The sequence below is a fragment of the Subtercola sp. PAMC28395 genome (assembly GCF_018889995.1).
In the GTDB taxonomy this organism is placed as follows: domain Bacteria; phylum Actinomycetota; class Actinomycetes; order Actinomycetales; family Microbacteriaceae; genus Subtercola.
This window is the reverse complement of record NZ_CP076547.1, coordinates 797,263-912,306: the sequence shown is the minus strand read 5'-3', so window position 1 is coordinate 912,306 and position 115,044 is coordinate 797,263. Positions and strand designations below refer to the sequence as shown.

99 protein-coding genes and 1 tRNA gene (2 of these 100 cut by a window edge) are annotated in these 115,044 nt (G+C 65.6%); 62 read left to right on the top strand and 38 right to left on the bottom strand.

Annotated elements, in window-relative coordinates:
- Window positions 1-652, top strand: partial view of a TetR/AcrR family transcriptional regulator gene (locus tag KPL76_RS04340; protein ID WP_216335280.1) — the 3' portion only. It extends 71 nt beyond the left edge of the window; the window shows 652 of its 723 coding nt (coding positions 72-723); its start codon lies beyond the left edge, outside the window; it ends in the stop codon at window positions 650-652.
- Here the strand turns inward: KPL76_RS04340 and KPL76_RS04335 are convergent.
- Window positions 609-1,115, bottom strand: a complete 507-nt coding sequence (locus KPL76_RS04335) for a GNAT family N-acetyltransferase (RefSeq protein WP_253202170.1) — start codon at window positions 1,113-1,115, stop codon at window positions 609-611. The two genes, KPL76_RS04340 and KPL76_RS04335, sit on opposite strands and share 44 nt — an antisense overlap.
- Before the next feature lie 42 nt (window positions 1,116-1,157).
- Here KPL76_RS04335 and KPL76_RS04330 point away from each other — a divergent pair, with 42 nt between their 5' ends.
- The 3 genes from KPL76_RS04330 (at window position 1,158) to KPL76_RS04320 (ending at window position 4,962) form a co-directional block, all read left to right on the top strand.
- Window positions 1,158-1,610, top strand: a complete 453-nt coding sequence (locus KPL76_RS04330; protein WP_216335279.1) for a GNAT family N-acetyltransferase — start codon at window positions 1,158-1,160, stop codon at window positions 1,608-1,610.
- Window positions 1,611-1,733: 123 nt separating this feature from the next.
- Window positions 1,734-3,362, top strand: a complete 1,629-nt coding sequence (locus KPL76_RS04325) for an MDR family MFS transporter (RefSeq protein WP_216335278.1) — start codon at window positions 1,734-1,736, stop codon at window positions 3,360-3,362.
- A gap of 271 nt (window positions 3,363-3,633) precedes the next feature.
- Window positions 3,634-4,962: an MFS transporter gene (locus KPL76_RS04320; RefSeq protein WP_371733971.1), complete on the top strand. Its 1,329-nt coding sequence runs from the start codon at window positions 3,634-3,636 to the stop codon at window positions 4,960-4,962.
- A gap of 89 nt (window positions 4,963-5,051) precedes the next feature.
- Here the strand turns inward: KPL76_RS04320 and KPL76_RS04315 are convergent, their stop codons facing one another.
- Complete coding sequence (locus tag KPL76_RS04315) at window positions 5,052-5,429, bottom strand: hypothetical protein (RefSeq protein WP_216335277.1); 378 nt, start codon at window positions 5,427-5,429, stop codon at window positions 5,052-5,054.
- A 180-nt stretch (window positions 5,430-5,609) separates the two neighbouring features.
- Between KPL76_RS04315 and KPL76_RS04310 the strand changes: the two genes are divergently transcribed.
- Window positions 5,610-5,798: a PLDc N-terminal domain-containing protein gene (locus KPL76_RS04310; protein ID WP_205106191.1), complete on the top strand. Its 189-nt coding sequence runs from the start codon at window positions 5,610-5,612 to the stop codon at window positions 5,796-5,798.
- A 9-nt stretch (window positions 5,799-5,807) separates the two neighbouring features.
- The gene (locus tag KPL76_RS04305) at window positions 5,808-5,984 is read left to right on the top strand and encodes a hypothetical protein (RefSeq protein WP_216335276.1); all 177 of its coding nucleotides are present in this window, start codon (window positions 5,808-5,810) and stop codon (window positions 5,982-5,984) included.
- A 46-nt stretch (window positions 5,985-6,030) separates the two neighbouring features.
- Here the strand turns inward: KPL76_RS04305 and KPL76_RS04300 are convergent, their stop codons facing one another.
- Window positions 6,031-6,312 (bottom strand): hypothetical protein, encoded by a 282-nt coding sequence (locus KPL76_RS04300; RefSeq protein WP_253202169.1) that lies wholly within the window; start codon window positions 6,310-6,312, stop codon window positions 6,031-6,033.
- Window positions 6,313-6,413: 101 nt separating this feature from the next.
- A complete protein-coding gene (locus KPL76_RS04295) occupies window positions 6,414-6,923 on the bottom strand; it encodes a nucleoside deaminase (protein ID WP_216335275.1) in 510 nt (169 codons plus the stop codon).
- 185 nt (window positions 6,924-7,108) lie between these two features.
- Between KPL76_RS04295 and KPL76_RS04290 the strand changes: the two genes are divergently transcribed.
- Window positions 7,109-7,618 (top strand): MarR family winged helix-turn-helix transcriptional regulator, encoded by a 510-nt coding sequence (locus KPL76_RS04290; RefSeq protein WP_216335274.1) that lies wholly within the window; start codon window positions 7,109-7,111, stop codon window positions 7,616-7,618.
- Between the two features lie 88 nt (window positions 7,619-7,706).
- Complete coding sequence (locus KPL76_RS04285) at window positions 7,707-7,958, top strand: hypothetical protein (protein ID WP_253202168.1); 252 nt, start codon at window positions 7,707-7,709, stop codon at window positions 7,956-7,958.
- Here the strand turns inward: KPL76_RS04285 and KPL76_RS04280 are convergent.
- The 3 genes from KPL76_RS04280 to KPL76_RS04270 form a co-directional block, all read right to left on the bottom strand.
- Complete coding sequence (locus KPL76_RS04280) at window positions 7,951-8,736, bottom strand: class I SAM-dependent methyltransferase (RefSeq protein ID WP_216335273.1); 786 nt, start codon at window positions 8,734-8,736, stop codon at window positions 7,951-7,953. The two genes, KPL76_RS04285 and KPL76_RS04280, sit on opposite strands and share 8 nt — an antisense overlap.
- Before the next feature lie 168 nt (window positions 8,737-8,904).
- Window positions 8,905-9,771: an SDR family oxidoreductase gene (locus KPL76_RS04275; RefSeq protein WP_216335272.1), complete on the bottom strand. Its 867-nt coding sequence runs from the start codon at window positions 9,769-9,771 to the stop codon at window positions 8,905-8,907.
- Window positions 9,772-9,982: 211 nt separating this feature from the next.
- Window positions 9,983-10,600: a helix-turn-helix domain-containing protein gene (locus tag KPL76_RS04270; RefSeq protein ID WP_253202167.1), complete on the bottom strand. Its 618-nt coding sequence runs from the start codon at window positions 10,598-10,600 to the stop codon at window positions 9,983-9,985.
- Between the two features lie 85 nt (window positions 10,601-10,685).
- On the opposite strand from KPL76_RS04270, the gene KPL76_RS04265 reads away from it, so the two are divergent.
- Together KPL76_RS04265 and KPL76_RS04260 are read left to right on the top strand one after the other, a co-directional pair.
- Entirely contained in the window at window positions 10,686-11,357 is a 672-nt protein-coding gene (locus tag KPL76_RS04265) for a pentapeptide repeat-containing protein (RefSeq protein ID WP_216335271.1), read from the top strand.
- 33 nt (window positions 11,358-11,390) lie between these two features.
- Complete coding sequence (locus tag KPL76_RS04260) at window positions 11,391-12,302, top strand: NADP-dependent oxidoreductase (protein WP_216335270.1); 912 nt, start codon at window positions 11,391-11,393, stop codon at window positions 12,300-12,302.
- A 110-nt stretch (window positions 12,303-12,412) separates the two neighbouring features.
- Here KPL76_RS04260 and KPL76_RS04255 read toward each other — a convergent pair whose 3' ends face one another.
- Window positions 12,413-14,059: a PLP-dependent aminotransferase family protein gene (locus KPL76_RS04255; RefSeq protein ID WP_253202166.1), complete on the bottom strand. Its 1,647-nt coding sequence runs from the start codon at window positions 14,057-14,059 to the stop codon at window positions 12,413-12,415.
- 363 nt (window positions 14,060-14,422) lie between these two features.
- Here KPL76_RS04255 and KPL76_RS04250 point away from each other — a divergent pair, with 363 nt between their 5' ends.
- Genes KPL76_RS04250 through KPL76_RS04235 form a run of 4 tightly spaced genes read left to right on the top strand, consistent with a single transcriptional unit; the run spans window position 14,423 to window position 19,151 of the window.
- Complete coding sequence (locus KPL76_RS04250) at window positions 14,423-15,280, top strand: PhzF family phenazine biosynthesis protein (RefSeq protein WP_253202165.1); 858 nt, start codon at window positions 14,423-14,425, stop codon at window positions 15,278-15,280.
- Window positions 15,281-15,309: 29 nt separating this feature from the next.
- Window positions 15,310-16,497 carry a hypothetical protein gene (locus tag KPL76_RS04245; RefSeq protein ID WP_216335267.1) on the top strand — a complete coding sequence of 396 codons (1,188 nt, stop codon included), beginning with the start codon at window positions 15,310-15,312 and terminating at the stop codon, window positions 16,495-16,497.
- Window positions 16,498-16,521: 24 nt separating this feature from the next.
- On the top strand, window positions 16,522-17,937 hold the full coding sequence (locus KPL76_RS04240) for a M18 family aminopeptidase (protein ID WP_216335266.1): 1,416 nt from the start codon (window positions 16,522-16,524) through the stop codon (window positions 17,935-17,937).
- A complete protein-coding gene (locus KPL76_RS04235) occupies window positions 17,934-19,151 on the top strand; it encodes a beta-propeller fold lactonase family protein (RefSeq protein WP_216335265.1) in 1,218 nt (405 codons plus the stop codon). The genes KPL76_RS04240 and KPL76_RS04235 overlap by 4 nt, the downstream gene beginning before the upstream one ends.
- A gap of 114 nt (window positions 19,152-19,265) precedes the next feature.
- On the opposite strand, the gene KPL76_RS04230 is transcribed toward KPL76_RS04235, so the two are convergent.
- The 6 genes from KPL76_RS04230 to KPL76_RS04205 form a co-directional block, all read right to left on the bottom strand.
- Window positions 19,266-19,439 (bottom strand): CsbD family protein, encoded by a 174-nt coding sequence (locus KPL76_RS04230; RefSeq protein ID WP_216335264.1) that lies wholly within the window; start codon window positions 19,437-19,439, stop codon window positions 19,266-19,268.
- 134 nt (window positions 19,440-19,573) lie between these two features.
- Window positions 19,574-20,176: a hypothetical protein gene (locus tag KPL76_RS04225; RefSeq protein WP_216335263.1), complete on the bottom strand. Its 603-nt coding sequence runs from the start codon at window positions 20,174-20,176 to the stop codon at window positions 19,574-19,576.
- Window positions 20,173-20,883, bottom strand: coding sequence for a hypothetical protein (locus tag KPL76_RS04220; RefSeq protein WP_216335262.1), 711 nt, complete (start codon window positions 20,881-20,883; stop codon window positions 20,173-20,175). Before KPL76_RS04220 ends, KPL76_RS04225 begins: the two co-directional genes overlap by 4 nt.
- Window positions 20,880-21,263, bottom strand: coding sequence for a hypothetical protein (locus KPL76_RS04215; protein ID WP_216335261.1), 384 nt, complete (start codon window positions 21,261-21,263; stop codon window positions 20,880-20,882). The genes KPL76_RS04220 and KPL76_RS04215 overlap by 4 nt, the downstream gene beginning before the upstream one ends.
- Window positions 21,260-21,508, bottom strand: coding sequence for a DUF2273 domain-containing protein (locus KPL76_RS04210; protein ID WP_371733935.1), 249 nt, complete (start codon window positions 21,506-21,508; stop codon window positions 21,260-21,262). Before KPL76_RS04210 ends, KPL76_RS04215 begins: the two co-directional genes overlap by 4 nt.
- Window positions 21,505-21,963 (bottom strand): Asp23/Gls24 family envelope stress response protein, encoded by a 459-nt coding sequence (locus tag KPL76_RS04205; protein WP_216335260.1) that lies wholly within the window; start codon window positions 21,961-21,963, stop codon window positions 21,505-21,507. Before KPL76_RS04205 ends, KPL76_RS04210 begins: the two co-directional genes overlap by 4 nt.
- A gap of 150 nt (window positions 21,964-22,113) precedes the next feature.
- Here KPL76_RS04205 and KPL76_RS04200 point away from each other — a divergent pair, with 150 nt between their 5' ends.
- From KPL76_RS04200 to KPL76_RS04190, 3 genes are read left to right on the top strand one after another with little or no spacing between them, the layout of a single operon-like run.
- The gene (locus KPL76_RS04200) at window positions 22,114-22,710 is read left to right on the top strand and encodes an RNA polymerase sigma factor (RefSeq protein ID WP_216336048.1); all 597 of its coding nucleotides are present in this window, start codon (window positions 22,114-22,116) and stop codon (window positions 22,708-22,710) included.
- Complete coding sequence (locus KPL76_RS04195) at window positions 22,707-23,309, top strand: hypothetical protein (protein ID WP_216335259.1); 603 nt, start codon at window positions 22,707-22,709, stop codon at window positions 23,307-23,309. The genes KPL76_RS04200 and KPL76_RS04195 overlap by 4 nt, the downstream gene beginning before the upstream one ends.
- A gap of 3 nt (window positions 23,310-23,312) precedes the next feature.
- Complete coding sequence (locus KPL76_RS04190; protein ID WP_216335258.1) at window positions 23,313-23,651, top strand: hypothetical protein; 339 nt, start codon at window positions 23,313-23,315, stop codon at window positions 23,649-23,651.
- Window positions 23,652-23,755: 104 nt separating this feature from the next.
- Here KPL76_RS04190 and KPL76_RS04185 read toward each other — a convergent pair whose 3' ends face one another.
- A complete protein-coding gene (locus KPL76_RS04185; protein ID WP_216335257.1) occupies window positions 23,756-25,462 on the bottom strand; it encodes a hypothetical protein in 1,707 nt (568 codons plus the stop codon).
- Between the two features lie 342 nt (window positions 25,463-25,804).
- On the opposite strand from KPL76_RS04185, the gene KPL76_RS04180 reads away from it, so the two are divergent.
- A complete protein-coding gene (locus tag KPL76_RS04180; protein ID WP_216335256.1) occupies window positions 25,805-26,647 on the top strand; it encodes an alpha/beta fold hydrolase in 843 nt (280 codons plus the stop codon).
- A 183-nt stretch (window positions 26,648-26,830) separates the two neighbouring features.
- Here the strand turns inward: KPL76_RS04180 and KPL76_RS04175 are convergent, their stop codons facing one another.
- Window positions 26,831-27,112 (bottom strand): hypothetical protein, encoded by a 282-nt coding sequence (locus tag KPL76_RS04175; protein WP_216335255.1) that lies wholly within the window; start codon window positions 27,110-27,112, stop codon window positions 26,831-26,833.
- Window positions 27,113-27,164: 52 nt separating this feature from the next.
- Here KPL76_RS04175 and KPL76_RS04170 point away from each other — a divergent pair, with 52 nt between their 5' ends.
- A complete protein-coding gene (locus KPL76_RS04170; RefSeq protein ID WP_216335254.1) occupies window positions 27,165-27,614 on the top strand; it encodes a MarR family winged helix-turn-helix transcriptional regulator in 450 nt (149 codons plus the stop codon).
- Between the two features lie 126 nt (window positions 27,615-27,740).
- Here KPL76_RS04170 and KPL76_RS04165 read toward each other — a convergent pair whose 3' ends face one another.
- Window positions 27,741-28,163: a TraR/DksA C4-type zinc finger protein gene (locus tag KPL76_RS04165; RefSeq protein WP_253202163.1), complete on the bottom strand. Its 423-nt coding sequence runs from the start codon at window positions 28,161-28,163 to the stop codon at window positions 27,741-27,743.
- A 97-nt stretch (window positions 28,164-28,260) separates the two neighbouring features.
- Window positions 28,261-29,031 carry an HAD-IIB family hydrolase gene (locus tag KPL76_RS04160; protein ID WP_216335253.1) on the bottom strand — a complete coding sequence of 257 codons (771 nt, stop codon included), beginning with the start codon at window positions 29,029-29,031 and terminating at the stop codon, window positions 28,261-28,263.
- A 483-nt stretch (window positions 29,032-29,514) separates the two neighbouring features.
- Here KPL76_RS04160 and KPL76_RS04155 point away from each other — a divergent pair, with 483 nt between their 5' ends.
- Window positions 29,515-30,870: a transaminase gene (locus KPL76_RS04155; RefSeq protein ID WP_253202162.1), complete on the top strand. Its 1,356-nt coding sequence runs from the start codon at window positions 29,515-29,517 to the stop codon at window positions 30,868-30,870.
- A gap of 146 nt (window positions 30,871-31,016) precedes the next feature.
- Window positions 31,017-31,997 (top strand): DNA-3-methyladenine glycosylase, encoded by a 981-nt coding sequence (locus KPL76_RS04150; protein ID WP_216335251.1) that lies wholly within the window; start codon window positions 31,017-31,019, stop codon window positions 31,995-31,997.
- A gap of 74 nt (window positions 31,998-32,071) precedes the next feature.
- Here the strand turns inward: KPL76_RS04150 and KPL76_RS04145 are convergent, their stop codons facing one another.
- Entirely contained in the window at window positions 32,072-32,920 is an 849-nt protein-coding gene (locus KPL76_RS04145; RefSeq protein WP_216335250.1) for a metalloregulator ArsR/SmtB family transcription factor, read from the bottom strand.
- Window positions 32,921-33,036: 116 nt separating this feature from the next.
- On the opposite strand from KPL76_RS04145, the gene KPL76_RS04140 reads away from it, so the two are divergent.
- Entirely contained in the window at window positions 33,037-36,666 is a 3,630-nt protein-coding gene (locus tag KPL76_RS04140; protein WP_216335249.1) for a bifunctional proline dehydrogenase/L-glutamate gamma-semialdehyde dehydrogenase, read from the top strand.
- Between the two features lie 38 nt (window positions 36,667-36,704).
- On the opposite strand, the gene KPL76_RS04135 is transcribed toward KPL76_RS04140, so the two are convergent.
- Both KPL76_RS04135 and KPL76_RS04130 read right to left on the bottom strand, forming a co-directional pair.
- The gene (locus KPL76_RS04135) at window positions 36,705-37,106 is read right to left on the bottom strand and encodes a GntR family transcriptional regulator (protein ID WP_253202161.1); all 402 of its coding nucleotides are present in this window, start codon (window positions 37,104-37,106) and stop codon (window positions 36,705-36,707) included.
- Window positions 37,107-37,160: 54 nt separating this feature from the next.
- Entirely contained in the window at window positions 37,161-37,589 is a 429-nt protein-coding gene (locus tag KPL76_RS04130) for an Lrp/AsnC family transcriptional regulator (protein ID WP_216335248.1), read from the bottom strand.
- A 165-nt stretch (window positions 37,590-37,754) separates the two neighbouring features.
- On the opposite strand from KPL76_RS04130, the gene ddaH reads away from it, so the two are divergent.
- From ddaH to KPL76_RS04115, 3 genes are read left to right on the top strand one after another with little or no spacing between them, the layout of a single operon-like run.
- Window positions 37,755-38,684 carry a dimethylargininase gene (ddaH, locus tag KPL76_RS04125; RefSeq protein ID WP_216335247.1) on the top strand — a complete coding sequence of 310 codons (930 nt, stop codon included), beginning with the start codon at window positions 37,755-37,757 and terminating at the stop codon, window positions 38,682-38,684.
- A complete protein-coding gene (gene rocD, locus KPL76_RS04120) occupies window positions 38,681-39,943 on the top strand; it encodes an ornithine--oxo-acid transaminase (RefSeq protein ID WP_216335246.1) in 1,263 nt (420 codons plus the stop codon). Before ddaH ends, rocD begins: the two co-directional genes overlap by 4 nt.
- Before the next feature lie 33 nt (window positions 39,944-39,976).
- Window positions 39,977-41,461, top strand: coding sequence for a peptide MFS transporter (locus KPL76_RS04115; RefSeq protein WP_256438723.1), 1,485 nt, complete (start codon window positions 39,977-39,979; stop codon window positions 41,459-41,461).
- Window positions 41,462-41,613: 152 nt separating this feature from the next.
- On the opposite strand, the gene KPL76_RS04110 is transcribed toward KPL76_RS04115, so the two are convergent.
- On the bottom strand, window positions 41,614-42,915 hold the full coding sequence (locus KPL76_RS04110; RefSeq protein WP_216335245.1) for an alpha-hydroxy acid oxidase: 1,302 nt from the start codon (window positions 42,913-42,915) through the stop codon (window positions 41,614-41,616).
- The gene (locus KPL76_RS14890; RefSeq protein WP_216335244.1) at window positions 42,908-43,801 is read right to left on the bottom strand and encodes a FadR/GntR family transcriptional regulator; all 894 of its coding nucleotides are present in this window, start codon (window positions 43,799-43,801) and stop codon (window positions 42,908-42,910) included. Before KPL76_RS14890 ends, KPL76_RS04110 begins: the two co-directional genes overlap by 8 nt.
- Before the next feature lie 193 nt (window positions 43,802-43,994).
- Here KPL76_RS14890 and KPL76_RS04100 point away from each other — a divergent pair, with 193 nt between their 5' ends.
- The 3 genes from KPL76_RS04100 to KPL76_RS04090 all read left to right on the top strand — a co-directional run bounded on the left by KPL76_RS04100 (window position 43,995) and on the right by KPL76_RS04090 (window position 48,613).
- Window positions 43,995-45,359, top strand: a complete 1,365-nt coding sequence (locus KPL76_RS04100) for a bifunctional glycosyltransferase family 2/GtrA family protein (RefSeq protein WP_216335243.1) — start codon at window positions 43,995-43,997, stop codon at window positions 45,357-45,359.
- Entirely contained in the window at window positions 45,359-47,506 is a 2,148-nt protein-coding gene (locus KPL76_RS04095; protein WP_216335242.1) for a glycosyltransferase family 39 protein, read from the top strand. Before KPL76_RS04100 ends, KPL76_RS04095 begins: the two co-directional genes overlap by 1 nt.
- Window positions 47,507-47,641: 135 nt before the next feature.
- Window positions 47,642-48,613: a PfkB family carbohydrate kinase gene (locus KPL76_RS04090; protein WP_216335241.1), complete on the top strand. Its 972-nt coding sequence runs from the start codon at window positions 47,642-47,644 to the stop codon at window positions 48,611-48,613.
- Between the two features lie 68 nt (window positions 48,614-48,681).
- Here the strand turns inward: KPL76_RS04090 and KPL76_RS04085 are convergent, their stop codons facing one another.
- Window positions 48,682-49,110 (bottom strand): DoxX family membrane protein, encoded by a 429-nt coding sequence (locus KPL76_RS04085; protein WP_216335240.1) that lies wholly within the window; start codon window positions 49,108-49,110, stop codon window positions 48,682-48,684.
- Window positions 49,111-49,226: 116 nt separating this feature from the next.
- Here KPL76_RS04085 and KPL76_RS04080 point away from each other — a divergent pair, with 116 nt between their 5' ends.
- The 3 genes from KPL76_RS04080 to KPL76_RS04070 are packed head-to-tail and all read left to right on the top strand — an operon-like array spanning window position 49,227 to window position 52,767.
- Window positions 49,227-50,999 (top strand): circularly permuted type 2 ATP-grasp protein, encoded by a 1,773-nt coding sequence (locus KPL76_RS04080; protein ID WP_216335239.1) that lies wholly within the window; start codon window positions 49,227-49,229, stop codon window positions 50,997-50,999.
- Complete coding sequence (locus KPL76_RS04075) at window positions 50,993-51,925, top strand: alpha-E domain-containing protein (protein WP_205106251.1); 933 nt, start codon at window positions 50,993-50,995, stop codon at window positions 51,923-51,925. Before KPL76_RS04080 ends, KPL76_RS04075 begins: the two co-directional genes overlap by 7 nt.
- Window positions 51,922-52,767, top strand: a complete 846-nt coding sequence (locus tag KPL76_RS04070; protein WP_216335238.1) for a transglutaminase family protein — start codon at window positions 51,922-51,924, stop codon at window positions 52,765-52,767. Before KPL76_RS04075 ends, KPL76_RS04070 begins: the two co-directional genes overlap by 4 nt.
- 159 nt (window positions 52,768-52,926) lie before the next feature.
- On the opposite strand, the gene KPL76_RS04065 is transcribed toward KPL76_RS04070, so the two are convergent.
- Entirely contained in the window at window positions 52,927-54,906 is a 1,980-nt protein-coding gene (locus KPL76_RS04065; RefSeq protein WP_216335237.1) for an Ig-like domain-containing protein, read from the bottom strand.
- A gap of 73 nt (window positions 54,907-54,979) precedes the next feature.
- Here KPL76_RS04065 and KPL76_RS04060 point away from each other — a divergent pair, with 73 nt between their 5' ends.
- The gene (locus KPL76_RS04060) at window positions 54,980-55,837 is read left to right on the top strand and encodes an alpha/beta hydrolase (RefSeq protein WP_216335236.1); all 858 of its coding nucleotides are present in this window, start codon (window positions 54,980-54,982) and stop codon (window positions 55,835-55,837) included.
- A 246-nt stretch (window positions 55,838-56,083) separates the two neighbouring features.
- Window positions 56,084-57,133: a biotin/lipoate A/B protein ligase family protein gene (locus tag KPL76_RS04055; RefSeq protein ID WP_216335235.1), complete on the top strand. Its 1,050-nt coding sequence runs from the start codon at window positions 56,084-56,086 to the stop codon at window positions 57,131-57,133.
- 210 nt (window positions 57,134-57,343) lie between these two features.
- Here the strand turns inward: KPL76_RS04055 and KPL76_RS04050 are convergent, their stop codons facing one another.
- A complete protein-coding gene (locus KPL76_RS04050) occupies window positions 57,344-57,631 on the bottom strand; it encodes a GNAT family N-acetyltransferase (protein ID WP_216335234.1) in 288 nt (95 codons plus the stop codon).
- A gap of 70 nt (window positions 57,632-57,701) precedes the next feature.
- Between KPL76_RS04050 and KPL76_RS04045 the strand changes: the two genes are divergently transcribed.
- On the top strand, window positions 57,702-58,631 hold the full coding sequence (locus KPL76_RS04045; protein WP_216335233.1) for a site-specific DNA-methyltransferase: 930 nt from the start codon (window positions 57,702-57,704) through the stop codon (window positions 58,629-58,631).
- A gap of 247 nt (window positions 58,632-58,878) precedes the next feature.
- Here the strand turns inward: KPL76_RS04045 and KPL76_RS04040 are convergent, their stop codons facing one another.
- Window positions 58,879-60,642 carry an MDR family MFS transporter gene (locus KPL76_RS04040; RefSeq protein ID WP_216336034.1) on the bottom strand — a complete coding sequence of 588 codons (1,764 nt, stop codon included), beginning with the start codon at window positions 60,640-60,642 and terminating at the stop codon, window positions 58,879-58,881.
- 253 nt (window positions 60,643-60,895) lie between these two features.
- Between KPL76_RS04040 and KPL76_RS04035 the strand changes: the two genes are divergently transcribed.
- Both KPL76_RS04035 and KPL76_RS04030 read left to right on the top strand, forming a co-directional pair.
- Window positions 60,896-61,780 (top strand): IPT/TIG domain-containing protein, encoded by an 885-nt coding sequence (locus KPL76_RS04035; RefSeq protein ID WP_216335232.1) that lies wholly within the window; start codon window positions 60,896-60,898, stop codon window positions 61,778-61,780.
- An 89-nt stretch (window positions 61,781-61,869) separates the two neighbouring features.
- Window positions 61,870-62,856, top strand: a complete 987-nt coding sequence (locus KPL76_RS04030; protein WP_216335231.1) for a M15 family metallopeptidase — start codon at window positions 61,870-61,872, stop codon at window positions 62,854-62,856.
- A gap of 155 nt (window positions 62,857-63,011) precedes the next feature.
- On the opposite strand, the gene pgm is transcribed toward KPL76_RS04030, so the two are convergent.
- The 3 genes from pgm to KPL76_RS04015 all read right to left on the bottom strand — a co-directional run bounded on the left by pgm (window position 63,012) and on the right by KPL76_RS04015 (window position 67,542).
- Window positions 63,012-64,637 carry a phosphoglucomutase (alpha-D-glucose-1,6-bisphosphate-dependent) gene (gene pgm, locus KPL76_RS04025; protein WP_216335230.1) on the bottom strand — a complete coding sequence of 542 codons (1,626 nt, stop codon included), beginning with the start codon at window positions 64,635-64,637 and terminating at the stop codon, window positions 63,012-63,014.
- A 151-nt stretch (window positions 64,638-64,788) separates the two neighbouring features.
- A complete protein-coding gene (locus tag KPL76_RS04020) occupies window positions 64,789-65,841 on the bottom strand; it encodes an Ig-like domain-containing protein (RefSeq protein ID WP_216335229.1) in 1,053 nt (350 codons plus the stop codon).
- 168 nt (window positions 65,842-66,009) lie between these two features.
- A complete protein-coding gene (locus KPL76_RS04015) occupies window positions 66,010-67,542 on the bottom strand; it encodes an Ig-like domain-containing protein (protein ID WP_216335228.1) in 1,533 nt (510 codons plus the stop codon).
- A 229-nt stretch (window positions 67,543-67,771) separates the two neighbouring features.
- On the opposite strand from KPL76_RS04015, the gene pheA reads away from it, so the two are divergent.
- Entirely contained in the window at window positions 67,772-68,734 is a 963-nt protein-coding gene (gene pheA / locus KPL76_RS04010; protein ID WP_216335227.1) for a prephenate dehydratase, read from the top strand.
- A 14-nt stretch (window positions 68,735-68,748) separates the two neighbouring features.
- Here the strand turns inward: pheA and KPL76_RS04005 are convergent, their stop codons facing one another.
- Complete coding sequence (locus KPL76_RS04005) at window positions 68,749-69,696, bottom strand: diacylglycerol kinase family protein (protein ID WP_253202160.1); 948 nt, start codon at window positions 69,694-69,696, stop codon at window positions 68,749-68,751.
- Window positions 69,697-70,281: 585 nt separating this feature from the next.
- On the opposite strand from KPL76_RS04005, the gene serS reads away from it, so the two are divergent.
- Together serS and KPL76_RS03995 are read left to right on the top strand one after the other, a co-directional pair.
- Window positions 70,282-71,559, top strand: coding sequence for a serine--tRNA ligase (gene serS, locus KPL76_RS04000; protein WP_216335226.1), 1,278 nt, complete (start codon window positions 70,282-70,284; stop codon window positions 71,557-71,559).
- A 77-nt stretch (window positions 71,560-71,636) separates the two neighbouring features.
- Window positions 71,637-72,485 (top strand): HAD family hydrolase, encoded by an 849-nt coding sequence (locus tag KPL76_RS03995; protein WP_216336024.1) that lies wholly within the window; start codon window positions 71,637-71,639, stop codon window positions 72,483-72,485.
- A gap of 132 nt (window positions 72,486-72,617) precedes the next feature.
- Here KPL76_RS03995 and KPL76_RS03990 read toward each other — a convergent pair whose 3' ends face one another.
- Genes KPL76_RS03990 through KPL76_RS03980 form a run of 3 tightly spaced genes read right to left on the bottom strand, consistent with a single transcriptional unit; the run spans window position 72,618 to window position 75,536 of the window.
- Window positions 72,618-73,643: a hypothetical protein gene (locus tag KPL76_RS03990; RefSeq protein WP_216335225.1), complete on the bottom strand. Its 1,026-nt coding sequence runs from the start codon at window positions 73,641-73,643 to the stop codon at window positions 72,618-72,620.
- Window positions 73,636-74,850, bottom strand: coding sequence for a sensor histidine kinase (locus KPL76_RS03985; protein ID WP_216335224.1), 1,215 nt, complete (start codon window positions 74,848-74,850; stop codon window positions 73,636-73,638). Before KPL76_RS03985 ends, KPL76_RS03990 begins: the two co-directional genes overlap by 8 nt.
- Window positions 74,847-75,536 carry a response regulator transcription factor gene (locus tag KPL76_RS03980; RefSeq protein ID WP_216335223.1) on the bottom strand — a complete coding sequence of 230 codons (690 nt, stop codon included), beginning with the start codon at window positions 75,534-75,536 and terminating at the stop codon, window positions 74,847-74,849. Before KPL76_RS03980 ends, KPL76_RS03985 begins: the two co-directional genes overlap by 4 nt.
- Before the next feature lie 363 nt (window positions 75,537-75,899).
- Here KPL76_RS03980 and KPL76_RS03975 point away from each other — a divergent pair, with 363 nt between their 5' ends.
- From KPL76_RS03975 to KPL76_RS03905, 15 genes are all read left to right on the top strand, one after another.
- Window positions 75,900-81,929, top strand: coding sequence for an Ig-like domain-containing protein (locus KPL76_RS03975; RefSeq protein WP_216335222.1), 6,030 nt, complete (start codon window positions 75,900-75,902; stop codon window positions 81,927-81,929).
- 16 nt (window positions 81,930-81,945) lie between these two features.
- Window positions 81,946-82,920, top strand: coding sequence for a MoxR family ATPase (locus KPL76_RS03970; RefSeq protein WP_216335221.1), 975 nt, complete (start codon window positions 81,946-81,948; stop codon window positions 82,918-82,920).
- Window positions 82,917-84,221: a DUF58 domain-containing protein gene (locus KPL76_RS03965; RefSeq protein ID WP_216335220.1), complete on the top strand. Its 1,305-nt coding sequence runs from the start codon at window positions 82,917-82,919 to the stop codon at window positions 84,219-84,221. Before KPL76_RS03970 ends, KPL76_RS03965 begins: the two co-directional genes overlap by 4 nt.
- A 3-nt stretch (window positions 84,222-84,224) precedes the next feature.
- Entirely contained in the window at window positions 84,225-86,564 is a 2,340-nt protein-coding gene (locus KPL76_RS03960; RefSeq protein ID WP_216335219.1) for a transglutaminase family protein, read from the top strand.
- Window positions 86,561-87,682 (top strand): RDD family protein, encoded by a 1,122-nt coding sequence (locus tag KPL76_RS03955; protein WP_216335218.1) that lies wholly within the window; start codon window positions 86,561-86,563, stop codon window positions 87,680-87,682. The genes KPL76_RS03960 and KPL76_RS03955 overlap by 4 nt, the downstream gene beginning before the upstream one ends.
- Window positions 87,679-88,536, top strand: coding sequence for a PP2C family serine/threonine-protein phosphatase (locus tag KPL76_RS03950; protein ID WP_253202159.1), 858 nt, complete (start codon window positions 87,679-87,681; stop codon window positions 88,534-88,536). Before KPL76_RS03955 ends, KPL76_RS03950 begins: the two co-directional genes overlap by 4 nt.
- Window positions 88,533-89,948 carry an FHA domain-containing protein gene (locus KPL76_RS03945; RefSeq protein WP_216335217.1) on the top strand — a complete coding sequence of 472 codons (1,416 nt, stop codon included), beginning with the start codon at window positions 88,533-88,535 and terminating at the stop codon, window positions 89,946-89,948. The genes KPL76_RS03950 and KPL76_RS03945 overlap by 4 nt, the downstream gene beginning before the upstream one ends.
- Window positions 89,945-91,600, top strand: coding sequence for a serine/threonine-protein kinase (locus tag KPL76_RS03940; RefSeq protein ID WP_216335216.1), 1,656 nt, complete (start codon window positions 89,945-89,947; stop codon window positions 91,598-91,600). Before KPL76_RS03945 ends, KPL76_RS03940 begins: the two co-directional genes overlap by 4 nt.
- The gene (locus KPL76_RS03935; RefSeq protein ID WP_216335215.1) at window positions 91,597-92,322 is read left to right on the top strand and encodes a hypothetical protein; all 726 of its coding nucleotides are present in this window, start codon (window positions 91,597-91,599) and stop codon (window positions 92,320-92,322) included. The genes KPL76_RS03940 and KPL76_RS03935 overlap by 4 nt, the downstream gene beginning before the upstream one ends.
- Window positions 92,322-96,791 carry an FtsK/SpoIIIE domain-containing protein gene (locus tag KPL76_RS03930; RefSeq protein WP_216335214.1) on the top strand — a complete coding sequence of 1,490 codons (4,470 nt, stop codon included), beginning with the start codon at window positions 92,322-92,324 and terminating at the stop codon, window positions 96,789-96,791. The genes KPL76_RS03935 and KPL76_RS03930 overlap by 1 nt, the downstream gene beginning before the upstream one ends.
- A 133-nt stretch (window positions 96,792-96,924) precedes the next feature.
- Complete coding sequence (locus KPL76_RS03925; protein ID WP_216335213.1) at window positions 96,925-97,188, top strand: WXG100 family type VII secretion target; 264 nt, start codon at window positions 96,925-96,927, stop codon at window positions 97,186-97,188.
- Window positions 97,189-97,282: 94 nt separating this feature from the next.
- Complete coding sequence (locus tag KPL76_RS03920; RefSeq protein ID WP_216335212.1) at window positions 97,283-98,383, top strand: WXG100 family type VII secretion target; 1,101 nt, start codon at window positions 97,283-97,285, stop codon at window positions 98,381-98,383.
- 68 nt (window positions 98,384-98,451) lie between these two features.
- Window positions 98,452-99,198, top strand: coding sequence for a hypothetical protein (locus tag KPL76_RS03915; protein WP_216335211.1), 747 nt, complete (start codon window positions 98,452-98,454; stop codon window positions 99,196-99,198).
- Window positions 99,198-99,518, top strand: a complete 321-nt coding sequence (locus KPL76_RS03910) for a hypothetical protein (protein ID WP_216335210.1) — start codon at window positions 99,198-99,200, stop codon at window positions 99,516-99,518. Before KPL76_RS03915 ends, KPL76_RS03910 begins: the two co-directional genes overlap by 1 nt.
- A 213-nt stretch (window positions 99,519-99,731) precedes the next feature.
- Window positions 99,732-99,816: transfer RNA gene (locus tag KPL76_RS03905), tRNA-Ser, on the top strand.
- 23 nt (window positions 99,817-99,839) lie between these two features.
- Here the strand turns inward: KPL76_RS03905 and KPL76_RS03900 are convergent.
- The 3 genes from KPL76_RS03900 to KPL76_RS03890 form a co-directional block, all read right to left on the bottom strand.
- A complete protein-coding gene (locus tag KPL76_RS03900) occupies window positions 99,840-101,216 on the bottom strand; it encodes an NADP-dependent succinic semialdehyde dehydrogenase (protein ID WP_216335209.1) in 1,377 nt (458 codons plus the stop codon).
- 80 nt (window positions 101,217-101,296) lie between these two features.
- Entirely contained in the window at window positions 101,297-101,959 is a 663-nt protein-coding gene (locus KPL76_RS03895; protein WP_216335208.1) for a GntR family transcriptional regulator, read from the bottom strand.
- A gap of 42 nt (window positions 101,960-102,001) precedes the next feature.
- Entirely contained in the window at window positions 102,002-102,529 is a 528-nt protein-coding gene (locus tag KPL76_RS03890; RefSeq protein ID WP_216335207.1) for a VOC family protein, read from the bottom strand.
- 160 nt (window positions 102,530-102,689) lie between these two features.
- Between KPL76_RS03890 and KPL76_RS03885 the strand changes: the two genes are divergently transcribed.
- Together KPL76_RS03885 and KPL76_RS03880 are read left to right on the top strand one after the other, a co-directional pair.
- Complete coding sequence (locus tag KPL76_RS03885) at window positions 102,690-104,876, top strand: thiamine pyrophosphate-dependent enzyme (protein WP_216335206.1); 2,187 nt, start codon at window positions 102,690-102,692, stop codon at window positions 104,874-104,876.
- Complete coding sequence (locus KPL76_RS03880) at window positions 104,876-106,309, top strand: dihydrolipoamide acetyltransferase family protein (protein WP_216335205.1); 1,434 nt, start codon at window positions 104,876-104,878, stop codon at window positions 106,307-106,309. The genes KPL76_RS03885 and KPL76_RS03880 overlap by 1 nt, the downstream gene beginning before the upstream one ends.
- Before the next feature lie 80 nt (window positions 106,310-106,389).
- Here the strand turns inward: KPL76_RS03880 and KPL76_RS03875 are convergent, their stop codons facing one another.
- Window positions 106,390-107,304 carry an NAD(P)-dependent oxidoreductase gene (locus KPL76_RS03875; RefSeq protein WP_256438739.1) on the bottom strand — a complete coding sequence of 305 codons (915 nt, stop codon included), beginning with the start codon at window positions 107,302-107,304 and terminating at the stop codon, window positions 106,390-106,392.
- 145 nt (window positions 107,305-107,449) lie between these two features.
- Here KPL76_RS03875 and KPL76_RS03870 point away from each other — a divergent pair, with 145 nt between their 5' ends.
- From KPL76_RS03870 to KPL76_RS03845, 6 genes are all read left to right on the top strand, one after another.
- The gene (locus tag KPL76_RS03870) at window positions 107,450-108,490 is read left to right on the top strand and encodes a ketopantoate reductase family protein (RefSeq protein ID WP_216335203.1); all 1,041 of its coding nucleotides are present in this window, start codon (window positions 107,450-107,452) and stop codon (window positions 108,488-108,490) included.
- A gap of 130 nt (window positions 108,491-108,620) precedes the next feature.
- The gene (locus KPL76_RS03865; protein WP_253202158.1) at window positions 108,621-109,646 is read left to right on the top strand and encodes an ABC transporter permease; all 1,026 of its coding nucleotides are present in this window, start codon (window positions 108,621-108,623) and stop codon (window positions 109,644-109,646) included.
- 61 nt (window positions 109,647-109,707) lie between these two features.
- Complete coding sequence (locus KPL76_RS03860; protein WP_216335202.1) at window positions 109,708-110,823, top strand: substrate-binding domain-containing protein; 1,116 nt, start codon at window positions 109,708-109,710, stop codon at window positions 110,821-110,823.
- Between the two features lie 100 nt (window positions 110,824-110,923).
- Entirely contained in the window at window positions 110,924-113,437 is a 2,514-nt protein-coding gene (locus KPL76_RS03855) for an ATP-binding cassette domain-containing protein (RefSeq protein WP_253202157.1), read from the top strand.
- Window positions 113,438-113,507: 70 nt separating this feature from the next.
- A complete protein-coding gene (locus KPL76_RS03850) occupies window positions 113,508-114,890 on the top strand; it encodes a Xaa-Pro peptidase family protein (RefSeq protein WP_216335201.1) in 1,383 nt (460 codons plus the stop codon).
- Window positions 114,891-114,916: 26 nt separating this feature from the next.
- Window positions 114,917-115,044, top strand: the start of a protein-coding gene (locus tag KPL76_RS03845) for a zinc-binding dehydrogenase (protein WP_216335200.1). The gene runs 988 nt beyond the window's last position; the window shows 128 of its 1,116 coding nt (coding positions 1-128); its start codon is at window positions 114,917-114,919; its stop codon lies beyond the right edge, outside the window.

Here is a 115,044-nt window from a genome sequence, read left to right as displayed (position 1 = left end):
CGATCTCCGCTTTGCTGCTGATTCCTCCCCTCCGACCCCTTTTTCTGCCCCTCGAGTGCCGCGCGAAAGGGCAGATGCCCAACGCAATCGGGCGCAGCTTCTCGAGGTCGCCCGCCGGATCGTCGACTCTGCTGGTGTTGATGCGCTCACGATGGACAGGCTCGCCCGCGAAGCGCACCTCGGCAAAGGCACGATCTTTCGCCGGTTCGGTTCGCGCAGCGGGCTCCTGCTCCAGCTGCTCAACGAGATCGAGACCGAATTCCAGCGCGGGTTCCTTGCCGGGCCACCGCCACTGGGGCCGGGTGCAGAGCCGATCATCCGGCTGGTTGCCTTCGGGCGCCAGCGCCTGGAGCTTCTCGCGATTCAGGGCGACCTGCTGCGCGCAGCGGAAGAGCGGCCCGATGACCGCTACTCCTCCCCCGCCCGCGGGGCCGGGTTGATGCATGTCAGCATGCTGCTTCGCCAGGCGGGATTCGACGGTGACATTCCGGTGCTCGCACTCAACCTGATCTCGATGCTCGACGCGACACTTGTTCTCTACGAGAATCGCACGCAGAACATCGAGATGACGCGGCTCGCAGACGGGTGGGAGCAGATCGTGCTCAGCATCACAGCTGCTTGCGCATCTCCAGCTCCCTCTGGTGGGGATTGAGGATGTACGGGAACAATTGGCCCGTGGGCAGGTAGCCGCGTTTCGTGTACGCGGCGATGGCGCGTGGATTCTCTGCGTGCACGTGCAGGGTGAGACTGTCTGACTCGCTTCGCGCCCAGTCTTCGACCCCTTTCAGCAGAAGATCGGTGACACCGGATGCTCCGCGGTAGTCGGGCGTCACGTATACCCCGACCAGCATCGGCCCGACAGTGTCGAGGTAGCCGCCCATGGTGCCCACCCAGCGGCCGCCAGCATTCTCATCTATGGCGACCATTGCGGTGCCAGTCGGAGCCTCGCCCCGTCGAGCGCGTGCACGCCAGGCACCTTCGCCCAGCTGGAGCGCCGAGGTGAGGGTTTCGCCAAATGCCAGCGGTGTATCGGCGAGCATCTCGAGTCTCAGCGCTCTCACCTGCGGCCAGTCGGCTTCGGTCGTGCTGCGGATGCTGATGGCGGGCGTGCTCACCCCTCCAAGGGTACGCGCCGCAGAACAGGCGACAATTGACCTGTGACAGTGACGATCGAAGTGACAGCGTGGAGTGACCCCGACGGAGTGAAGCTGCGTGCAGCCCAGCGAACCGAACTCGACACCCGATATGGCGCAGACACCGAGCCCGGTGTGAAGCCCACTGCGGAAGACATCGCCGTCTTCCTGATTGCACGAGATGACGCTGGAGAAGCGCTCGGCTGTGGCGCCCTGCGGCTACTCGACGACGACACCGCAGAGATCAAGAGGATGTTCGTGGTGGCCGCTGCCCGGGGAACCGGTGCAGCGACCCTGCTTCTGCGGGCCCTCGAGAGCGAAGCCGTCACCCGGGGAATCACGCGCCTGCTGCTCGAGACCGGCCCTGCGCAACCCGACGCGGTGCGGTTCTACCAGCGCGAGGGGTACGCCCCTGCGCCACCCTTCGGCCACTACGTGCACTCTGCCACTTCGCTGTTCTTCGGGCGGGATCTTTGACGCGGCGCTGTGCAGCAGCGCGATCACACAGTAATGTGAACATCGTACACATATGGTGACGTCGAGTTTCGACCAACGCCTCGGAATATGTGGCGGTTGTGCCGGCTTGTGGTGAACGTGGGGATGCGCGTGCCACATTTCGACTCGTTTTCGCTTCAACCGACAGGAGCCCCGGTGCAAGAGAACACTGCCCCCGACACGTCGATCGTCTCGGAGATCCCCGTCGCAACAGCAGATGGATCGGGGACCGACTCGGGCGCGACCGGCGGATCTTCCCTGAACGCCCGCAATGCGGGTGAGTCGCAGGCCGACGCCGACACGAGGATCGACGCTCGCAATCGCCTGGTCATCGGCATTCTGCTCGTGAGCGCGTTCGTCGTGATCCTGAATGAGACCATCATGAGCGTCGCGCTTCCGCGTCTCATGTCGAGTCTCAACATTCCCGCCGAATCGGCGCAGTGGCTCACCACCGCATTCATGCTGACGATGGCCGTCGTCATTCCGATCACGGGATTCCTGCTCCAACGATTCAATACCCGCCCGGTCTTCATCGCGGCGATGACGTTCTTCAGCATCGGCACGCTCATCTCGGCAACCGCCGCCGGTTTTGAGATCCTGCTGGTCGGGCGGGTCGTCCAGGCCTGTGGCACGGCGATCATGATGCCTCTGCTCATGACCACGGTCATGACCCTCGTGCCACCGGCTTCGAGAGGTCGCACGATGGGCAACATCTCCATTGTGATCTCGGTGGCTCCTGCCATCGGCCCGACGATCTCCGGGCTCATCCTGAGCGTGCTCGACTGGCGCTGGATGTTCTGGCTCGTCCTGCCGATCGCCCTTGCGGCGCTGGTCCTGGGCGCTCTCCGCATTCCGAATGTGACCACCCCGCGCCGTGTTCCGTTCGACGTGTTCTCCGTGATCCTCTCAGGCATAGGGTTCGGCGGCCTGGTCTACGGGCTCACGACCATCGGCGGAGGAACGCAACTCGGCGGCCTGCCCACCTGGGCTCCCCTGGCTGTGGGCATCGCGGGCCTGGCGGCATTCATTCTGCGACAGCTCGCCCTGCAGCGCACTGACCGCGCCCTGCTCGATCTGCGCACCTTCACCTCGAAGAACTTCACCCTCTCGATCGTGATGTTCGCGATCAGCATGATGGCGCTGTTCGGAACCCTCATCCTGCTCCCTCTCTACCTTCAGAATGTGCTGGGTCTCGATACTCTGGCGACCGGGCTGCTGCTTCTGCCGGGTGGGTTGATCATGGGAGTGCTCGCACCGTTCGTCGGCCGCATCTACGACAGGCGTGGCCCGGGAGTGCTGCTTGTGCCTGGCGCGATCATCGTGAGCGCAGTGCTGTGGGTGCTGACGCAGGTGACATCGACGACGCCGGTGTGGATGATCCTCATCGCCCACATCGTTCTGAGCATCGGTCTCGCGCTGATGTTCACCCCGCTCTTCACGGCGAGCCTCGGGTCGCTGAAGCCGGCTTTGTACTCCCACGGATCCGCCGTGGTCGGTACTGTGCAACAGGTCGCCGGTGCCGCGGGTACAGCGCTCTTCGTGACGATCATGGCGACCCACGCCACGTCGCTCGTCGCCACCGGCATGGATCCAGTGCTGGCGCAGACAGACGGTATTCGGGCAGCCTTCTTTGTGGGCGCGATCATCTCCCTCGCGGCAGTGGCGGTCTCGTTCTTCGTGCGGAAGCCGGCCGACACTATCGGCGGCGGTGAGATGGCAGCCATGTCGCACTGAAGGTGCACGTGTTGTCGATGTGAATTCTCCTCGCAATCTGCAACTCTGCAGACGAAGTGTGCGCAATCGGGCATTGCGATGCCTTTGATGTGCGCGAATACTCAGTGCAGCCGCAATGTGCGGCACGACGCACCGCTGGCTTCACAAACCAGGTGTCACTGACGACACAGAAGGAGACTCAATCGTGAGCGCTGACTCCCGCATCAACACTTCCAGCCCAGACCCGTACTCCCAGGACGCAAGCGGCCCCGGCAAGCCCACTCCGACCGCCGTGGCGGGCCTCAAGAAGATCGTCGCCGCTTCGATGGTGGGCACCGTCGTCGAATGGTACGAGTTCTTCCTGTACGCCACAGCGGCCAGTCTGGTATTCGGAAAGTTCTTCTTTCCGAATGCGAACACCCCACTCGACGGCATCATCGCGGCATTCATCACTTACGCAGTCGGGTTCATCGCCCGCCCACTCGGCGGGATCGTGTTCGGCCAGATCGGCGACAAGCTCGGCCGCAAGCAGACCCTGCAGGCGACGATCATCCTGATCGGTGTCTCGACCTTCCTGATGGGCTGCCTTCCCGGCTTCAACAACGTCGGGTACTGGGCGCCGGCCATGCTCGTCGTGCTGCGGTTCGTGCAGGGCTTCGCGATCGGCGGGGAATGGGGAGGTGCCGTACTGCTTGTCGCAGAGCATAGCCCTGACAAGTCGCGCGCGTTCTGGTCGAGTTGGCCGCAGGCCGCTGTTCCGGTGGGAAACCTGTTGGCTACCCTGGTGCTGCTGATCATGTCGTGGATCCTGCCCGGCGACCAGTTCCTCAGCTGGGGTTGGCGCGTTGCGTTCTGGCTCTCGGCGGTGATCGTGTTCGTCGGGTACTACATTCGTACGCACGTCACCGAGGCCCCGATCTTTCTCGAGGCACGTGCCCAGGCTGAGGCGGAGAAGACGGCCAGCTACGGTGTCAAGGAGGTAGTGCGCAAGTACCCGAAGGGCGTGCTGCAGGCCATGGGGCTGCGTTTTGCGGAGAACATCCTGTACTACATCATCGTGAGCTTCACGATCGTCTACCTCGTGGCCGTGCACAAGTACAACACGAGCCAGTTGCTGCTCGCCCTGCTCATCGCCCATGCCGTGCACTTCGCCGTGATCCCTCAGATCGGGCGTCTGGCTGACCGCATCGGTCGTAAGCCGGTGTACTTCGCCGGTGCCGTGCTCGGAGCCACCTGGGCGTTCTTCGCGTTCCCCATGTTCGACACCCAGAACCCGGCGATCATCGTCTTCGCGGTGACGATCGGGCTCTGCTTCCACGCCCTGATGTACGCCGGCCAGCCGGCGATCATGGCCGAGATGTTCCCGACCCGCATGCGTTACTCCGGCGTCTCGCTCGGCTACCAGCTGACGTCGATCCTTGCCGGTTCGCTGGCTCCGATCATCGCGACGGCACTGCTCCAGCAGTACCACTCGTGGGTGCCGGTGGCGATCTACATCGTGATCGCCTGCATCATCACGGGCATCACGGTTCTCACGCTGCGCGAAACCAAGGGCGCTTCACTTCGGGCGATCGACGCTGAAGATGCCCGCAAGCACAACCTCGAGACGGCCGACGTCTAGAAGGCACATCGAGGAATACAGAAGAGCCCGGCCGTTCCACGTGGAACCACCGGGCTCTTCTGTTTCGGTCCGGTGTGGGAGGCTCGTGTCTACGCGAAGATGCGGAAGTTCGAGGAGATGCGGTTGACCGGGGTGTAGAGCGCAAACAGCGGGACGATCATCCGCAGCGTGTAGGTGAAGACGAGAATCCCATTCAGGTCGACGATCGCGAAGAGCGCGATGGCGATGACGCCGAAGACGAGTGCCCTCACTGCCGTGCGCACCCAGTCGATGAAGAGCATCGAGAAGCCGACGGACGCGAGAACCAGCGCCGTGTCGATGACGAAGTTGTTGGCCGCCGAGTCGGTCACGAGAGGCGAGATGCTCCAGAGCACGATGGCGACGGCCCACATCAGGAACGCCGTGAAGACGGCGATCGGGCGCGGAAGCGCCTTTCCGGGGGACCTGTCGATGATGTTGTCTGACATGAACTCTGACTCCTCGTTCGTCGCTTTTCGCTCAGCGCTGCGTTAAGACTAGAGCCTGTGCACGGTGGAGTGTGCGGGGAAGGCTGCGGAGTGTGCGCGGAGTGACCCTGAGGCGCGTCTGCGTTGGCCACTATGCTGTCATTCGACCGATCCGCGCGCGCCACGACAGAGGACACTTTCATGGAACCGATCAGCTTTCTTCTCAGCATTCTGTATCTGATCATCTTCGTCGCGACGATCGTGTCGATCGTCCGAAACCCGAACCATGGTGCTCTGGGCAAGTTCGTCTGGATCCTGGTGGCCTTCTTCCTGAGCGTGGTCGGCACGATTCTCTGGCTGATTTTCGGCCGAGGCCGCGTCGGCCGCTAGGATTTCTGCATGCTGAACAACCCCACCCCACACAACGCAGCTTCTGAGCTGTCGGCTTCGCGCCCGCCGTTCGTCGTCTCTGGCGCCGTGGAGGGCTTTGAGAACGAGCCGACACCGTCGTACCTGCTGCGCTCAGCCGTCGATCACGAGTCGCACGCCGCTGTCGACGTCGAGGGGCTCGACTAGCCCAGACTCTGCCGATCAGAACTGCGCTGATCGAAACTGAGCTGGTTCAGACCGGACGAGACGGAGTTTCTCCCTCTCGGTCGTCAGGCGACTCGGAGCCGCGTGGGCTCGTGAGCGGGGCGGTCTCTGGTCGTCGTCGGGCGATCATCCGGGGTGCGATCCAGACAAGGGCAATGGTGCCGACAACGGCCCGCACTGCAGCGAACACCAGCACCCACCAGCCGACGGACTGCCCGCCTGAGATCAGGGCAATGCCGATGACAACCAGCGCCGCGTCGGCCGCATAGGGGATCTTCAACCAGAACATCAGGCGGCGAGTGGGGTCCATCAGGCTCCGCCCCGCTGGATCATCGGTCGGCTCTGGGACGGCTTCACATGATCGAATCGACGTCGAGCTGTGAACGACGACGCATCATGGCCAGCTCGCCGTCAGGCCCAGAAGCCGTCATGGGCCACGCGCGCTTCGTCGCTGAGAGCCGGGCCGAGCACAGTGATGCGCCGCTGGCCACTGTTCAACACGATCTCGCTGGTCAGTGACATCGTGGGGTTCTCGGCGTGGTCGCCGGTGAGTTCGCCCAGTTCGGCTTCTGACATGGCGTAGACCATGCGGTTGATTCCCGACCAGTAGATGGCGCCGGAGCACATTGCGCACGGCTCGCAGCTCGTGTACAGCGAGTACGAACCGAGAGCGTCGGGGCCGAACGCCTTCCAGGCAGCGCGAACCAGATTGGTCTCGGCGTGGCCCGTGCAGTCGTTGCCGGTCACGACCGTGTTCTCTGCTTCGAGTACGACGGCACCGGATGCATCGACCAGAACGGCCCCGAACGGATGGTTGCCACTTCGAACCGAGCGCTTCGACACCTCGATCGCATCACGCAGGCGGTCGAGATCGACCTGGCTGAGTGCTGACGGTACACGAGGCGGTAGAGAAGCGGTCATGGCGGTGGATTCCCAATCGTGAGACGGTGGATGATCGGTCGTTCACCCAGCGTAGCCATGTCGACCAGCGAACTGATGCGGGCCCGGCGCAGCTCCGGCCGTGCCCACAGGACGAACAGACTTGTTGCTACAACTGACGCAGTTTCGAACAGTTGTTGCATCAAGTAACGGTCTAGAATGGGGCCATGGGTGAAACCGAATCGACTCCTGGACGGCGTTGGCTGACAGCCGACGAGCTGCAGGCCTGGGTGAAGTTCATCGCGGTCGTCGAACTGCTGCCCGGCGTGCTCGACACGCAATTGCAGCGCGATGCAGACCTGACACATTTCGAGTACTTCACTCTCGCGATGTTGTCAGAGGCACCCGATCGGACCCTGCGTATGACCGCGCTTGCTTCAGCGACCAACGCCACTCTGCCGAGACTCTCGCACGTCGTCTCGCGGCTCGAGAAGCGAGGGTTCGTTGCTCGCACTCCCTGCGCCGAAGACAGGCGCGCCACCAACGCGGTGCTGACCGAGGAGGGGTGGCAGAAGGTCGTCGCCACTGCTCCGGGTCACGTCGCCACGGTGCTTCACAATGCGATCGCTCCCCTGGGCCAGGAGGACGTGGCCAGTCTTGATCGCATCATGACGCTGATGCTCGGCCGCCTCGATCCCGAGGGGCGCTTTTTGGCGGAACTCGCCGGTGGTGCCTGAGTCGTTCGCCGTCAAGGCCCCACCGGGCATCCATGCAAGCGGCCATGATAGTAGTGAAGAGTCGGCTTCGTCAGATGTGGAGAGATCGTTGAAAAAAGTACTGTGCTTCCTGTTCATCGCGTCACTGGGTTTCGCGGCGTATGTTCTCGGTGCCAAGGCAGGTAAGACCCGTTACAAGGAGATCGCTGCAACGGCCACCAGCTTCTGGAATGACCCCCAGGTGAAGAAGGCCCGTGTGCGTGCTGTGAAGGCAGCCAAGCAGGCCACCGCCGACGCCACGAAGGCCGCCGAGAAGGCTGCAAAGAAGGCGTCGAAGCAGGCGAAGAAGCGTTTCAGCTAGCCACCAGGGTCACCCGCGTCACGTACGGCAGCAGGTATGAGGTGCGGCCGGCCAGGTGGGGGTGTTCGTCGAGCAGGAGTTCGATCATCCGGAGCATCTCGGCGCGCGCGTCGGGTTGCAGGGCGATCACGTAGCTGCGCGACGTCACCATGGCCAGGAGCGATTCGCGGGTGATGGTGTTGTCCCAGTAGAAGTCTGCGTGGGCGTAGGTGTGCAGCGGGGCCCCGACCGGTGGGCTGATGCTGTCGAAGCGCTCGGCCGACGAGGTGCCCATAATTGCGCCGAGCTCAGCCACCCACTCGGCGGAATCGTCACGGATGTTCCAGACCAGGGCGAGGGTGCCGCCGGGCCGCAGCACGCGGGCGGCCTCGGCCGATGCCCGGGTGCCATCGACCCAGTGCCAGGACTGGGCGAAGGTGATGAGGTCGGCGCTCGCCGCAGGAACCGGAAGGGCCTCCGCGGTGCCTTCGACGTCGGTCAGTGCCGTGCCATAGCGACTGCCGAATGTCTCAATGAGCCGGCTGCGCATCACGGGGTCGGGCTCCACCGCAGTGACGTTGAGGCCCCTCTCGAGGAGAGAGGCTGTGAATTTTCCGGTCCCGGCGCCGATATCGAGCGCATCGAGGGGGCCGGCGGCCGCGTGAGCGGGCCCGAGCCTGCCGAGAGTCTGGGCCAGCACCCAGTCGACAGCGGCATCGGGGTAGCGTGGGCGGCCACGATCGTAGTCGCCGACGGCTCTGCCGAAGGAGAGAGCGTGGGTCGGGTCGCGACGCGTCATTGCGTGACCTGTCTGTGGGGTGCGGGTTGGGGGGCCGAAGGCGCACGCGGTGATGGGGTCTGGGGTGGTTCCAGCGTGTGGTTCCGGTCTGTGGTTTCAGTCTAGGGAGAGGGCGGTGTGAGCGTCAGCCCGGGTTCGGGGTTCCGACGCTCACACTGGGCCTTCAGGTCAGGCTGCAGCTGCTGCCAGCGTGACCCCGACGGGTGTGGTGGGCCGGCCGATCAGGCGCGACAGATCGTCGGAGGACTTGTCGAGAAGGCCGTCTGCGATGTTTGCATCGAGAGCGGTCACGAAGCCGATGGTTGCTTCGTCGAGGCCTGCGGCGCGCAGGGCTGCGGCATGGTCGTCGGCGGTCACCGACGAATACGCGACCTCGCGGCCGAGCACGTCACTCAGTGTGACTGCGAATTCGGCACCGTTCCAGGCAACGTCACCCGAGAGCTCGTAGGTGGCGTTCACATGCGCTGAGGGGTTCTCTGCTGTGAGGACGGCAGCGACGGCTTCGGCGTAGTCGGCACGCGAGGCGCTCGCCACCCGACCGTCGCTGGTGCTTGCCAGGTACACGCCCGTCTCGGCGATCTGGCCGAGGCCACGGGTGTAGTTCTCGTTGTACCAGTTGTTGCGAAGAATCGTGAAGTCGATTCCGGATGCCCGGAGGTACTCTTCGGTCGCCTTGTGCTCCGGCGCGAGAATCAACGCGCTGGTGCTTGCGCGCGGGGCGCTCGTGTAGACGATGTGGCTGATTCCGGCGGCGTTCGCCGCATCGATCGCGTTGGAGTGCTGGGCAATCCGCTGCCCGACCTCGCTGCCCGACACCAGGACGAGTGTGTCTGCGCCCTCGAATGCTGCCGCAAGAGAGGTCGGGTTGGTGAAGTCGATGACGGCGATTCGCACGCCGAGCGGCTGCAGGGCATCCAGTTTCTCTGGGTTGCGCCCGGCGGCGATGATGTCGCCCGGCGCAACACCGCGCGCAAGCAGACTTTCGACGATGAGATGGCCGAGGTGGCCGGTGGCTCCGGTGACGACGATTGACATGGCGTTCCTTTCGGGTGACGCTGACGAGGGTGCGGTGCCGGGATTTCGGGCACCTCACAGGTGTCAACCCCACAGCCGCCCGAGTGCTTCCCACGCGTTCGACCGAGACGCAACACCGTCGCGGGGTTCGCTCGGCGGTGCGGAGGGAGGCGACACCGTCGCGCGGTTCGCCCGGCGGTGCGGCTGGAGGGGGTTGAGCCGGGCCCGGGGCTCAGCCTGCGGTGCGTCTGCGTTTGCTCGTCACGCCGGGTGTCTTCTGGCCGGCTGGCAACTTCGACTCGGCGGTCGCGCCCGCCTCTGAGGTGCCATCGCCGTCCGGGAGTGAAGCCGCTGCGCGTTCGGCCTTGGCAGCACGCGACTTCTCGAGGTACGCCGTTGCGTCGGCCAGGGCAAAACGACGATGAGTTCCGCGGTACTCGACCGGGATGACGCCGTCGTTGGCGAGGCGCAGCAGGTACGTCGCTGAAATGCCGATCAGCTCCGCAGCCTGCGAGGTGGTGAGAAGCGAATCGGTCGAGGCTACAACCACGGCGTGCCCCTCGGCGAACCGGCGCAGGAGGTCGAGAACCGCTTCAACCACTTCGGGCGTGACGGGAAGAGTGCGATCATCCACCATGATCGTCGGCGCGGCAGTGCCTTTCGCCCGGCGCGGTTCGGTGGTTCGAGCCGGCGCAGGCGAGGTCGTCGCGTCGCGGGCGGGAGCGTCGGCCGATGCTGCCTTGACGCGGCGGCCCCGCGCGGCGTTCGCCTCGGTCTGGAGCGCAACGGTGAGGCGCTGTGCGCTGGCCTGGTCGAGCGCGCTGGTGGCTCGTTCGTTGAGGAGGGGCACGGGTGTGGGTTCGTCCGTTCGCGTATCGGTGAGGAGAGTACTCCCTCGGCCAATGTACGCTGCCCTCCCTGTAAAATCGATTCCGATGCGTGAGAAGAAGGCAGTCGCGGCCCAGCCACCGCACATCGATTTCCCCGAACCCGTCGTGCCGGCCGGAGAGGGCAACGATCGGCCGATTTCGCCTGGTGATTATCGCGAGGGCGAACTCATCTCGGTGAAGGACTTCACCGGCGACGATCTGAGTGGATGCTCGTTCCTCGAGTGCCGGTTCGACTCCGTGACCCTGACCGACGCCGAGCTGCGGGGCTCGCGCTTCATCGAATCGGTCTTCGATGCACCTTTTGCCCACTCCCTCAGAGCCGCCAGAACCACGTGGCGCGATGTGCGCATCGAGCGCCCCCGTTGGGGATCGGCCGAGCTGTTCGATGCCGAGCTCGAATCTGTGCACCTTCGCGGGGGAAAGATCGACTACCTGAACCTCCGGGGGTCGAAACTCAACAACGTGATTGTCGAGGAGTGCGCGATCACCGACCTCGACCTCGCCGGTTTCACCGGCAACCGGGTCGCGTTCGTGAACTGCCGGATCGGCACGCTCGATGCGACTGGTGCCACCTGCACCAATGTCGACCTTCGCAGCAGCGAGTTCGCTGGGCTGCACGGCATCGCCGGGCTCGCCGGCACCATCATCGACGACGGGCAGCTCTTGCTCTTCGCCCCACTTCTGGCTGAGCACCTGGGCCTGCGCGTCGAGAACTGAGGCAGCGTTCGCAAGGCGAGTATGGTTTCTGGCATGAGAGCCATCACCTTCGAGACCTACGGCGGCAGCGACGTTCTGAATCTGACCGACGACCGCCCGGTGCCGGGCATCGCCCCCGACGAAGTACTCGTACGCGTGCGATTCGCAGCCGTGAACCCCTTCGACCTCAAGCTGCGCTCCGGCAGCATGCAGAAGGTCATCCATCCGACGTTCCCGCTTGTGCCCGGCAGTGAGATGGCGGGCACCGTCGAACAGCTCGGCGCTGACGTCTCCGGTCTCGTGGTCGGCGACGAGGTGTTCGGTTGGGCGACAAGCGGCTCGTACGCCGAGTTCGCAGCAGCCAGGGTGGTGGCGAAGAAGCCGCACGCTTTGCACTGGGAGGCTGCGGCATCCCTGCCGGTCGCGGCTGACGCGGCAACCCGCGGACTCGGCCTTCTGCGCCTGCAACCCCACGAGACCCTGCTGATCCACGGCGGGGCGGGTGTTGTCGGGTCGCTCGCCGTGCAACTGGCCGTGCGCGCCGACGTCACCGTTATCGCGACGTGCAGCGCGAGCGACACGGATGCCGTGCGGCACCTCGGCGCGCACCCGGTGCTCTACGGCGAAGGTGTGTTCGAGCGCGTGCGTGAGCTCGCTCCCGACGGGGTCGATGCCGTGCTCGACGCCGCGGGTGCCGGAGTGCTGCCCGGCTCGATCGAACTTGTGGGCGGCACGGAGCGCGTCGTGACGCTGGCCGACCCTGCTGCCTACGCGCTGGGCGTCACGTTCTCGTCTGGCTCGGCGAAGGAGCAGAACGCCGGCGTGCTCAGCGAGGTCGCTGCGCTTGTGGTCGAGGGCGCACTCGTGCTGCCGGTCGCGCGGCACTTCGCCCTCGCCGATGCGGCTGAAGCCCAGGATGCCGTCGCCGCGGGCGGCCGGCGCGGCAAGGTGCTGCTCGACCTCTGACGCGGCACGTGTCCGGCTGGCTCGTGCGGTGCTCTCATCGCATCGAGGTGACGCGAAACGCCTGCTCGCGCGCACTGGGCAGTTTGACAGTGCGGGTCAGGATGCTGCGCTCAGACCATCTCGGCGAAGGAGGGCAGCTCGGGGGTGAGCGGGCGACCGTTGAGGTCATGCCAGGTGTGCTGCAGGGCATCCAGTGCACGGTACGTGTCGGCGGGCGAGTAGCTCGTCGGAATGCGCAGGAATCGCTCGAATGCGCCGTCGATGCCGAAGCGCGGGCCGGCGTTCATGAGGATGGCCCGGGCCCGGAGGTTCAGCACCAGTTGTGAACTGGCGGCACGCGGCATCTTCGCCCAGAGGCAGAGGCCACCCGAGATCGCCGGCAGCTGCCAGTCGGGAAGGGTGACGGCAAGGGTTTCACGCACCAGGTCGCGTCCAGCACGCAGCACCTTCTGGCGCTCGGGCAGAATCGCAGCCGTCTGCCTGATGAGGTGCGTTGCGGCGAGCTGTTCGAGCAGCGGGGTGCCGATGTCGGTGAACGCGCGGGTGCCGAGCAGGCGACGGATCATCGTGCGGGGCGCGCGGATCCAGCCGATGCGGAGGCCGCCCCAGAGCGTCTTCGCCGCCGAGCCGAGCATGATGGCGTCACCGAAGCTGGCGAGGGGGGCGAAGGAGTCATTGTCGGCACGGTCGATGTTGAGTTCGGCTGTGGTCTCATCGGCGATGAGCACGGTTCCGGCGCGTTGGGCCGCATCGACCAGGCGGCGACGAAAGTCGTTGCTCATCGTCTCGCCAGTGGGGTTGTGGAAGTCGGGCATGATGTACGCCACCGTCGGGGCCGTGCGAACGAGGGCTTGCGTGAAGGCATCTTCGTCCCACCCCTCCCCCACGGTGACCGCCACGGGAACGAGTCGGGCGCCGGCTGCTGCCAGCGCGTCGGCCGCGTGGGGGTAGGTCGGGGACTCGATGATGGCGCGGTCGCCGCGGCTGATGAGGGTTCTGGCGATGAGGCTGAGGCCGCTGAGCGCGCCACTGGTCACGAGAATCTCGTCGGGGTGCGTGGGCAGCCCGCGCTCGCGGTATCGGTCTGCAATCGCCTGGCGCAGCGCCGGCAGGCCGAACGGTTCGAAGCCGGTCGTCTTCAGGAATGGGCCGATCTCAGCCGCGGCGAGTTGCAGGGCCTCGTTGACTTCGCTTGCGGCGGGCAGGGCCGCCTGGGTGAAGTTGAGCATCGAATCGAAGGCAGGCAGTGGAGGGGTCTGGCGGGTGCGCTGGTCACGCTGACTGCTGTCGATCGCAGTCGCCCGTTGTGAGCCAGCTTCGCCGGAGACGAAGTGCTCGGCGATCACGTCGAACTCGTCACTGGCCTCGTCAGCGAAGCCGCTGCCGAATTCGGTGGTGAAGTCCCCGCTGAAGCCCCCGCTGAAGTCGCCGTCGACATCGTCGCCCAAGCCGATGTGGAACCCCGCGTGTGTCGTCGCCGGGGGCTGGTAGCGCGTGACGCTGCCAGAGCCGCGGATGCTCTCGACGTACCCCGATTCGCGAAGGTGTGCGTAGGCGGCACCGATCGTGCTGCGACTGAGCGAGAGTCTCGCAGCCAGCTCGCGCTCTGCCGGCAGCCTGCTGCCCCCCGGAATCCGCCCGTCGAGCGAGAGCAGGCGAATGCGGTCAGCGAGCGCAACGTACGTCGTGGCCGAGCCGGTCCTCCACTCACCGAGCAGGTTTTCAAGGGCACGGGCAGAGAGGCGGAGGGAGGTCACCAAGCCAGCATACCAAAAGTGGACTGTTGACGAAAGTATGAATCTGCAATTGGATGGCATTGTTCACAAGAGGCGGGCCAATCTAGGCTCAACTGGACCGGTCAACGATCAAATGGAGTGAGTGGTGATGATATTTCTCGGGCTTTTGGCCGTAATTGGTCTGGTTGCGATCGTCGCCAGTGTGCATGCCATTCGCCGTGACGGGTACGCTCCCATCCGCACGCGCGACACTGGCTTCTACCGCGAAGACTTTCACCGTTCAGGATTCACAGAGGCCGAGCAGACCGCCCCGCAGCGGGAAAGCCAGGCATGGGAACCGAACCAGTCTTGAGCAGAGAACCAACCATGAGAAGAGAGCCAGCCATGAGAACCAGAGCATTCACGCAGGTCGACGTCTTCACCGCGGTCGCCTATCGAGGGAACCCCCTGGCGGTCGTACTCGACGCCGAAGGCATCGACGATGCATCCATGGCTCGATTTGCGAACTGGACCAACCTCTCTGAGACGACGTTCCTGCTTCCTCCGACTCTCGCCGGGGCAGAGGCGGGCGCCGACTACCGGGTGCGCATCTTCACCCCCAGCAGCGAGCTGCCGTTCGCCGGGCACCCGACCCTTGGTTCTGCGCACGCCTGGCTCGAGGCGGGTGGAGTGCCGCGTGAGAGCGGCATCGTCGTTCAGGAGTGTGGCGTCGGCCTGGTTCAGATTCGCGTCGACGCGGCATCGGCTCGACTCGCCTTTGCGGCGCCCCCACTGCTGCGGAGCGGCCCGATCGACAGCGACGAGCTCACCGACATCGTGGCCGCCCTCGGAATCTCGCCCGCCGACGTGGTCGACTCGAACTGGGTCGACAACGGCCCGGGCTGGGCTGGCGTGCTGCTTGCCACGGCCGATGCCGTGCTTGCCGCAGAGCCCGACTTCGACGCGCTGGGCGAACGTTCGATCGGCATCGTGGGGCCGCGGGCGACTGCCGCCGGGCATCCGGAGTTCGAAGTGCGTGGCTTCGCGGGGGGCGTGGGGGTTCGCGAAGACCCGGTCACCGGCAGCCTCAACGCGAGCCTCGCACAGTGGATGATCGGGGCCGGCCACGCCCCGACCCACTACCTCGCACGGCAGGGCACCCGTCTCGGACGCGACGGCCTGGTCGACCTCGACCTCCAGGGCGGCCAGGTGTGGGTCGGCGGCCAGACGGTGACGTGCGTGACAGGGTCGGTGCTGCTCTAGCTCAAGGCCGGGCATGCAATGATGAACCGGTGACACCCGCGACTCCCGACGTAACGGCTGCCCGGCGACGCCGCTGGCCGACCGTGGTGGTGGCAGTCATAGCGGCCCTGGCGCTGGTTGCGGGTGGTCTGCTCGGTGCGGCGGCGCTCATCGTGAAGCAGGCACCGCAGGTGGCGACCCTGTCGGCCGCGAAACCGGGCACCTGGAGCAGCGTCGTCTTGCCTGCCCCCGCCGCGAACGGTGATGGCACACCCTTCACCATCTTCGTCAAGCCCGGCAGCAGTGACAAGGTGATGCTGTTCTTCGGCGACGGCGGCCTCAACTGGAACGGAGACACGGCGATCCAGCCGGTCACGCTGGCCTCGAGCGTCATCGGTGGCGGCAACTTCTACTCGCCGAACCTGCCGTTCTATGAGGTGAACAGTTTCGGCGGCATTCTGAGAACGACTGCAGGCAACCCCTTCTCCGACTACACGACGGTGTACATCCCGACCACGACGGGCGACCTCGGCATCGGTGATGCGGCCCGCACCTTCACCTCGGAGAGCGGTGAGAAGTCCACGGCCTTCTTCAACGGCCACAACAACACCAAGGCGGCACTCGCCTGGGTGTACGGCCAGGCCGCGCAGCCCGGCACCGTGCTCGTCGCCGGCTCCGGTACCGGCGGGCTCAGCGCAGCCATCTGGCTGGGAGACGTCGCCGATCACTACCCGTCCGCGGCGCTCTTCCAGTACTCCGACAGCGCTTATTTCGCCGCCAGCGCCTTCCCGAGCGTTGTCGACCCGGTCTGGGGTGCCGATTTCGAATCGCGTTACGGCTTTGCGATTACGCGGAACCCCTTGAAAGACGCCATCACCTTCAACTCGGCCCGGTATGGATCGCGTCTCACGACCCTCGTTTCGCAGACGCTGCTCGACAAGACGCTCGCCGCCTTCTCGGCCAGTCTCGACGGAGGGTACTATTCGCCGCAGGCCGGCTCCGACTGGAACTACGGTCTGAAGTCGACGCTCAGGACTCTCATCGAATCCCCGCCCGGCGTGAGCCTGTTCCTCACGAACGTCGATGCAGACAGCCGCGGTGAGACACCCCACATTCTTGCCAGCAAAGACCGGTACACGTCGTCGGAGCAAGACGGGGTGACCCTCGAAACCTGGTTGTCGAACGCAGTGAACCACGGCGACACCCGCTCGTTCGGTCTCGGGTATCTCCGGCAGTAGCCTCCGAGTGGTTGACTGAAGGCTATGGATGCTGAACCCGACTACATCGACGACTTCGCCCAGTTCATCACCGCGTCTCCCTCGTCGTACCACGCTGTCGCAGAGACTGCCCGGCAACTGACCGCCGCGGGCTTCACCGAACTCGACGAGCGAGCTGAGTGGCCGAGCTCCGAAGCCGGTGCGGGAATCGGCGACGGATCACCCGCACGTCACTATGTGGTGCGCGACGGCTCGATCGTCGCGTGGAGCGTTCCGCCCACCGCAGGGCCTGCGACACCATTCCGCATCATCGGTACCCACACCGATTCGCCCGGCTTCAAACTGAAACCCAAGCCGACCACGTCCTCGAACGGCTGGCTGCAGGCCGGCGTCGAGGTCTACGGCGGCCCGCTGCTCAACTCCTGGCTCGACCGGGAGCTCGAGCTTGCTGGCCGGTTGGTGACTGCCGACGGCGCAACCCACCTTGTTCGAACCGGGCCGTTCCTTCGCATACCGCAGCTGGCCATCCACCTCGATCGCGACGCCAATGCCGGGCTCACGCTCGACCGCCAGCGACACACCAGCCCGGTCTTCGGGGTGGGCGACGTGTCGCAGGCCGACCTGCTCGAGCACCTCGTCGGCCTTGTGCCCCGCGCCGAGCTCGATGGCACTGCGTTCCAGGACTCCGGGCTCCATGGTTCTGACGTGTTGGGTTATGACATCGTCACCGCCGACACTGCCCCGCCACAGAGGTTCGGCCTCGACCGCCAGCTCTTCGCCGCTGGTCGCATGGACAACCTCAGCTCGGTCTTCGCCGGCCTGGTTGCGCTACTGTCACTGTCGGAGCCAGACTGCCCCGGGCGAATCGATGGGCACGTGAGCGTGCTCGCGGCCTTCGACCACGAAGAACTCGGCTCTGAATCCCGCTCGGGGGCTAGCGGCCCCCTTCTCGATGACGTTCTCACGCGCATCTCGGGTGGCCTGGGAGCGACGACCGAGCAGAGGCTCCGGGCCTACGCAGGGTCGTGGTGCATCTCTGCCGATGCGGGGCATGCCGTGCATCCGAACTACCCCGAGAAGCATGACCCGGTGAACCGCCCGATCGCCGGTGGCGGGCCGTTGCTGAAGATCAACGCCAACCAGCGCTACGCGACGGATGCCCGGGGGGCCGCCCTCTGGGCAACAGCCTGCGCCGATGCCGGCGTCAGCTACCAGGAGTTCGTCTCGAACAACACCGTGCCGTGTGGCTCGACGATCGGGCCCTTGACGGCGACCCGGCTCGGAATCAGTACGGTCGACGTCGGGGTTCCCCTCTTGTCGATGCACTCCGCGCGGGAGCTGGCCCACGCGGCCGACCCGCCGGCGCTCTCGGCGGCGTTGACGGCGTTCTTTGCGCCGAGGGTGCGTAGCGCACTATCCGATGGAGCGGGTGCTTTGCCCGACGAGAGGAATGCGCGATGAGTACTCGCCCAGAATACGAACACGAACTCGGCGAGCTGGTCTGGGTCGGATCCTATACAGCAGACTCCGGGCACGACGGCGAGGGGATCGGCGCCCTCAGGGTTCGCGGTGTCCTGGCTGCGGCCGAGGCTGATCGCGCACCCTCAGCGCCGACAACATCATCTGAGGGCGACCCGGGTCTGCAGTGGCTGGGAACCGCGATAGCCATCCCCTCCCCGTCGTTTCTCGCGACACACCCAACGCTGCCCGTTGTGTATGCGGTAGGTGAGAGGGCGCAGACGGTCGGGGCTTATATGCGCGTCGCGGAATACGCACTCGAGCCCTTCGGCGAGACCTGGCCCTCCGGAGCTGCAGCCTGCCATGTCGCCGTCGATCCGGCGGGTCGTTTCATCATCGTCTCGTGCTGGAACGACGGCAAGCTGGTGCTCTACGACCTCGACGATTCTGGTGCCATCGTCTCGCGATTCGAGGATGCGACTGCCAGCGACCCTTACGCCGAGCAGGCAGCGCTCGCGGTCACCACGGCGAAGGCTGCTGAGGCCGGTTTCGCACCACGGACCAGCCGTGCCCACTCCAGCATCGTGATCCCCGACGGCCGCATCGTCAGCACCGACCTGGGTTTCGACCTGGTGCGTGTCTGGCAGTACCGCCCCACCGCCGAGAATCCCGAGGCGTCACCCGGGGCGGCCGCGGGCTCCCGTCTTGTGCTGGATCACGAGATCGTGCTCCCGTTCTGGAGCGGGCCACGCCACGTTGCGCTTCACCCGAGCGGAGCGCTGCTCGTTCTCACTGAGTACTCCGTGGAGGTGGTCACCATCGCGCCCGCCGAGAATGTGCGTGCCTACGGCCCGTCAGGGCTCCCGCTCCTGCAGATCACCAGTACGTCGTCGGCGGTCTCGGCGCCGATCGAGCCGTTCGATGCTGCCGCTGAGATCTCTTTGTCGGGCGACGCGCGGTTCGCCTACGTCACCGTACGTGGATCGAATCGGCTGAGCACGATGTCGGTGGATGACCGGGGGGCCGTTCATCCGGTTGCCGACGTCTCGACCTGCGGAGTCAAGCCCCGCCACCACGTCGTTCTCGGTACACGGTTGCTCGTTGCCCACACCGAATCGAATGATGTCGCCTTGTTCGAGCTCGACCCGGCCACGGGCATCCCGAGCCCGACTGGCCGACTCACGGTCGCAGCGCCGACAGCGCTGGTCGCCGCGTAGAACGCAGATCCAGCAGGCGTCGACGTGGCGAGGGGCCCCAGGAACGATCGCTCCCGGGGCCCCTCGCAGGCCGAACCACCCTCTGCAGTGGTAAATACCCCTGCGGTGGACTTACTACTTCTTGAAGACGTCCTTGACGTTCTCGCCGGCCTTCTTCGCGCTGGCTGCAGCCTGGTCGGCCCGGCCCTCCGCGGTGAGTGAATCGTTGTTGGTGACCTTGCCGGTTGCCTCTTTGGCCTTGCCTGCGAGATCCTGAGCTGCGTTGTTGATCTTGTCTGAAGTGCCCATAGTCGGTTCTTCCTTTCCTCATTTTCCAGCGCGGGGTTCGCAGCCGGAAGGTCTTGTGTCCAGTCACCCCGTCGCTGCGGGCTCCTGGAGGGTGAAATCTGCGCGTCTCATCAAAGTCCAGCCGAAGAGACGAATCACTGCAAGCGGGTTGACGCCGAGGCGCGAACCCTGAATCCTCCGCCCAGCTGGATCACGGCTGCGATGCGGGCGCCGAGCTGCTCGTCGAGCGACACCAGCAGATTTTCGATGGTGCGCGCCGTTTCTGTGGGCGAAACGCCTCTTCTGCAGGTGACTGAAATCTTGAGTACCGACTGCCCTCGCACACGGTAGGTCGAGACCCGCGACGACAGCAGTTCGGGCCGCGCCTGAAGCGCATCACCGAGTAACTGCTCGGCCACGCCCGCCTCGACGACAGTAGAACCGGCAGCGGTGGAGGGCCCATCGAGCAGTCGGCGCGTGTGACCGCCGCCCTGGCGAAGCGCGAAGGTCACCAAGGCTGCGGCAGCGATAAGAAGCACGACGGCTGCAGCAAGCAGCCAGCTGTGACCGAGCGCGGCGAGAGGGGTGGCGAGCAACCAGCCGTCCACGGTTGCGGTGACTGCGGGTGCGGCCGAACGCCACGCCCCAGCGAAAGGCTGCGAGCCGGCGAGCAGCATCGCCATGCCACCGATGCCGATCATCACGAGCCCTGCCACGAGAAGGAGCGCGCGGTTCAAGGCGCGATTCGTGCTGTTCATGCTCCGACCTTTCCGTGCTCAGCGACGGTGACCCGGCACCGGATGCCCGTACCCAGGCCGAGCGAACCGACGTGTTCCTCAACAGCACGGCCCACCGTTCCCGTGTCGACGAGAACCCCTGATGCAGGCACGATGTGCACGAGCGCGGTGCGGCTGGATACGCTCACCATCACGTTGTCAGGGCTGGTGCGCGCCGCACGAGCGGCGTGCCGGGCAATCGACGAGGCGATCACTTCGTTGTCGGCGACCACGACTGCCCGCGGGGAGGTCAGTGCATGCCTGGCACGACGCCCGGGCGACACGGCGATCACGAGCAAGGCAAGCCCGACGAGCACGATGACGAGGCCCCCGGCGAGCAGCAACCCGCTCGGGTATGTCGCCGCATCGGCCATGCCCGCCGCGAGCGCGGAAGGGGAGGCCAGCAGTGCCGGCTGCCCGAAGAGGCGCAGCACGATCTCCACGACGAGGTATGCGAATACGGCGCTGACCACCACCGCGGTCGCGATCGCCGCTGTGGAGCGTGGGGAGTGCAACTCTCGGCGGCGGAGCCGCGAGTACAGCCGCGTGAACCGGGCATCTGCGCCTGCGCCCGGCGCAGCATCCGGAGTCTGGTCGACCGGTTTGCCGGAGCCCTGCGCCACGTCGTCGATCGATCGCGTCGACGCGGTCGAAACCATTCGAGGCTCGGTCTCGGTCATGCTGGTCATTTCACTCTCCGATCGTTCTCGAGCCGAACGCCGGTCAGGCGAACCTCGACTCGGCCGACGGCCGATCCAGTGAGTTCGCCGACCCGGTTCTTAATCTGGTCCTGGGCAGCTTCAGCTCGCTGGAGCAGGGTGCCTGTCGGCTTGCTTCGTGATGACGATGGCCCGGCGACGCGACCGGGCGACACCAGCGGCACCGCGCGGATGGGCGAAGCCACCGCGATTGCCAGGCTGCCCCCGTCGTCGCCCAGTCGTACCTGCACAACTTTCGTCTCGACCCCGAGTGCGTCGGCGGCCACGGCGCCGACGATCCTGTCGAGGGCGCGCGACGAGACGCGGGTACGACCCACCTGGGCTTCAGAAGCCTGCAGTTGGGGCGTCATGACGAGGAACGCTTACCCCTGAACGCCCCGACCAGCGCGGCGACGTCGAGCCTGCCGTCGAGGGCCCGGCCGACCACGGCACCGATCGCCATGGCGATCACGACGAAGACGAACGCCCAGAAGCCGAAGATGATCCAGGTGAGGGCCAGAACGGCGCCCACGAGAATGCCGGTCCGGGTTGCTGAGACTCGCGCGGTCACGGTCTCTGAGGCGCCGAGGCGCGCACTGTCGTTGCCGAGGCTCACTGGACCCGAGCCTCGGTCTCGGTCTCGGCGTCATCGGCCGGGATGTACACATCGTCGATGGTCACGTTGACCTCAGTGACCTCCATACCGACCAGGTCTTCGATGGCGCGGATGATCGACTGCCGAACTCCGTCAGCGACATCCTGCAGCGGCACCGGGTACTCGGCCACGATGGTCACGTCGACGGCGACCTGTGTCTCGCCCACCTCGACGTTGATGCCCTGGGTGAGGTCGGTGCTGCTGATCGCGTTGCGGATCGCCCCGATGGCGCGGGCCGCGCCGCCGCCGAGGGCGTGAACACCGGCGACTTCGCGTGCAGCGATGCCCGCGACCTTGGCGATGACGCTGTCGTTGATGACGGTCTTGCCAACGGCGACTTCGGCGCTCGGGGAGAGCGTCGGCGTGGCCACGATGGTGGGTGTCACGCTGGTCGGGTTGGTGTTCGAGTTTGCCATGGAACTTCTCCTCGGTTCAAGCCCCCGCTGGTGTGGGGGCCGGTGTGCGATAGTCGTTAGTGAGACGGCATCAGAGTCTGATTCGTCACGCTGAGAGAAAAAGTTCTGTTCTGAATCGGGGTGCGCATCGTGGGAGACCCTCGACCTTCGATGCAGGCTGAGCAGCCGCAGCCGCAGCCGCAGCCGCAGCCGCACGGCTCGTTGCCACTCGGCGACGCCGACGACCGCACGATCGTCGGCCGTGCAGCCGATGGCGATGTGCGCGCGTTCGAGGTGCTGGTTCGGCGCTACGGCCCGCTCATGCGCGCATATGCCAGGCGAGTGCTCGGAAACAACGACGAGACCGACGATGTCGTGCAGGAGTCCTTCATTACAGCGTGGCAGCAGCTGCCGAATCTCAACGACGGCAGCGTCGTGAAGAGCTGGCTGATGCGCATTGTCAGCCGCAAGAGCATCGACCGCATCCGCGCCCGAAAGCTGCACGTGGATATCGACGATCACGACCAGCCGGCCCCCGCTGCCGAAGCCCCCGCAGTGATCGCCGAATCGCGTTCCCGTCATGTGGCGCTCAGCCAGGCCCTCTCCCGCCTGTCGCCGGAGCAGAGGCAGTGCTGGGTGCTGAAAGAACTCGCGGGATACAGTTACGACGACATAGCCAGCGAGCTCGATGTTCCGGTCTCGACGGTTCGAGGGCTGTTGGCCCGGGCGCGAAGAAACGTCATCCGTGAGATGGAGGAGTGGCGATGAGCGATATTCTCAAGGGCTTCGAGCCCGACGACCTCGACGGCCACACCATCGACGAGCTCAGTGACTACCTCGACTCCGGGCGCCTGCCGGTCATCGCTTCGATCGAGAATTCGCCCGGTTGCCAGATCGCTCTCTCGGCGATCGAACGGCTGCGCGCTGTGTCGGGGTCGTTGCTCGACACCGATGCCCTGAACGAACCGTCACGCGACGAGAGCTGGATCTCGGGCATCCTGAACCGCATCGGACTCGAAGCTCGAGCGGGCCGCGAGATCCCCATTCAACATCCCTCGCCCGCGGCAAAACTGAGCCTCAGCGAAGGTGCCGTGCGTGGCCTCATCCGCGCGGCAGGCGATTCTGTTGCCGGGGTGCTCATCGGGCGGTGCCAGCTTGTAGGCGACGTCACCATGCCCGGCGAACCGATCACCGTTCTGCTCGACGTGAGCGTGTTCTGGGGTGAGTCGATGCAGGGTGCGGCCGCGCGAGTTCGCAGCGCGATCTACGCTGAACTGCTTCGGCACACTGAACTGACCATCGCCTCGATCGATGTGAACATCCACGACGTGCACTTCATCAAGAGCGCACCAGACGAGAGCGAGTGACCTATGAATGATCGCACTGCACTCTCCTCAGAACTCAGCGCCGTGGTGCGCGCTGTGCCCGGGGTCGAATCGCTCTATTCGAGCGCGCCGGGCCCGGCCGAGCTGGTCTCCCGGGTTGTCGAGCTCGTGACGCAGCGCGAGGTCGAGTCAGCCGAGGTGGGCGTGTCGGGCAAGCCTGAGAGCACGGCCGACCTGGTCATCACGGTCACGATCGGCGTCGAGGAGGCCGCGTCGGCGACCGAGGTGTGCCGCGACGTCTACGACTCGATCTGCTCGTATTTCACCCTGAAGGGTGAGGCCGCACCAGCGTCGATCGCGGTGACCGTCGGTCGAATCGGCTGAGTCCTGGCTTCTGCTCCCTGGCTTCTGCTCCCCGCCGCGGGTGTTTTGCGACGCTCCTTCTGCGACGTGTGCTCCTCACTGCCGGGTTCGAGGCTGAAACGAGCTCAGCGGGTGCGCTCGCCGGAACCCGGCTCGGCGTCAGCCGGAATCACCGCGGTGACGTTCGGCCCGATCTCGACGGTGTCGGCGTCGCTGAACTCAATGCCGGTGCCTGCTGCGGGCAAAGTTCCGGTGACCGGTGATTGGGCTGAAGTGCTCTCCGCTCCGCTCGCCGTTCTGACAGGAACCAGCACTCTCTCGTCGTCAATCAGGTCTGCCCCATCGCCCGCAGGTCCGGTGACGGCTGGCTCCGCCGCGCGCAGGGCCTCATAGGCCTCGACCTCTGCCGGAGGTCGCTGCAGCAATTCGAGAACGATCAGCACCACCACGATCCACGCTGCGGTTCCGATGATCAGGCCCGGCGACAGCGGCCGGGTGAGAAGGATGATCGCAGCACCGATCACGGCCAGTGCGCTGCGCGTGATGTAGCGGTACCGGTACAGCAACACCCCGACCCTTCCGGTGGTCACACCGCGCTTTGCGACGGCGCCCCGAGCTTTCGAGGCACCCGATTCCGCCAGGCTCCGTGCCGCTCGCGAGACCCGGAACGGCCCGGTGGCGAAGCCGATGATCGCCACGGTGATCGCCAGGACGGCGATGGCGATGGCACTGTTCTGGGCGAGAGCCAGAATGTGCTCGTAGAGGGTCCCTGCTACATTGCTCGGCACGTACTGCGGCGAGACCGAACCGACGAAGATCAACTCACCAATTGGTACGCCGGCGATGATCAACCCCATCGCCAGTGCGAGGGCGATGGCAGCCCAGATCATCGCGATGCTGCGTCGCCGCGCCACGAGAACCCCCGCAACGAGAAACAGCAGCGCAATCCACGGGAGCCAGGCGCCTGCCGCAACCGCGGCCCGGTAGCCGAGCTGTGCCTTGACGACCGAATCCGACTGGGCAATGACAATGGTCTTGTTGATGGTGGGGATGTTCTGGGCGAAGGTGATCCCCTGGTTCACCAGGACCGTCTTGACCTGGTCGATGATGGGGCCGAGCTGGATGCCCACCTCACCCGTGCCGCTGATCGTGAGTGCGGCGTTCGGATCACCGTTCATCGCGTCGATGAGCTGCTGGTGGCTGGTGGTGAGCGCCTGGCGCCAGATCGCCGCGAAGGCATCGGATCTCACGAAGGTGCCCACAGCATTGGTCATCAGGGTGCGGATCCCGTTGGCTGCGACGCCCTTCAACGCCCCGAGTGCCTGAGTGGCCACCGGCGGCAGGCCGAGATTCGAGATGGAATCGAAGACGTCGGAGGTCAGCTTGTCGATGTGGATCTGATTGTCGATCGCAAGGACGACCTGGGCGGTGATGTAGTCCTGTACGCCCGGGTCGTCGGCGAGGGGAGCAAAGGTGTCGACGAACGCGTTCGTGTCGCTGAGCTGAAGTTTCGCCCAGTTCGCGACGACCGCGACGGGGGAGAGCAGGGCGCCGAGCACGATCAGGGCAGTCGCGAGCACGGTCCATCCCCTGCCACGGGGTTTGCGCACTTTCGGTGCGACAGCGGCTGAGGCGGCGGCGGCAGAGGCGGCGGCTGAAGCGGCCAAAGCTGCTGCGGCCGCCGCAGCCGCAGCAGTCTCGGCGGCGCGTCTCGCGGTCGCCTCGGCCTCGGCCTGTGCAGCCGCCGCGTCGCGCTCGTCGCGCAGCGCGTTCTTCTCGTCTTCGAGCTGCTCGACGAGTTTCTCGAGCTGCGAATTCGTCAGTCGTGCCATGGCGACTCTCCTCCGATCATCCGGAGCGTGTCGCAACAAGCGAGTACCCCTCACGAGCAGAGTAGCGGTGCGGATGACTCGGGCGCAGCACTCTGCCCGCCAGATCACCCGAGTAGGTCGATAGGTGGGTGCCCGGGGTCGGGTCGGCGGGGCGCGTGACAGCACCGCGCGGTCATCCGGAGCGGTGGTGATGGCGACATGAACGTTCGCCTCATTTGCCGTGGATCCCTTGCGAACTGGGCCAGTGTCGCGTTGGCTTGATACGGGAAGTGGGCGCGGCGAATTGCTCGCCCTGCCTCCCCGGGCGGGCACGTCGTTCGCCAGCCTTCGAAAGGACACATCATGGGATTCATCACGGTTGGCCAGGAGAATTCGACCAACATCGACCTCTACTACGAAGACCATGGCTCGGGGCAGGCCGTCGTGCTCATTCACGGGTACCCGCTCGATGGGCGTTCGTGGGAGAAGCAGACGGCTGTGCTGCTTGATGCCGGGTTCCGGGTCATCACGTACGACCGCCGCGGATTCGGCAAGTCGAGCCAGCCGACGGTCGGGTACGACTACGCAACGTTCGCGGCCGACCTCGACACGGTGCTCACCACACTCGAGCTGAGTGACGCGATTCTGGTCGGGTTCTCCATGGGCACCGGCGAGGTGGGGCGGTATGTGGGCACGTACGGAGCCTCACGGGTTGCGAAGGTCGCCTTCCTCGCGCCGCTCGAGCCGTTCCTGCTGCAGACCGACGACAACCCCACGGGTGTGCCCCAGTCGGTCTTCGACGGCATCGAATCGTCGGCGAAGTCCGATCGGTTCGCCTGGTTCACCGGCTTCTACCAGGACTTCTACAATCTCGACGAGAACCTCGGTTCGCGGATCAGCCAGCAGACGGTCGACGCCTCGTGGAACACCGCGACGACCAGCGCACCCAGCGCCGCCTATGCCGTCGTACCGACCTGGATCGAGGATTTCCGGCCGGATGTGGCAGCTGTTCGGGCAGCGGGAGTGCCAGCGCTCATCCTGCAGGGAACAGGGGATCGGATCCTGCCGATCGACTCGACCGGCCGGGTCTTTCACGAGGTGTTCCCCGAGGCGAGCTACGTCGAGATACCGGGAGCGCCGCATGGACTGCTCGCGACGCACGCGGCCGAGGTCAACGAGCACCTGCTCGCGTTCGTGAAGGCGTAACTGCGGGCTCGCGCGCACGGCCCTGGCCCTCGCGTGCTGCGGGGTCAGCGTCGTGAGCCACGTGTGCCGTGGTGAGTGGGGTGTACCGACCTCACCACGGCACACCCGTCTCACCCTCGGGTGGGAGCGACGCACCCGGCCGCCCCGCGCCCCACGTCTCGCCGCGTCTGGTGTCGTCTGTCTTCAGGGCTGCGGGCAGTGCAGCTGGGTGCGCTCGCCGCTGCGGTCGACGTCGTGAGCGGCCATCGGGGCGCCGCAGAGCGGGCAGGCGCTGGCCTGGGCCGCGCGGGCTCGTTCCGCGGGCGTTGCTTTATCGAACGGCCCGAGTGGAGGCGGCCCGAGGTACGGGAAGAGGCGTTCGTTCAACCAGTTGCCGAGGCCACCGGCCTCCTTCACGCTCAGCTTGCGGGGCTTTGCCCGCCCCGACGGTGATGGCGCCGGATCGTCGGTCGGCTTCGTACTCATTCTGTTAGTGTACTAACTAAATGTGGAGATGGGCGCGGTGGGAGGAATCGACATGAGCAATGAGCCGGCTGAGCCGAACATCCTGAGCCTGGAGAACCAGGTCTGCTTCGCGTTGGCGATTGCGGCACGCACCGTCATCGGTGTCTACCGCCCCATCCTCGAGCCGATGGGGTTGACGCACCCGCAGTACCTCGTGATGCTGGCGCTCTGGCAGAGCGACCCTCGGTCGGTGAAAGACCTGGCCAAGACGCTGCGGCTTGAACCGGCGACCCTCTCGCCATTGCTCAAGCGACTCGAAGCGGCGGGCTACGTCAGTCGTGAACGAAGCGTCACCGACGAACGGATGCTCGACGTCACGCTCACGGAGGCTGGCCGTGGGCTCCGCACTGAGGCGCTCACGATCCCGCCCCGAATCGCCGGCGCGCTGAACATGTCGGTGCCCGAGCTGGAGCAGCTGCGGTCGATGCTGCACGGGGTCATCGCGTCGGCGTCTGCCGAATGACGGCTGCGTCGGCCACCCGCTGAGGTGAGGGGCGCTGGGTGCGGCGAAACATCCTCAAAAGTGGCGGTTCGGGGACGTTCCTGCGCACCCAGGGTTCGGTGCGCCAGTGGCCGCCCGCAGCAATCTCTAGGCGTGGGCTCGGTCGGCGACCTCGCGGGCGCAGGCAATGCAGAGTTCTGCGGCGGGCACGGCCTCCAGTCGGGCGAATCCGATCTGCTGGCCGCAGCGCACGCAGGTGCCATAGGTGCCGTCGGACATCCGAGCCAGCGCACGATCGATCGCTTCGGAACGCGAGACGAGTTCGGAATCCAGACCGGCGATGCGCGACCACTCCTGCGACAGCGTCGCGCCTTCGGGGTCGTGCTCGTCGTCGGCATCCCCGCCACTGCGGGCCTCGCGCACCGTGGCGAGGGACTGCGCCGAACGCTCGAGTTCAGCTGTGACAGTGTCGCGCTGGTGCCGAAGCTGCCGTTCCAGCTGCGCTCGCTCGGCCCCGTTCATCCTGCCCTGTGCGAGGTTCTCTGAGCCGTCTGCGTCGTTATGAGGCACGTGTACCGGCCTCACCACGGCGCTGCAGTCTCACGGCGCAGCGGGCTGTGCCGGGTGAGGTGGTCCCCGCAGCAGTGGACTCGATGCGAGACACGCCCTAGGCGCGCGGCGCGAACTGCGGGATGAGCTCTTCGAGGTACGCGGCGGTGTCTGGCCAGCCCTCGACCGCGACACACTCGACGCCCAGCGCCTTGACCGGGTAGTCGTTGCCGTTCTCGTCGAGGCGGTCGCCCACGAAGATCATGTCGTCGAGAGGGATGCCCGTGAGTTCGGCCAGCTTCTTCATGCCGTAGGCCTTGTCGATGCCCTGGCGCGTGATATCGACCGACGTCGACCCGCCTGAACGCACCTCCAGGTCGGGGAGTTCGGCCTGCGCGGCCTCGCGGAGGGTGTTCTTCTTCTCACCGGTCGCATCCCACGCGGTCTTCTCCGACACAGGTGCAGCCTGCCCGAGTGCGGAGAAGGTGATCTGCGAGCCACGGTCTTCGAGGATGGGCCCCCAGGTCTTCGCCTCCCAGTAGCCGAGCGAACGAGCGACACGCTCGACGACCTCGAGTGCGCGGGCCTTCTCGTCTTCGGTCAGGTTCTCGGCGTAGATCTGGTTCCAGCCGCCGTTCTGGTGCAGGTAGTACTGGGTGCCGCAGGTGGGCATCATGTGCAGGTGCGAGAGCGCATCGTCGCTGGCGCCCTGCAGATTCTCGATGACCTGCGAGGTGAACTGGGCGATCTGGCCGCCAGAGATGATGCACACCTCTGTCACGTCGAGCAGGCGCACCAAGAGTTCGGCCATCGCGGGGTCGAGCGGGGACTTCGAGGGGGCGAGCGTGTCGTCGAGGTCGAACGCTACAAGCCGGGGGAGTGTCGTCACGGAGGGGTTTCCTTCGGTTCAGGGAGTCTGCGGTCAGGTACTGCGAGTTCTCGTGCCGTGCGCAGGGGGAGGGAGTCGGGCCTGTCTGACGGCACGCACGCGGGGCGGCGCCGAATTCAGCCTGAGCACCCACGCAACGCCTCTAGAGTATTCGACGAATGCCTCGAGCGCGATTTTGGGCTCCTGACGCTCAGTCGCCCACCTCCTCAGGCACGCGTTCGAAGTCGACCCGCCGCCGACCGCAGCCGTCTTTGCCCCGAGCGCAGGGCTCAACACGCTCACCCCGTGAAACGGGGATTCTCCAGCGCGGTGGGGACGACGCCGTCGTGCTCGGCGGCGGTGCCCGGCATGCCGCTGACGTTGCCGTTTCGCCGAGCCGGGCACGGCCGTCGTGCGCAGTACGAGCCGGCTCGACCGCGCAGAAGGTTGACAGGAGGGGCGCCGGAGATGCCAGACTTCTGGCATCTCGACGAAAGGCGAACAGTGATCGACAGGACCCGCTTGGCAGCCCTCTACGCCCGGGAGCAGGAATTGTTCGTGAGTGCGCACCCGCGATCGGCCCAGGCCTACGCCGATGCGAACCACCTCTTCGGCCAGGTACCGATGACCTGGATGAACAAGAAGGCCGGTGCCTACCCGATCTACCTCGACCGAGCCCTGGGCAACCGCGTGTGGGATCTTGACGGTTTCGAGTACATCGACTTCGCGCTCGGAGACACCGGCGCGATGGCCGGCCACTCTCCCGCTGCAACGGTCGCGGCGGTTCAGCAGCGGGCATCCGATCTGGGTGGCATCACGACGATGCTGCCAACCGAAGACGCAGAGTGGGTGGGTGCCGAACTGACCCGCCGCTTCGGCCTCGACCGCTGGAGCTTCGCTCTGACGGCGACGGATGCGAATCGCTGGGCGATTCGACTCGTGCGAGCCCTCACCGGCAGGCCGAAGATCCTCTTCAACAGCTACTGCTACCACGGCAGTGTCGACGAATCCCTGATCGTTGTCGGCCCCGACGGCGAAGGAATGTCGCGCCCCGGCAACGTGGGTGAGCCGGTCGACGTCACCGTCACCTCGCGCGTCGCCGAGTTCAACGATCTCGAGGGCCTCGAACGCCAGCTCGCCTACGGCGATGTGGCTGCAGTGCTCATGGAGCCGGCGCTCACCAACATCGGGATCGTCCTGCCGGAGCCCGGGTATCTCGAGGGGGTGCGTGAACTGACGCGCAAATACGGCACACTGCTGATCAACGACGAGACCCACACCTTCTCTGCGGGGCCCGGGGGCGCGACCCGCCTCTGGAACCTCGAGCCTGACATCCTCGTGATCGGCAAATCGATCGGCGGAGGTATTCCGATCGGGGCATATGGCCTGAGCGCCGAGTTCGCAGCCTCGGCCCTGGCCCGCGATGACCTCGACCTGATCGACATGGGCGGGGTCGGCGGCACGCTCGCTGGTAACCCGCTCTCGATGGCGGCGGCGAAGGCAACTCTCGAGAACGTGCTCACCGACGCGGCGTTCGAACACATGATCGCCACCGCGACCCTGTTCACCGAAGGGGTGCAGGCCGCCATCGACCGCTTCGGCCTGCCGTGGTCGGTGAGCCAGCTCGGCGCTCGAACCGAGTACCGCTTCTCGAACCCCGCCCCCCGCGACGGCACGGAGTCGAACGAGGCCGCCGACGGCGAACTCGAGGACTTCCTGCACCTGTACCTGTTGAACCGCGGAATTCTCCTCACGCCGTTCCACAACATGGCGCTCATGTCGCCGGTGACGTCGGCTGACGATGTGGCCGCTCACCACGTGGTGTTCGAAGAGGCGCTCGGCGAACTGCTCGGCTCCTAAGCGCGCGCGAGGAAGGGCCCCGGTCGGCTCGCGCGCATTCGAGGCTGTTCGCCGGTGGGCGGGTCGAGCATCCAGTGCTCGATCATGCGGCCATCGGGCGTGCCGGTTCGACGGGTGTCGGGTGCGCGAACTAGTCTTCGTTCACGATGGATGCCCTGCTCGAGGCCACGCGGCCACTGACCGCACGCTACGCTCCTTCGCGCCCCGTGAATCTCAGGCAGACGGTTGGCCCCCTTCTGCGCGGCATCGGCGACCCCACCATGCGAGTCACTGCGAACGGGTTCTGGCGCGTCATGCGCACGCCGCTGGGCCCCGCGACCCTGCATGTCGAAGCGCGGCAGAGCAGCGTCGTCGCCACGGCCTGGGGTGTGGGTGCCTCCTGGGCTCTGGATGCCCTGCCAGCCCTGCTCGGCGCGGCCGACGACTGGTCGGGCCTCGACCTGACGGGGGTGCCGCCGCTGGTGGAGGTGCGCCGTCAGCACCAGGGGATGTGGCTGACGAAGACCTCGCTCGTGTTCGAGTCGCTCGTGCCGACCATCCTGGAGCAGAAGGTCACGACCGTCGAGGCTCGACGAGCCTGGCGTTACCTGCTCGCGCGGTTCGGTGACGTGCCGCCCGGCCCCGCGCCTGAGGGAATGCGAGTGCAGCCGAGCGCCAGGGGCTGGGCGCTGGTGCCGTCGTGGGAATGGCATCGGGCCGGTGTCGGCCCCGACCGTTCGCGAGCGATTGTCACCGCGTCGGCCGTAGCCGATGCGCTCGACCGCCTCGCTGACACCACAGATTTTGCTGCACGCGTCGACTCCACGCCCGCCGCAGCGCCCGCCGACGCGCTCTCCACGGTTCTCGAGAAGCTGCAGTCGGTGCGCGGGGTGGGCCCGTGGACGGCTGCCGAGACGTGCCAACGTTCGCACGGGCATCCGGATGCCGTCAGCGTCGGGGACTTTCACCTCGCCGCTCACGTGGGCTGGGTGCTGATCGGCAAACCGGTCGATGACGACGGCATGCTCGAACTTCTGGAGCCGTGGCGGGGCCACCGTCAGCGTATCGTGCGACTTCTGCTCTCGAGCGGTGTCGCGAAGCCGCGGTTCGGGCCGCGCGCGACCATTGCCGACCACCGCTGGCACTGATTCCCGCCGCTGAACCACGGCGCCGGGCGTGGGCCACCGACTCACGGCATCGAGGCACCACGCGGCGGCTGGTGTCAGTTGTCGCCGCCGCGAGTGCCGAATGCCGTCGTCGTGGAGCCGGTCTCGAGCAGGGTCTTGAGTGCGGAGACCACCATCGGCCAGCCGCCGCTGATGCTCCCGAGCATGCTGCTCCCCTCCTCGAACCCTTCGTGGACCAGGGTCAGCTTCACCTGGTCGCCGGCCTCCTCCAACTCGAATGAGACCTGCGAGCGAGGTTCGCCTCGAAGAGCCTCGGCATACTCGGGGCTGAAGCCGACGAGCTGGGCAAAATCTTCAGGGATGGACTGCCATGAGTAGGCAAGACGTGTGAAGGGATCGAACTCAAGGACGACCTGACCGGCATCCTGGATCGTCACTTCGCCGTAGTGCCAGGTCATTTCTGACCCGACCTTCCAGTCGGTTGTGAAGGAGGCGCCCCAGTACGTGCTGGTGAACGCTGGATCGATCAGCGCGTTCCACAGCTTCTCGGGCGTGGTGTGGATGTACGTCGTGTAGACGAAAGTCGGCTTGCTCATGTCGGGGTTCTCCAATGCGGTTTTGAGGTCGGCGAGTGCGTTGACGCGCCGTCGGTCGTACGGTTTGATCCAGCGGTCGGCGATCGCGGCGATCGGGGCAGCGTTGAGGTAGTGCAGCTTCTCCCTGCCGTGGCGCACGGCCCTGACGAGATTCGCCTCCTCGAGGATGGCGAGGTGCTTGCTCACCGACTGGCGTGTCATGGCCAGCCCGCTGCAGAGTTCATTCAGTGTCTGGCCGTCCCTGTTATTGAGAGTGTCGAGCAACCGCCGTCGCGTCGCGTCGGCCAGGGCACGAAAGGTGTCACCGATCTCGGGGTCGACCGGTTCGCTTGCCGTGTTCTCGTTCACACGCCCATAATAGGCAACCATTTGGCTGCATGTCAACCGAGGAACGATTACGGGAGAATGCGGCCCGGTCGGCACGTGCACGGCGAAATCGAAAAGCAGCGGGATATTCTCAGAGCATGGTCGATCCGGCACAGGAATCCGAAGTGGCTGCGTCCGGCCCTGGCGCGGCGCCCGACGATCTCACTGGGCTGCGCGAGGCGGCGACAGCCCTGGTGCGCAGGTGGCTCTCTGAGAGTGCAGACACACCGGTCGACGAGTCTGCCGCGCGCCTGGCCGGAGTGCTGAAAGACCCGAATGGGCTCGCCTTCACGGTGGGGTTCGTCGACGGGGTGGCGCGCCCCGACGACCCGGTGGTCGCAGGTAAGAATCTCGCCGACCTGGCCGGGCTGACGCCGCAGTTCCTGCCTCCACACCTGCGCAACGCGATCAAGCTGGGCGGAGCCCTGGGTGAAGCGCTGCCCTGGGTTGTCGTGCCCACGTCTAAGGGGGTGCTCCGGCGCATGGTCGGTCACCTCATCGCCGACGCCAGCCCCGCGAAGCTCGGTAAAGCCATCGCGGCACTGACAGCTGAGGGCGTTCGCCTGAACATCAACCTGCTGGGCGAGGCCGTGCTGGGCGACCGGGAGGCCCAGAACCGGCTCAGCGGCACCCTCGACCTGCTGGCGCGCGATGACGTCGACTACATTTCGGTGAAGGTGTCGGCGATCGCTGCAGAACTCTCGCTGTGGGCCTTCGACGAAACCGTCGAGCGTGTCGCCAACAGTCTTGTGCCGCTGTACGCGCTCGCACTGCAGGGTGCGAAGCCGGCGAAGTTCATCAACCTCGATATGGAGGAATACGCCGACCTCGACCTCACGATCGCCGTCTTCCAGAACGTCCTCGGGCGCCCCGAATTCACGCAGCTCGAAGCCGGGATCGTGCTGCAGGCGTACCTGCCCGACGCACTCCAAGCGATGCGCCGCCTCCAGGCGTGGGCGGCGGCGCGCGTCGCAGACGGAGGGGCGCCGATCAAGGTGCGGCTCGTGAAGGGAGCGAACCTGGCGATGGAGCGGGTCGATTCGATCACCCATGGCTGGCCGCTGGCCACCTGGGGCAGCAAAGAAGAGACCGATACCAACTACAAGCGGGTGCTCGACTGGGCGCTCACGCCCGAACGCGTCGAGTTCGTGAAGGTCGGTGTCGCCGGTCACAACCTCTTCGACATCGCCTTCGCGTGGCTCCTCGCCGAACGCCGCGGCGTCACAAAGTCGATCGACTTCGAGATGCTGCTCGGTATGGCTGCCGCGCAGGCCGACGCGGTGCGTCGCCACGTGGGCGGGCTGCTGCTCTACACGCCGGTTGTGCACCCTCGCGAATTCACCGTCGCCATCAACTACCTCGTGCGAAGGCTCGAAGAGAACGCGAGCGACGAGAACTTCATGTCGGCGGTGTTCGACATCGGCACCGATGCCGTGGCCTTCGAGCGCGAGAGGGCCCGGTTCGCCGCGTCGCTGGCGGTGCTCGAGGCGGCCGAGACCACCGCTGTGCCACTGCCGCGCCGAACCCAGAACCGCGCCGACCCCGAGGCCCTCGAGGCGCTCCCGCGGGGAGTCTTCGTGAACACGCCCGACACCGACCCTTCGCTGCCGGCGAACCGCGATTGGGCGAGGGCCATTCTGAAGCGCGTCGAATCGTCGACGCTCGGAGAACAGACGCTCGAGGGCGTGCACTACGCCGACCCCGAGCTCCTCGACGGTCTGCTCGAGCGCGTCGCAGCGGCCGGGCGTGCGTGGGGCGCGCAGCCTGCCGAAGTCCGAGCCGCCGCCCTCCGGAGGGCTGGCCTCGCGCTCGAGGCGAACCGCGACCTGCTGCTCGAGGTCATGGCGAGTGAGACGGGCAAGACCATCGCCGAGGGTGACCCCGAGGTCAGCGAGGCCGTCGACTTCGCCCACTACTACAGCGTGCAGGCCACCGAGCTCGAGCGCGTCGACGGCGCGACATTCGTGCCACCCGCGCTCGTCATCGTTGCGCCGCCGTGGAACTTTCCGGTGTCGATCCCGGCGGGCGGCGTTCTCGCCGCGCTCGCGGCCGGGGCCGGCGTGGTCTTCAAGCCCGCACCCCAGGCCAGGCGATGTGCGGCGGTCATCGCCGAGTCGCTCTGGCAGGCGGGCATCCCGACTGACCTGCTCGCCCTGATCGACATCGACGAGGCGGAGCTCGGCAGTGAGCTCATCACGCACCCGCTCGTCGACCGGGTCATTCTCACCGGCTCGTTCGAGACGGCGGCCCTGTTCCGCTCGTGGCGGCATGACCTGCCCCTGCTGGCTGAGACGAGCGGAAAGAACGCAATCATCGTCACGCCGAGCGCCGATCTCGACCTGGCGGCGGCCGACGTCGTGAAGAGCGCGTTCGGGCACGCGGGCCAGAAGTGCTCTGCCGCAAGCCTGGTCATTCTCGTGGGGTCTGTCGGGCGTTCGGCCCGGTTCCGCAAGCAGCTGGTCGACGCGGTGACCTCTCTCCGGGTGGGGTATCCGGCCGACGCGACGACGCAGCTGGGCCCGGTGATCGAACCGGCGTCAGGCAAGCTCCTGGATGCCCTGGCCACCCTCGGCCCGGGCGAATCGTGGCTCGTCGAACCACGCGCCCTGGACGAGACGGGCCGACTCTGGACTCCAGGGGTGCGCACCGGCGTCGCTGCGGGCTCGGCCTTCCATCTCACCGAGTACTTCGGCCCAGTGCTCGGCATCATGCACGCGCCGACCCTTGCCGCGGCGGTTGAGCTGCAGAATGCTAGCGAATTCGGTCTGACCGCGGGCATCCACTCGCTCGACGCAGACGAGATCGAGTACTGGCTCGCGGGCGTTCAGGCGGGCAACCTGTACGTGAACCGCGGGATCACGGGCGCCATCGTTCAGCGCCAGCCGTTCGGTGGATGGAAGCGTTCGTCGGTGGGTGCGGGTGCCAAGGCGGGTGGGCCGAACTACCTGCTGCAGCTGGGCCGCTGGGTGGATGAACCCGGCGAGGCAGGCGACGACATCAGCCTGGCTGGGCTCGAACCGAAGGTCGCAGAACTGCTCGAAGCGTCGACCGCCGGGCTCGACTACAAGGAGTTCGAGGTGGTGCGACGGGCGGCCGTGGGTGACGAGGAGGCGTGGGCCGGGTTCTTCGCTCCCAGCGACGCCTCGGCCCTCGGGGTGGAGCGCAACGTGCTGCGCTACCGGCCGGTGCCAGTGGTGGTGCGGTTGTCTGAGGGCCAGCCGTTCGTCGAGTTGGTGCGCGTACTTGCTGCGGCAACCCGTGCAGGCGCACCAGTGACGATCAGCACGGCCCTCAAGCTCCCACGGCCGCTGCGGGCCCTGCTCAAGGAGCGCGCGGTGCGAGTCTTTGTCGAAGACGATGCCGGCTGGCTGGCACGCGCCGCTGAGTCGGAGGCTGCTTCACGAGCACCTGCAGGAGCCGCCGATTCTCGGGTCGCCGACAACTCTGGCGCGCCCGGTTTGGGCATGCTCGTGGCCGGCCCTGTCGCTTCAGGCTCGCCGGCTGGCCACTACTTCGGTGCTTCGTTCACCGTCGACCGCATCCGGATGATCGGGGGAGACCCCCGCGCACTCGCCGCAGCCCTCGGCGGCACGCCCGACGTGGCGGTGTACGCGGGTGACGTCACCCGCGCGCCGCGCATCGAGCTGCTGCCGTTCCTCCGTGAGCAGTCGGTGAGCATGACGAACCACCGCTTCGGCAACCCCAGCTCGCTCCTGCCGGTTGGATAGCCCGGCGGGAGTGTGTCGAAGCCCGCGATGCTGAGCAGCTACGGCGCCGAAAGTGTGGCGGTGACGATGGCCAGAGCCTCGGCCTCGCTGAGGCCGAGCTCGCGGGCGCGGGCGGCGTAGACCGCCGCCGCGAGCTGGGCCTGGCGGGTGGGGCCGGTGCCCTGCGGGGCGACAGAAGTCCCGTTGCGGCCCTGGGTGACGACGAATTCGTCGCGTTCGAGCTCGCGGTACACCTTCGCCACGGTGTTCGCGGCCAGCGACAGCTCCTCGGCGAGACGTCGCACCGCTGGCAGGCGGGTGCCGGCGACGAGGTCTCCGTGCTGGACAGCGGCGATGATCTGCACGCGCAACTGCTCAGAGACGGGGTCGGTGAGCCGGGCATCCACCTCGAACGTCACGCCGGCGATGGATGCCCGGCGAACCCCTGTCGCATCACCCACCCTGTTCACCCTCTGCGTCGCAGCACTCACGCTCCGGCACTCTCCCGCAGCCCACTACCGCTTGATGAGGTTCGACAGCACGATGGCGCTGCGTGTGTGATCGACGTTGGGCGCGATTCGCACCCTTTCGAGTGCGAGTTCGAGGCTCGGGATGTCTCGCGAACGCATGTGCACGATGGCGTCGGCGCTGCCGGTGACCGTGCCCGCGTCGACGACCTCCGGTACGCCGGAGAGAATCCGCTTGAGTTCAGCGGGGGCGACGGTGCCGCGGCAGAAGAGTTCGACGTAGGCCTCGGTGACCTTGCCGTCGAGGGAGTTGTCGAGCAGAACCGTGAAGCCGCGGATGATGCCGTCGGCGATGAGGCGGTCGATGCGGCGTTTGACGGCCGATGCCGAGAGGCCGATCACCTGGCCGATGTCGCCGTAACCGGTGCGTGCGTTGAGTTTGAGCAGGTCGATGATACGAAAGTCCAAATTGTCCACTGGTCGAGCATATGCCGGATTCTTGCGAAAAGTGGCATTTCGCGCAGTTTTCATGCGCACAATGGTCGACTATTGACAATATGCGCGTGCCAGACTAGGAGCTGGCGTGCTCTTCGGAGCCATCTACAGGACAGTGTCCGCCATCCGTCTCAATGAAGGATGCCCATGCCCACTCACACCACGCCCGATCTTGCTGCTGCAGCAGGAACCACCGTTGCCGACAGCGCCGCCATTCCGAACGTGAACGCCGACACCGTCTCGCCGTTCGTTCGCCAGGCAACGCCCCATACCTACCTCATGTGCCGCCCTGACTACTTCACGGTCACGTACAAGATCAACCCCTGGATGGACCCGGCCATCCCCACCGACACGGCCAAGGCGCTCGCGCAGTGGCAGTCGCTCTACGACACCTACATCGCCCTCGGCCACACCGTCGAGCTGATCGACCAGATCGACGGCTTGCCTGACATGGTCTATTCGGCCAACGGCGGATTTGTCATAGACAACATCGCGTACGGAGCCAGCTTCACCCACACCGAGCGCCAGGCAGAGGGCCCCGCCTACATGACCTGGTTCGCCGACAACGGCTTCCGGGTAGCCGAGCCCGAGAACGTGAACGAGGGTGAAGGCGACTTCATGCTCGTCGGAGACACGATTCTGGCCGGAACCGGCTTTCGCAGTGCATCCAATTCGCACGAAGAGGTCGCCCGCATCTACGGCCGTGAGGTCGTTACCCTGAATCTCGTCAACCCGAACTTCTACCACCTCGACACCGCCATCGCCGTGCTGAACGAGTCTGCGGGCGAGGCTCCGGATGCTGCGACCATCGCCTACCTGCCGAGTGCCTTCGACGCGGCCAGCCGGGCCGAACTCGAGCGCCGCTACCCCGATGCCATTCTCGTGAGCGAGGCCGACGCGGCAGTGCTCGGGCTCAACTCGATCTCCGACGGCTACAACGTCGTCATCGCCTCCCGGGCGGTCGGTTTCGAAGCGCAGTTGCGAGAACGTGGCTACAACCCGATCGGCGTCGACCTGTCGGAGCTTCTGCTCGGCGGCGGCGGAGTGAAGTGCTGCACGCTGGAGCTGCGCCGATGATCTCCCCAACCGGCCCCTCCACGACCGAGACTGCCGTGCCCAGCATTGTGACCTCCGAGGCTATCGCCCGCGAAGAGGCGCATGCCGCGCACAACTACCACCCGCTGCCGATCGTCGTCGAATCGGGCGACGGCGCGTGGGTCACCGCGATCGACGGCCGTCGGTACCTCGACTGCCTCGCCGCCTACTCTGCCGTGAACTTCGGGCACTCGCACCCCGTGCTGCTCGATGCCGCCCGCACCCAGCTGGGGCGCATCACTCTCACCTCACGCGCGTTCCACAACGACCAGCTCGGCCCGTTCGTGGAGTCGCTTGCGGCTCTGGCCGGCAAAGACATGGTGCTCCCCATGAACACGGGGGCTGAAGCCGTCGAATCCGGACTGAAGGTCGCCCGCGCCTGGGGCTATCGAGTGAAAGGCGTGCCGGAGGGGCTGGCGAACATCATCGTGATGGGCGGCAACTTCCACGGGCGCACGATCTCGATCGTGAGTTTCTCCGACGACCCCACCGCACGCGACGGGTTCGGCCCGTTCACGCCTGGGTTCCGCACGGTTCCGTACGGTGACGCCTCGGCGCTCGCGGCAGCCATCGACGAGAACACGGTCGCCGTGCTCGTCGAGCCGATCCAGGGCGAGGCGGGCATCATCGTGCCGCCCGCCGACTATCTTCCGGCGGTGCGCGAGCTCTGCACAGCGCACAACGTGCTCATGATCGCCGACGAGATCCAGTCGGGCCTCGGCCGTACTGGCGCCACCTTCGCCTGCGATCTCGTGGGCGTCGTTCCCGATCTCTATCTGTTGGGCAAAGCGCTCGGTGGAGGCATCGTTCCGGTCTCCGCGGTTGTCGGCAACTCCGAGGTGCTCGGAGTGCTGCACCCGGGCGAGCACGGCTCGACCTTCGGCGGCAACCCGCTCGCGGCGGCTGTCGGTTCGGCTGTAGTCGGCATGCTCGCGACCGGCGAGTTCCAGGAGCGCGCTGCCGATCTCGGCGAGCGTCTGGCCAGCCGGTTGAACGAGCTCATCGGGCACGGCGTTGTCGCGGTGCGCACCGCGGGGCTCTGGGCCGGTATCGACATCGACCCCGCGCTCGCAACGGGCCGCGAGGTGTGCGAGCTCCTCATGGAGCGCGGAGTGCTGGCGAAGGACACCCACGGTTCGACCATCCGTCTCGCTCCGCCTCTCGTCATCACCCCCGAAGACCTCGACTGGGCCGTGGACCAGCTCGCCGAGGTTCTGGCCGCCCTCCGCGCTCGCATGTAGCTCCAGCGCACGCGCTCTGCGAAGATACGTGGTGTGAGCAATGTAGACACGACCGCGCAGGCCCCTGCCGAGCATCCGGAGCCTGGGGGCAAGACGTTCTTCGGGCAACCGCGTCAACTGGCGAACATCTTCGGCGTGGAGATGTGGGAGCGCTTCTCGTTCTACGGCATGCAGGGCATCCTGCTGCTGTACTTGTTCTACCCCGCCGCGGAGGGCGGGCTCGGCCTGCCCAAAGACACCGCCGCGGGCATCGTCGGCGCGTACGGCGGTGCCGTCTACCTCTCCACGATTCTTGGGGCGTGGATCGCCGACCGCCTGCTCGGCTCAGAGCGCGTGCTGTTCTTCAGCGCGGTGCTCATCATGCTCGGCCACATTGCCCTTGCCCTGCTGCCCGGCGGGCTCGGCGTCGCTGTCGGGCTCGTCGCGATCGCCATCGGCAGCGGCGGACTCAAGGCGAACGCGACCTCGATCGTCGGCACGCTCTATTCAGAGAACGATCCGCGTCGCGACGCCGGATTCTCGATCTTCTACCTCGGTATCAACCTCGGCGCCTTCATCGGCCCGCTGCTGACGGGGCTCGCGCAGACGACCCTCGGCTTTCACTACGGCTTCGGCCTGGCTGCGATCGGCATGGCCATCGGCCTCACCCAGTACAGTTTCGGCCGCAAGCGCCTGCCCGCGTCGTCGCGGATCGTTCCGAACCCGCTCCCGGCCGACAGGCGGCCCCGGATGATCGTGGTCGGTGCCCTCGCCGTCATCATCATCGCCGTGGCCGTCGCGACCGGCTTGCTCAATGTGAGCAACCTCGTGACCGTGGTGATTGTGCTGACCGTGATCGCTGCGATTGCGTATTTCGCGATCATCCTGAGCAGTAAGCGCATCTCGAGTGTGGAGCGGAGCCGGGTGCTCGCGTTCATTCCGCTCTTCATCGCGAGCGTGGCGTTCTGGTCGCTGTACCAGCAGCAGTTCACGGTGGTGACGCTCTACTCCGACAGCCAGCTGAACCGGGACCTCTTCGGCTGGCAGATGCCTGTGTCGTGGGTGCAGTCGATCAACCCGATCTTCGTGATCATCCTCTCGGGGGTATTCGCGGCCATCTGGACCAGACTCGGCACGCGCCAACCGGCCACGCCGCTGAAGTTCGCCGCGGGCACGATCGTGATGGGGCTGGCGTTCTTCCTGTTCCTGCCGTTCGCGAACGGGGCCGACAACAGCACCCCGCTGATTGCGCTCGTGGGCATCCTGTTCGTCTTCACGGTGGCCGAACTCTTCATTTCGCCGGTCGGGCTGTCGATCTCCACGAAACTGGCGCCCGAGATCTACCGGACGCAGATGGTGGCACTGTTCTTCCTCTCGGTTGCGCTCGGCACGGCGATCTCGGGCAAGCTCGCCGAGTTCTACGACCCGACGAACCAGGTGCCGTACTTCGGCGTGCTGGGTGCGATCGCTGTGGTGATCGGCCTGCTGCTCGTGTTGGCGACGCCGCTCGTGCGGCGCCTCATGGCCGGGGTGCGCTGAAACGTCCCCAAACCGGGTCGTTTGGGGACGTTTGCGCGCACCTGCAGGCGCTGGCGGCGGTCATAGCTTGCGCGGTGCAGCGAAGCATCACCAAGCGGCGTCGTTTCGGGGCGTTTGCGCGCACCGGAGGGGTGGGGCCGGGGGCGGGCGTGTTACCGCCGAAGCACAGCTTCGTCGGCGCTGGCGTCGCGGCGAGCATCCACTGGATGCTCGCTCATAGCTCCAGCGCGCGGGATGAGGCGCTCGAGCTGGGTCACATGCGACGGCGTCAGCTCTTCGAGCGAGTTCACGCCGAGCAGGCGCATAGTGCGGATGATCTCACCCGAGAGGATCGCGATCATGCGGTCGACGCCCTCGCGCCCCCCAGCCATGAGCCCGTAGAGGTAGGCGCGGCCCACCAACGTGAAGCGGGCGCCGAGCGCTACGGCTGCGACGATGTCGGCGCCCGACATGATGCCCGTGTCGAGGTGCACTTCGTATTCTGATCCGACTTCGCGGACGACCTCGGGCAGCAGGTGGAACGGGATGGGCGCACGGTCGAGCTGGCGGCCGCCATGGTTGGAGAGCACGATACCGTCGACGCCCAGATCGGCGAGTCGCCGGGCATCCGACACGTTCTGAACGCCCTTGACGACGATCTTGCCCGGCCACTGCGCCTTGATCCAGGCGAGGTCGTCGAAGGTGACCGTCGGGTCGAACATGGAGTCGAGCAACTCGCCGACGGTTCCCGACCAGCGGTCGAGCGAGGCGAACGCGAGTGGCTCGGTGGTGAGAAAGTTGATCCACCATTCGGGGCGTGGGAGCGCATTGATGACGGTTCCGAGCGTGAGCTGCGGGGGAATGGAGAATCCGTTTCGCTTGTCGCGGAGACGGGCACCGGCCACGGGTACGTCGACGGTCACCAGAAGGGTGTCGAAACCGGCCTTGGCTGCCCTGTCGACCAGCGCCATCGAGCGCTCGCGATCCTTCCACATGTACAGCTGGAACCAGTTGCGGCCGTTCGGGTTCACTGCCTTGACGTCTTCGATGGCCGTGGTGCCCATGGTCGACAACGAGAAGGGGATGCCAGCTGCGGCGGCTGCGCCGGCACCGGCGATCTCGCCCTCGGTCTGCATCATGCGGGTGAAGCCGGTCGGCGCAATGCCGAATGGCATCGCGACGGGTGCGCCGAGCACGTCCCAGCCCGTTGTGACTTTCGACACATCACGCAGGATCGACGGGGTGAACTGGATGTCTTCGAAGGCCTGGCGGGCACGAGCGAGGCTGATCTCGCCCTCGGCGGCACCCTCTGTGTAGTCGAAGGCAGCCTTGGGCGTTCGCCGTTTGGCGATGGCTCGCAGGTCGGCGATGGTCAGCGCACCCTCGAGGCGGCGGCGCTTCGCATTCAGGTCGGGCGTCTTGAAGTGCATGAGCGGTGCGAGGTCGCGTACCTTGGGGATTCTGCGGTCAACCATGGGCGGGGATCGATCCTTTCGGCGTGGGGTTGTCTGGGTTGTCTGAGCTGCTTGGATTGTGAGGGCTGTCCGGGTTGTGAGGGAGAAGGAGCGCGGTCTGCCCGAACCCGGCTTCGGCGTAGTACCCGGTGATGTGCTCAGTGACGGCCGAGCGAGCGGCTTGCGAATCGGCCGCCTCGATGGCCCGGATGATCGACCGATGCTCGCGCTTCAACCTCGTTGCCGTGGTCGACCACGAGGCCAGGTTGCGCGCGCCGGCAATCGAGTACCCCTCGATCGAGTTGCGGAGGCCCGTCATCATCGAGGCGATCACGTCATTGCCGGCGGCTTCGGCGAGCGAGAAGTGGAACTGCGCGTCGAGCGCCAGGAACTCCGGCGGAGTCGGTTCACGGTCGCCCGTCGCCTCCATCGCGTCGAGGATCTCGGTCGCTGCCGAGAGGTCGAGCGGAGCGAGTCCGGGCGTCGCGCCGCGCTCGGCCAATTGGCCGGCAATGGCCGTCTCGAGAATGAGGCGGGTGCTTACGACATCGTCGACCCGAAAGCCCTGGGCTGCGACCTGCAGGCGCATGAGCGACGACATGCCGCCGGAGGGCCGGGCGATGATGATCGCGCCGGATTCCGGCCCAGACCCCGTCTGGGTGCGGAGGAGCCCGAGCACTTCGAGCACGCGCAATGCTTCGCGAACGGATGATCGGCTCACCCCGAGCTCAGACGCGAGCGTTCGTTCGGAGGGCAGGTGGTCGCCGGGTGCGAGGTCGCCGGAGACGAGCCGTGCCTCGAGGTGGGCGAGAACGGCCTCCCAGGCGCGGGGCGAGGTGGCGGCGGAGCCGTCCACGCGTGAGGAGGAGGGCACGGGTGCGGTGAGCGAACGTGTGGTCTGCGACATTGCGGGGCCCCGATCATCCCTTCGCTCGGTGTCATGGGTGTGGTAGGACCATGTGGTCTGACCACAGGTTATCGCATGATCGACGAACAGGGAAGCGTGACGAGAATGGCGTCGCGCCCCGGGCCCGCACGTTCATAGGCGAGTCATAGCAAACCGCAAGACCGCTGCGAGGCCGAGGCGAGAGAGTCTTCCCATGACCCCGCATGGCTCCCTCCTCGCCCTGGACGTCGTGGTGCCCGTCTACAACGAGCAGTTCGCTCTCGACGCCAGCATCCGCCGCCTCGCTGTCTACCTCGCCGACGAGATGTCGACGACCTGGCAGATCACCATCGCCGACAACGCCAGTACCGATGGCACGCCCCAGATCGCCGACCGGCTGGCCGACGAGATCGATGGTGTACGCGTCATTCACACCGGGCGCAAGGGCCGCGGTCACGCGCTCAAGCTGGCGTGGGGCTCGTCGATGGCTGGCGTGCTCGCATATGTCGATGTCGACCTGTCAACCGATCTTGCAGCGCTGCCACCTCTTGTCGCGCCGTTGCTCTCGGGGCACTCAGACATGGCGATCGGTACGCGGCTCTCCCGTTCGTCGCGAGTGGTACGCGGCGGCAAGCGCGAATTCATCTCCCGCAGCTACAACGTTCTGCTGCACGGCACGCTGGGTGCCAGTTTCTCTGACGCACAGTGCGGCTTCAAGGCGATCCGTGCTGACGTGGCCGCCAGGTTGTTGCCGCTGGTTCAGGATGACTCGTGGTTCTTCGACACCGAACTGCTGATCATCGCCCAGCGCAGCGGGCTTCGCATCCATGAGGTACCGGTCGACTGGATCGACGACACGGACTCACGCGTGGAGATCATGCCCACCATCAGGGATGACCTGCGCGGTGTCTTCCGGGTGGGGCGCGATCTTGCCAGAGGTGCGATACCGGTGCAGTCGATCTATGCCGAGCTCGGCCGCACGCCGATCGGGCCGGTGGCCAGGCCGTCGTTCCTCGGCCAAGTGCTGCGGTTCGGGGTGGTCGGTGCGCTCTCGACTGCGGCCTATGCGGTGCTTTACCTGCTGCTGCAGGGAGTCCTCGGGGCCCAGGCCGCGAACTTCAGCGCGCTCCTCATCACTGCTGTGGCCAACACCTGGGCGAACCGTCGCTTCACCTTCGCGATCAGGGGGCCGTCGAAGGCTGTCACCCACCAGTTCCAGGGCCTGATCGTGTTCGGACTCGCGTGGGTCATTACTTCGGGCTCTCTCGTCGTGCTTGCTGCCCTGGCGCCGAACGCTGGCACTGCGGTCGAGCTGATCGTGCTCACCGCAGCCAACCTCGTGGCGACCGTGCTGCGTTTCGTGCTTCTTCGCCGCTGGGTGTTCCGTGCTCCGAAATCAGCTGGCATCGACGTCTCGCATCTCTCCCTCACATCGGGCCAGGAACCCGCGTTCTCTACTGTCTCGGTGATCTCGGCCTCCGACGGAAAGCGCGCAGCTGAGACTCTCAGTGCGACACAGTCTCTCAGCGTGCCAGACGCGGCCGAACAGAACTCTTCACAGAAAGCGAGCGCAGCCTGATGAACAGCAGCACCCTTCCCCGGCCGTCCGCGTCCAGCAGTGGCATTGCCAACCCCGTGCCGGCCGACTTCGGGGGCAGAATCCGCTCCTTAGGCCGGTGGCTCGTGCGCGGCCGTTCCACCAACGCCGTGTGGGAGCGCCCGGCCTTCATAGGCCTGCTCCTGATCACTTCAGTGGCTTACCTCTACAACCTCACGAGCAGCGGCTACGCGAATGAGTTCTACTCTGCAGCCGTGCAGGCCGGGTCGCAGAACTGGGAGGCATTCCTCTTCGGCTCCTCTGACGCGGGCAACTCGATCACCGTCGACAAGCCTCCGGCGAGCCTCTGGGCCATGGCGATCTCCGTGCGGATCTTCGGCCTGAGTTCCCTGTCGATCCTCCTTCCGGAGGTGCTCATGGGCGTCGTCACGGTTGCCCTGGTCTATCTGATCGTGAGGCGCCACTTCTCACCGGGAGCCGCGTTGCTCGCCGGTGGAGTGCTCGCGAGCACTCCTGTAGCGGCTCTGATGTTCCGGTTCAACAACCCCGATGCCCTGCTCGTCCTCCTGATGACGGCGTCGGTCTACTTCACCCTGCGGGCGATCGAGAGTGGCCGCGTGCGCTGGCTGCTCCTGGCTGGCGTCATGATCGGGTTCGGAATCCTGACGAAACAGCTCCAGGCGTTCGTCATCCTCCCGCCCCTTGCCCTTGCCTACGCCTGGGCCGGGCCGGTGAAATTCGGCAAGCGCCTGCTGCACCTGCTCGCTGCATTCGGCGCAGTTATCGTCTCCGCCGGCTGGTGGGTCGCGTTGGTCGAGCTCGTGCCGGCGACGCTCCGCCCCTACGTCGGCGGGTCCCAGAACAACGACTTTCTCGAGCTGACCTTCGGGTACAACGGCTTCGGCCGCCTCACGGGCGCCGAGACCGGCAGCGTCACAGGCGGAGCCGGCAACGCTGCTGCCGGGGGAGGCCAGTGGGGTGCGACAGGCATCACCCGCCTTCTCGACGGCGAGTTCGGGGGCCAGATCGCGTGGCTCATCCCGGCGGCACTCGTTCTCCTTGTGGTGTCGTTCTTCCTCCTCCGTCGGCAGAAGCGAACGGATGCCCGGCGAGCCATCTTCGTCATGTTCGGCGGCTGGCTCGTTCTCACCGGTCTCATCTTCAGCTTCATGTCGGGCATCTTCCACGCCTACTACACCGTGGCGCTGGCACCCGCGATCGCAGGGGTCGTCGGGGCCGGGGCCGTGATGCTCTGGAACACACGGCGTCAACTCTGGGCCAGGCTCCTGTCTGCGGCACTCGTTCTGGGCACGGGCATCTGGGCTTTTGCGCTCCTGACTCGGGCCACTGACTGGCTGCCGTGGCTCAAGTTCGTGGTGCTCGCGCTCGCCGTCGTCGGGGCACTGCTGCTCGCGTTCCGCTGGAAACGGAGAGCGCTTCGGGTGACCGCGGTCGTCGTCTCCCTCGTCGCCGTGCTTCTGGCACCGACCGCGTACACGCTTCAGACGATCTCCACGGGGCACACCGGTTCGATCGTCACTGCAGGGCCGACGGTTGCGTCGTCCACCGGCTTCGGACGCGGCGGCGGCTTCGGTCGAGGTGGTGGCGCAGGCGGCGGGGGTACTCCCCCCGGCGGAACGGCGGGTGGGCCGGGTACGACGGGCGGATTCACTCCTCCTTTCGGTGCGGGCCAACCCGGCACCGGAACGGCCGGTGGTACCGCAGGCGGAACGACGGCGGGTGGAACGGGTGGCGCGGCCGCCGCTGGCACCCGCGGTGGCGGAATGGGTGGAGGCGGCCTCCTCGGGGGTGCGACCGTGAGTGCCCAGGTCAGCGCACTGTTGGCGGCCGACGCCTCGAGCTACACCTGGGCCGCAGCGGCGGTGGGCTCGCAGAATGCCGCAAGCTACCAGCTGGCCAGCCAGGCGGCGGTCATGCCGCTCGGCGGATTCAACGGCAGTGATCCCTCACCGACGTTGGAGCAGTTCCAGGCCTATGTGGCCTCGGGGCAGATTCACTACTTCATCTCCTCTGGCAACATCGGGGCGCCGAACGGTGGCAGCTCGGCATCATCGAGCATTGCGGCCTGGGTCGTCGCGAACTACACGGCGACGACGGTCGATGGAACCACGCTGTACGACCTGACCTCAGCGGCCGCCACCAGCTGAGAGTGGAAACTGAAGCGTGCGGGGAGAAACGCTCTCCTCGCACGCTGGCAGTGCGCGCTTTAGAGCGGCACGATCCAGACCCCTCGCCTAGGCTTGTTCTGCCCGAAGGGTTTGGGCACAGGCAGGAAGTCGTTCATGGGTCGCGTATTTGTACTGGGTTCGCTGAACGTCGACTCGGTTGTGAGGGTCGAGAGGCACCCGCTTCCGGGTGAGACCCTCCGTGGCGGTGATCTTGCGACCTTCTGGGGAGGAAAGGGCGCGAACCAGGCCGTCGCAGCGGCCGAAGCGGGAGCCGATGTCGTCTTCATCGGCCGGGTCGGCGACGACGGCGACGGTCGTGACTATCGCACACGCCTCGCGACGAGATCGATCGACATTCGTCCGCTCACTGTCACGAAGGGCGTCACCACTGGTCACGCGATGATCGCCGTCGACGCGCACGGGGAGAACACGATCATCGTCTCGCCCGGCGCGAACGCTCGCGTCGCGCTTTCGGATCTGACGCTGCTGCGCCGGGAAGAACTCGCACCTGTCACCCGTGCCCCGTTTGCCGAGGACGGCGAAATCGCTGCTGCAGCCGACATCGATGGCGATGACGCCCGGTCAGCAGATTTGGCTGGCGTTCCGAGTCTGCGCACGACCGACACGGTCTACGACTCCGAGCCCTCCCCCCTCAGCGAGGATGATGTGCTCCTCGTATCCCTGGAGCTCGATCTCGACGTCGTGCGCCAGGCGATCCGCTGGGCTTCGGCAACCGGAGCCCGAATCGTGCTGAACCTCGCTCCTTTCGCCGAACTACCGGCCGACGTTCTGGCGCTGGCCGACCCCGTCATTGTGAATGAGCACGAAGCGGCGGAGCTCCGGGCATCCGGTATCGAACCTGACTCGCTCCTGGTCACACTCGGCCCCGACGGTTCGCGCTGGGGAGGCATCACCGTGCCGGGTTCGCCCGTGGCAGACGTGGTCGATACGACGGGCGCAGGCGACACCTACTGCGGAACCCTCGCGGCGCGGCTTTCGCGCGGCGACTCGGCGCAAGCAGCGATGAAGGCCGCCAGTGCCGCGGCTGCCCGCTCGGTGGGGTGGCTCGGGGCGCAGCCAGCGTGACCACGACGCGAGACTGAGGCTCAGGCGCGCAGCTCGACCGCGCGGCTGTCGAAAACGCGTGCCGCTCGTTACTTGGCGCGCCGCCGGTTCAGCCAGGCGCCCGTGCTCCAGAGCGCCCAGAGCACCAACACGGGCTGGAAGACCAGTCGCACTGCGCGCCTCGTGTCGGTGTCGAGCCCGAACGCATCGCGATGGTTCACGAGCTGGGCGATGTTACCCGGAAAGATCGCCGTGAAGAAGGTCGCGGCGATCCATCCGACGGTGGTGCGGTGCTTTCGCGAAAGCAGCAGCGCCGACCCGAGCGAGATCTCGACCACCCCTGACGCGAGCACGGTGGCGTCGGGTGAGAGCGGTACAAAGTCGGGAACCTGCGCCTGGAAGTCCTTTCGCGCGAACGTCAGGTGGCTCGTCCCCGCGAACACGAGGATGCTGCCCAGCAGCACCCGGGCAATCGTTCGGCCGGTCGTGCTTGCGGGATACGCATTCTTCTTCGTCATTGAACCACTCAACCACACGATCCGCCGAAGGCGGGAACGGACTTGGCACTGCCGCGTGAGGCCGTACCCGTCAGCAAGAAACACACCGGCAACAACCCAGCGCTAGGCTCGCAACCATGGTTGACCTGTTCGCCGGCTATGGCGCCACCCTCTTGCCTCGCAAGCCCATCAAGGGCGCGAGCGCATACGACGAGATGTTCCCCGAACCAGACTCGTCGTCTCCCGTTGAAGCACGTGCGGCGTACAAAGACATCTACAACGCGCTCGCACGTATGACGCAAGAAGAGCTGCGGGGGCGCACTGATGCCCTGGCCAGCTCCTATCTCGCACAGGGAGTGACGTTCGACTTCGCCGGTGAGGAGCGACCGTTCCCGCTCGACGCGGTGCCCCGTGTCATCGAACAGAAGGAATGGGTCGGCGTCGAGAAGGGCATCAAGCAGCGGGTCAGGGCCCTCGAGGCGTTCCTCTCCGACATCTACGGGTCGCAGAACGCCATTCGCGACGGCGTCATCCCCGCCGGGCTCGTCAGCTCGTCCAGCCACTTCCACCGCGAGGCCGCGGGCATCGTGAGCGCCAACGGCGTGCGCATCCAGGTCTCCGGCATCGACCTGATCCGCGACGAGAAGGGCGCCTGGCGCGTTCTCGAAGACAATGTTCGCGTGCCCTCTGGCGTGAGTTACGTCATCTCGAATCGCCGGGTCATGGCGCAGACCCTGCCCGAACTCTTCGTCTCGATGCGGGTGCGCCCGGTCGGCGACTACCCCAACAAGCTCCTGCAGGCCCTTCGCGCGTCTGCCCCCGAAGGCGTCGAAGACCCGAATGTGGTCGTGCTCACCCCGGGTGTCTACAACTCCGCCTACTTCGAGCACACCCTGCTTGCTCGCCTGATGGGCATCGAACTCGTCGAGGGCCGTGACCTCTTCTGCTCCGGTGGCCGGGTGTGGATGCGCACGACGGCAGGGCCGACGCGCGTCGACGTGATCTACCGGCGCGTCGACGACGAGTTCCTCGACCCATTGCAGTTCCGTGCGGATTCGATGCTGGGTTCGCCGGGCATCCTGCTCGCTGCGCGCCTCGGCAACGTCACCATCGCGAATGCGGTGGGTAACGGTGTCGCCGATGACAAGCTCGTCTACACGTACCTGCCCGACCTGATCAGGTACTACCTGTCAGAAGAGCCGCTCATCCCGAACGTCGACACCTGGCGCCTCGAAGACCCGGGTGCTCTCGAAGAAGTGCTCGACCGGCTCGCCGAACTCGTCGTGAAGCCTGTCGACGGCTCAGGCGGCAAGGGGCTGGTCGTGGGGCCCGCCGCTTCGGCCAAGGAGCTCGAAGCTCTTCGCAAGAGGCTGATCAAAGACCCGCGTGGCTGGATCGCCCAGCCGGTCATCCAGTTGTCGACCATACCGACGCTCGTCGAAGACGGAATGCGCCCGCGGCACGCCGACCTGCGCCCCTTCGCGGTGAACGACGGCAAAGACGTGTGGGTGCTGCCCGGCGGGCTCACCCGCGTCGCGCTGCCCGAAGGCGAGCTCGTGGTGAACTCGTCGCAGGGCGGTGGGTCGAAAGACACCTGGGTCGTCGGGTTCGCCGGCGGGTTCTCGCCCATCGACGGCACTGCCGTTGTGGCGCAGAACATCCAGGGCCTCGTCGCCGACCAGGCAGCGAACACGCAGGCGATCCCCATCGTGGGGCACACCCCCGACCATTCGCCGTACGACAAGCCACGCTCGCACCAGGACCAGCAGGAGCAACAGCAGCAGCAGCGACTGGTGCCGGATGCCCGGACCTTCGCATCGCGATCGCTTGACCTTCCCCTCCCCGCCCCCCGCGCGGTCAACGCAGACGCCCTGCCCGCCGCGCGAACCGAAGGAGCAGCACAATGCTGAGCCGAATCGCCGAGTCCCTGTTCTGGATCGGCCGCTACATCGAGCGCAGTGACGGCACCGCGCGCATCCTCGACGTGCACCTCCAGTTGCTGCTCGAAGACCCGTGGATCGAGGAGAACCTCGCCTGCCGGTCGCTCCTCGCGGTCATGGGCAGTGAGATCCCACCGGACGATCACGAATTGACTCGTGCCGACGTGCTGGCGATCCTCGCTGTCGACCGCACGCAGCCCGCGTCGATCGCCTACTCGCTCGGCGCCGCCCGCGAGAACGCTCGCCGTGCCCGCGAGATCGTCTCGACAGAGTTGTGGGAGTGCCTCAACACCACCCGCGCCCGCATGCCGCGCAAGATCGCGGTCGAGAAGACACACGAGTTCTTCGCCTGGGTGCGTGAGCGCTCGGCGCTCGCCGTCGGCATCCAGGAGTCAGCGGCCAGCCGCGACGAAGCCTGGCACTTCTTCACCCTCGGCCGCAGCCTCGAACGCGCAGACATGACGGCCCGCCTGCTCGCCACCCGCAGCCTCACCGAGGCCAGCGGCCCGTCGTGGACCACGATTCTCCGCTCCTGCGGTGCCTACGAGTCGTACCTGCGCACCTACCGCGGCGTTCCGAGCGCGCGCAATGCCGCCGAGTTCCTTCTGCTCGACCGGCTCTTCCCCCGATCGATCCTCTTCTCGGTCACCCGAGCTGAGCAGAGCCTTCGCGACATCGAACCCCGAAACACCCGGCTCGCCGTCACCGACCAGGCCCAGCGCCTGCTCGGCCAGATCCGCAGCCAACTGGAGTACCGACCGATCATGGACATTCTGCACGACCTGCCTCACCACATGGACCTGGTGCAAGAAGCGACGAGTGAGGCGTCCGAGGCTATCCGCCAGCGGTACTTCCCCACCAACGCCGCACCGAGCTGGGTGGGTGAGAAAGTATGACCCGCCTACGCATCAAACACACCACCGGCTACCGCTACGAGGGCGAAGTCCAGGCCTCCTACAACGAGGCACGGATGCTCCCTGTGAGCTCCGACGGCCAGTTCGTGCTGTTCTCCAACCTCGACATCACGCCTTTGTCGTCGAACCACACCTACGTCGACTACTGGGGAACCAGGGTCAGCTCGTTCGAGGTGCTGACGGGTCACAAGGAGTTGGCACTCACGGCGAACTCGTTGATCGAGGTACGTCCCCGCGAGCATCCGCCGCATGATCTCAGTTGGGAGGGGCTCGCTGAGGCCTCGGCGAAGGTCACGTCGACCGTCGAGCAGATCAAGCAGACCCGTCTCACCGAACCGCCGGCCGAGGTTGCCGCCCTCGCTGCTGACATCGCTGCCCGCTTCGACAACCCCTGCGACGCTGCTTTCGAGATCTGCAGTGAGATCGGGCGCCAGGTCGACTACATGACCGGCGTCACCGGCGTGCACACGAATGCGCGCGAAGCCTGGGTCGAGAAGAAGGGTGTCTGCCAGGACATCACCCACATCGCCCTCGGCGCCCTGCGCTCCGTCGGAATTCCGGCACGCTACGTCTCGGGCTACCTGCACCCGAAGCCGTCTGCGCCGATCGGTGAGACCGTCACCGGGGAATCGCACGCCTGGGTCGAGTGGTTCTGCGGGGAGTGGCGCGGGTTCGACCCGACGAACTCCATCGACATCGGCGACCGCCACGTCACCGTGGGTCGCGGCCGTGACTACAACGACGTCGCTCCGCTTCGCGGTGTCTACGCCGGCCCGTTCGGTTCGCGCCTGTTCGTCTCGGTGGAGATCACCCGGGAGGCCTGACGAAAAGCGTTGACGCAAACCGTTGACGCAAACCACTGTCGAGCACCCCGACGCACATCGCTGACGTGCACCCCTGACGTGAGCCCCCGGTGTGCAGGGTTGACGCGCAGTCTTGATGCGCAGTGACGGCGTCACACATACCGTCACCGCGCGTCACGACTACTGCACGTGCACGGTCACAGTCACCGGATCACTGTGTGCTCCCTGCGGCCCTCCGAGGCGGTAGCGGAAGGTATCGTCGCCACGGAACCCCGCGTGCGGTGTGTACCGGATGCTCCCATCGGCATTCACCTGCACGTCGCCGTTTGCGGGCGGGTTGCCTGCCTCGACCAGCCAGCCCTCGCGCCCGGCAGGGAACACATCGTTCGCCGTCAACCCGGTGCCTGCACCAGCAACGTTCAAGGAGCCGCCGCTGGTCACCCTGAATTCGTCGGCGACTGCGGTGGCCGGGGGTGCGATTTTCACAGGAATCGCGGTGGGCGCACTCGCACGGCCCGCCGAATCAATGGCAACCACGTAGGCCGTGTCATCACCGCTGAAGATGGCGTCTCTGGCTCGGTAGAACAGTGCGCCGCTGGGTTTGACCGTGAGTTGCCCGTGGGCCTCGGGGTGGTACACATCGCTGAGTCGCGAACCGGCCGCAACGGAACACGAGAGTGCATCGAGCTGCACCTGTGCCGTACGGTTCTGCACGACGGCGCTGCCCGTGCACACCGGGGAATCCGGCTGGATCGTCACGGTGTCGGTCTTTGCCGGTGCATCATTCACCGAAGACAGAACACTCGCGGTGTTGCTCGTCCCCGAGAGTCTGAAGTGAAGTGAGAGTGACCTGATGTCGCCCACGTTCATGAACGATCCCTTGTAGGTGATCGTCGTGCCGTCGAGCGAACCAGACCGTACCCAACCCGCGGGAACGGATGCCTCCGATGCGTTTGCCAGTCCATTCACGCTGAGTTTCACCGTCGGCGAGCCCGCAGATGTCGCTCGCAGAGTCACGCCGTAGGTCACGTCGGCACCCGCTGCAGGCGCGTGCCCTGGCGAGATGAAGCTCGTCGTCTCCATCGACCCGTTGAACGGCGAAACCCGTGCGTGGGAGAGGTTGTAGCTTGCTCCCACAGCATGGGCGCCGATGAGGCCGTGCACGGAGGCTATCGAGACCAGGTCGGCCGACGAACCCGCGGTCGGTTTCGCTGTGACGAGAAAGGTGAAGACTCCCGATGAGTTGGCTGCCATGGGGTCGACCACGCAGCGCAGTGCGAGCCCACTCGCGCTCGGGCAGGAGCCACCGGGTGGCATCGCTGAGACTTTTGTCACGGTGAAGGTCGACTCGTCGACTTCGAGACTCATTGGTCGCGCGAAAGCGTGGGTGTTCTTGAGCTCCACGCTGTACGTGAACTCGTTCGTTCCCCCTGCGACCGGAGTGAGGCTGGCGCTGGAGACGGGCAGTTCGCTCGAATGTGTTGGCGGGGTGGTCGTAGGGGTGGGAATGGGAGTAGCTGTCGGCGAAGGACCGACGACATACTCATCGACGTCGACATTGTTGGTGTCGATGACCGATTGAAGCCATCCTGTGCGGTTCAGGCAGTCAAGCTGCCACTTGACCATGAGCCCGTTGCCGAGGGAGAAGTCCCTGATCGTGATGGTGTCGCGGCCGCCCGTGTCACCATCGCCGTGCAGGTCGAAGATATCCCGCTGGGCGAAGAACTTGCCGTCACGGTAGTAATACGTCGAGGCTGTTCCGTTGGCGTAGGAGTATGACTCTGTCGTGACCGTGCCTCTGGCGTAGAGCTCCTCGGGCATCGAGGGGGCTTCATTGACGCAGTACGACGACATCATGCCCGGCGCAACGGCACCTCCAGGCATGAAGGCACTGCTGAATCCGCCGGGGCCGGCCGTGCTGATGAACCCCCCGCTGGTGCCCACCTCGCAGTCGATACCGTTGCGTGCCGCGTAGTCGCCTAGACCTGGTGTGTATGCACAGTCGATCGAGAGGGCAGAGGCCGTGGTCGCCGGAATCACCACCAACCCGCTGACGAGGGTAAGTGCCGACAGTGCCGCAATAAGAAGTCGTCGCCTGCGCCGCCTCCGGCCCGGTGTTTGGTGAGCCCCCAGGCCATCGCTGCTGACAGGTGACGACACGTTCCAGTCCTTCCGGTAATGAGAAAACGTCAGCATACATCATTCGGGTTCAGGCAGGGTGCAGAATGAGCATGTGCCAACCTTCAACGACGAACACGGCGTCACCATCACGTACTACGAATGGCTGATCGCGAACCCTCGCGCGATCATCCAGATCTCACACGGCCTCGGCGAGTACGCCGAGCGCTACGACCAGGTCGCGCGCGAGCTTAATGCGGCCGGCTACTCGGTCTACGCCAACGACCACCGCGGTCACGGCCAGACCGGTCTCGACCAGTACGGTGGCGACCACACCCGGCTCGGCCACCTCGGAGCCGGGGGCCTGCGTGCCACGATCGCGGGCATCCGGCAGTTCACCGAGATCATCAGGGCGAAGCACCCCGGCATGCCGATCGTGCTGCTGGCCCAGAGCTGGGGCTCGCTCATGGTGCAGAAGCTCCTCAACGCCTCGTCTGCCGGGTACGCGGGTGCTGTTCTGGTGGGTACGGCCTACCGGATGCCCGGCTCGATGGATGGCGGAGACCTCAGCCGACGCCACCGCCCACCCGGCGGCGGGGGCACCGGTTACGAATGGCTGAGCCGCGACGTGGCCGTACAGACGAAAGCCGCTGCAGACGATCTCATGTTCGAGGCGAAGGTTCTCAAGCTGTTCGGGCTGGCAGACGGGTTACGACTCTTTGGCCGCCCGGCCAAGAGCTTTGCCACCGACATCCCGATCCTCATCCTGGCCGGCACCGACGACATCCTCGGTGGAGAGCGCAGTGTGCAGAAGCTGGCTGATGCGTACCGCAAGGCCCAGTTGCACGACGTGACCGTGAAGCTGTATCCGGATGCCCGGCACGAGGTCCTGCGCGAGACGAACCGCGACGAGGTGATCGGCGACCTGATCGCGTGGCTCGACCAGCGCCTGGTGGTGCCGACCACCCGCTGACCCCCGCTGGCAAGGCGCGGCGCCCCCAGCCAGCTCGACTTTGGGCGGAGATGTCGCGTTCCCCGTGCGCATTTGCGGCGGAGTATCGGATCTCCGCCCGAACTTGCGTGCCGCTGTTTGCCGTACAGCGCCCCGACCGTGAGTTCGAGTCGTCCAGCGTGCGGGCGCGCGCGACAGCCTGCGCTGGCGGGGCTGTGCTTCGACGGGAGCAGCGTGGGCGCGACCCACGGTTGTTAGGCTGAACAGGTGCATGGAGAATACAAAGTCCCTGGTGGCAAGCTCGTCGTGGTCGACCTCGAGGTCATCGACGGGGTGTTCGCCGACTTCCGACTGGCCGGCGACTTCTTCCTCGAGCCCGACAGCGCGCTCGGTGACATCAACGACGCCGTGAACGGGCTCTCGGCCGAGAGTGATGCAGCGTCGATCGCGGCCGCGATCAAGGCTGCACTGCCGAAGGATGCCACGCTGCTCGGGTTCTCGCCAGAAGGCGTTGCGGTCGCGATTCGGCGTTCGCTTGCCAAGGCGACGAGTTGGCGAGACTACGACTGGCAGATCATCCACTCGAAGGCAGTGCCTCCCGTCATGCAGATGGCGCTCGATGAGGTGCTGGCTGTCGAAGTGGGGGAGGGCCGCCGCGCTCCCACGCTTCGCATCTGGGAGTGGGATTCACCGGCCGTCGTGATCGGCAGCTTCCAGTCGCTCAAGAACGAGGTCGACCCCGAGAACGCCGCCAAGTACGGCTTCGACGTGGTTCGTCGGGTCAGCGGTGGCGGGGCCATGTTCATGGAGGCCGGGTCGGTCGTGACGTACTCGATCTACGCGCCGGCCGACCTGGTGCAGGGCCTCAGCTTCGCCGACTCCTACGCTTTTCTCGACGAGTGGGTGCTCGTCGCCCTGAAGTCGCTCGGTATCGACGCGAGTTACGTTCCCTTGAATGACATCTCCAGTCCGACCGGCAAGATCGGCGGTGCGGCCCAGAAGCGGCTCGGCAACGGTGCTGTGCTGCACCACGTGACAATGAGCTACGACATCGACGGCGAGAAGATGGTGCAGGTGCTGCGCATTGGCCGCGAGAAGATGAGCGACAAGGGCACGAAGTCGGCCGCCAAACGCGTCGACCCGCTGCGCAGCCAGACCGGGCTCAGCCGTGCCGAGATCATCGACCGTATGAAGGCGACGTTCACCTCGCTCTACGGCGCGACGCCCGGAGACATCACCGATGACGAGTACGCCAAGGCGCAGCAGCTCGTCGACGAGAAGTTCAGCACGAGGGAGTGGATCGAGCGCGTTCCGTGATGGCTGCCGCCGCTGGTTGAGTAGCTCGCGCCCCAGGCGCGTGCGTGTCGAAGCGCGTGTCTGCAAAGACGCTCTCCGACGAATATCGCAGGTGGCGGGCCGGGCGGCCGCTCAAGCAACCGTGCCGAAGGCTTGACCTCGCCTCGCGCGGCCCGGGCGTGGGATCGCGGGTCGCGGGTCGCGCCAGGACCCGCTCGCTGAGGGCCATTCTCAGCCGCGCTCGACCAGCTCGTGGTACTCGGGGTGGGTGTCGATCCAGTCGGCAACGAACGGGCACTGCGCGACAACCTTCAGTCCGGTTGACGTTCGAACATCATCCAGAGCGGCCTTGACGAGCGTGCCGCCGAGGCCTCCCTGGCGCTTGGCCGGGTCGACCTCGGTGTGCGTGAAGACGATCTCGCTGCCCTGGATGCGGTAGTCGGCGAGGCCGGCCTCCCGGTCATCCACCAGCAGCATGTAACGGTTCTTGTCGGGCTCGTGCTTTGTTTCGGTACTCATGATCTGATCGAGGGTACGCCCTGCGCCTGAGCGGTGCCACCGATTGACGCGCTGCTGTCACAATGAGAACATGCCCGCTTCGCCGCTCTCCCCGCACGAACAGCGCGAGCAGGTGACGCCGACAGGCAGCCCTCAGACTCCGGATGATCGCCTCGACGAGACGCCGTCGAAGCCCAGCCGCGTGCTCCACGCCGACAACCTCGAGGTGCTGTCTGCCCTCGCCGGCTCCTCTTTCACGCTGATCTACCTCGACCCGCCCTTCAACACCGGGCGCGTGCAGCGGCGGCAGGGCACGACCGCCGTTCGGGCATCCGCCGGCACCGGCACCATCACGGGTTTCAAGGGCAACAGCTACGAGCGGATCAAGGGTGACCTGCTGCGGTATGACGACGTCTTCGAGAACTACTGGGAGTTCCTCGAACCACGTCTGCTCGAGGCCTGGCGCCTGCTCGCCGACGACGGCACGCTCTACCTGCACCTCGACTACCGCGAGGCGCACTACGCGAAGGTATTGCTCGACGCGCTGTTCGGCCGCGAGAGTTTTCTGAACGAGATCATCTGGGCGTACGACTACGGCGCGAAGTCGAAGTCGAAGTGGCCGACGAAGCACGACACGATCCTGGTCTACGTCAAGAACCCTGACGCCTACTACTTCAACTCAGAGGAGGTCGACCGGGAGCCATACATGGCTCCTGGCCTCGTCTCGGCGGAGAAGGTCGCGCGCGGCAAGCTGCCGACCGACGTGTGGTGGCACACCATCGTGTCACCCACCGGCAAGGAGAAGACGGGTTACCCCACCCAGAAGCCCGAAGGCGTTCTGCGGCGCATCGTGCAGGCGTCGACCCGTAGGGGCGACTGGGTGCTCGACTTCTTCGCCGGCAGCGGCACAACCGGGGCAGTCGCGGCGTCTCTCGGGCGCAACTTCGTGCTCATCGACCAGAACCCCGAGGCCATCGCCGTCATGCGCAAGCGCCTCCCCGCGACCACCGTCTTCGAGTAACCTGCGCCCTGCTTCCGTCCCGGCCTCTGAACTTCACGGGGTGCGCGCAAGCGTCCCGAAAGACTGAGGCTTGGGGACGTTTCCGCGCACTGGGGGACGAGCGTGAGTTTCGAGTGTGTGAGGCGATCGCTGCCGACAACCCCGAGCATCCATTCGGCGGGCACGTGCACCGCGCGGGTGCGCAAAAACGTCCCCAAAACGTGAGTCTTGGGGACGTTTTCGCGCACCTGAAGTGGCGCGTCAGAGGTCAGCCGTGGCGCGGTGCGTCTGGGCCTGCGGCTCCGGCGGGGGCCGCGACCGAGTCGAACTGCTCGCTCGAGGTGCCGGGTTCGATCATGGCACCGGTGAGGTTGGCCGCAGCGAGGGCTTCAGCCGCCAGCACGTCGTCACGGGCATCCAAATCGCTTGCCTCCTGCATGGCCGACTTCGCACGAAGCGGGGGAGCCTTGAGGAAGAGGGCGAGCACGAAGGCCACCAGAATGACGGCGAGCGTGATCCAGAAGACCGAGGCGATCGCGTACGAGAAACCGCTGAGGAACGGGTACGCGAGGCGCGGGTCGATGACGCTCAGGAAGGCCGTGTCACCGTTCAGCGCAGAGCCGATGGCGGCGACATCCTGGTTCTGGATCCAGCCGAGCACCTGTGCGTTCGCCGGGTTGCCCGTCACGGCCGGGTCGGTGGCAGCTGCGGCGATGCCCTGCTGCGTCGACGTCCAGCTGAACGCGTCGGCGACGGTCGTGGGCAGCCGTGTGAAGATGAACGAGAAGACGACCGCGGTGCCCAGCGTTCCACCGATCTGCCGGAAGAAGGTCGACGCGCTCGTCGCCACACCGATGTCACGCGGGCCGACCGAGTTCTGCGACGCGATGGTGAGCGTCTGCATCATCTGGCCGAGGCCCAGGCCGATGAGGAACATCGCGATCATGACGAAGTACAGGGGCTTGTCGACGGTGAGATACGTCATCAGGTAGAAACCGACGGCCATGAACGCGGTGCCCATGACCGGGAACTTCTTGTACCGGCCGGTTCGGGCGATCATCTGCCCGCTGACGATCGACGAGATCATGAGCCCGAGGATCATCGGCAGCATGAGGAAGCCCGATTCGGTGGGCGTGCGGCCCTGAACGATCTGCAGGTACAGCGGAATCGTCATCATGGCACCGAACATGCCGAACCCGACGAGAACGCCGAGCACTGTCGCCATCGAGAAGGTGGATGACCTGAAGAGCTTCAGCGGAATGAGTGCATCGTCGCCCATCCGGCGCTCGGCGAAGATGAACGCGGCGATGCCGACGGCCGAGAGTACATAACAGAGCCACGCCCCAGCAGAACCCCAACCCCACTCACGGCCCTGTTCAGCCACGAGGAGCAGCGGAACGAGTGCCAGCACGACCATGGCCGCACCCCACCAGTCGATGCGAACGGTGCGCTTGGTGTGCGGCAGGTGCAGGAACTTGAGCACGACGGCGAGGGCGACGATGCCGATGGGGAGGTTGATCAGGAAGACCCAGCGCCACCCGGTGATGCCGAGGATCTCATTCGAGCCGGCCAGCAGGCCGCCCAGCAGCGGGCCGATGACGCTGGCGATGCCGAAGGTGGCCAGAAAGTAGCCCTGGTACTTTGCGCGCTCGCGCGGGGCGAGCATGTCACCCATGATCGCGAGGGGCAGGGCCATCAGGCCACCGGCACCGAGACCCTGGATGCCACGGAACACCGCGAGCTCGTACATAGACGTCGAGATGCCGGCCAGCAGCGAGCCCACGAGGAAGATCGTGATGGCGATGATGAACAGCGGCCGACGGCCGAAGATGTCCGAGAGCTTGCCGTAGATCGGCGTTGAGATCGTCGACATGATGAGGTACGCGGTCGTCACCCACGCCTGCAGGCTCAGGCCGTGCAAGTCGTCGGAAATCGTACGCATCGAGGTGCCGACAATGGTCTGGTCGAGGGCGGCAAGGAACATGCCTGCCATCAAGGCGAAGATGATGACCATGATCTGCCGGTGCGACATGACGCCGCCGGCGTCTTTGATCGATTGGGCCCGGGCTTTGCCGGAGGTACTGGCGCGAGACATGAAATTCCTCTGAAAGGGAGTGCGTGAGTGCGGGAGGGTGCTGCCGAAAAAAGTTTGCGTAGACTGCAAAGTTACACCCCGCGAAAGGCACGTGCAACTCAGATCTCTGTGGACCCGCGCGCGTGATTCTCTGTGTTCCCCCTTTCGGGGCACACATGTAATTCATAGATGCGAATGATGTTCTGGATGGATGCCTTCTCGTCGCGCTCTTCTCCTCTTTGCCGGTGGCGCCAGCCTGACCGCGATCGTCGGCGGCGTTGCCCTGCGCGCAACCGCCGAAGACGCAAACGTCCCAGCAACACCGAGCCCTTCACCGACGCCGGTCCCCGAAGTGACCAGGGCGAGTGTCGCCTCCGGTTCGCTGCTCGGTGGCACGGCCCTTGCGCTCACGGGCACGGGCCTCGGCAAGACCGTCTCGGTGCTCATCGGCGGGGTGCCGGCGGAATCCTTCTCGGTGACTGACGACCAGACGATCAGCGTGGTGACGCCGGCTGCTGCCGACTACCAGCCGGCAACCGTCTCGATCACGCTCGGCCAGTCTGACGGCACGACCCGAGCCGCCGCCCCGCAGTTCAGCTATCAGGCGATCAGCACTGTCGACCGTCAACTCCAGTACGCCTTCACCTACTGGCAGAACTACAACCTCGCCGAGTGGGGCAGGTTTCCCGACAACGACTGCGGCAATATTGTGAATCAGACCCTGCTCGCCCGCGGCTGGGAGCAGAACGATGACTGGTACAGCGACTACGCGACGACAGGCGACTACAGCTACAGCTGGATCCGTGGCAACGAGATGGACGACTATCTCGCCTCCCGGCCAGACACCACCCGACTCGAACTGAGCGACCGGGCCAAGGTGAAGGTCGGCGATGTCGTCATGTTCGACTGGGATCCCCAGAACGGAAACGGCGTCGACCACACGATGCTCGTCTCCAAGGTGCTCACCAATGCCGATGGCAGCACCTCGATCAAGCTGGTCGGGCACACCCTCGATGCACAGTTCCGAGACCTCGACGAAGCCATCACCGTGAGCAATCCGGGGGGCACCGCGCACTTCTTCAGCATCGCTGACTGAGAGTAAATGATTGCGATCGCCTGCCGATCGAAAGGAGCCAGACTTTCCTAGCTGGCTAGTGGCACAGGCGCCCGCTTTACACTTGGCGAGTGGCAACCGACAACCCGCAGACTCCGGATGATCACGCCCCCGCTCCCCGGCGGCGCGACGCCCGCTCTCCGAGCCGTTCCACCGAACGCCCCGGCTCGCCAGAAACCCGGCGAACCGTGGTCAGGCGCCGCGTCATCGCCGTCTCGACCATCGTGATCGTCTTGTCGTTGTTCGTCGGCGGCACTGTCGCAGCCGTGCTCATCGCCGCCCCGCGCATCCTGCCACCCGCCGCGAACGTCGCGGGTACAACATCGGCCGTCCCGTCACCCAGTTCGACGCCCGAACTTCCCATGCCTGCAGTCTCGCCCGTCCCGACGCCTTCGTCACCCTCGCCCCCGTTCACGCCGCCCCCACCAGCAGGCTTCGACAAGACACAGCTGTCGATCGACGACCCGAACAGCTATTGGTTCGTTGTGAACAAGCTGCGCCCGATTCCCGATGCCGAGAACTTCGTTCCGAACGAGCTCAGCGATATTCCATCGGACATCCCCAACCCGAATGGCTACCAGCTTCGGCTGACGCCACTGGCGGCGCTGGCCGCAATGTTCGTCGCCGACAAGAATGAGGTCGGCACCCAGCTCGTGGCGCAGAGCGGATACCGGGACTACAGCGTGCAGGTGAAGGCGTACCAGTACTACGTCGGTATCGACGGGGTTGCCGGCGCAGACAAGACGAGCGCCCGCCCGGGCTTCAGCGAGCACCAGACCGGCCTCGCCATGGATATTCTCGACACGACCAGCGGCTGCACCACCGACTTCGACTGCTTCGGCAAGACAGCCTCAGGCAAATGGCTGGCGGCCAACGCCTACCGCTTCGGCTACATTCTGCGGTACCCCGCCGACAAGACGGCCATCACGGGTTACGAGTACGAACCCTGGCACTTCCGTTACGTCGGAACCGAGCTCTCCACCGAGATGCACAACACCGGGGTTGAGACGCTCGAAGAGTTCTTCGGCCTCCCCGCCGCTCCCGACTACGCCGGCTGACCCTCACAGCAGCAAACCTACCTTTGCCGCCGGCGGTGAGTCTGTTGAAGTGAGACTGATGTACCCGACTCACTGCGGCGCAGGCGCCTCAATTCGCGCGTAGAGCGCGGGGGCGCGAGTGGCCGAGGCCACCGTAGCCGCTGCCTCAGCCGCGGCTAGGCGCCAAGAGCGCCGTCCACGATCAGCTTGGCCTCGGCCTGCACCTGCTTCAGATGGTCGGCCCCGAGGAACGATTCGGCGTAGATCTTGTAGACGTCTTCGGTACCCGAGGGCCTTGCTGCGAACCAGGCGTGCTCGGTGGTGACTTTCACGCCGCCCACTGCCGCGTCGTTGCCCGGTGCGCGCGAGAGTTTCGCCGTGATCGGCTCTCCAGCGAGCTGTGTCGCCGGAATCGCATCGCCGTCGAGCTTCGCCAGCTCGGCCTTCTGTGCCTTCGTCGCGGCAGCATCGATGCGCTCGTAGACCGGGTCGCCGAACTTCTCGACCAGTTCGGCGTAGTGCTGGGACGGCGTCTTGCCCGTCACCGCGAGAATCTCCGACGCGAGCAGAGCGAGAATGATGCCGTCTTTGTCGGTCGTCCACACGCTGCCATCGAACCGCAGGAACGACGCCCCAGCCGACTCCTCGCCGCCGAATGCGACGCTTCCGTCGATCAGCCCGGGAACGAACCACTTGAATCCGACCGGCACCTCCCACAGGGTACGGCCGAGTGAGGTTGCAACCCGGTCGATCATGGAGCTCGAGACGAGCGTCTTGCCGATCGCCGCATCCGCGCGCCACTCGGTGCGATGGGTGTAGAGGTACTGGATCGCCACAGCGAGATAGTGGTTCGGGTTCATGATGCCGGCGTCGGGCGTGACAATGCCGTGACGGTCGGCATCGGCGTCGTTGCCCGTCGAGATGTCGTAGGCGTCTTTGTTCGCGACGAGCGACGCCATCGCGTAGGGCGAAGAGCAGTCCATACGGATCTTGCCGTCCCAGTCAAGCGTCATGAACGCCCACTGCGGGTCGACCGCGGTGTTGACCACGTCGATGTTGAGCCCGTAGCGCTCGCCGATCAGCTCCCAGTACTCGACGCTGGCGCCGCCGAGCGGGTCTGCGCCGATGTGGATGCCCGACTCGGCGATCTTCGTGAGGTCGATCACCCTCGACAGGTCGCTCACGTAGTTTTCGCGGAAGTCGTAGGTGTCGCTCGGAATCGCCTCTCCGCGCTTCACATCGACCAGGCCTTCGGCGATGATCTCGTTGGCCCGATTCGCGATCCAGCCGGTCGCGTCGGAGTCGGCGGGGCCACCATGCGGCGGGTTGTACTTGAAACCGCCGTCGCGGGGAGGATTGTGGCTCGGCGTGATCACGATGCCGTCGGCCTGGTCGAAGTGGCCGGCCTCGGCGTGGTTGTAACGCAGGATCGCGTGCGAGACAGCAGGCGTGGGAGTCCATGAGCCACGCGAGTCGGTCCAGACGGTGACACCGTTGGCATTCAGCACTTCAAGCGCCGTGTCTTCTGCCGGCTTCGACAGCCCATGAGTGTCTCTGCCGATGAAGAGAGGCCCGCTGATGCCCTGCAGCGCCCGGTACTCCACGATCGCCTGCGTGATCGCCAGGATGTGCGTCTCGTTGAAGGCCGTGTCGAGCGACGAGCCGCGGTGCCCGCTCGTGCCGAAGATCACCTTCTGCTCCGGGTTCGTCACGTCTGGCGTCAGCTCGTAGTACGCGCTCACCAGAGCGTTGATGTCGACCAGGTCTTCGGGGAGGGCTCGCAGCCCGGCGCGCTCATTCATGGCACCAGTCTGGCATCTCCGCCCACCCGCGGCGAGGACTTGCGCCCTGCGCTGACAAAGTTAACCTTCACTCCGGGTTGTGCAGGAGGAGCCCTGCGCATTTGCCCGACCGTCGGCGCCTATCGACCGAGAACGGCCACACGGAGCGGGGTCACGATGTGACGTGGATGACCGTCGACACCACGTTGCTGTGGGCGCCGGATGCTCCACCGAGGCGGTAGCGAAAGGTCACGTCCCCGGTGAAACCAGGTTCGGGCGTGAATGTCAGGGCACCGTCGGCGCGAACGTCCAGGGTGCCGTGCGCGGGAGGAAAGCCGGACTCGATAGACCAGCCGTCTCGCCCGAACGGGAGGGAGTCGTTCGCCATGACGCCATGCCGGGCATCCAGCGTCAGTGTGGTGTCGGGCGCGACCGTGAATTCGTCGGCGACTGCTGTTGCCGGCGCCACCACGTTGATGCTGATTGGAGTTGAATCGCTTCGATCCCGTCGGCTATCTGTGGTGAACAGGTAAAACGTCTCGGTGCCAGTAAAGGCAGCGTCAAGACTGCGATAGGCGAGCTTGCCATCCGAGAGCGGCACGATTTCGCCGTGGCTCGCGGAAGATTCGGCGCCCAGACGTGTTCCCGCAGGCGCGAGGCAGGTCACGCCGTCGAGTGGTGTTGTGATGCCGGCACCGGACTGCGCGGGCATGAGTTCCTTTAGACCGGTGCATGCCGGGCCTGCCGGTACGACGTCGACGTGCTCAGTGGTGCTCGGGCCACCAGCGAGGGTTGCCGTGACCAGGTTCTCGTTCGAGTAGACGGTGAAATGTAGCGAGAGCGAGACGATGTCGCCTTCGCTCAAGTACGGAATGTTGTACCAGATGAGCCGGTGGGCCAGAGATCCGGTGAGGTCTCCGTGGCGGATCCATTCGCGCGGAGCGGATGACTCGGAGACCGACTCCATTCCGTCGATCACGAGGGTGAGTGCCGCCGTGCCGGCTTTGGTGGCGCGGAGTGTGACCCCGTAGGTGACGCTGTCGCCTGCGACGCTTGTGCGCCCGGGGCTGATGAAGCTGGTGATCACCGATTCGCCGACGATCGTCGCGGGTGGTGCATCGTCAGCCCGGGCTGCCGTCGCGCCGCCGAGAGCAAGGCTCGATGTGACGCCGACCGTGGCCAGGGCTCCGATGAGTGCGCGTGCCACCCGATTTCGACTGCGCATCCGCGGTGTAGTGACTCTTCGACCTGTGATTCTCAACATATTCATGGCACATCCCTTTGCGCTCATGGAACAGGCCCCCATCGAGCCTTCAACTAAGAGACTCGACAGGGGCCAATCCATTACGCGACTTCAGAAACTGCGCATGAGGAGAGGACGTGTTCGCCGTCGTTACGGGGTCACGTGCATCGTCACCGTGACCACGCCACTGTGCGAGCCGTTACGGCCGCCGAGGCGATAGCGGAAGGTGTCGTCACCTGTGAAGCCGGCTTTCGGCGTGTACGTCAGCGAACCGTCGGCACGGATGTCGAGCGATCCGTTGGCCGGAGGGTTGCCCGCCTCCACGTACCAACCGTCAGGGCCCGCGGCAAACTGGTCGTTCGCCACGACTCCGTGTGCAGCATCCAGCGTCAAGGTCTGACCCGCCGTCACAGTGAACGTGTCGGCGAGTGCAGTTGCCGGCGGAATGACGTTGATGTCGATGAACGTGGGCTCAGCACTCTGGCCGTTGTCGTTGACGGCCCAGACGGCCGTGCGGGCCTTGCCGGTGAACTTCGGGTCGTCGGCTTTGAATACCAGAGAGGCTCCTCCGACGATCGTTATCACGCCATGGGTGTCAGAATGCGGGCGCGTCTCGAGGTGCGTGCCGGCCGGAACATGGCAATTGACATCGTAGAGAGTCGTCTGCTCGCCGCCCACCGGAACAACTGCCCCGGTTGCGGGCACATCACACGCAGGAGCATCGGGTCGCAGATCGACGGCGGCGTGGGTCTTCGACTGCGAGTTCACGTCGGCGTCGATCGCGACGTTCTCGGTGCCAGTCGCCGTGAAGTGGAGCGAGAGCGACTTGATCTCGCCGGCGTTCATGTAGGGAACGAGGTACTTGACGACCGTCGGGTTACCCGTTCCGATGCGCACCCACGAATCGGGTACCACTGCCTCTGTCAGATCTTTGACCCCTTGAGTGTTGAGCGTGACCACCGCTGAACCGGACTGTGTAGCGGTCAGAGTGACGCCGTAGGTGACGTCGCTGCCTGCTGGGAGTGCGGTGAGACTCCTACCCGGGCTGACGAAGCTGATGGCGTTCATTGCGCCAGCGGGCTGCAGGTCTGCCTCGGGGTCGCTACCGGTTAGGAAGTGCTTTGACTGGCCAATATAGGTGCCGTCGCTCTTGGCCCAGAGCACAGAGGGTTCGCGTACGAGACCGGTCCCTGCGTCGTACCTGTAGTAGGCGGTTGCGACGTAGTGGGGAAAATTGAACGTCGCGACGAAACACAATCCACCGGTGTACCCACCGCAGTCAGCAGTGTCGTCTTCGGTCCAACTGATGACGTCGCCCCGATACGAGTACAGGCCGAGTTGGTTGACGGTGGCGCCTACCTTCCCGGTATTCGGGGCGCCGGCGCTGCTGCGGTCACACACCATCGAGCCGTTGTCTGCAGTGATGCAATTGAAGCCGGAGCTGCTCTGCGGGAACATGCGGGGGGCACTGAGAGGGTTGAACGAACTGAAATCCCTGTTGTCTGCGTAGTACGTAGCATCCCAACCGAACGTCACCCCACCGGTCTTGCCACCACCAAAGGGATGGTAGTCGCAGCCGTCTTCTGGTCGAAGTCCTCCGGCATCGCCCCGCTTGCACGCGAGCGGCTGGTGGACTTTGAACCCGCCCTTGTGGTCGGACGCGGAGGCCGACGTGGCCCCCATAGTGGCCACAAGCCCTGCAGTCAAAAGCAAGGCCATGAGCGGCCCCGCAACCTTCTTTGATACTCGCACTGACGTCTTCCTTTGCATTTGGCACCGCACTCGGTGAAGGAACCTTCGAATCGTGTAATCACGTGTTCCTATGAAGAGAGAGTCGGCTGGTCGGTTTCCCTTACGCGGGTTGGCAGAATTCCCAGAAAATCTCTCACTGGTCTCGCAGTAGGCTCGGGGCATGCCAGCCGTACCTCCGAAACCCAACGACGCACCGCGCACCTACAGCTACCTCGGTCCCTCCGGCACATTCACCGAAGCAGCCCTCGCGCAGGTGCCGGAGGCCGCGGGCCAGACCTGGCGCAGCGTCAACAATGTGGGCGAGGCTCTCGACGACGTCGTCTCGGGCCACAGTGTGGCCGCGATGATCGCGATCGAGAACTCGGTGGAGGGCGGCGTGAGTGCCACGCAAGACGCGCTGGCGAGCATCCCGAACCTGCGCATCATCGGCGAGTACCTCGTGAAGGTGCAGTTCGCGCTGGTGGCCCGCCCCGGCATCGAGCTCGAAGACGTGCACGTGGTGAACGCGCATCCGGTGGCGTATGCGCAGTGCCGCAACTGGCTCGAGGCGAATCTGCCGACGCACGGGCACATCCCGTCGACGTCGAACGTTGCCAGTGCGCTCAACCTGTTCGACAGCGACCTGGCCGACGCCGCCATCGCCCCGGCGCGCATCGTCGAGCACCACGAACTGCAGATCCTGGCCGACAACATCGGCGACAACCAGAACGCCGTGACGCGATTCGTGCTCGTCAGCCGCAGCACTGCCCTGCCTGCACCGACGGGCGCCGACAAGACGAGCATCATCGCCGAGCTGCCGGATGATCGCTCGGGCGCCCTGCTCGAACTGCTCGAGCAGTTCTCCACCCGCGGGGTGAACCTGAGCCTGCTGCAGTCACGCCCGATCGGTGACGCCCTCGGTCGCTACCGCTTCGTGATCGATGCCGATGGGCACGTTCTCGATGAACGCGTTGCCGACGCACTGCTGGGCCTTCGCCGGTTCAGCCCGAACCTGATCTTCCTCGGGTCGTATCCGCGTGCCGATCACGCGCCGGTGGAGTATGTCGACCGCTACGACGACGAGGTCTTCATCGAGGCGCGGGACTGGTTGCGCGGGCTGGTGAGTGGCGAGCCCGACGCGTAGCTGCCCAACCGACGTCAGACGCGCACGCGCAGGGCGGCAGGCTCGATCCACATCTCGAGGCCGTCGGCCAGGCCGAACTCGTCGCCGTCGAGCTGGATCTCCTGTGGCTCCTCGAGCCTGAGCCTCAGGTCGAGGCCCTTCCGGTAGACAACGTCGTTGCCCTTCGGCGTGAGCTCGAGCAGCCGGCGCCCGGCGGCCGACTTCAGCAGCACGCCGTTCTCGAACGTCAGCTTGTTCCAGACCCGTACCCAGCCGAACAACCCGTGGGGCCGCAGGGCGATGAAGTCGAGCACTCCGTCGTCGAGCTTGGCGTCGGGAATGAGCTCGATGCCGCCCGGCAGTAGCCCGCAGTTGCCCGCCATCACCGAGTGTGCGCTCACGCTCCGCCACTTCTCGTTGTCGATGCTGACCTTCATCTTGATCGGCCGCAGCTGGGGGAGCGCCCGCATCGTGCCGTCGATGTACGCGAGCCAGCCGAAGGTCTTCTTCAATTTGTCGTTCGTGTTCGCGATCATCTTGGCGTCGATGCCGAGGCCGGCGATCACCAGGAACACGTGCGTCGACTCGGCCGCATCCACTCGGTGCACCGTGATGAGCCCGAGGTCGATCGATCGGTCGTAGCCCGTGAACATCAGCCCGACAGCGGTCTCGAAGTCGAGCGTCAGGTCGAGGTTTCGCGCGAGGAGATTGCCCGTGCCCGAGGCGAGCAGGGCCATCGGCACACCGGTTGCCCGCAGCGACTCGGCGACGGCGCGAACGGTTCCGTCGCCCCCGGCCGCGAGCACCACACTCGCGCCTTCTGCCAGAGCTGCCCGCGTCTGCCCCTGGCCCGCATCTTCGACGCTGGTCTCATACCAGAGGGTCTCGCCCCACCCTGCCGCGGCCTCGTGTGACGCCACCGACTTCTTCAGCCGGTCGCCGTCGACTTTGGTGGGGTTGTAGACCACAGCGGCGCGCTTCACAGCGGCAGTCGCTCCGGTCGGTTGCTCAGCATTGGCCACAACCCTAAACGTAGGGCATCGCCGCCGCTGCACGCATCGGGGGCCTCTCGGTAGCTCCGGCAGCAGCCTGCTCGCCGCGCAGCCCACCCCCGCCCGCCCCGCTCGCCGCGCAGCCCACCCCCGCCCACCCCGCTCGCCGCGCAGCCCACCCCCGCCCGCCTCGTCCACCCACTTCGCTCGGACCACAGTCAGCATCTCCGGGGGTGCGCCATCCACCGAATCGTCCACACGCCAGTCGACGTGCAGAGTGCACGCGGCAGGCCGCTCTGACGAATGTGTGTACGCCCAGACCCAACAGCCTCCTCGCAGGGCGTCACCCACCCCCGCCCTCACCGACGGCCAGGCCATTACACCCGGTCCCAACCCCGACTCGGGGCAGCGCGCTCGCCACGGAATCGTCCACACGCCGCACGACGTGCACAGTGCACGCGGCACGCAGCTCTGACTATCCGGGCGCGCCCCGTCTCGGCGGCCGCCCCGACCCAGAGATCCAACTGCCCCACCCGCCCCATCCCGGCCCGGGGTGCAAGCCCTAGGATTGCTTAGGTGATCGATCCAGTACTTCTGCGCGAGAATCCCGAGGCCATCAAGCAGTCGCAAGCAGCCAGGGGTGACTCCGTCGAACTCGTCGACCAGGCCCTCGCCGCCGACGTCGAGCGGCGCGCGTCCATCACCGACTTCGAGAACCTGCGCGCCTCGCAGAACACCTTCGGCAAGCGCGTCGCCAAGGCCGCTCCCGACGAGAAGAAGGCCCTCGTGGCCGAAGCCCAGTCGCTGGCCGCTGAGGTCAAGGCTGCGGGCCAGCGGGCGACGGATGCTGAGCAGCAGTTCCTCGCCCTCGTCGGCTCCATCGCCAATCCCATCCTCCCGGGGGTGCCCTCGGGAGGCGAAGAGAACTTCATCACGCTCCGCGAGGTCGGAACGCGCCCCACGTTCGACTTCGAACCCCGCGACCATGTCGAGCTCGGCGAGCTGATTGGCGCTTTCGACTTGCAGCGAGGCGCCAAGGTCAGCGGCGCACGCTTCTACTTCCTCACCGGCATCGGCGCCCGCCTCGAGCTCGCTCTCATGAACCTGGCCCTGCAGAAGGCGCTCGACTCGGGCTTCACCCCCATGATCACCCCCACCCTCGTGCGCCCCGAGATCATGCGCGGCACCGGTTTCCTCGGCGAGCATGCCGACGAGATCTACTACCTGCCCGCCGATGACCTCTACCTCACCGGCACCAGTGAGGTGGCGCTCGCCGGGTACCACTCCGATGAGATCCTCGACCTGAGCGAGGGCCCCTACCGCTACGCCGGCTGGTCGACCTGCTACCGCCGCGAGGCGGGGTCGGGCGGTAAAGATACGCGGGGCATCCTGCGCGTTCACCAGTTCAACAAGCTCGAGATGTTCTCGTATGTGCTGCCCGAAGAGGCCGAGGCTGAGCACCTGAAACTGCTCAGCTACCAGGAAGACCTTCTGACCTCGCTCGGGCTCAACTACCGCGTCATCGACGTCGCTGCCGGTGACCTCGGCTCGAGTGCCGCGCGCAAATACGATATCGAAGCCTGGGTGCCCACGCAGGACACGTTCCGCGAACTCACCTCGACCTCGAACTGCACCACGTACCAGGCACGGCGACTGGATGCCCGGTACCGCACCGAATCGGGCAGGACCGCACCCGTGTCGACCCTCAACGGCACCCTCGCCACCACCCGGTGGATCGTCGCTATCCTTGAAACGCACCAGCGCGCCGACGGATCGGTGCTCGTGCCGGAGCCGCTGCGGCCGTACCTCGGTGGCCTCGAGGTCGTCGAGCCGCTGAACGGGCGCCGGCCGTGAGTGTCGAAACGTCAGGCGCCAGCGCCAGCGCGGGCGACGTCGGTGCGTTGCCCGGGGAATTGCCGGCAGGCGCAGAGATTCCCGCCGATGCGCTTGTTGACGCGCCGGCGAGAGCCGGGCATCCGGTCGACCGCTGGCTCGTCACGCTCGACATCGACGGCACGATCCTGCACGAAGACGGCTCGATCACCGACGCCGTGATCGACCAGGTCGCCCGCCTCACCGGCCTCGGCCATGAGGTCATGCTCGCCACCGGCCGCTCCGTCGCCGCGACCCTGCCGGTGCTCGACCTGCTCGATATCACGCCGACGTATGTCGTGTGCTCGAACGGTGCCATCACGCTGCAACGCGACCCGGATGCTCCGCTCGGCTATCGGCGCGAGATCGTCGAGACCTTCAACCCGGCCGCGGTGCTCACGCAGATCCGGGCACACCTGGCCCAGGCTCACTATGCCGTCGAAGATGAAGAGGGCTACTTTCGCTACACCGGCGAGTTTCCGAGTGACTCGATGGGCGTCGGCGGCGAGCAGGTCGCGTTCGAAGATCTCCTGTCGATCGACGCCACGCGCGTTGTCGTCATCTCGCCCGGTCACGACATGGAGGACTTCCTCGCGATCGTCGAGACCATGGGCTTGCACCGCGTCTCGTACTCGGTCGGGTGGACGGCGTGGCTCGACATCGCTCCCGACGGCGTCAACAAGTCGACCGGGCTTGAACGCGTGCGGCAGCTGCTGGGCATCCCGTCGTCGCGGCTGTTCGCGGTGGGCGATGGGCGCAACGACATCGAGATGTTCGAGTGGGCCGGTGCGGATGGCCGGGCTGTCGCCATGGGCCAGGCTCCCGATGACGTGAAGGCGGCGGCCACCGAGGTGACGACGTCGGTGCACGCCGACGGGCTCGCGCTCGCGCTCGCGACCCTGGTCTAACCCGAATGCTCCCGACCGGAAACTCGTGTGGCAGATCCTCTGTCAGAGGGTCAGAGGGTCAGAGGGTCGCAGTGGAGCTCGCGCCAAAGATCCGACCTCGGCGTGCTTCTGGCAGGGCGGCGGGAAAGCGTCTTAGCCCATGCGTGTGTGGATCACTTGGGTCGACCGATGGAGGTCACCATCGACCTCAGTGACGGCTGACAACCTGATAGTGCCAGGCGCTTCAGATGAAAGTCGCAGTGTCGCTGAGCCGCGGTCGACGGCGTCGAGAATTGTCGCCATCGTTGCAGCCAGGCGGGTTTTGATGTCAAGGTGAAGTTGAACTAGTCCAACGTCGTCGAAGAACAGCACGTCGACTCCCCGCGCACGCGCGGCTCGTATGGCCACCGTCGCGGGCTCGACGAGGAAGTTGGCGCCACTTACTCGGTCCCTCAGTTCACCCTCAAGGGCGCGGAGACGGGACCGGAAATCGGCGCTGAGGAAAAGGTCTGACGCGAGGATGGTCAGGGGTTCGCGAACGAGGGCGTCTAGTTCGACGACGCGGTCGCGGCGTTCCTCGGCGGTGGCAATCTCGGCTGCACTTGATGCGGCTCGCTTGTGTTCCGTCTCCGAGTAAGCGTGGAGTCGGCCCATGAGTGTTCGAAGGCCTACAGCGAAGAGGCTGCCGAAGACGAGGATAGCAACGGCAGCCTGCATCATGATCAGCCCGTCGAGGGGGTTTCGACCAGCTCTGACCGCCCACAAGATATTCACTGCGGTCACGGCTGCGAATCCGACCCAGGCCATGGCGATGCGTCCTCTGACGGCGAGGGCTAGAAGCACCAGCGTGCCAGACAGGACGTACCAGGCGGTCCACCCGGGCAGGCCGTCCGGACGCAAGTTCAGGGTGATGAGGTAGGCGACGACGGCCGGCGCGGCGGCGATGAGGGCTGACCGGCCTCGTGCAAGCGGGTAGGTTCCCGCGGCGAGTACCAACACTGCTGAAGCGAGCGCAAGGACGAGCGCTAATAGGCCTTGCCAAGTACGCATCGGGTCTCCGCCCGCAGTGTACGCGAGAGCCAGTACTGTCGCGGAATAGGCGACGAAGAGAACGGATGAACCGATGCTCGGCAGCTTGAGGAGGGCCGGCACGTCAAAGCTCGGCTGAGATTCAGTCACGCGAATTCCATTCCAGCGAGACAATTGTTCCCTCTCCCGGGCGTGACAATATGCTGGCTCGCCCTCCAGGAAGGAGAGTCACGCGTTGAGTGATGCTGACTCTGAGACCGAGGCGGCTCTCGGGCACGCTTGCGAGATCAAAGCCTGCTCCGTCGTCGAGAATCACAATGCGAGCTCCGGCTGCGTAGAGATCGACGCGAACCGCTCGGTTGACATCGGACCCACCAGCGTGGCGGAGGCTGTTTCGTAGAGCCTCCGCCGCGGCTTCGGAGAGTGTCTCAGCCACGTCGACCGAAATCATGTGGGCCGCCGGGGCCAGCGCGTACTCGAATAAGGCGAACGGCGCCATCTGCGTTGTCGTTGCCTGCAGCCTCCAGGCGAAGTCGAGCGGAGACACGGCTATGGCCATTGGAGGTGCCGCGTACCGCGCTATCGCTGTGAGGCTGTTCAGGGCCGAGACAGAGATCGTTGGTCGAAAGTCGTCGGATTCATCGCGAGATGCGAGTAGGAGGGTGGCAAGCACATGGTCGTGAACAAGAGAGGAGGCGTGCACGCGCTGTCTGAGCCGTGCATCCCGCACGGCGCGTTCCGTCATCTCCATGCGGGCCTGGTGAGCGAGGTGGTCGAGTGTGCGTGCGGTAGAGAGGCTCACGAGCACGAGGGCAGTGAAGACTGCCTGCACAAGGAGGGCGACAAGGGCATCTTGAGTCGCAACCAGGGCAATGTCGGTCGAGTGGGCGAGGATGCGGTCCCCCGCGACCAGTACTGCGGTGATGCCGCAATATGCCCAAGCCAGTTGCATGCTGAAGGCGAGCGCTGCGGCGATCGCGGCGATCGGTGTGATCCCGAGCATCCATGGGGCGTTTGCTTCTGGAGGCAATGTGCCAGTGCGCGTGCCAAGGGTGAGGGTAAGTAGGGCCGCGAGGTAAGTGATGGCAATTGCACCGGCGAGGGCTCGAAGGGTTCGTCTTGACGCAACCCGACTTGCGACTGCCAAGGCAAGGGGAAGGGCTACGGCGGCCGAAATCGCCACAACGGACCACCAAAGGTGAAAGTCGGCGAGCTGGGCGACGATGTTCTCGCTGATGGAACCGAAGGCGATGAGGGCTCCGATGCCCAAGGTGAAAGATGTAAGACGGCGCATGCGCGTTTCGGCCTCGTGCGCTGCTGCAGGTGCGGCTTCGATCGTTGCCTTTTGTGCGCTCATTCGCTGGGAGAGCGAAGTAGGCCGTCTTCGAGTGCGCGCTTGTAGAGGTCGACTTTATTGTGAGCGGGTCGGCCGACGCGCGCGTACTTTGCGCGGATTCGGCGAACATAGTCCTCGACGGTTCCGGGAGCGATGCCGAGCTCACTTGAGACGATTTGCGTCTTCAGACCGTCGGCGAATAATGCGAGCACTCGGCTTTCCTGGTCGCTCAGGCCTGCGTCCTTCACCTCAGGGTCGGAGCTGAGAGCAGACGCTAGGTCGGCCGAAGGGGCGACGAACCCGGTGGCCGCGGCCTCCAGTGCATCAACCAGTGTGTCTAGCGGGGCCGACTTGCGCACCAGGCCGAGCAGTGGGGTCTTTGCGGCGGCCCTGATGAGCTGCGGATGCTCGGCCGAAGTGTACGCAAGCACTTCGGCGCCAGCATCTCGAAGGCGGCCGACGTTGTTCACGGGGGATGATCCGTCGGCCAGGCGCAGGTCCAAAACAACGAGGTCGGGGGCAAGATCGAGTGTGAGGAGGGCAGGCACTGTGGGCGCGTCGCCGACTAGTTGAAGTGAGGGGTGGTCGGCCAGGATCGCGGCGAGGGCGGCCGAAACGAAGGCGTGGTCGTCGACCACCGCCACCTTGGTCACAGTTCCCCGTTGGAGCATCACGTCCCAGGCCTCCCCCAGCGCATAGTGATACATCTACTGAGGCCATTGTGGCGCATAATCGGGCGGTTGATTCGCGATGAACGTCGGAGGCTGTCGCATAGCGACTCACTGATGCCAACGCGAGACGTCCTTGACTGGATCGAGGCGAATTGTCCCCTCGGAACGAAGTGGGACCCAGGGGACTGAATCACGGTATTCGCCTGCGTCCGAGGGTCTTCACGCTGCAGCGCGTATTGGTTGCCCCTCTCTCGGGTGCCACTGACTTCACAGGCTTGCACGAATTCAATGTGATCGAGAAGCTGATGGGGATTTCTACCCATCGCCCTCATGAGGCGGTGTGCTCCATCATCAGGGGGAGCAGGGAGTCTGCAATTCAATTCCGGGGGAGTCACGCGAGTGCTGAGGGGCATACTGAGCAGAAGACGCTCGCTGATCTCTGTGGCGATCATCTGCTCGTCGTCGCTGGTGCTCGCCCTGATTGCGATCTTCTACCAGGGCTTCAAGACCGCCAATGTCGAACTTAATGACGGCGGGGTGTGGGTCACCAAGGCCAGCGGGCTGCTGGTGGGGCACCTCAACCACCAGTCGCAGGTGCTCGACGAGGGTCTGCGAACGAAGACGGATCAGTTCGACGTTCTGCAGTCGGGCAACACGGTGATGACCGTAGATACCGCCGATTCGACTCTGAACACGATCGACCCAGCGAAGTCGGTCTTCGGCGGCGACGTGACTCTTCCCACGCAGGCGACCGTGGTGCTCGGTGGCGAGACGACGGCGATTCTCGAGCCTGACACGGGTGCGCTCTACGTTGTGCCGGCGTCACAGGTCGACTCGTTCTCGGCGAAGGGCACCGACCCGATGGTGACGCTCGGTGCTGGTTCTGCTGTTGCGGTGGGGCCTGATGGGGCCGTGCGGGCTGTGTCTAGCGACAATCACGAGCTGGTCGTGATCGCACCCGATGGGGTTGGCGGGTACGAGCCGGCCACCAGAACGTCGCTACCGCAATTCGCCGACACCGCGGTGCTGACTATCAGTGCTGTCGGGGCGAACGCGGCCATCTTCGACTCGACGAGTTCGACCCTCTACTTGCCCGGGGGCAAGACCGTTCAGGTTCCGGATGCTGGGGGTGCCGTTCTTCAACAGAGTGGCCCCGACAGCTCGAGTGTTCTGCTCGCCACCCCGACGCAGCTCATCACCCAACCTCTCGACGGCGGTCAGGCCCAGCGAACGGATGCTGGCGCGAAGGGGGTTCCTGCGGCTCCGGTGTACCTCGGCGGATGCGGTTACGCAGCCTGGTCAGGGTCCGCGGAATATGTCAGGGACTGTGCCGGCGACAGCAACGACGTGACGGCTGCCGTGCCCAACCTGCAGCCCGATTCGGTTCTGCGGTTTCGGGTGAACCGTGACGTGGTCGTTCTCAACGACCTCACCAGCGGGCTCATGTGGCTGGTCAATCAGAGCATGCTGCAGGTCGACAACTGGGCCGATGTGACGCCGCCACCGTCGCAGAGCGAACTCGACGACAACGCCGACAACCAAGACCAGATCGCGAACGTCCTGCCCCAGCGTTCGACCGCCAACACTCCTCCGGTTGCCGTCGACGACAGTTTCGGTGTGAGAGCAGGGAGAACGATCATCCTGCCGGTTCTCGACAATGACACCGATGCAGACGGCGATATTCTCACGGCGACACTGTCGGGCAGTCAGCCGTCGATCGGAACCGTCGAGCCGATCTTCGGGGGTTCACAGCTGCAGGTGACGGTGAACGCCGATGCGTCGGGGTCGGCCAGTTTTCGATACAAGGCCGATGACGGCCGGGGAGGCCAGGCCGAGGCCACGGTGACGCTGAGTGTGAGCGCGGCGGGTACGAACCGGCCGCCCGTGCAGAAGCGACCGTCGACGACGACGGTCGAGAACGGCAAGACGACCACTGTCAACGTGATGGCGGACTGGAGCGACCCCGACGGAGACGACCTCATTCTCACGGGAGCTGAGTCGAGCGATACCGACATCGTGACCTTCACGCCCGACGGCAAGGTGACGTATGACGCAGTCGGTGGGGTTGAAGGCCGCAAGACGATTGCGGTATCGGTGTCTGACGGCACCGATACCGCTAAGGGAACGTTGCGCGTCGACGTGAAGGCAGCAGGCTCGACTAAGCCGATTACGAACGGCGATCACTTCACCACCACGGTCGGCCAAGATGTCTTGGTCGCACCGCTGCTGAATGACATCAGCCCGAGCGGTGTCGCGCTGCGGCTGGCGAAAGTGGCGGGCGATGGCAGCCCCGGTACGACGCTGACGCCGGACTACGCCGCGGGAACGTTCACGTTCAACGCAACGGCGGCGAAGACATACTACGTGCAGTATTTCGCGTCGGATGGGCCCAATACGGTCGCCGGTCTGGTGCGCATCGACGTCACGCAGCCGGTGACTTCTGATTCGCCGCCGATCGCGGTTCGAGACCAGGGCCTGCTCACGACCGGGCGAAACGTGCTCGTCGACGTGCTGCAGAACGACTCAGACCCGAATGGGGGAATCCTCGTCGTGCAGTCGGTGTCGGTGCCGGATTCCGCCGGGCTGACCGTTGCGGTGCTCGAACATAGGGTGTTGAAGGTGTCGGCGCGCAATGCGATGACCGGGCCTGTGACGTTCACCTACACGGTGTCGAACGGGGTGTCATCGTCGACCGGGGATGTCGTCATCATTCCCGTGCCGGCCCCGGCGCAGCTCGATCCGCCCGTCGCGGTCGACGACACGGTCAGCGTTCGGGCGGGCGACTATGTCACAATTCCGGTGCTCGCTAACGACTACGACCCTAACGGAGACACGATCACGCTGTCTCCGACGCTGGTGGCCCCACTCGTGTCGCCAGCCGACGGGGATCTGTTCGTGTCCGAAAACACGCTGCGCTTCAAGGCGGGGCCCGTTGCCAAGACCGTGTACGCGACCTATGACGTGATGGATAGCCTCGGTCAGAAAGACGCCGGATACGTCACCATTCGCATTCTGCCGGTCGATGCGGCGTCGAACTCTGCGCCACGACCGTTGCCGTTGACCGCCCGCGTATTGTCGGGAACGACGGTGCGCATTCCCGTGACGCTGACAGGCATCGACCCTGATGGAGACTCGGTCGACCTCGTGGGGCAGGGCACTGCGCCTCAGAAGGGACGCATCACTGAGGTCGGCGACAGCTGGCTGGTCTACGAGGCGTACGCTCAGTCGACCGGAACCGACTCGTTCACCTATGTCGTGCGAGATCGGCCGGGCGCGTCGGCGGTGGGCTCGGTTCTCGTCGGCATTGCCAAGCCCGGCAGTACCAACCAGAACCCGAATGCTGTCGAAGACTCGATCACGGTCAAGCCCGGTCGCGAGGTCGCGGTTCCCGTGCTCGTCAATGACACCGACCCCGATGGTGACCTACTCTCGCTGGTAGACGGCAGCCTGCAGCCCGCCGACGGTGTCACCGCCGAGATCGCGAAAGACCGCGTCGTGGTATCGGCACCCGACAAAGAAGGCACCTACAGCATCGGGTACCAGGTGGCCGATCCGTGGGGCGGAACGGCCTACGGCGTGCTGCAGGTCACCGTCTCGGCGAGCGCGCCGCTGCTGGCGCCGATCGCGCGCGACGACCGAGTCTCGGCTGCCGGAATCGTCGGCCAGACGTCGGTCAGCGTGAATGTGCTGACGAACGACGAAGATCCCGACGGGGTGGCCGACCAGCTCTCGGTCTCGAGCGACGACCCTGCCGTGACGGGGATGAGCAAAGGCAGCGTGACCATAGCGCTGGCCGTAGACCCGCAGATCGTGCTCTACACGGTGACAGACCCTGACGGGCTCACGGCGTCGGCATTCGTGCTGGTGCCTGGCACCGGCGTGGTTCGCCCCACGCTGAAGTCGACGGTGAAGCCCGTTGAGGTCAAGAGTGGGCAGAGCGTCGAGCTCAAACTCAGCGACTACGTCGACGTGGCGAAGGGCAAGACGCCCCGCATCACTGTCGCGAACAAGGTCACCGCGAACCACGCGAACGGTGACGCTCTCATCAAAGATGAGACGACTCTCGTCTACACCCCGGCCGCCGACTACTACGGTCCCGATGCGATCTCGTTCGAGGTGACCGACGGAACGGGGCCCGACGACCCGACCGGCCTCACCTCGGTTCTGGTAATCCCGATCACCGTGCTTGCCCCGTCGAACCGGCCGCCGAGTTTCATCGGCGGAACGGTGAACGTCGCTCCGGGCGAAGACCCGATCACCGTGAACCTTCGGGCGATGTCGAAAGACCCCGACCCTGAAGACCTGCAGAAGCTGAGCTACTCGATCGACGGCAGTGTGCCTGCCGGATTCTCCCTGTCGGTCGACGGCCAGAACCTCAAGGCGAGCGCCGCCTCTGACGCGACGAAGGGCCAGACGGGCACGGTCACGATCGCCGTCAGCGACGGCACTAACAGCCCCGTGACGGGAACGCTCAACCTGTCGGTGAGCGCCTCGACGAGACCGCTGGCCACGACCGCCGACGACATCGTCGACAACGCGGCCCAGGGCAAGGCCGTCACCGTGAGCGTGCTTGGTAACGACACCAGCCCGTTCTCGGGCAAGGCGCTCACGGTCATCGGTGCGACGGTCGAAACAGGTGACGGGTCATCCACATTCACCGGCAATGACGTCACCATCACGCCGAGTAGCACGTTCGTCGGAACGATGGTCGTGCGCTACCGCGTGCAGGATTCGACGAAAGACCCCGACCGCGAAGTCGACGGGCGCGTGCGCCTCACCGTCAAGGGCAAGCCGGGAACACCGTCGACACCCAGTGTGACCTCGATCCAGGACCACACGGTGGTGCTCTCCTGGACGCCTCCGGTCAACAACGGTTCGGTGATCACCTCATACACCGTGCGCAGCGACAAGGGCACGACGAATACCTGCGCCTCGACCACCTGCACCCTGAGCAACCTCACGAACGATGTCGAGTACACGTTCACGGTGACGGCGACGAATGCGATCGGTGAGTCTGACCCATCGCCTGCTTCGGCTGTCGCACGGCCGGATGCACGGCCATCCGCCCCCGCCCCACCCAGTCTTGTCTTCGGTGACAAGAGCCTCACTGTCTCGTGGAACACTCCGGTCACCACAGGGTCTCCTGTGACGAGCTACACGCTTGAGATCTCGCCGCTGCCCGCCTTCGGGTCAGCCCAGCAGACCGTCAGCGGCAACTCGACAGTGTGGACGGGCCTCGAGAACGGCACCGCGTACACCGTGCGCGTTCAGGCGCACAACCGCGCACCAGACCCCTCCGACTGGAGCGGCATGTCGGCGCCGATGGTGCCCGCAGGGGTTCCGGATGCCCCGGGGGCGCCGACGACGTCGGCCGCCCAGCCCGTCGGCGGGCAGGCGCAAATCGCCCTCACCTGGAGCGTACCCAACAACAACGGTGACGCCATCGCGGGCTACACGGTCAACGTTCTGCAGAACGGGGCGGTCGTCAACTCGTTCGCCGCACCGAGCAACTCCGCGAACGCCACTGTCTCGATCTCGCAGACCGACTACACGTTCACCGTGAGCGCCAAGAACAAGGCCGGGCAGGGCGCTACCAGTGGGCAATCCGATGCACGCCGTGCTGCGGCCCCACCGGGAGCGCCGAAGAACGTCGTCGCAACACCCGGAGACGGGGTTCTCGACGTCACCTTCGCTGCGGGCGACCTCAACGGCTCTCGAAGCGACGAGATCACCTACAACTACTCGGTCAACGGCGGCGGTTCCGGTTCGGTCGGTGCGGGAAGCACGAGCATTCACATCGGCGGTCTGCAGAACGGTTCGAGCTACTCGGTGCAGATCTACGAATCGTCGAAGGTGGTGAGCCAGAGCGGCCCGGCGGCGACATCAAATGCGGTCTCACCGTTCGGCAAGCCGATCATCACGCTGCAGGCGGTCAACCGCCAAGACAACGCGGTTCAGTTCGTGTGGAACGTCAACTCGAACGGCAGCGCCCTGAACTCAGCGAGCCCGGGGGTCGACGGCAACGGCAACGGCAATCAGACGAACGGCGGGCTTCAGCCGAGCCAGTCGACGTCGATCCACGTCTCCTACAGCAATGCCGCAGGCACCTCGACGGCCGACTGGTCGGGCAACGCGAACGACCCGCCGCCTATGAGGCTGTGGCTCACAAGGAGCGGCGACACAGTCACGTACCACTGGCAGAACGTCGCAGCGGGGAACTGGACCGACGTTTCAATGTTTCGGTGCTGGAACGTTCCACCCAACACGCAGTCCGGCAATGTCAACAAAGTCGGGAGCGTAGCCGGAAGCTTCAGCACCCCAAATGGGTCGATCACGGTGCCATGTGGCTCTGGTGTTACGGACAGCTTTTCGGTTGAGCCCTGGCGCAACGGACCTTGGCTCCAGATCAATGGGTCGTGGGGCGGATGAAAGAAAGGACGAAGACATGACAATGACCACCGAAGAGGCGCAGTGGTTCGCCGCGACGTTCGAAACGCTCGTCGCCAATGTGGGTAAGGCTGTGCTCGGCAAAAGTCGGGTCATCCAACTCGTTTTGACGGCGATGCTGGCCGAAGGGCATGTGCTGCTCGAAGATGCACCGGGTACGGGTAAGACGATGCTCGCGAAGGCGCTCGCGGCGACGGTGCAGGGTACGAACCAACGCATCCAGTTCACGCCTGACCTTCTCCCGTCTGACGTGACCGGCGTTTCGATCTACGACCAGGATTCGCACCGTTTCGAGTTTCACAAGGGCCCGATCTTCGCGTCGATCGTGCTCGCAGACGAGATCAACCGCGCGTCGCCGAAGACCCAGTCGGCACTGCTCGAGGTGATGGAGGAGTCGCGAATCACTGTCGACGGTGTCGGGCACGCGGTCGGCCGACCGTTCATGGTCATCGCGACCCAGAACCCGATCGAGCAGGCGGGAACCTACCGGCTGCCCGAGGCGCAACTCGACCGCTTTCTGATCAAGACGTCGATCGGCTACCCCGACCTCGCCTCGGCTGAGCTGATTCTGGCGAGCTCAGCGTCGCGCAACCCGGCCGCCGCTCTCACCCCCATGATCACCACCGACGCGGTGGCGGCGATGGCCGACCTCGCGACGACAGTACACACCGACAGCTCGGTGCTGCGGTACACCGCCGAGCTCGCCCAAGAGACGCGCAATTCGTCGGATGCCCGGCTCGGCGTTTCGGTGCGTGGAGCCCTGGCGATGATCCGTTCGGCGAAGGTCTGGGCGGCGGCACAGGGCCGGCCTTACGTCACTCCCGACGACATCAAAGACCTTGCGCCCTCCGTGTGGACCCACCGCATCGTGCTCGACCCCGAGGCGGAGTTCGCCGGCATGACGGCCGAGAAGGTGCTGTCGCGGGTCATGGGCAGTGTCGCCGCGCCGCAGACGAGGCGCCCGGCCGCATGAGCGTCGTCTCGACCATCCGCATCGCACCAGCCCGCATCGCCCGCGGGTTCTCTGGCGCGCGGCAGAGTGCCGGCCGCCTTGTTGCGCCGGCGGTCGAGGTTTCACGCGTGCTCATCTGGCCGCTTATTCGCCCCGCTGTTCTTGCCGCGCGGAGTGTACTGCGGGTGCCGACGGTGTTCGGCTGGGTCGTTCTTGCCCTTGCACTGACGAGCTGGGTCGCCGGTCAGATTCTGGGCTGGCAGGAGCTGCTCGCTGTGGCGCTCGCTGCCACCGCTGTGCTCATGCTCGCGCTGCCGTTCATCGCGGGCCGCTCGGCGTATTCGATCGACCTCGACCTGGCGGCGAATCGTGTGGTCGTGGGCGAGCGTGCCGTCGGTCACGTCGTAGTGGGCAACACGTCGTCGCGAACGCTACTTGCGGCGACGATCGAGCTGCCGGTCGGCAGGGGGTTGGCGTCGTTTCACGTTCCGCGGCTCGGTGCGACTGACATCCACGAAGATCTCTTCACGATTCCTACGCACCGGCGCACCGTTCTGACCGTCGGGCCGGTCAGGTCGGTTCGGGGTGATCCTCTCGGGTTGTTCAGGCGAGTTGTGAACTGGACCGAGCCGGTCGAGCTTTTCGTGCATCCGCGAACCGTCGCTCTCGAGGGTTCGTCGACGGGCTTCTTTCGTGACCTCGAAGGCGAGCCGACCAAAGACCTGTCAAGCGACGACGTGTCGTTTCACGCCCTTCGCGAATACATTCCGGGCGACGACCGACGGCACGTGCACTGGAAGTCGTTCGCGCACACCGGCAAACTCATGGTCAGGCAGTTCGAAGAGACCCGCCGGTCGCACCTCGCCATCGCGCTGTCGCGCAACCCGGCCGACTACGCCACCTCTGACGAATTCGAGCTCGCCGTTTCGGTGTGCGGGTCGCTGGGTGCCCAGGCGCTGCGTGAAGAGAAGCAGCTCACCGTACTCGTTCAGGGCGAGCGGGTGAAGTCGGGCTCACGCAAGCAGTTGCTCGACGGGCTGTCGGCTATCGTCACCGCAGAGTCCCGGTCGACATTCGTGCAGCTCTCTCGGGAGCTGGGGTCGACGGTGCCGAGTGCCTCGGTGGCCGTGCTGCTGTTCGGTGCGACCGCGACACCCGAGCAGATTCGGCTGGCGTCGAGCTACGTGCCCATCGGTGTGCGCGTGATCGCCGTGCTGTGCGGCACGAGCATCGATGTGTCGGCCCGCACGATCGCGGGTGCAGCGGTGCTCTCGCTCGGCGACCTCGGTGAGCTCGCTCGAGGTCTGAGGCGGGCGGCATAGCAGATGAGAGACACCAGCGCACGTGTAGTGGCTCGGCGGGCATCCGCTCAGCTCATCGACCTCGCCTATCTGGCTGCGGTACTCGGTATTTCGGTGCTGGGATTCGCGCCGATCTTCGGCGGGTTCGGGTACCTCATCGGCGGCTTCGGCGGGCTGCTGCTCGGGTTGGGTATCGCCTACCTGGGCGCCCGACTGCGGTGGGACGCACTGGTCGTGGCCGCTGCGACGATCGTCGCCTACTTCGTGCTGGGCGGTGGGCTCGCGCTGCGTTCGACGACGATCGCCGGGGTGATTCCGTCGCTCGACACGCTGAGCGGACTGGCCTTCGGCGCTGTTCTGTCGTGGAAGCAGCTACTCACCGTGCAGGCGCCGGTGGCGGGCTTCGATCAGCTGCTCATCGTGCCTTTTCTTTCGTCGCTTCTCGCCGGTGTCATCTCAGCCAGCCTCGCCCTGCGGTTGCGTCAGCGCTGGGCGACGGCACTGATTCCGGTGGTTGCCTTGTTCGCGCTCTCGATCAGCCTCGGCACCCATGAGACGGTCGAGCCGCTCGTACGGGGCGTTCTGCTCGCGGGGCTGTCGATCGGCTGGGTCGCGTTCAGGCGCGCCGAGTCGCTCGCCGCGGTATCGACAGCAGATGACCTGATCGAATACGAGGGCGACAATGCTCAACCCGTTGCCGCACGCAGTCGACGCGCCGCGCTCGCGGCCGGCCTCATCGTGGTCGGTCTCGTGGTCGGCTTCGCGACGGCCGGCGCCGCACTCCCCGCATCCCAGCGGCACGTCCTGCGCGACACGGTCGTGCCGCCCCTCGACCTGCGAGCCTACCCGAGCCCGCTCGAGTCGTACCGCAAATACGTGCGCGACTTCGCCAGCACGACCCTGTTCACGGTGTCGGGGCTGCCCGACGGGGCCCGCATTCGGCTCGCCACGCTCGACCTCTACGACGGCATCGTTTACAACGTGTCGGGCAGCGGCTCTGAGGGTTCGGGTACCTTCTCCCGTGTCGGAACACAGATCGTCGACACGCGTGCCGGCACCCCCGCCACGATCACCATCACCGACGAGGCCCTGGCCGGCGTCTGGATGCCCGACGTCGGCTACCTCACCGCACTCCGTTTCGGCGGCGATCGTGCAGGTCAGCTCGCCGAGGCGCTGCACTACAACAGTGCAACAGGTGTGGCGGTGACGACTGTACCGCTCGTCGCGGGGGATTCGTACACCGCCGAGGTCATCGTGCCGCCGACATTCACCGACGAACAGCTTGCGGCGACAACTGCCGCACGGCTGACCATGCCGAAGTCATTCGGTATTCCCGACAGCGTGACCGGTGCCGCCGACAACGCCATCGGTGAGGCGACTGGCGCACTCGACCAAGCCCGGGCGCTGGCGACGACGCTGCACACGCAGGGCTTCTTCAGCCATGGGCTGCAGGGTGACACCGTCTCTCGTTCTGGTCACAGCTCCGAGCGCATCAACACCCTGCTCACTGGTGACCAGATGGTCGGCGATGACGAGCAGTACGCCGTGGCGATGGCGCTGGAGGCGACCCAGCTGGGGTTGCCCGCACGAGTGGTGATGGGTTTCTATCCCGCCAATGCCGCGCAGGGTTCTGTTGCGATCACCGGAAGTGATCTGCACGCGTGGGTCGAGGTCGACTTTCAGGGTGCAGGCTGGATGACTTTCGACCCGACGCCTCCGAAAGACCAGACGCCGCAACAGCAGGCGCCCAAGCAGAAGACCAAGCCGCAGCCGCAGGTGCTGCAGCCGCCGCCCCCCGCGCAGGCTCCCGCCGAGCTGCCGCCCGATGTGCTGTCTGACAACCAGAAACAGAAGACACCGACCGACGACTGGGCAGGCATCTGGGCTATCGCCGGAGTAGCGGTGAACGTCTTGATCGTGCTGGCCATTCTGATCGGGCCGATCGTCGTGATCGGGGTGCTGAAGGCCAGGCGTCGACGGCGACGCGCAACCGCGGGTCGGCCGAGTGACAGGCTGAGCGGCGGATGGTCAGAGGTCGTCGACACGGCCGTCGACCTCGGTGCGTCGCTGACGCCCGGCACCACGCGCAGAGAAGGTGCGACGGCGATCGCCGAACGCTTCCCCGAATCGGGAGTGACGACGCTGGCGGCCGAGGTCGACCATGGGGTGTTTGGCCCCGGTGAACCGTCTGACGAGCAGGTGGCGGTGTTCTGGAGCGAAGTCGACGTCATCGTGCGGGCGATGAAGAAATCGGTCTCGCGTTGGCGCCGGGCGCGCGGTCGGCTGTCTCTTCGGTCGTTCTGGGACGAGTGGATGCGCCGTGCCGCACGGTTCACCGAGAAACGAAAGCGAGCAAGACGATGAGCCTGGTTACCGGCCAGCGAGCTGCGCTGGAGCAGCAGAGCGCGACGATGGGTTCGCGGGCAGGCGCTTATGTGCTCGACATGTTGTGGGTCAGCCTGATTCCGTTCGTCGTGCAGATCGGGTTCACCGTAGCGGCCGGCGGGGCTATCGGTCGCGGGGACTATTCTGCCTACTCGACGATGATCTCGCTCGCGGTGTGGATTCCACTCATCTTGCGAATCGTGCTGGGGCTGTTCTACCTCGGGGCACTCGGGTCGGGTCAGACGCCGGGCATGAAGGCCACGAAGATTCGGCTGGTTCGGCTCGACACGATGGGTGAGCCGGGGTTCTGGCGGGCGCTCGGCCGGCTCATCATCTTCTCGCTGACCTTCTACATCATCGTCGGACCGCTCTCGCCCCTGTTCGATTCGACGGGGGCACGGCGCGGGTGGCACGATCAGGCGTCGGGCACGTGGATGCTGCGGGACACGGAGGGCGGCGCAGTCGGCGGTGTCAGTGTGGCCGGTGCGGGGGTGTCCGATGCCGGGATGGCTGCGGTTCCCGAGGTGGCGCCCGTGTACCAGGTTCCGGTGGTGCCCGTTGCGCCTGAGGTTGCCCCCGTGTATCAGGTGCCCGTTGCGGCTGCGGCTCCCTCGGCGCCTGTGTACCGAGCAGCGGCCGTTGCGCCGGCCCCGATTTCGAGCGTGCCCGGGTCTGTGATTCCTTCGATGATCCCTGCGGGGATCTCGGTTGGCGACAATTTTTCCCGGGATGATCTCGATGAGACTCGGGCGGCCCCGCCGGTGCGCTCGCAACCCCGATGGGTATTCGGCGTCGACTCCGGCGAGGATGTCGTGCTCACCGGGTCGGGTTTGATCGGTCGAAATCCGCAAGGCACGGGCGACATGACCCAGCTCGTTTCGCTGCTCGACCACACCAAGTCGATGTCGAAGACCCACGCCGCTTTCATCATCGACGGCGATCGCCTCGGTGTCATCGACCGCCATTCGACGAACGGAACCCGCGTTGAGCGGCGGGGCTACCCCGAGATCCCCGTGGGAGTCGACCTTCCGGTGTATCTCAGCCCGGGTGACGTTCTGCTCCTGGGCGATCGGCGCGTCACAGTGAGTACCCGGTGACCGACATCGGTACTGAGCCGCCGATTGTGGTCAACGTCGGTTCGGCGACCGACAAGGGACTTCGCCGTGCCCTGAACGAAGACTCCTTTCTCGCCAGCGGAACACTCTTTCTCGTTGCAGACGGCATGGGTGGTCACGATGCGGGAGAGGTCGCCAGCGCCACAGTGATCGAGGTCTACACCCGGCTTGCGTCTCAGCCGAGCATCTCGCTCGAAGAGATGCAGCTGGCCTTCACCGATGCGGCCGAACGAGTGCGCCTGCTACCCGAAGGCCGAGGCGCCGGTGCCGGCACCACGCTCAGCGGCGTCGCCGTCGCCCAGGTCGACGAGGCAGCGTATTGGCTGATGATCAACCTGGGCGATTCACGAACCTACCGGCTCGCTGAGGGGCAGTTCGAACAGATCAGCGTCGACCACTCCCTCGTTCAGGAGCGCGTCGAACGTGGCGAGCTCACCTCAGAGCAGGCAACCAGAGACGCCCAGCGCAACGTGGTCACGCGTGCGATCGGTGCCGGCAGCGACAGCCAGCCCGACTACTGGTACATTCCGGCGTCTGCGGGTGACCGCCTGCTGGTCTGCTCCGACGGACTGACCGGCGAGCTCACAGACGATCACATTCAGCAGATTCTGCGCGATGAGGTCGCTCCGCAGGCGGCGGCAACGCGCCTGGTGCATGAATCGCTGCTGCACGGCGGTCGCGACAACGTGACGGCTGTTGTCGTTGACGCGGTGTCGGTGGCAGGGCACGAGGTCGGCAGCGAGACACTTCCTCACCTGCCCCTTCCCCGCGAATCAAGGCGTGACGACCTCAACGACACGGTTCCGCGGTCGGAGACACACGGGGCGACCTCGTGACCCACCGCTATGCCCCGGGAGCCTGGTTCGGCATCGTCGCTGACGGGGGAGTCGCGCTGCTTCCCGCGCTCAGTTCCCCGAAACTGCTGCACGAGGTCTACGAGGCGCTGAAAGAGGGTAAAGGACTCGGCGCGCTCCTCGAGGCGCTCACCGGAACCTTCGGAACCAGCCTCGCCGACCTGCCCTCGTTCGCGGTCGTCGCGTTCGTCGGCGATGAGGTATTGATTGCCGTCAGAGGCCCGCTCTCGGTGTTCATCGAAGGAGACGCCGACGTCGGGTCGTTCGCTGTATCGGGCGCCCGCGTCACCACTTGGAGTGAGAGCATCTCGACGACACCTCGGTCTGTCGTCATCTCATCGATGCCAGCCGGTGCCATCGACTTCATACTCCCGATCGACAGCGGAGTCGTTCTCTGCGCGGGTGTCGAGTGCATGCTCTCAGAGTCATCGCCGCGCGTGCCCGCTGTCGTGTCACCTCTGCCCGTCGTGGCGCCGGTTCAGCCCGAGGCCATCGGGCCGGTCGTAGCTCCGAAGGTCGACCCCGTCCCGGTTGAAACCCCCGTCTCGGTCGAAACCGCGACGGGGGAGAGCGTAGGGGCTCCGAGCGTTTCTGTAGAGACAGCGACCCCATTCGATGACACCACGGGGCTGCTGTACGACGAGATGCTGTCGGGAGAGACCGTGGCGTCCTCGGTCGAGCGAGCAGCTGTGCGCCCGAGCGATGAACCAGAAACAGAACCAGAACCAGAATCAGAACGTGTGGATGTCCGTCGCTCAGTCGGGCCCGTCATCACCGTGAAGGCACCCGCGCTGCCTCCGCCTCCCATGCCCAACCCGTCGCCCGCGCCCGGAGGGATGATTGTCGGCGTTCCTCGATTCGGCAGTGGCATCTCTGCCGAACTCCAGAGCGACTTCATCCCCGAGGCCCAGGGCGATCATGACGGTGAGACCGTGTCGATGGAGCAGGTACAGGCATTGCGGGCTGCAGCCGCACGTGAGAGTGCGGGGTTCGCAGGGCAGAGTGGGTCAGCTGGGCCCCCCGCATCATCAGCGGGTGTCGCCCCCGCCGTGAGTGCGGGCAGGCTGCTGGTGTCGACGGGCGCCGAAGTCGAACTCGATCGTGACGTCGTCATCGGGCGCAAGCCGAGCGCGGGTCGTGTCTCGGCAGGGTCTATGCCGCACCTTGTGACCGTGCCGAGCCCCGACCAAGACATCTCGCGCAACCATCTCGCCATTCGCCGGGAAGGCATCCATGTCTTCGCCGTGGACCTCGATACGACGAACGGAACCCGACTGTACCGGCCCGGCAGGGCCCCCGAACGGCTGCATCCGCAAGAGCCGACCATGTTGGCGAACGGCGACCTGCTCGATCTGGGTGATGGGGTCTCTGTGGTCTTCGAGGCTCCACAATGAGCGCGCGTCGGGCCCCGAGCATCCCGCCAGATCTTGCTGGCTTCACGTATGTCAAGAACCTCGGGAGTGGTGGCTTCGCGGATGTGTTTCTCTACCAAGAGCCGCTGAAGAGACCGGTCGCGGTGAAGGTACTGCTGACCGACAAACTTCGTTCGGGTGCCGTGGAGGAGTTCACGGCCGAAGCCAACCTGATGGCGATGCTCTCGACCCACCCGTCGATCGTCACCATCTACCAGGCGGGTGTCTCCACTGACGGGCGACCGTACCTGGTCATGGAGTACTGCTCACGCCCCAACCTGCATGTGCGTTTCACACGTGAGCGGTTCAGTGTCAGTGAGGCGATCCGAATCGGCATCCAGGTGGCTGGAGCGGTCGAGACGTCGCATCGGGCCGGGATTCTGCATCGCGACATCAAGCCCGCGAATATTCTCGTAACAGAATACAACCGCCCGGCACTGACCGACTTCGGAATCTCGGCCACCACGACCGACGGCAGCGCTACGTCGACGGGAATGTCGATTCCGTGGTCGCCGCCCGAGTCGTTCGCCGTTCCGGCGTGGAGCGGCCCGCAATCCGATGTCTACGCGCTCTCCGCAACCATCTACACCCTGCTTGCCGGTCGCTCGCCATTCGAGTTGCCCGGTGCAACCAACACGAGCGCCACGGTCATCAACCGCATCGAGAACATGGCGCTGCCCCCACTTGGCCGCGAAGATGTGCCCGTTTCGCTCGACGAGGTGCTCGCGCGCTCGATGAGCAAGAATCCGGCCGACCGGCCGCCGACAGCCATCGAGTTTGCGCACCTACTGCAGCGCGTGCAGATCGAGCTCGGAATGTCGATGACGCAGGTCGAGGTGAGCGAAGAGGTCATAGACCTGATCGACGACCGCGACGAAGACGCGGGCCTCACCCGAGTGCGCAACATCGCGAACATCGATCCAGAGAGCACGCCCCCGGTGCGCCCGCGGCGTTCGGGCGCCGACGATCCCAGCGGTTCGCGCAGTGGATTCGGTGCGGGTCTCGACGCTCGAACCGGTGATCGCTCTGCGCCGCCGATCACCTCGGTACCGGGTCTTGACGCAACCGTGGCGAAGGGGGCGCCCCGAAACCAGCCGCTCGAGTGGGTGCGGCCGCCGGCCGTAGAAGCTCCTGAACTCGGGGAGACCCAGCGTCGGCCCAAGAATGCTCCGGCGGGTGACGTGCAACGCGGTGGCGCCGCGGCTTCGGCCACGCCGCTACGACGCTGGTTGCTGCCCACCATCGTCGCGGGCTCGCTCGTGGTGCTCGGTGCGAGCATCGTCACGGCCGTGCTGGTGACCGGGAATCCGGCGACAACTCCACCCCAGGTGCCGACGACGTCAGATACGCCCGTCGATCCGCTCGTAGACTCTGCCGTACCGACACCGGGGTCGCTGAGCGGCGCCGTCGGCCCCGGGGGCGTTGTCTTCACCTGGGTGAACCCTTTGCCGCAGGCCGGCGATCTGTACCTGTGGGATGTCGTCACTGCTGGCCAGCCCGGGCCGGTCGCAACGGTCGATTCTCCGACCGTGACCGTGCCGGCTGACGCGTCGGGTTCGACATGCATCGAGGTCTCGATCAGACGCCAGAACGGCCAGGCGTCGGCGACCCCCGCCGCCGGATGTGCGCCATGAGCAGCGTGGATGCGGCACGCACCCGTGATGGTGTCAGCGTGGAATACTGCGGCGAATGGTTCTCGCTCGAGGCCGACACGGTCTTCTCGATCGGCCGCGACGCCGACCTCGGCATCGACGACAACCAGTTTCTGCACCGTCGTTTTCTCGAGATTCACTACACCGACGGCCTCTGGTGGCTGTCGAATGTCGGTACCCGGCTGTCGGCGACGGTATCTGACGGCGAGGGTCGTGTTCAGGCCTGGCTCGCGCCGGGTGCGCGCCTGCCCGTGGTGTTCTCGACGTTAGTGGTCATCTTCACTGCCGGCCCGACGACCTACGAGTTCACGGTGCACGCGTCGCAGCCGACGTTCTCTGACAGCGGCTTGGGTGAGGCCGCCAGCGGAGTGACCACCGTAGGGGCCGTGACGTTCACGCCGTCGCAGAAGCTGGTCATCCTGGCCCTTGCTGAACCGATGCTGCTGCGCGAAGGCACGGGAATGAGCGAGCTGCCGACGTCGGTGATGGCAGCCAAGCGGCTGGGCTGGGCAAGCACCCGGTTCAACCGCAAGCTCGACAACGTGTGCGACAAGCTCGATCGTGCCGGCGTTCAGGGCCTGCGTGGCGGGCTGACCTCGTACGCCACCAACCGACGGGCGCGCCTGATCGAGCACGCCATCGCGACCCGCATCGTCACCCGTATCGACCTGCCGTTGCTCGACGCACCCCAGAACGAGGACTGATGCGCGTAAAAGTCACACTCAAACGTGCCGGTGAGTCCGATGTCGACGTCGAGATCACCGCCGATTCGACGGCGCTGGTCAAAGACATCGCTTCGGCGCTCTTCGTCGCCGACCCGCTGCGCTCGGGCGCAACCGAAGAGCCGAACCTGACGATTCAGACTGGCGGCACGAATGCCACCGGCGTTTCGACGCCTGTGCGACTTCTCGACCCGGATTCTGATCTCGCGGAGTCAGGGCTGCGCTCTGGTTCGAGCATCGAGTTGGTCTACGCCGGAAGCGATTTCATTCGCCCCGGCGAGCAACGGGGACAGGCGGCGGCCCGGGTGACTGTGGTGGCAGGGCCCGATCGGGGCAAGACGTTCGACCTCCCCTTCGGCGCGAGCACGATCGGCCGCGACTACGGGGTTGACGTTCGGCTGGGCGACTCTCTCGTCTCGAAACGGCACGCCCGCGTCAACGTCTCGGAGTATGTCGAGATCATCGATCTCGAATCGGCGAACGGCACACTGCTCGGCGGGCAACAGATCGTTCGCGCCTCACTGACATCGTCTGACGTGGTCACGGTCGGCGAGACAATGCTGAGCGTCGCGCCCCTCTTGCGGCTCGGGTCAGCAGAGCAGAGTGGGTCCGTCGTCGAGTTCGTGCGCAACCCTCGCGTTGTCGCTCGATTCCCGGGAATCGAGATCGTCGCACCGACGCCGCCCAAGCTGCCAGCTCGGCAGCGATTTCCTTACCTGTCGATCGTCGCGCCGATCATTATGGGCGTTGTTCTCTACGTGATCACCCAGCAGCTGGCGAGTCTTCTGTTCGTGGCTCTGAGCCCACTTCTCATTGTGGGAACGTTCATCGACACGAAGCTCTCGAATGGCCGCATGCTGAAATCCCAGACCCAGCAGTTCGGTGCGGCGATGGAGGCGAGTGCCCAGCGGCAGGCACAGGCTCACGCTGCCGAGCGGGCCGCACGCAATGCGGAGTCACCGTCGGTCACCGAGGTTGTCGAATCGATGCGTCGGCACACGCCGACGATGTGGGCTGTTCGGCCCGAGCACGAAACGTTTCTCACTGCTCGTCTCGGCACCGGAACTGCACCGTCTCGAAGCTCCCTCGTTCTGCCCGGCAGCAACGAGACGCTGCCCGTGCACTGGGCGCGGCTCGAGGCGGCTGCAATTGAGTTCAGCACGATCGACGACGTTCCCTTCGTGGTCGACTGGAGGTCGACGGGTGCCTTGGGCCTTGCGGGCTCGCGAGACGTACTCGACGGTGTCGCCCGGGGCGTCGTTCTGCATGTCGCAGGCCTGCATTCGCCGGCCGAGCTTGTCATCGCGGCGATCGTTTCGGCACGCTCGCTTCCCGTGTGGGAGTGGCTGAAATGGATGCCGCACACCTCATCAGCGCACAGCCCTCTGGTTGGCGACCACCTGGCCGACAACCCCGTCGCGGTGCAGGCCCTGCTTGCCCGCCTCGAAGAACTGATCGAGCAGCGAACCGCGGGCGCGGCCCCTGCCCCTCGGGGCAGGCTGAAGTCAGGCGCGGCAGAGGCGGGCGACGATGAGAATACGCCGCTGCCGTTTCTGCCCTCTGTGATCGTCATCATCGAGAACGACGCGCAGATCGATCGCGCACGGGCAACGCGACTCGCCGAGCGAGGCGCCGATGCCAACGTGCACTTCATCTGGTGCGCGGCGTCGGCTGACCAGTTGCCGGCCGTCTGCAGAACATTCTTGAGCCTCACGCCCGACGGTGATGCCGCGGTCGGCCACGTAAGGCTGGGCGAGCAGTCGCACCCGATTCGCACGGAAACCGTCGATCTGAACACCGCCCACCTTCTCGCCCGAGCGCTTTCGCCCGTAATCGACGTCGGTTCGCCCGTCGACGACGAGTCAGACCTCCCGAGATCGATCGCCTACTCCGCCCTGAGTGGCCCCGAGCTGATCAACGAACCCGCAGCGGTGATTGATCGGTGGCGCGAGAACGGCTCGTTGGTTGTTCGCGACGGCTCACCGCCGGTTCGCCGCAAGGCGGAGGGAAACCTGCGCGCCCTCGTGGGGTACTCGGGTACCGGGGCATTCCACCTCGACCTCAGAACCCAGGGCCCGCACGCCCTGGTCGGCGGCACAACAGGGGCAGGCAAGAGTGAGTTTCTACAATCGTGGGTGCTCGGCCTCGCCGCAGCTCACAGCCCCGACCGGGTCACCTTTCTCTTCGTCGACTACAAGGGCGGGGCGGCTTTCGCCGATTGTGTTCTACTGCCGCACACCGTGGGCTTGGTCACCGACCTCTCGCCTCACCTTGTTCGCCGAGCCCTGACTTCGTTGCGGGCAGAACTGCGGTTCCGCGAGCACCTGCTGCAGCGCAAGAAAGCCAAGGATCTCGTCTCGCTCGAGAAGCAGGGTGACCCCGAGACGCCGCCCAGCCTGCTCATTTTCGTCGACGAGTTCGCCGCTCTGGCCACCGAGGTACCGGAATTCGTCGACGGCATCGTCGATGTGGCGCAGCGTGGCCGTTCGCTCGGGCTGCACCTCATCCTCGCGACCCAGCGGCCGGCCGGCGTCATCAAAGACAATCTGCGGGCCAATACGAACCTGCGCATCGCATTGCGCATGGCCGACGCCGAAGACTCCACCGACATTCTGGGCACCCCGATCGCCGCCTCCTTCGACCCGACGATTCCGGGCCGGGGAACGGCCAAGACAGGCCCCGGTCGACTCGCTGCCTTCCAGACCGGGTATGCGGGTGGCTGGACAGACGGCGAGCCACCTCGGCCCCGCGTCGACATCCGCGAGATCGGCTTCGGCAGCGGCGCGGTGTGGGATGTACCCGAGCTCGAGGCGGCGGTCGTCGCCGACCCCGGCCCGACCGACATCTCCCGCATCGTGTCGACGATCGCTCGGGCATCCGAGGGTGCAGGGGTTCCGGCACCCCGGCGACCGTGGCTCGATGAGCTGGCGGCCGTCTATGACTTCCGGCTCGTACCCAACCCGCGAACGGATGCGCGGCTGGTCATCGGCGTCGTCGACGACCCTGCATCGCAGTCGCAGCCGACGTGCTTCTACGAACCCGATCGTGACGGCAACATGGCGATCTTCGGCACGGGCGGCTCGGGGAAAAGCGCAGCACTCCGCACCATCGCTGTGGCCGCGTCGGTCACCCTTCGGGGAGGCCCAGTGCAGGTCTACGGCCTCGACTTCGGCGCCGGCGGGCTGCGGATGCTCAAAGACCTTCCGCACGTCGGCTCGATCGTCTCTGGCGACGACGACGAACGGGTCGTGAGGCTGCTGCGCAAGCTGCGCGACCTCGTCGAAGATCGAGCGAAACGGTACGCCGAACTCGGTGCGGGAACGATCGGGGAGTACCGGCAGCTCGCGTCGAAGCCCGCTGAGCCGCGCATCCTGCTGCTCATCGATGGAATGGCCGCCTTTCGTGAGGCCTACGAATTCGCCTCAAACTCGAGCTGGTTCACGGTCTTCGCCCAGATCGCCGCCGACGGGCGCCAGCTGGGCGTGCACATCGTGATGACGGGCGACAGGCCGAATTCCATTCCCACCTCGATCGGATCGACGGTTCAGAAGCGCATCGTGCTGCGGCTGGCCACCGAAGACGACTACCTGATGCTCGGGGTCGCCAAAGACGTGCTGACGATGGCGTCGCCTCCGGGGCGAGGCATCGTCGACGGCAATGAGGTGCAGCTTGCGATTCTCGGGTCGAGTTCGAACGTCGCCGTCCAGGCGAGGCAGATGAAGGCGCTCGGGGCGAGCATGCAGAGGCAGAAGCTTGCAGCCGCGCCGCCGATCGAGCGGCTCGGCGACATGATTCCGCTCGCCTCCTTGCCCGGCCGCGACGGTGACGGCAGCCCCGTCATCGGCGTGGAAGACGCGTACCTGTCACCCATCGGAATCGGCACCACGGGAACGTTCATGCTCTCCGGGCCTCCCGGCAGCGGTCGCACGACGGCTTTGGCGACCATCGCGGATTCTCTGCGCAGAGACCCGCGGATCATCCATCTCGCGTTCTTCAGCCCCCGCCGCACCCCCCTCAGCCGAGGTCGCACCTGGGATGCGTCTGCGACCGACATCGACGCAGCGAGCGCGAGCGCCGCGGCTCTCATCCAGCGTCTCGAATCCGGTCAGCTCGAGCCCGGAAGTGTGGCGATTCTGATCGAGAACGTCACTGAATACACCGGCTCTGACGCCGAGGCCGCCATCGACAGGCTCATCAAGATGGCCGCCCGAACCGAGCAGTTGGTGGTCGGCGAGTCTGAGACCTCGACCTGGTCGCAGGCCTGGACGTTGGCTGCGCCATTCAAAGCCGGTCGCAGGGGTCTGCTCCTCACGCCAGGAGACCTCGACGGCGACACTCTGCTCGGAACCTCGACAGGCCGAATCAGGCGAGCGGACTTTCCGCCAGGCCGCGGCTTCCTCGTCGCGGGGGGCCGATCGATGAAGATCCAGGTGGCGATCAGTGAATCGTGACCCGCCTGCATGGGGAACTGAACCCATCGACCCGGCCGTGGCCGGAGCCATATCGTGACACACATACCGCACCATCCGCAGTATCAGCTCTACCCACACATCAGACGAAACACAAGAAAGAGGAGAAGGAACCATGGCAGTTTGGGGTCTTGACGTCGAGCAGGTTCGGCAGCTCAGCAGTCAGCTCAACCAGAAGGCGGGCGACATCGAGGGCGTGTTGAGCACGCTGACGGCGGCGCTCGGCAACACGCAGTGGACAGGGCCGGACTCGGAGCAGTTTCGCCAAGCATGGTCGGGCGAGTACACCTCGCAGCTGAAGCAGGTCGTCGCAGCACTGAAAGACGCCTCACAGAAAGCCTCGAAGAACGCTCAAGACCAGGAGACGGCTTCGGCGTAGCTCTTGTTCGGTTGTGGGGCCGGGCTCACCGCTTGGCCCCACAACCGGCACCCTCAATTTTTCGCACCACCACCCCCCGAGACGAGGATTTTGCATGGCAGGTGCATATGGGGCCGATGTGGCCCAACTGCGCGAACTGGCGCAGAGGTTCGACCAGCTCGGCGACAAACTTGATGCCGCCAGACTGACCGTCGGCCACCAGATCCAGATCAGTGCGTGGGTCGGGCCGGTTGCGGTGCGGTTTCGACACTCCTGGGATTCCGAGTACAGCCGCAATGTTTCGGCGGCCGCCAGGTTGCTGCGCAACTCGGCGACTAATCTCCGCACGAACGCCGACGAGCAGGATCAGGCTAGCCGGGCATCCGGAGTCGGGGGTTCTGCGGGCGGTGCCGGCGGGCTCCTCGATGGTTGGAGCCGGATACCCGAAGAGGTCGGCGGCATGATCGGAGTGGGCGGGGGCATGATCAAGGCCCTTCTGACCAACCCGACGTTTCTCGCGGGCAAGAAGACTTTCGACAATATGTACAACATGGGCGGGGTGAAAGACCTCATCGACACGATCGATGCTGGGAGCAAGCTTCAGCGGTGGGTTAGCCTGCACTTCCTCGAGGATGGTCTCAAATCCAGCAAACTTGCTAAAGGCTTCGACACGCTAACGGATTTCGTTGATGGCAAGAACTGGGAGGCCATGACCCAAGACGTGAGTCGGATGCTCGGCGACAGCGCCTTCGCAGGCAAGCTCGGTTCGGCCGCCTCTGTTCTGGGCACTGTAGGTAAGGTGCTCGGCCCGCTGGGCGCCGTCGTCGGTGTTATCACCGTCGGCTCTGACATCGCGAACAAGCAGAACGGCAGGGCGGTCTACGACGGGATCCAGACGGGGCTCGGTGTGGTGGCAATGATCCCGATCCCTCCGGTTGATGCGATTGCGGGGCTCGCCTCGGGAGGAATGGCATTGGGTTCGCTCGCCTACGACAAGGTTCCGGCGTTCCACAGTTTCGTCGACGAATCGAATGAGAACCTCAGAGTTGGCGGCCAGGTGACGAGCAGAATGATCGGGGATGCAGCCAACTCGACCGGAAAGGCGATCGGCGACGGTGCCTCAGCAGCCGCTCACGGTGTTGAATCGGCCGCACACGGCGCTGAGGACTTCGCCAACAGCGTCGCGAAGAATGCACGAAAGGTCTGGCCCTTCTGATGGATTTGGACAGACAGAATTCATCAGCTAGTGAGCATGAAGCCAGTGAGCAGCAAGAAGGAGCGAGAATGACCATGTTCGATGCGAGCCACACCGAGTCGAGCCCGACTGAAGCAGTCGTCGCAGAAGCGAGCGCCCGAGACGTGGGCACTGTTGACGTGGGCACCGTTGAATGGCCGGATGAGGTCGTCGGCTTCGGCGCCGCTGAGATTGCGTACGCGATTTCGCTGACGGCGGGCATCCGGAGACAGAAAGCCCTCGAGTTTCTCCAGGTCAACGAAGATTTTCTGACCGAACAGATTGTCGCTGTCGGGGCGTCGAGCCTGGTTGCTCGGGGTGAACTTGTGCTCGAGGGTGATTTGCTGGTGCCGCGAGGAGGGATTCGGCTGCTCGCTGCGACGCTACAGGTCGCTGCTCGTTGGACGGAGATCGCACTGATTACGGAAAACGGCGCCGAAGCGGCGCTGTACCTGCAGGCACCCGAGCTGTCGATCTTTCTGCAGCCGACGGCCCTCGGATCATGGGAGATGGTCGTCAAGGAGCCTTCGGCACCCGACGTAGCGTTTCTGAAGCAGGTCATCGACGGCAGCGTCGCGCGGCACCCGCTCGGCGTTGTGTATTTCGGTAGCGAGGCGAGTTCGGGCTCCAGCATCTTTGCCAAGAATCACCTGTTCGTGCGCGCTCAGGACGATGAACTCTGGGATGTCGCAGACGTTCACGACCAAGACGACCAGCGGAGAACTGAAGGGGTCGACGCGGCTGGCCTTCTGGCGATTCTGGCGGATTTCGTGCGAATAAAGGAGAGCGTCGAGTGATGAGGCGCACGCAGCTCGGTGAGCTTCCGCGGGAACCATTCGCTTGGATGGGCAGCGACAACACGACCGGGCCCTACCGTGTTTCGCTCAAGAGCCCTCGGAGTGGGGCGCTGTTCGGGGGCATGTTCCTTACGGGCAGCGCGTTCGTCGGTGCACTTGTGCTGCAAGACCCGACTCCCGGAGCGATCATCGCGGGGACTGTTGTGACCGTCATTTTCGCCGGCCTTGGCATTTTCTTGCTGGTGATGGCCGTTGCCCGCCGCCGATGGATCGTCGCGTGCCGGCGGGCGTCTTCGCAATGGGCAATTGGGCTTGTCTGAAGGGGCGCCGAAGCATCACAGAGAGGTGTTCGAGTGGGCGGGTTCGGCGCGCACCAACTGTTCGCGGGCGACTAATAACCCATAAGCACTTTCTTGGGCGTTTTTCTGCTCGCACAGGGGTGCCTGGCAGTCGGGCAGCGCTCGCGTTCGTGCGGTTGCACCCCCGTCGGGTAGGATCGACTCCTGTCTGTTGGCGTCTGACGCCGCGGGCATGGAGGGCTGTCCGAGTGGCCGATGGAGCCAGTCTTGAAAACTGGTGGGCGGAAACGTCTCGTGAGTTCGAATCTCACGCCCTCCGCAGAGAATGAGACCCACTCACAGCTACGCCTTCCAGACCGTCTTCAGGTTGCAGAACTCGCGGATGCCCGCCGCCGCCAGTTCGCGACCGTAGCCCGAGTCCTTGATGCCGCCGAACGGTAGCTCGGGGTACGAGACGGTCATGCCGTTGATGAACACAGCGCCCGCGTCGAGCTCGTCGACGAAGAACTGCTCGTCGTCGGCGTCGGTCGTCCACAGCGCCGAGCTCAGCCCGAAGGTGGTCTGGTTGGCGATGCGCGCGGCCTCTTCGCGGGTGTCTGCACGGTAGAGCGTCGCGACGGGCCCGAACGCCTCCTCGAGCACGAGCCGCATGCCGTCGTGCAGGTCGGCGATGACGGTCGGCGGGTAGAACCAGCCCGCGCCGTCGGGGGTGGTGCCACCGGCGAGGATGCTCGCCCCGTGCATCCTCGCATCCTCGACGAGTTCGGCGAGATCGTCGCGCCCCGACTTGGTGGCGAGAGGCCCTACCTGGGTGGCCGCGTCGAACGGATCACCGATCACGAGGGCAGCCATCTGCTCGGTGAAGAGCCGGGTGAAGGCGTCGTAGACGTCGGTGTGCACGATGAACCGCTTGGCGGCGATGCAGGACTGCCCATTGTTCTGGGTGCGCGCGGTCACGGCAGTGGCGACGGCCTTCTCCAGGTCTGCGCTCGGCATCACGATGAACGGGTCGGAGCCGCCGAGTTCGAGCACGGCCTTCTTGATGTTGCGGCCGGCGATGGAGGCGACCGAACGCCCGGCGGGCTCCGAGCCGGTGAGGGTCACGGCTTTGACGCGCCAGTCGTCGAGCACGGCCTCAACCTCTGCCGAACCGATCAGCAGTGTGGCGAACGAACCATCGGGAAAGCCGGCGCGTTCGAAGAGCGAGCCGAGGTAGAGCGCCGACTGCGGAACATTCGAGGCGTGCTTGAGCAGACCGGTGTTGCCGGCCATCAGGGCGGGTGCGGCGAAGCGAACGACCTGCCAGAGCGGGTAGTTCCACGGCATCACGGCGAGCACGACACCGAGCGGCTCGTACCGCGCGCCGGCCTGGGAGGCGTTGACCGCGGACGGGTTCTCGAGCGCCTCGTAGGCGAGAAAGCCCTCGGCGTGGTCGGCATAGAACCGCATGTTCTTGGCGCACTTCAGCGTCTCGCCCTTCGCCTGCGCGAGCGGCTTGCCCATCTCGAGCGTGAGCAGCCGGGCGACGTCGTCGACCTCCTGCTCGATGAGATCGGCTGCGGCGCGCATCCATTCGGCTCGCTGGGCGAAAGAGGTGAGGCGAAGTGCGCGATACGCGGCGTCAGCGAGGGCGATGCGCCTCTCGATCTCCGCGGCATCGTGCGGCTCGAAGGTCTGCTCGGTCACGCCGGTTGTGGGGTTGATTGTTGCGATGGCCATGGTGTTCCTCTTATCTGGCTGACGGTGTTGGCTGTTCGGTCATGGGGTAAGGCAGAGAGCTCGGATGCCCGTTCGTCTGTTCAGTCGAGCTCGAAGATCTCGGGGTGCCGGGCGAGCTCGAGCCGTGTGCGGCGAATGTGGCCGAGCAGCACGCGCCCCGCGTCATCGGTATCGCGCAGTTCGATCGCTCGCACGATCATGTGGTGCTCGTCGTGCACGATGCGGTTGCTGTCGCGATCGAGCCGCATCGAGTACGCGCGTCGGTAGTGCTGGGTCATGTTCCACAGCCGGCTCACGGTGTCACCGAGCATCAGGGTCGAGGCGCCCGAATAGCTGGCGAGGTGGAACTCGCGGTCGAGCATGAGAAACCGCGAGACGTCGTGGGTGGCCTCCATCTCGGAGGCGAGCGCATCGAGGTGCGCGATCGTCTTCTCCTCGAGATTCGGGATGCTGTACCCGAGCAGCAGCGGCTCGATGCGCTCGCGCATCTGGTACAGCTCGTCGCACTCGGCGAGGCTCAGGTGCGAGACCCAGGCCCCGGTGTTGGCGACCAGGGTGACGAGGCCCTCTGATTCGAGCATCCGTAACGCCTCGCGCACCGGCAGGCGACTCGCGTCGTGGTCTGCTGCGATCTGTTCCTGGCGAATGCGCTCGCCCGGGGCGATCTCACCGCGCAGAATGGCTTCGCGCAGCGACCCGGCAATGCGTGAGCTCGCGATTCCATCACGTGCGACTGCGGGCATCGGTGCGTCTTTCGGTGATCGGGGTCGATGAAGAGTGGAGGGTTATTCGGCCGGGCGGGCCGGGTGCCAGAGCACGACGGGGGAGTCGCGTTCGTAGGCCTTGCCGTTCGGGTAGCTTACGAGCTCGAACTGCATACCCCATGGGCTCAGAAAATACACCCATCTCTGCCCTTCGCTCGCATTGCGAGAGGCGGTCGGATCGCCGAGCACGCGAATCCCGTTAACGCGCAGGTAGGCTACAGCGGCATCGAGGTCGTCGACGTAGAACGCCAGGTGGTGGCCGCCGATGTCACTGTTGCTCGGCTGCGGAAGGGCGCCGTCGGCCGCTTCGTATTCGAACACCTCGAAGTTCACGCCCGTGCCGACCCGGTAGAAGGTGAGCCGGCGCATGACGGTGCGTGGATGAACGTTCATGTGTTCGAGCATCCAGTTGCCCTGTTCGTGCGCGAACGGGCCGAGGGAGTAGACGCGCTCGGCGCCGAGGATGTCGACGAAGAAGCGGTCGGCTTCGTCGAGGTCGGGAACGGTGAAACCGATGTGCTCGGTGCCGCGCAGGCCGGGCAGTGCCATTCGGGACTCCTTTGTCGGTGGTTGGATCCATCTTTGCCGAAATGAGGACGTTTCGCCAGCGATTTGTCTAATTCGCGTTGTAATTGGATTCAATCTGTGCGTATTCTTTCAGTACTGCGGCGCCGAGTGCCCGCAGACCCCGTCAATGGAGAGAGGGACGATGCCCAAACAGCGCCGATTGGATCCAGCACAGCCATGGATTCAGGTCACCACCACGGCAGCCGACTGGAAGGCCGCCGACCCACAGCTTCTGGCCGCCATGCTGGCCGAACTGCATCTCATTCGTGCGTTCGAGGAGACCGTGCTCGAACTCGCCGGCGAGAGCCTGGTACACGGGCCAGCCCACTCGAGCATCGGCCAGGAAGGCGGTGCCGTCGGCTCGATCGTCGGTCTGCGCTCGACTGATGCGATCAACGGTTCTCACCGGGGTCACCACCAGTTTCTGGCGAAGGCACTCACGCACGTCACCGGCTCATCGTTCGATCTGGCTGACCTCGTGACAGAGCCGGTGCAGACCGTACTGCAGAAGACGCTCGCCGAGATTCTCGGCTTGGCGCAGGGGTACTGTGCGGGCCGCGGGGGCTCGATGCACCTGCAGTGGTTCGAGGCGGGCGCGCTCGGCACCAATGCAATCGTGGGCGGCGGTGTGCCGCTCGGTGCCGGCAATGCCTGGGCCCAGAAACACGCAAAGACCACCGACGTGACCATCAGCTACTTCGGGGACGGCGCCGTGAACATCGGCTCGGTGCTCGAAACGATGAACCTCGCCTCGGCGTGGAAGCTGCCGTTCGCCTTCTTCATCGAGAACAACGGGTATGCGGTCTCGACGAGCGTCGCCGAGTCGACCGGTGAGCCGCGACTCTCGGCGCGGGGGCTCGGCTTCGGCATCCCGTCGTTCCGCGTCGACGGCATGGACCCGCTGGCTGTTCACCTGGTCACCCAGATGGCCGAGCAGATCATGCGTTCGGGCGGGGGCCCCACCGTGATCGAGGCCGAGGTCTACCGCTTCTTCCACCAGAACGGGCCGTACCCGGGCAGTGCCTTCGGGTATCGCTCCAAAGACGAAGAGGCGACCTGGCGCGCGCGCGACCCGCTCGAGCGTGTTGCGAAGGAGATGATCGCGCTCGGCCAGATCGACTCGGCCGGAGTGGCAAGCGTCCGTGCCCAGGCCCAGGCCGCCATGAAGAAGGCCGTCGCCGAACTCGTCGAGGCCGACCCGGAGGCGCAGGGCAAACGACGCATCAGGCCTGAACTCTGGCCCGACACCGACTTCGTGAACGTGGGTGTACGAGGCGACACCAGTGAGCTGGCGGATGCCCGGACCCTCGACCCTCTCGACTACACCGGTGAACTCGTGACCTCGAAATTCGTCGACGCCGTCTCGGGCGTGATGCGCCGGAGGATGGAGCAGGACGACCGGATCGTTGTGCTCGGAGAAGATGTGCACAAGCTCGCCGGGGGGACGAACGGCGCGACCAAGAACCTGAAGAAGGAGTTCGACGACCGGGTACTCGGCACCCCCATCTCGGAGAACGCCTTCGCTGGACTCGGCGGGGGCATGGCCCTCGACGGCCGCTACCGGCCCGTGGTCGAGTTCATGTACCCCGACTTCATGTGGGTTGCCGCCGACCAGGTCTTCAACCAGATCGGCAAGGCCCGTCACATGTTCGGCGGAGTGAACCCGGTGCCCCTGGTCTTGCGCACCAAGATCGCGATGGGTTCGGGCTACGGCTCGCAGCACCTCATGGACCCGGCCGGCATCTTCGCCACCAGCCCAGGCTGGCGTATCGTCGCCCCTTCGACGGCGGCCGACTACATCGGGCTGATGAACGCTGCCCTGGCGCTGCAGGACCCCGTGCTCGTCATCGAACACGTCGACCTCTACTCGCAGCTCGACGAGATCCCCGCCGGAGATCTCGACTACCAGCTGCCCTTCGGCAAGGCTGGTGTGCGCCGTGAGGGCAACGACGTGACGGTGATCAGCTACCTCTCGATGGTTCGCCATTCGCTCGAGGCGGTCGAGCTGACCGGGATCGACGCTGAAGTCATCGATCTGCGCTGGCTCGACCGGGCATCCATCGACTGGGAGACCCTCGGGCAGAGCATCCGCAAGACGAACGCGGTGCTGATCGTTGAGCAGGGTGCGCAGGGCACGTCGTACGGCGGGTGGCTCGCCGACGAGCTGCAGCGGCGGTTCTTCGACTACCTCGACCAGCCGATCGAGCGGGTCACCGGTGGCGAGGCGAGCCCGAGCATCTCGCGTGTGCTGGAGCGTGCGGCCATCGCGCGCACCGAAGAAGTCGTCGAAGGCCTCGAGCGAGTTCGACGCGGAATGGGAGCGAACTGATGTCGACGATCATCCGCATGCCGGAGGTCCTGGCCAATACGAGCGAGGCGTCGATTCAGACCTGGCTCGTGAAACTGGGCGACCAGATCGCTGTGGGGTCGCCGCTCGCCGAGGTCGAGACCGAGAAGGCCGTTGTGGAGTACGCGGCCGAGACCGGCGGCACCGTGCTCGAGCTGCTTGTCGCTGAAGGCGACACGATCGCTGTCGGGGAGCCGATCGCCGTCGTAGGTGAGGCGGGGGAGCAGGCCGCGACCCCGGCACCCGCAGCCCCGGCATCTGCGGCCTCAGGGACCTCTGCGCCCGCTGGCACCACCGCGGCGGAACCTCCCGAGCCCGAGACCGCTCCAGAGGTCGAGGCGCCAGCGCTCGAGGGCCTGCCGACGGAGTTGCCGCCGTCAGCTCCGGATGCTGTGGCAAAGGTCGGCCCAGACGATGAGGCCTCTCAACCCGCAGCGAGCCACGGCAGCGCTGGAGGCCGCCTCTTCGTGAGCCCCATCGTTCGGCGCCTGGCCAGGGAACGCGGTCTCGACCTCTCGCAGGTCGCAGGTTCTGGGCCCGGAGGGCGCATCGTGCGACGCGACATCGACAGTCTCGCCGCGACGGAGGTCGCCGCTGTGCCGACGCCCGAGCTTGTTGGCGAACAGGCAGCCGTTGCCGTTGCGGTTCCGGTTGCCGTGGCCGCGCCGGCCGCTCCGGCTGCTGCGGTGGCTGCTCCCGCTGCTCTTCCGACCCCGGCCTCAGCCGCACCGACCGGGGAGTACGAGGAGATCGCGCACACCGGCATGCGCCGGGCCATCGCCAGGCGCCTCACCGAGAGCAAGTCCACGGTGCCGCACTTCTACCTCGTCGCCGATTGCACCGTGGATGCCCTGCTCGAGCTGCGCGCACGGGTGAACCAAACCTCGCCCGTGAAGATCTCGGTCAATGACTTCGTGCTGAAGGCTGCCGCAGCAGCGTTCACCGACGTGCCAGAAGCCAACGCGACGTGGGGGGAGAACGCCATTCGGCGTTACTCCACTGTCGACATGTCGGTCGCCGTTTCGATCGACGGCGGGCTGGTCACGCCGGTGTTGAGGTCGGTCGAGAAGATGGCGCTCAGCGAGGTCTCGCGAACGGTCGTCGAGCTCGCCGAGCGCGCCCGCGCCGGGCGACTGAAACAGCACGAACTCGAGGGAGGCAGCTTCGCGGTGTCGAACCTCGGCATGTACGGTGTGACAGAGTTCTCTGCCATCATCAACCCGCCCCAGTCGGCGATTCTGGCGGTGGGCCGGGCTCGGCCCATGCCGGTCGTCGTCGACGGGGAGCTCGCTGTTGCCACGGTGATGACGGTCACGATGTCGGCCGACCACCGTGTACTCGATGGTGCGCTCGCGGCGCAGTGGCTCGCAGCGTTCGTTCGGCGCATCGAGAACCCGTTGAGCATTCTCATCTAGCTCGGCGAGGTGCGCGAGTACCGAAGCGGCCGGCACGGTCTGACCCCGTGCCGGCGCTGGCTCGATGCGTATTGGCCGCGTCAGGCCGAGCGGCCGCGCGTGATCTCGGCGATCGCCGACCAGTCGCGGTCAGCGATCGCAGGGTCGGCGAGGGCTGCATCGAAGAGTTCGTGCAGCACCGCTGCGGTCGGCAGCGACGCCCCATTGCCTGCGGCCGCCTGCTCGGTGAGCTTGAGATCTTTGAGCCCGAGCGCGACGGTGAACGACGGATTGTAGTCGCGCGCTGCAATGGCCCGGCCATACCCGGTGTAGGCGCTTCCGGTGTAGGCCGCGTCGGTGAGAATGTCGACGAAGGTCTGGCCGTCGACCCCACCGCGCTCGACGAGGTTGATCGATTCGCCCAGCGCCTGCAGGGTGTGGATGAGGTTGTAGTTGACCCCGATCTTCACCAGGTTCGCCGTGCTCGGCCGGCCCCCCACGCGCCACGTCTTCTTGCCGAGCACATCGAGGTAGGGTGCAGCACGGTCGATGTCGTTCTCAGGGCCGCCGGCGACGATGTTGAGTTGCCCTGCTGCTGCGACAGGAGGTCGCCCCAGTACAGGCGCTGCGACATAGGCCACCGAAGCGCTCGCGTGCCGCTCGGCGAGACGGTCGGCGGCGTCGACGCTCACCGTCGCCATATTGATGTGCAGGGCATCCGGTGGCGCGGCAGCGAGAACATTCTCACTGAACACGCTCTCTGCCGCGGAATCGTTCGCCAGGATCGAGATCACGGTGCCGGTTGCGAAGGCTTCGCCGACGGATGCCGCGGCCACCGCGCCCTGTGCGACGAGCTCGTCGACGGCGGCGGACGAGCGGTTCCACACGTGCACGGTGTGGCCCGCATCGATGAGCCTCTTCGCCATGACTGATCCCATGGTGCCGAGTCCGACGAATGCGATGTCTGCCATGAGGATGCCTTTCGAAGAGGGATGATGCTCGGCGTTCGCGCCGATTCGACAATCTACGCGTGCACGATTTGATAACGGTGTGCAGTTGAGCTTAACATCTGTGCATCGCTGGTATACAGTCGGATTCGCGGTTCTCTCCGGCGAGACAGGGTGCCGTGCAGCCCTTCATCGAGTACACAGGAGTACGCGCATGCCCCCCAAGAGAATCGCCTTTGTCGGAACCGGTGCGAACGGTGCCGCCATCGCAGCCGACCTCACCCGAGCTGGTCTCGACGTGACTTTCATCGAGCAGTGGCCGGCCCATGTCGAAGCGATGCGGGCGAATGGAATACGCGTGCAGATGCCCGCCGAGACAGTCGTCACGCCGGTCACGGCGATCCACCTCTATGAGGTTGCGCAGCAACGGCAACTCTTCGACATCGTCTTCGTGCTGGTGAAGGCCTACGACACCCGGTGGGCGTGCGAGTTGATCAAGCCGCTGGTCGCTCCTGACGGCCTCGTGGTCGGCCTGCAGAACGGCATGTCGCTCGACGACATCGCTGACGTCATGGGCCCGGAGCGAACCATCGGGGCGGTCATCGAGGTGGCCGGAAACATGTACGAACCGGGTATCGTCAATCGCCAGACCCCGCCGAGTGGTTCGTGGTTCGCGCTGGGTGCCTACGATTATTCGGCCCGGGGCAGGGAGCAGGAGGTGGCCGACGTCCTCGGCCACGCAGGCACCGTGCAGGTGTACGAGAAGGTGCGCGCGGCCAAGTGGGGCAAACTGATCGTGAATGCGGGCGAGCTGGTGCCGTCGGCCATCCTCGGAATGCCCCTGGCCGCCGTCGTCGACGTTCCGCGCATGCACGAGTTCATGCTCCAGGTCTGCCGCGAAGCCGCCGACGTGGCCGTCGCCTCCGGCATCGAACTCGTGCCCATCTTCGGCCTTCAGGATCTCGATCTGAGGGACTCACACAGCTACGGCAACTCGCTTCTGAATGCAGTGCTCGAGCGCTACTCCCTTCCCGACACGAAGACCACGGTGTTGCAGGACTGGATCAAGGGCAGGCGCAGCGAAGTACACGAGATCAATGGGCTCGTGGTTGAGCTCGGCCGCCGCTACGGGGTCGACACCACTGCGAACACCGTGACCGTCGAGGTCGCGCGCCGCATCGAGGCGGGCGAACTGAAGGAACAACCCGAGAACGCTACGCTCTTGACGGCGGTTCTGGCCCCCACCGCCGCATGATGAGCGGATTCTCATCGATTCGGCCCGTCTATTTGCGTTCGGTGCTTGTGAACGCAACAGAGACTTTGTAAAGTGACAGTGAACATCCACTCGGACACCGCAGTATGCGAGTGGCAACCCAGGAGAAATCATGGCTGACGCAATGACGCGCGACGCACCACGACTGACGAGCGCACGGTTCACCGTGTCGAAAGGTCTGATCACAGTCGGCAGTGCCACGGTGCTCCTGTTCGTGATCAGTGGACTGGTTGCCCCGTCGAGCATCTCGGGTACCTCCCTCTCGGGAATGCTGCCGATCGCCTGCGTGCTCGCGGTCGCGGGTCTTGGCCAGATGCTCGTGGTGCAGCAGGGCGGTATCGACCTTTCGGTGCCGGGCATGATCTCGCTCACCGCAGTGATCGTCACCCACAATCCCGACGGCAACGATGCTCTGCTGATTCCGGCGATCGCGCTCGCAGCGATGTTCGCCGTGCTGGCCGGTCTCGCCAACGGGCTCATGATCGGCAGTCTCGGTCTGAACCCGATCATCGCGACGCTCGGTACCAACGCGCTGCTGTACGGAGCTGACCTCGCCATCTCGGGCGGCAGGCCCCGCATCACGACCAAACTGATGCAGACGATTTCGGGCGGGCAGACCTTCGGTATTCCCAATTCGGTCTTCTTCGCCATCGGCGTGCTGCTCCTCGTCTCGCTGCTGGTGAAGAAGACGGTGGCGGGCCGCCGATTCGAGGCGGTCGGCGCGAACCCCGAAGCCGGCCGTGCGATCGGCTTGCGGGTGCGCAGTCACCGCACGCTGGCCTATGTCTGGGCGCAGTTGCTCTACTGCCTGGCCGGGGTCATGATCGCCGGCATCACCGCGCAACCCTCGGCCTTCGAAGGCGACAAGTTCCTCCTTCCGTCGGTCGCGGTCGTGGTACTCGGGGGCACCTCGCTCCTCGGCGGCCGAGGCTTTCCGCTCGCCACCGTCGTCGCGGCGGTCTTTCTACAGCAGCTCACCCAGTTCGTCATCACGCTCGGCGTCTCCACGGCCATCCAGACCCTTGTTCAGGCGGCAGCGCTCGGCGTTGGCGTCTCGCTGTACACCGTCAACTGGAGAGCCGTCTTCGCCCGTTTCGCACGCACTACCCACGCACCTGCGACCGCAGGCGCGATCTAACAGAACTTCGGTCGTCGGACCGGAGCGTGACAGAGGCGTCACGCCCACATTGGAGGAAGAAATGAAACCTCGCACCAAATTTGCATCCGTTGCCGCCCTGGCTGCGGCAGCGGCCCTCATCCTGACTGGATGCGGAACCGCGGGCGGCTCAGCGGCCGGCGGCAGCAGCGCCGCGGCTGGCGCAGTCACTCACGTCGAAGGCGCACCCTCGTGGTGCGGCACCAAGCCCATCTCGTTCGCTCTGCTCGACGGGTTCGGCGGCAACAGCTGGCGCCTCGTGACGACGGCTTCGGGTAAAGATGAGGCCTCGAAGTGCCCGAGCGTGACGAAGTTCACCTACGCCGACGGCCAGGGCTCGACCGAGAAGGCCAGCTCGGACATCAAGGGAATGGTAGCCAGCGGCGTCAACGCGATGGTCGTGTTCCCGGATGCAGGCAAGGCAGTTCTGCCCGCTCTCACCGCTGCATACACGGCCGGTGTCGTCACGGTGCCGTACCGTGTCGACCCGGGTGGAAAAGCGGGTGTGAACTTCGACACATGGATCGGCGACGACTTCGCGACCGACGGTAAGAACTGGGCGAACTGGATTCAGAAGAACGTACCCGCCGGCGGCAACATCCTGTTCCTCGGCGGCCCGGCCGGAAACAGCCAGAGCACAGACGAGTACAACGCCATGTCCTCGGCGCTCGGCAGCTCGTACTCGTTCATTGGTGAGACCCCGTTCCAGGCCACCAACTGGGACCCGACCCTGACGCAGCAGTTGCTGACGGCAGACATCGCCAAGTACCCGAAGATCGATGTGATCGTCTCTGACTTCGGCCCGACCCTCGTCAGCTCGTTGCCTCTGTTCCCGCAGAGTGGCCGCTCGATCCCGGCCCTGGCCACGTCTGACGGCAACTCGCTGAGCTGCTTCTGGGAAGACAACCACGCCGCAAACCCCGACTTCAAGCTGATGACGGTGGCCACCGGTAACGACAACGTTCGCCTGGCAGTCGACTACGCGGTGGCCAAGGCAACCGGTGGCGAGATTCCGACGGACACCTCGTTCAAGGGCCCGATCTTCGAAGACTCGGTCAGCCAGCAACCGCACGGCGTGCAGTGCGACAAGTCCCTTCCTGGAGACGTCTACCTCTCGGCCCAGATGCCCGGAGCCCAGCAGGCGACTCTCGGAAAGTAGCGCACCAGCGCCACACTGATCGATTGCCCTCGGTCGGGCCGGTCGCCTCTGAGCGACCGGCCCGACTGTCCTCCCACCCACGACATTTCAAAGGCGAACCGTGAACACCTTCCAGGAAACCGAAACCCCGACGCGCCCCGCCACTCTGGCGATGTCCGGAATCTCGAAGTACTACGCCGGCGTCGCAGCGCTGACCGAGGTATCCGTCGAGATCCGCCCCGGCGAGGTGCACGCGATCCTTGGTGAGAACGGTGCCGGCAAGTCCACTCTGATGAACATCGCGTCGGGCCAGACGCCCCCGAGTTCTGGTTCGATCACTATGGGCGGGCAGGTCTACGACAGCCTCACCCCGACCCTCGCAGGCAGCCTCGGTGTGGCGATCGTGCACCAGCACCCCGCGGTGCTCGGGGACATGACCGTCGAAGAGAACCTGCGGGTCGCACTGCCGAGCTCCGTGTTCTCTGGCCAGGGCGATTCCGACGACGTTGCCCAGTCGCTTCTCACCGGGGTCGGCCTGCACGTGCACCTGAAAGACCGCGTCGAGACCCTCACTCTTGCGCAGAAGCACCTGCTCGAGATCGCCAAGGCCTTTGCGCGCAAGCCGTCACTGCTGATCCTCGACGAACCGACTGCGCCGCTCGGGCGCGAAGCCGTCGACCTGCTCTTCGGGCGAGTTCGTGAAGCGGTGGCCGCCGGCACCTCGGTGGTATACATCACGCACCGCCTCGCAGAGGTACGCGAACTCGCCGATCGCGTGACCGTGTTGCGCGACGGCAAGGTGCGTGGCACTGCGATCGTCGACGAGATCACCGACGATGCACTGCTGGCCCTCATCGTGGGCCGCACGCTCGAATCGACCTTTCCGGCAAAGATCGACCTGCCGACGGATGCCCAGCTCAACTTCGATGTCGCCGGAATCTCCGGCCCGGGGTTTGCTGACGTCAGTATCGCCGGCCGCCGCGGCGAGATCATCGGCGTGGCCGGCGTCGTCGGCAACGGCCAGAGCGAGCTGCTTCGTGCGCTCGCCGGGCTTGAGAGCTTCGACGGCTCGGTGACGATCGGTGGCACGGCGTACACGCCCCGTGAACTGCTGCATCGCGCGGCCTTCATGCCGGCCGACCGTCATCGTGAAGGTCTGATGATGTCGCTGAACGTTCGCGAGAACGCAGCAATCTCGGCGCTGAAGAAGTTCAGGTCGACCTACCTTCTCAGCCGGAGCAGGGAACTCGACGCCGTGACAGAGTCGCTCACCGAACTGTCGGTCAAGGCGCCGTCGCTGGATGCACCGGTCGGCGCTCTCTCCGGGGGAAACCAGCAGAAGGTCGTGATCGCCCGCGCCCTGCTGTCCGATCCGGTGCTTCTCATCGCCGACGAGCCGACCCAGGGCGTCGACGTCGGTGCACGCGTGGAGATCTACCGTATTCTGCGGGAGGCTTCGGCCAACGGCATCCCGGTGATCATCGCCTCGTCTGACGCCAAAGAGCTCGAGGGCCTCTGCGACCGGGTCATCGTGATGTCGCGTGGTCACCTTGTCAGCACCCTCTCGGGAGACGAGGTCACCGAAGAGGCCATCGTCATGGCTGCGGTGAGCTCGACCACCCACACCATTCAGCTCGACATCGACGGCACGGGCAAGGCGCGGTCGACGGGGTTCCGTCGTTTTCTCCAGGGCGACTACGCCCCGTCGGCGCTCCTTGTCGCGGTGATCGTCGTTCTGGGCGCTTACGTGTTGACGCAGAACCCCCAGTACCTGGGGAGCTTCAACATCTTCTCGATGCTCATGACGGCCTGCGGCCTGGGGGCGATTGCCCTGGGTCAGACCATTCCGCTGCTTCTCGGCGGCATCGACCTCTCGGTCGGGCCCCTGGCCGGCTTTCTGGTCGTCATTGCCTCGTTCTTCGTCAATGACGGCGCATCTGCTGCGACGATCGGCCTCGGTCTCCTTCTGATGATCGCAACAGCGGCAACGGTGGGCCTCGTCAACGCGGTACTGATCCGCTACCTCAGGTTCACCCCCATTGCCGCGACCCTGACGCTCTACATCGCCCTCGGCGGGTTCGCCTTCCTGTTGCGTGACACGCAGGGTGGCTACATCAACACCGACTTCACCGCGAATCTCTCAACGTCTGTCGGGCCGATCCCGGTGGTCTTCATCGTTCTGGTGGCGATCGCCCTTCTCGCCGAGTACCTGCTGCGCAAGCGCCGCTGGGGGTGGAACCTGCGGGCGGTCGGCTCGAACGAGGAGTCGGCACGCAGCGTCGGCGTCCCGGTCAACCGCACGGTGATTCTCGGCTACGTTCTGACCTCGCTCTTCGTGTTTCTCGGTGCGATCATCCTGATGACGCAGATCGGCATCGGCGACCCCGCCGCCGGGTCGAGCTACACCCTCACCAGCATCACCGCCGTGGTACTCGGCGGAACCAGCCTGCTGGGCGGGCGTGGCACCTTCATCGGCTCGCTGCTCGGGGCCATCCTGCTCACCCAGGTACTCAATGCGACGACCGTGCTGGGGCTCGGCAGCGTCTTCCAGTACGTCTTCCAGGGCCTCCTCATCCTCATCGCGGCGATCGTGTACTCGGTTGCGCGCTCCCGCAGACGCAAGGCAGCGGCATGATCTCCGGCTGATCGCTGCACGGCTGCACGGCTTCACCTCAGACACTTGTATTCCTGAAGGGAATCACATCATGACCACAGCAACCTTCGGCACCAATGCCGTCGACTGGGAAGACCGCATCAACTTCGACCGTCTGCGCACCCAGCGGCTCGCGAAGCTCAAAGCCGAGCTTCAGAGCTCAGACCTCGGTGCGGTGCTCGCGTTCGACTTCTCGAACATCCGGTACATGTCGGCGACGCACATCGGCACCTGGGCGATGGACAAGCTGATTCGTTTCTCGCTTCTGACGCGAAACAGTGACCCCATCGTGTGGGATTTCGGGTCTGCCGCCAAACACCACCAGCTCTACAATCCCTGGCTGTCGACGACTACCGCAGAGGCTGACGCAGACCCCCACGCACCCCACCACGGAGCCGTGAAACCCCGGCTCGAGTCGGGTGCACGCGCAGGGATCTCGACCCTGCGCGGCGCCTTCAGCCCCGACGCCGAGATCGCTGAAGGCGTGGCAAAGAAGATCAAGCGTGAACTCGAGAAGTTCGGCCTGCAGAATGAGCCGCTCGGAGTGGATGTCATCGAGCTGCCCATTCTCTTCGCCCTGCAGAAGGAGGGCATCACAGTGGTCGACGGCCAGCAGGTCTTCCTGCGGGCACGGACCGTCAAGACGGGCGACGAGATCGCGCTGCTGAGCCAGGCGGCATCGATGGTGGATGCCGCGTACGAATCGCTCTACGAATTCCTGCGCCCGGGCGTGCGGGAGAACGAGGCCGTCGGGCTGGTCTCGAAGGTGCTGTACGACCTCGGCTCCGAATACGTGGAGGGTGTCAACGCGATCTCGGGCGAGCGGTGCTCGCCGCACCCGCATGTCTACTCAGACCGGCTGATCCGGCCCGGCGACCCGGCTTTCTTCGACATTCTTCACAGCTACCAGGGGTACCGCACGTGCTACTACCGCACCTTCGCGGTCGGTTCGGCGAGCAGTGCCCAGCATGACGCCTACAAGATCGCGCGAGAATACATGGACAAGGCGATCGCGCTGGTGCGACCCGGCGCGACCACGGCCGACATCGTGCGGGTCTGGCCGACAGCGCAGGAGTTCGGATTCCCCGACGAGGAGGCCGCTTTCGCGCTGCAGTACGGCCACGGGGTCGGCCTGTCGATCTGGGAGAAGCCGATCTTCTCGAGGCTCGTCTCGCTCGATCATCCGGAGACCCTCGTCGAAGGCATGGTCTTCGCGCTCGAGACCTACTGGCCGTCGGCCGACGGCATCGGCGCGGCCCGCATCGAGGAGGAGCTCGTCGTCACGGCGACCGGGTGTGAGGTCATCACCAAGTTCCCCGCCGAAGACCTGCTTGTGGCGGGCCAGCGATACTACAGTGTCGGGGGTGCCCTGCCGCTGCTGCGCAACTCGCAGTCGCACCTGAACACGGCCGCCGGTCGCGGCGAGGCGGTCTAGTCGATGCAGGCGGAAGGAGCCGGATCGTGAGGGCGGCTGTCTACTACGGCGACCACGACGTTCGTCTGGCAGAGGTTCCGGTGCCGGAGCGCCGGGAGGGCGAGGCCCTCATCAAGGTGCTGCGCAGCGGCATGTGCGGCACCGATGCAACAGA

What these genes read in the sequence shown, in the direction of transcription:
- KPL76_RS04315 (WP_216335277.1), bottom strand. Translation starts at nt 5,429, where the DNA reads ATGTCAGACAACATCATCGACAGGTCCCCCGGAAAGGCGCTTCCGCGC.
- KPL76_RS04175 (WP_216335255.1), bottom strand. Translation starts at nt 27,112, where the DNA reads ATGAGTACGAAGCCGACCGACGATCCGGCGCCATCACCGTCGGGGCGG.
- KPL76_RS03925 (WP_216335213.1), top strand. Translation starts at nt 96,925, where the DNA reads ATGGCAGTTTGGGGTCTTGACGTCGAGCAGGTTCGGCAGCTCAGCAGT.
- KPL76_RS04240 (WP_216335266.1), top strand. Translation starts at nt 16,522, where the DNA reads ATGGATGCTGAACCCGACTACATCGACGACTTCGCCCAGTTCATCACC.
- KPL76_RS04085 (WP_216335240.1), bottom strand. Translation starts at nt 49,110, where the DNA reads ATGACGAAGAAGAATGCGTATCCCGCAAGCACGACCGGCCGAACGATT.
- KPL76_RS04190 (WP_216335258.1), top strand. Translation starts at nt 23,313, where the DNA reads ATGAATGATCGCACTGCACTCTCCTCAGAACTCAGCGCCGTGGTGCGC.
- KPL76_RS03970 (WP_216335221.1), top strand. Translation starts at nt 81,946, where the DNA reads ATGACAATGACCACCGAAGAGGCGCAGTGGTTCGCCGCGACGTTCGAA.
- KPL76_RS04040 (WP_216336034.1), bottom strand. Translation starts at nt 60,642, where the DNA reads ATGTCGCACCGGCAGATCATGGTCATCATCTTCGCCTTGATGGCAGGC.
- ddaH (WP_216335247.1), top strand. Translation starts at nt 37,755, where the DNA reads ATGCCCACTCACACCACGCCCGATCTTGCTGCTGCAGCAGGAACCACC.
- KPL76_RS04180 (WP_216335256.1), top strand. Translation starts at nt 25,805, where the DNA reads ATGGGATTCATCACGGTTGGCCAGGAGAATTCGACCAACATCGACCTC.
- KPL76_RS04280 (WP_216335273.1), bottom strand. Translation starts at nt 8,736, where the DNA reads ATGACGCGTCGCGACCCGACCCACGCTCTCTCCTTCGGCAGAGCCGTC.
- KPL76_RS14890 (WP_216335244.1), bottom strand. Translation starts at nt 43,801, where the DNA reads ATGTCGCAGACCACACGTTCGCTCACCGCACCCGTGCCCTCCTCCTCA.
- KPL76_RS03900 (WP_216335209.1), bottom strand. Translation starts at nt 101,216, where the DNA reads ATGGCCATCGCAACAATCAACCCCACAACCGGCGTGACCGAGCAGACC.
- KPL76_RS03935 (WP_216335215.1), top strand. Translation starts at nt 91,597, where the DNA reads ATGAGCAGCGTGGATGCGGCACGCACCCGTGATGGTGTCAGCGTGGAA.
- KPL76_RS03885 (WP_216335206.1), top strand. Translation starts at nt 102,690, where the DNA reads ATGCCCAAACAGCGCCGATTGGATCCAGCACAGCCATGGATTCAGGTC.
- KPL76_RS04205 (WP_216335260.1), bottom strand. Translation starts at nt 21,963, where the DNA reads ATGGCAAACTCGAACACCAACCCGACCAGCGTGACACCCACCATCGTG.
- KPL76_RS04305 (WP_216335276.1), top strand. Translation starts at nt 5,808, where the DNA reads ATGCTGAACAACCCCACCCCACACAACGCAGCTTCTGAGCTGTCGGCT.
- KPL76_RS04150 (WP_216335251.1), top strand. Translation starts at nt 31,017, where the DNA reads ATGGATGCCCTGCTCGAGGCCACGCGGCCACTGACCGCACGCTACGCT.
- KPL76_RS04185 (WP_216335257.1), bottom strand. Translation starts at nt 25,462, where the DNA reads ATGGCACGACTGACGAATTCGCAGCTCGAGAAACTCGTCGAGCAGCTC.
- KPL76_RS04325 (WP_216335278.1), top strand. Translation starts at nt 1,734, where the DNA reads ATGCGCGTGCCACATTTCGACTCGTTTTCGCTTCAACCGACAGGAGCC.
- KPL76_RS03880 (WP_216335205.1), top strand. Translation starts at nt 104,876, where the DNA reads ATGTCGACGATCATCCGCATGCCGGAGGTCCTGGCCAATACGAGCGAG.
- KPL76_RS04250 (WP_253202165.1), top strand. Translation starts at nt 14,423, where the DNA reads ATGAGAACCAGAGCATTCACGCAGGTCGACGTCTTCACCGCGGTCGCC.
- KPL76_RS03910 (WP_216335210.1), top strand. Translation starts at nt 99,198, where the DNA reads ATGAGGCGCACGCAGCTCGGTGAGCTTCCGCGGGAACCATTCGCTTGG.
- KPL76_RS03960 (WP_216335219.1), top strand. Translation starts at nt 84,225, where the DNA reads ATGAGAGACACCAGCGCACGTGTAGTGGCTCGGCGGGCATCCGCTCAG.
- KPL76_RS04020 (WP_216335229.1), bottom strand. Translation starts at nt 65,841, where the DNA reads ATGCGCAGTCGAAATCGGGTGGCACGCGCACTCATCGGAGCCCTGGCC.
- KPL76_RS04295 (WP_216335275.1), bottom strand. Translation starts at nt 6,923, where the DNA reads ATGACCGCTTCTCTACCGCCTCGTGTACCGTCAGCACTCAGCCAGGTC.
- KPL76_RS03940 (WP_216335216.1), top strand. Translation starts at nt 89,945, where the DNA reads ATGAGCGCGCGTCGGGCCCCGAGCATCCCGCCAGATCTTGCTGGCTTC.
- KPL76_RS04050 (WP_216335234.1), bottom strand. Translation starts at nt 57,631, where the DNA reads ATGAGTACCGAAACAAAGCACGAGCCCGACAAGAACCGTTACATGCTG.
- KPL76_RS03915 (WP_216335211.1), top strand. Translation starts at nt 98,452, where the DNA reads ATGACCATGTTCGATGCGAGCCACACCGAGTCGAGCCCGACTGAAGCA.
- KPL76_RS04200 (WP_216336048.1), top strand. Translation starts at nt 22,114, where the DNA reads ATGCAGGCTGAGCAGCCGCAGCCGCAGCCGCAGCCGCAGCCGCACGGC.
- KPL76_RS04230 (WP_216335264.1), bottom strand. Translation starts at nt 19,439, where the DNA reads ATGGGCACTTCAGACAAGATCAACAACGCAGCTCAGGATCTCGCAGGC.
- pgm (WP_216335230.1), bottom strand. Translation starts at nt 64,637, where the DNA reads ATGAATGAGCGCGCCGGGCTGCGAGCCCTCCCCGAAGACCTGGTCGAC.
- KPL76_RS04195 (WP_216335259.1), top strand. Translation starts at nt 22,707, where the DNA reads ATGAGCGATATTCTCAAGGGCTTCGAGCCCGACGACCTCGACGGCCAC.
- KPL76_RS04015 (WP_216335228.1), bottom strand. Translation starts at nt 67,542, where the DNA reads ATGGGGGCCACGTCGGCCTCCGCGTCCGACCACAAGGGCGGGTTCAAA.
- rocD (WP_216335246.1), top strand. Translation starts at nt 38,681, where the DNA reads ATGATCTCCCCAACCGGCCCCTCCACGACCGAGACTGCCGTGCCCAGC.
- KPL76_RS04110 (WP_216335245.1), bottom strand. Translation starts at nt 42,915, where the DNA reads ATGGTTGACCGCAGAATCCCCAAGGTACGCGACCTCGCACCGCTCATG.
- KPL76_RS04095 (WP_216335242.1), top strand. Translation starts at nt 45,359, where the DNA reads ATGAACAGCAGCACCCTTCCCCGGCCGTCCGCGTCCAGCAGTGGCATT.
- KPL76_RS04080 (WP_216335239.1), top strand. Translation starts at nt 49,227, where the DNA reads ATGGTTGACCTGTTCGCCGGCTATGGCGCCACCCTCTTGCCTCGCAAG.
- KPL76_RS03965 (WP_216335220.1), top strand. Translation starts at nt 82,917, where the DNA reads ATGAGCGTCGTCTCGACCATCCGCATCGCACCAGCCCGCATCGCCCGC.
- KPL76_RS04090 (WP_216335241.1), top strand. Translation starts at nt 47,642, where the DNA reads ATGGGTCGCGTATTTGTACTGGGTTCGCTGAACGTCGACTCGGTTGTG.
- KPL76_RS04035 (WP_216335232.1), top strand. Translation starts at nt 60,896, where the DNA reads ATGCCTTCTCGTCGCGCTCTTCTCCTCTTTGCCGGTGGCGCCAGCCTG.
- KPL76_RS04045 (WP_216335233.1), top strand. Translation starts at nt 57,702, where the DNA reads ATGCCCGCTTCGCCGCTCTCCCCGCACGAACAGCGCGAGCAGGTGACG.
- KPL76_RS04310 (WP_205106191.1), top strand. Translation starts at nt 5,610, where the DNA reads ATGGAACCGATCAGCTTTCTTCTCAGCATTCTGTATCTGATCATCTTC.
- pheA (WP_216335227.1), top strand. Translation starts at nt 67,772, where the DNA reads ATGCCAGCCGTACCTCCGAAACCCAACGACGCACCGCGCACCTACAGC.
- KPL76_RS04260 (WP_216335270.1), top strand. Translation starts at nt 11,391, where the DNA reads ATGAGAGCCATCACCTTCGAGACCTACGGCGGCAGCGACGTTCTGAAT.
- KPL76_RS04215 (WP_216335261.1), bottom strand. Translation starts at nt 21,263, where the DNA reads ATGACGCCCCAACTGCAGGCTTCTGAAGCCCAGGTGGGTCGTACCCGC.
- KPL76_RS03890 (WP_216335207.1), bottom strand. Translation starts at nt 102,529, where the DNA reads ATGGCACTGCCCGGCCTGCGCGGCACCGAGCACATCGGTTTCACCGTT.
- KPL76_RS03865 (WP_253202158.1), top strand. Translation starts at nt 108,621, where the DNA reads ATGGCTGACGCAATGACGCGCGACGCACCACGACTGACGAGCGCACGG.
- KPL76_RS04070 (WP_216335238.1), top strand. Translation starts at nt 51,922, where the DNA reads ATGACCCGCCTACGCATCAAACACACCACCGGCTACCGCTACGAGGGC.
- KPL76_RS03895 (WP_216335208.1), bottom strand. Translation starts at nt 101,959, where the DNA reads ATGCCCGCAGTCGCACGTGATGGAATCGCGAGCTCACGCATTGCCGGG.
- KPL76_RS04170 (WP_216335254.1), top strand. Translation starts at nt 27,165, where the DNA reads ATGAGCAATGAGCCGGCTGAGCCGAACATCCTGAGCCTGGAGAACCAG.
- KPL76_RS03860 (WP_216335202.1), top strand. Translation starts at nt 109,708, where the DNA reads ATGAAACCTCGCACCAAATTTGCATCCGTTGCCGCCCTGGCTGCGGCA.
- KPL76_RS04300 (WP_253202169.1), bottom strand. Translation starts at nt 6,312, where the DNA reads ATGGACCCCACTCGCCGCCTGATGTTCTGGTTGAAGATCCCCTATGCG.
- KPL76_RS03870 (WP_216335203.1), top strand. Translation starts at nt 107,450, where the DNA reads ATGCCCCCCAAGAGAATCGCCTTTGTCGGAACCGGTGCGAACGGTGCC.
- KPL76_RS03980 (WP_216335223.1), bottom strand. Translation starts at nt 75,536, where the DNA reads ATGTATCACTATGCGCTGGGGGAGGCCTGGGACGTGATGCTCCAACGG.
- KPL76_RS04235 (WP_216335265.1), top strand. Translation starts at nt 17,934, where the DNA reads ATGAGTACTCGCCCAGAATACGAACACGAACTCGGCGAGCTGGTCTGG.
- KPL76_RS03920 (WP_216335212.1), top strand. Translation starts at nt 97,283, where the DNA reads ATGGCAGGTGCATATGGGGCCGATGTGGCCCAACTGCGCGAACTGGCG.
- KPL76_RS04100 (WP_216335243.1), top strand. Translation starts at nt 43,995, where the DNA reads ATGACCCCGCATGGCTCCCTCCTCGCCCTGGACGTCGTGGTGCCCGTC.
- KPL76_RS04275 (WP_216335272.1), bottom strand. Translation starts at nt 9,771, where the DNA reads ATGTCAATCGTCGTCACCGGAGCCACCGGCCACCTCGGCCATCTCATC.
- KPL76_RS03955 (WP_216335218.1), top strand. Translation starts at nt 86,561, where the DNA reads ATGAGCCTGGTTACCGGCCAGCGAGCTGCGCTGGAGCAGCAGAGCGCG.
- KPL76_RS04225 (WP_216335263.1), bottom strand. Translation starts at nt 20,176, where the DNA reads ATGAACAGCACGAATCGCGCCTTGAACCGCGCGCTCCTTCTCGTGGCA.
- KPL76_RS04075 (WP_205106251.1), top strand. Translation starts at nt 50,993, where the DNA reads ATGCTGAGCCGAATCGCCGAGTCCCTGTTCTGGATCGGCCGCTACATC.
- KPL76_RS03850 (WP_216335201.1), top strand. Translation starts at nt 113,508, where the DNA reads ATGACCACAGCAACCTTCGGCACCAATGCCGTCGACTGGGAAGACCGC.
- KPL76_RS04140 (WP_216335249.1), top strand. Translation starts at nt 33,037, where the DNA reads ATGGTCGATCCGGCACAGGAATCCGAAGTGGCTGCGTCCGGCCCTGGC.
- KPL76_RS04290 (WP_216335274.1), top strand. Translation starts at nt 7,109, where the DNA reads ATGGGTGAAACCGAATCGACTCCTGGACGGCGTTGGCTGACAGCCGAC.
- KPL76_RS04265 (WP_216335271.1), top strand. Translation starts at nt 10,686, where the DNA reads ATGCGTGAGAAGAAGGCAGTCGCGGCCCAGCCACCGCACATCGATTTC.
- KPL76_RS04220 (WP_216335262.1), bottom strand. Translation starts at nt 20,883, where the DNA reads ATGACCAGCATGACCGAGACCGAGCCTCGAATGGTTTCGACCGCGTCG.
- KPL76_RS03930 (WP_216335214.1), top strand. Translation starts at nt 92,322, where the DNA reads ATGCGCGTAAAAGTCACACTCAAACGTGCCGGTGAGTCCGATGTCGAC.
- KPL76_RS03985 (WP_216335224.1), bottom strand. Translation starts at nt 74,850, where the DNA reads ATGAGCGCACAAAAGGCAACGATCGAAGCCGCACCTGCAGCAGCGCAC.